The 88,703-nt window shown below is 69.5% G+C and carries 79 protein-coding genes, 1 tRNA gene and 3 pseudogenes; 37 read left to right on the forward strand and 46 right to left on the reverse strand.

What is annotated here, in order from left to right; genetic code table 11:
- The first annotated feature begins 16 nt into the window (after window positions 1–16).
- Together D3273_RS03685 and D3273_RS03690 are read left to right on the forward strand one after the other, a co-directional pair.
- Window positions 17–1,501, forward strand: a complete 1,485-nt coding sequence (locus D3273_RS03685; protein ID WP_129223590.1) for an FGGY-family carbohydrate kinase — start codon at window positions 17–19, stop codon at window positions 1,499–1,501.
- Window positions 1,502–1,562: 61 nt separating this feature from the next.
- Window positions 1,563–3,251, forward strand: a complete 1,689-nt coding sequence (locus tag D3273_RS03690; RefSeq protein WP_129223592.1) for a glycerol-3-phosphate dehydrogenase/oxidase — start codon at window positions 1,563–1,565, stop codon at window positions 3,249–3,251.
- A 92-nt stretch (window positions 3,252–3,343) separates the two neighbouring features.
- Here D3273_RS03690 and D3273_RS03695 read toward each other — a convergent pair whose 3' ends face one another.
- Window positions 3,344–3,547: a hypothetical protein gene (locus D3273_RS03695; RefSeq protein WP_129223594.1), complete on the reverse strand. Its 204-nt coding sequence runs from the start codon at window positions 3,545–3,547 to the stop codon at window positions 3,344–3,346.
- A 232-nt stretch (window positions 3,548–3,779) separates the two neighbouring features.
- On the reverse strand, window positions 3,780–4,484 hold the full coding sequence (locus D3273_RS03700; protein WP_129223596.1) for a GntR family transcriptional regulator: 705 nt from the start codon (window positions 4,482–4,484) through the stop codon (window positions 3,780–3,782).
- A gap of 205 nt (window positions 4,485–4,689) precedes the next feature.
- Here D3273_RS03700 and D3273_RS03705 point away from each other — a divergent pair, with 205 nt between their 5' ends.
- The 8 genes from D3273_RS03705 to D3273_RS03740 all read left to right on the forward strand — a co-directional run bounded on the left by D3273_RS03705 (window position 4,690) and on the right by D3273_RS03740 (window position 12,552).
- Window positions 4,690–5,703 carry an amidohydrolase family protein gene (locus tag D3273_RS03705; RefSeq protein ID WP_207210661.1) on the forward strand — a complete coding sequence of 338 codons (1,014 nt, stop codon included), beginning with the start codon at window positions 4,690–4,692 and terminating at the stop codon, window positions 5,701–5,703.
- Window positions 5,700–6,641: a VOC family protein gene (locus D3273_RS03710; RefSeq protein WP_129223600.1), complete on the forward strand. Its 942-nt coding sequence runs from the start codon at window positions 5,700–5,702 to the stop codon at window positions 6,639–6,641. Before D3273_RS03705 ends, D3273_RS03710 begins: the two co-directional genes overlap by 4 nt.
- Window positions 6,642–6,646: 5 nt before the next feature.
- Window positions 6,647–8,194 (forward strand): bifunctional 3-(3-hydroxy-phenyl)propionate/3-hydroxycinnamic acid hydroxylase, encoded by a 1,548-nt coding sequence (locus tag D3273_RS03715; RefSeq protein ID WP_129223782.1) that lies wholly within the window; start codon window positions 6,647–6,649, stop codon window positions 8,192–8,194.
- Window positions 8,195–8,261: 67 nt separating this feature from the next.
- The gene (locus D3273_RS03720) at window positions 8,262–9,572 is read left to right on the forward strand and encodes an MFS transporter (protein ID WP_129223602.1); all 1,311 of its coding nucleotides are present in this window, start codon (window positions 8,262–8,264) and stop codon (window positions 9,570–9,572) included.
- A gap of 72 nt (window positions 9,573–9,644) precedes the next feature.
- Entirely contained in the window at window positions 9,645–10,493 is an 849-nt protein-coding gene (locus D3273_RS03725) for a fumarylacetoacetate hydrolase family protein (protein WP_129223604.1), read from the forward strand.
- 441 nt (window positions 10,494–10,934) lie between these two features.
- Window positions 10,935–11,411 carry a hypothetical protein gene (locus D3273_RS03730; RefSeq protein ID WP_129223606.1) on the forward strand — a complete coding sequence of 159 codons (477 nt, stop codon included), beginning with the start codon at window positions 10,935–10,937 and terminating at the stop codon, window positions 11,409–11,411.
- 297 nt (window positions 11,412–11,708) lie between these two features.
- Window positions 11,709–12,074, forward strand: a complete 366-nt coding sequence (locus D3273_RS03735) for a response regulator (protein WP_165359366.1) — start codon at window positions 11,709–11,711, stop codon at window positions 12,072–12,074.
- Between the two features lie 46 nt (window positions 12,075–12,120).
- On the forward strand, window positions 12,121–12,552 hold the full coding sequence (locus D3273_RS03740) for a DUF4142 domain-containing protein (RefSeq protein WP_129223610.1): 432 nt from the start codon (window positions 12,121–12,123) through the stop codon (window positions 12,550–12,552).
- A gap of 14 nt (window positions 12,553–12,566) precedes the next feature.
- Here the strand turns inward: D3273_RS03740 and D3273_RS03745 are convergent, their stop codons facing one another.
- Both D3273_RS03745 and D3273_RS03750 read right to left on the reverse strand, forming a co-directional pair.
- Complete coding sequence (locus tag D3273_RS03745; RefSeq protein ID WP_129223612.1) at window positions 12,567–13,520, reverse strand: hypothetical protein; 954 nt, start codon at window positions 13,518–13,520, stop codon at window positions 12,567–12,569.
- Window positions 13,480–14,562: an HD domain-containing protein gene (locus D3273_RS03750; RefSeq protein ID WP_129223614.1), complete on the reverse strand. Its 1,083-nt coding sequence runs from the start codon at window positions 14,560–14,562 to the stop codon at window positions 13,480–13,482. Before D3273_RS03750 ends, D3273_RS03745 begins: the two co-directional genes overlap by 41 nt.
- 184 nt (window positions 14,563–14,746) lie before the next feature.
- Here D3273_RS03750 and D3273_RS03755 point away from each other — a divergent pair, with 184 nt between their 5' ends.
- Entirely contained in the window at window positions 14,747–15,505 is a 759-nt protein-coding gene (locus D3273_RS03755) for a FadR/GntR family transcriptional regulator (protein WP_165359367.1), read from the forward strand.
- Window positions 15,506–15,512: 7 nt separating this feature from the next.
- The gene (locus D3273_RS03760; protein WP_129223618.1) at window positions 15,513–16,619 is read left to right on the forward strand and encodes a hypothetical protein; all 1,107 of its coding nucleotides are present in this window, start codon (window positions 15,513–15,515) and stop codon (window positions 16,617–16,619) included.
- A gap of 34 nt (window positions 16,620–16,653) precedes the next feature.
- On the opposite strand, the gene D3273_RS03765 is transcribed toward D3273_RS03760, so the two are convergent.
- A complete protein-coding gene (locus tag D3273_RS03765; protein ID WP_129223620.1) occupies window positions 16,654–17,043 on the reverse strand; it encodes a hypothetical protein in 390 nt (129 codons plus the stop codon).
- 432 nt (window positions 17,044–17,475) lie between these two features.
- Between D3273_RS03765 and D3273_RS03770 the strand changes: the two genes are divergently transcribed.
- Window positions 17,476–17,739 carry a hypothetical protein gene (locus D3273_RS03770; RefSeq protein ID WP_129223622.1) on the forward strand — a complete coding sequence of 88 codons (264 nt, stop codon included), beginning with the start codon at window positions 17,476–17,478 and terminating at the stop codon, window positions 17,737–17,739.
- A gap of 134 nt (window positions 17,740–17,873) precedes the next feature.
- On the opposite strand, the gene D3273_RS03775 is transcribed toward D3273_RS03770, so the two are convergent.
- The 4 genes from D3273_RS03775 to D3273_RS03790 form a co-directional block, all read right to left on the reverse strand.
- On the reverse strand, window positions 17,874–18,212 hold the full coding sequence (locus D3273_RS03775; protein WP_129223624.1) for a hypothetical protein: 339 nt from the start codon (window positions 18,210–18,212) through the stop codon (window positions 17,874–17,876).
- 39 nt (window positions 18,213–18,251) lie between these two features.
- Complete coding sequence (locus tag D3273_RS03780; protein ID WP_129223626.1) at window positions 18,252–18,518, reverse strand: hypothetical protein; 267 nt, start codon at window positions 18,516–18,518, stop codon at window positions 18,252–18,254.
- A gap of 122 nt (window positions 18,519–18,640) precedes the next feature.
- Window positions 18,641–19,816 carry an aminotransferase class I/II-fold pyridoxal phosphate-dependent enzyme gene (locus D3273_RS03785; RefSeq protein ID WP_129223628.1) on the reverse strand — a complete coding sequence of 392 codons (1,176 nt, stop codon included), beginning with the start codon at window positions 19,814–19,816 and terminating at the stop codon, window positions 18,641–18,643.
- Between the two features lie 77 nt (window positions 19,817–19,893).
- Entirely contained in the window at window positions 19,894–21,876 is a 1,983-nt protein-coding gene (locus tag D3273_RS03790) for a glycoside hydrolase family 5 protein (protein WP_129223630.1), read from the reverse strand.
- A 185-nt stretch (window positions 21,877–22,061) separates the two neighbouring features.
- Here D3273_RS03790 and D3273_RS03795 point away from each other — a divergent pair, with 185 nt between their 5' ends.
- The 6 genes from D3273_RS03795 to D3273_RS03820 all read left to right on the forward strand — a co-directional run bounded on the left by D3273_RS03795 (window position 22,062) and on the right by D3273_RS03820 (window position 29,213).
- A complete protein-coding gene (locus D3273_RS03795) occupies window positions 22,062–23,321 on the forward strand; it encodes an ABC transporter substrate-binding protein (protein ID WP_129223632.1) in 1,260 nt (419 codons plus the stop codon).
- Window positions 23,322–23,433: 112 nt separating this feature from the next.
- Window positions 23,434–24,363, forward strand: a complete 930-nt coding sequence (locus tag D3273_RS03800; protein WP_129223634.1) for a carbohydrate ABC transporter permease — start codon at window positions 23,434–23,436, stop codon at window positions 24,361–24,363.
- Window positions 24,360–25,196, forward strand: a complete 837-nt coding sequence (locus D3273_RS03805; protein ID WP_129223636.1) for a carbohydrate ABC transporter permease — start codon at window positions 24,360–24,362, stop codon at window positions 25,194–25,196. The genes D3273_RS03800 and D3273_RS03805 overlap by 4 nt, the downstream gene beginning before the upstream one ends.
- 11 nt (window positions 25,197–25,207) lie before the next feature.
- Window positions 25,208–26,284, forward strand: coding sequence for an ABC transporter ATP-binding protein (locus tag D3273_RS03810; RefSeq protein WP_129223638.1), 1,077 nt, complete (start codon window positions 25,208–25,210; stop codon window positions 26,282–26,284).
- A gap of 71 nt (window positions 26,285–26,355) precedes the next feature.
- On the forward strand, window positions 26,356–27,813 hold the full coding sequence (locus tag D3273_RS03815) for a glycerate kinase type-2 family protein (protein WP_129223640.1): 1,458 nt from the start codon (window positions 26,356–26,358) through the stop codon (window positions 27,811–27,813).
- Window positions 27,810–29,213 carry an aspartate aminotransferase family protein gene (locus D3273_RS03820; protein ID WP_207210663.1) on the forward strand — a complete coding sequence of 468 codons (1,404 nt, stop codon included), beginning with the start codon at window positions 27,810–27,812 and terminating at the stop codon, window positions 29,211–29,213. Before D3273_RS03815 ends, D3273_RS03820 begins: the two co-directional genes overlap by 4 nt.
- A 24-nt stretch (window positions 29,214–29,237) precedes the next feature.
- Here D3273_RS03820 and D3273_RS03825 read toward each other — a convergent pair whose 3' ends face one another.
- From D3273_RS03825 to D3273_RS03865, 9 genes are all read right to left on the reverse strand, one after another.
- Entirely contained in the window at window positions 29,238–29,975 is a 738-nt protein-coding gene (locus D3273_RS03825) for a GntR family transcriptional regulator (protein WP_129223641.1), read from the reverse strand.
- Window positions 29,976–30,110: 135 nt separating this feature from the next.
- Window positions 30,111–31,334 carry a Gfo/Idh/MocA family protein gene (locus D3273_RS03830; RefSeq protein WP_129223643.1) on the reverse strand — a complete coding sequence of 408 codons (1,224 nt, stop codon included), beginning with the start codon at window positions 31,332–31,334 and terminating at the stop codon, window positions 30,111–30,113.
- A gap of 19 nt (window positions 31,335–31,353) precedes the next feature.
- Window positions 31,354–32,418: a sugar phosphate isomerase/epimerase family protein gene (locus D3273_RS03835; protein ID WP_129223645.1), complete on the reverse strand. Its 1,065-nt coding sequence runs from the start codon at window positions 32,416–32,418 to the stop codon at window positions 31,354–31,356.
- A complete protein-coding gene (locus D3273_RS03840) occupies window positions 32,415–34,049 on the reverse strand; it encodes a GMC family oxidoreductase (protein ID WP_129223647.1) in 1,635 nt (544 codons plus the stop codon). Before D3273_RS03840 ends, D3273_RS03835 begins: the two co-directional genes overlap by 4 nt.
- The gene (locus D3273_RS03845) at window positions 34,039–34,698 is read right to left on the reverse strand and encodes a gluconate 2-dehydrogenase subunit 3 family protein (protein ID WP_129223649.1); all 660 of its coding nucleotides are present in this window, start codon (window positions 34,696–34,698) and stop codon (window positions 34,039–34,041) included. The genes D3273_RS03840 and D3273_RS03845 overlap by 11 nt, the downstream gene beginning before the upstream one ends.
- A 39-nt stretch (window positions 34,699–34,737) precedes the next feature.
- Entirely contained in the window at window positions 34,738–35,706 is a 969-nt protein-coding gene (locus D3273_RS03850) for an ABC transporter permease (protein ID WP_129223651.1), read from the reverse strand.
- Window positions 35,703–37,265, reverse strand: a complete 1,563-nt coding sequence (locus D3273_RS03855) for a sugar ABC transporter ATP-binding protein (protein WP_129223653.1) — start codon at window positions 37,263–37,265, stop codon at window positions 35,703–35,705. The genes D3273_RS03850 and D3273_RS03855 overlap by 4 nt, the downstream gene beginning before the upstream one ends.
- 70 nt (window positions 37,266–37,335) lie before the next feature.
- Complete coding sequence (locus D3273_RS03860) at window positions 37,336–38,454, reverse strand: substrate-binding domain-containing protein (RefSeq protein ID WP_129223655.1); 1,119 nt, start codon at window positions 38,452–38,454, stop codon at window positions 37,336–37,338.
- 26 nt (window positions 38,455–38,480) lie between these two features.
- On the reverse strand, window positions 38,481–39,323 hold the full coding sequence (locus tag D3273_RS03865) for a sugar phosphate isomerase/epimerase family protein (RefSeq protein ID WP_129223657.1): 843 nt from the start codon (window positions 39,321–39,323) through the stop codon (window positions 38,481–38,483).
- A gap of 181 nt (window positions 39,324–39,504) precedes the next feature.
- Between D3273_RS03865 and D3273_RS03870 the strand changes: the two genes are divergently transcribed.
- The 4 genes from D3273_RS03870 (at window position 39,505) to D3273_RS03885 (ending at window position 44,113) form a co-directional block, all read left to right on the forward strand.
- Complete coding sequence (locus tag D3273_RS03870; RefSeq protein WP_165359368.1) at window positions 39,505–40,530, forward strand: LacI family DNA-binding transcriptional regulator; 1,026 nt, start codon at window positions 39,505–39,507, stop codon at window positions 40,528–40,530.
- A gap of 199 nt (window positions 40,531–40,729) precedes the next feature.
- Complete coding sequence (locus tag D3273_RS03875) at window positions 40,730–42,034, forward strand: O-antigen ligase family protein (RefSeq protein WP_129223661.1); 1,305 nt, start codon at window positions 40,730–40,732, stop codon at window positions 42,032–42,034.
- A gap of 179 nt (window positions 42,035–42,213) precedes the next feature.
- Window positions 42,214–42,993: a polysaccharide deacetylase family protein gene (locus D3273_RS03880; RefSeq protein ID WP_129223663.1), complete on the forward strand. Its 780-nt coding sequence runs from the start codon at window positions 42,214–42,216 to the stop codon at window positions 42,991–42,993.
- The gene (locus D3273_RS03885; RefSeq protein WP_245500968.1) at window positions 42,986–44,113 is read left to right on the forward strand and encodes a glycosyltransferase family 4 protein; all 1,128 of its coding nucleotides are present in this window, start codon (window positions 42,986–42,988) and stop codon (window positions 44,111–44,113) included. Before D3273_RS03880 ends, D3273_RS03885 begins: the two co-directional genes overlap by 8 nt.
- A gap of 69 nt (window positions 44,114–44,182) precedes the next feature.
- Here the strand turns inward: D3273_RS03885 and D3273_RS03890 are convergent, their stop codons facing one another.
- Window positions 44,183–45,088, reverse strand: a complete 906-nt coding sequence (locus tag D3273_RS03890) for a hypothetical protein (RefSeq protein ID WP_129223667.1) — start codon at window positions 45,086–45,088, stop codon at window positions 44,183–44,185.
- Window positions 45,089–45,397: 309 nt separating this feature from the next.
- Between D3273_RS03890 and D3273_RS03895 the strand changes: the two genes are divergently transcribed.
- Both D3273_RS03895 and D3273_RS03900 read left to right on the forward strand, forming a co-directional pair.
- Window positions 45,398–46,765 carry a lipopolysaccharide biosynthesis protein gene (locus D3273_RS03895; protein ID WP_129223669.1) on the forward strand — a complete coding sequence of 456 codons (1,368 nt, stop codon included), beginning with the start codon at window positions 45,398–45,400 and terminating at the stop codon, window positions 46,763–46,765.
- Between the two features lie 107 nt (window positions 46,766–46,872).
- Window positions 46,873–48,879 carry a right-handed parallel beta-helix repeat-containing protein gene (locus D3273_RS03900; RefSeq protein WP_129223671.1) on the forward strand — a complete coding sequence of 669 codons (2,007 nt, stop codon included), beginning with the start codon at window positions 46,873–46,875 and terminating at the stop codon, window positions 48,877–48,879.
- Window positions 48,880–49,003: 124 nt separating this feature from the next.
- Here D3273_RS03900 and D3273_RS03905 read toward each other — a convergent pair whose 3' ends face one another.
- The 4 genes from D3273_RS03905 to D3273_RS03920 all read right to left on the reverse strand — a co-directional run bounded on the left by D3273_RS03905 (window position 49,004) and on the right by D3273_RS03920 (window position 54,389).
- The gene (locus tag D3273_RS03905) at window positions 49,004–49,810 is read right to left on the reverse strand and encodes a WecB/TagA/CpsF family glycosyltransferase (protein ID WP_129223673.1); all 807 of its coding nucleotides are present in this window, start codon (window positions 49,808–49,810) and stop codon (window positions 49,004–49,006) included.
- Window positions 49,800–51,005, reverse strand: coding sequence for a glycosyltransferase (locus tag D3273_RS03910; protein WP_129223675.1), 1,206 nt, complete (start codon window positions 51,003–51,005; stop codon window positions 49,800–49,802). The genes D3273_RS03905 and D3273_RS03910 overlap by 11 nt, the downstream gene beginning before the upstream one ends.
- Window positions 51,002–51,976: a GDP-L-fucose synthase family protein gene (locus D3273_RS03915; protein ID WP_129223677.1), complete on the reverse strand. Its 975-nt coding sequence runs from the start codon at window positions 51,974–51,976 to the stop codon at window positions 51,002–51,004. Before D3273_RS03915 ends, D3273_RS03910 begins: the two co-directional genes overlap by 4 nt.
- A gap of 301 nt (window positions 51,977–52,277) precedes the next feature.
- Window positions 52,278–54,389 (reverse strand): GumC family protein, encoded by a 2,112-nt coding sequence (locus D3273_RS03920; RefSeq protein ID WP_129223679.1) that lies wholly within the window; start codon window positions 54,387–54,389, stop codon window positions 52,278–52,280.
- Window positions 54,390–55,093: 704 nt separating this feature from the next.
- On the opposite strand from D3273_RS03920, the gene gmd reads away from it, so the two are divergent.
- A complete protein-coding gene (gene gmd / locus D3273_RS03925; protein WP_129223786.1) occupies window positions 55,094–56,194 on the forward strand; it encodes a GDP-mannose 4,6-dehydratase in 1,101 nt (366 codons plus the stop codon).
- Window positions 56,195–56,772: 578 nt separating this feature from the next.
- Window positions 56,773–57,657, forward strand: coding sequence for an urea carboxylase-associated family protein (locus D3273_RS03930; RefSeq protein WP_129223681.1), 885 nt, complete (start codon window positions 56,773–56,775; stop codon window positions 57,655–57,657).
- Window positions 57,658–57,949: 292 nt separating this feature from the next.
- Here D3273_RS03930 and D3273_RS29025 read toward each other — a convergent pair whose 3' ends face one another.
- The 3 genes and pseudogenes from D3273_RS29025 to D3273_RS29915 all read right to left on the reverse strand — a co-directional run.
- Complete coding sequence (locus tag D3273_RS29025; protein ID WP_245500969.1) at window positions 57,950–58,279, reverse strand: hypothetical protein; 330 nt, start codon at window positions 58,277–58,279, stop codon at window positions 57,950–57,952.
- 18 nt (window positions 58,280–58,297) lie between these two features.
- Entirely contained in the window at window positions 58,298–58,453 is a 156-nt protein-coding gene (locus D3273_RS29030) for a hypothetical protein (protein ID WP_245500970.1), read from the reverse strand.
- Window positions 58,454–58,478: 25 nt separating this feature from the next.
- Window positions 58,479–58,862, reverse strand: a pseudogene (locus tag D3273_RS29915) (transposase family protein); the annotation flags it as partial.
- Window positions 58,863–58,885: 23 nt separating this feature from the next.
- Here D3273_RS29915 and D3273_RS03940 point away from each other — a divergent pair.
- Window positions 58,886–58,960 (forward strand) — tRNA-Gln (locus tag D3273_RS03940).
- Between the two features lie 183 nt (window positions 58,961–59,143).
- Entirely contained in the window at window positions 59,144–59,746 is a 603-nt protein-coding gene (locus D3273_RS03945; RefSeq protein WP_129223685.1) for a hypothetical protein, read from the forward strand.
- Window positions 59,747–60,202: 456 nt separating this feature from the next.
- Here D3273_RS03945 and D3273_RS03950 read toward each other — a convergent pair whose 3' ends face one another.
- Window positions 60,203–61,021, reverse strand: a complete 819-nt coding sequence (locus D3273_RS03950) for a ParB/RepB/Spo0J family partition protein (RefSeq protein ID WP_129223687.1) — start codon at window positions 61,019–61,021, stop codon at window positions 60,203–60,205.
- Complete coding sequence (locus D3273_RS03955; protein WP_245500971.1) at window positions 61,018–61,467, reverse strand: hypothetical protein; 450 nt, start codon at window positions 61,465–61,467, stop codon at window positions 61,018–61,020. Before D3273_RS03955 ends, D3273_RS03950 begins: the two co-directional genes overlap by 4 nt.
- A gap of 993 nt (window positions 61,468–62,460) precedes the next feature.
- On the opposite strand from D3273_RS03955, the gene D3273_RS03960 reads away from it, so the two are divergent.
- Complete coding sequence (locus tag D3273_RS03960) at window positions 62,461–62,940, forward strand: GNAT family N-acetyltransferase (RefSeq protein ID WP_129223691.1); 480 nt, start codon at window positions 62,461–62,463, stop codon at window positions 62,938–62,940.
- 12 nt (window positions 62,941–62,952) lie between these two features.
- Here the strand turns inward: D3273_RS03960 and D3273_RS03965 are convergent, their stop codons facing one another.
- From D3273_RS03965 to D3273_RS04035, 14 genes and pseudogenes are all read right to left on the reverse strand, one after another.
- Complete coding sequence (locus D3273_RS03965) at window positions 62,953–63,537, reverse strand: recombinase family protein (RefSeq protein WP_129223693.1); 585 nt, start codon at window positions 63,535–63,537, stop codon at window positions 62,953–62,955.
- Window positions 63,538–63,799: 262 nt separating this feature from the next.
- Window positions 63,800–64,720, reverse strand: a complete 921-nt coding sequence (locus D3273_RS03970; protein WP_165359370.1) for a class I SAM-dependent methyltransferase — start codon at window positions 64,718–64,720, stop codon at window positions 63,800–63,802.
- 882 nt (window positions 64,721–65,602) lie between these two features.
- Complete coding sequence (locus D3273_RS03975) at window positions 65,603–66,697, reverse strand: toll/interleukin-1 receptor domain-containing protein (RefSeq protein ID WP_129223697.1); 1,095 nt, start codon at window positions 66,695–66,697, stop codon at window positions 65,603–65,605.
- Between the two features lie 22 nt (window positions 66,698–66,719).
- On the reverse strand, window positions 66,720–67,640 hold the full coding sequence (locus D3273_RS03980) for a tyrosine-type recombinase/integrase (protein WP_129223699.1): 921 nt from the start codon (window positions 67,638–67,640) through the stop codon (window positions 66,720–66,722).
- Window positions 67,634–68,044 carry a DUF6538 domain-containing protein gene (locus D3273_RS03985; protein WP_129223701.1) on the reverse strand — a complete coding sequence of 137 codons (411 nt, stop codon included), beginning with the start codon at window positions 68,042–68,044 and terminating at the stop codon, window positions 67,634–67,636. Before D3273_RS03985 ends, D3273_RS03980 begins: the two co-directional genes overlap by 7 nt.
- Window positions 68,045–68,296: 252 nt before the next feature.
- Window positions 68,297–69,405: pseudogene (locus D3273_RS03990) on the reverse strand (IS630 family transposase).
- Between the two features lie 965 nt (window positions 69,406–70,370).
- Window positions 70,371–71,243, reverse strand: a complete 873-nt coding sequence (locus D3273_RS04000) for an amidohydrolase family protein (protein WP_129223703.1) — start codon at window positions 71,241–71,243, stop codon at window positions 70,371–70,373.
- Window positions 71,240–71,677, reverse strand: a complete 438-nt coding sequence (locus D3273_RS04005) for an RbsD/FucU domain-containing protein (RefSeq protein ID WP_129223705.1) — start codon at window positions 71,675–71,677, stop codon at window positions 71,240–71,242. The genes D3273_RS04000 and D3273_RS04005 overlap by 4 nt, the downstream gene beginning before the upstream one ends.
- A 35-nt stretch (window positions 71,678–71,712) precedes the next feature.
- Window positions 71,713–72,723 carry an aldo/keto reductase gene (locus D3273_RS04010; protein ID WP_129223707.1) on the reverse strand — a complete coding sequence of 337 codons (1,011 nt, stop codon included), beginning with the start codon at window positions 72,721–72,723 and terminating at the stop codon, window positions 71,713–71,715.
- Between the two features lie 126 nt (window positions 72,724–72,849).
- Entirely contained in the window at window positions 72,850–73,905 is a 1,056-nt protein-coding gene (locus D3273_RS04015; RefSeq protein WP_129223710.1) for an ABC transporter permease, read from the reverse strand.
- Between the two features lie 23 nt (window positions 73,906–73,928).
- Complete coding sequence (locus D3273_RS04020; RefSeq protein WP_129223712.1) at window positions 73,929–74,924, reverse strand: ABC transporter permease; 996 nt, start codon at window positions 74,922–74,924, stop codon at window positions 73,929–73,931.
- Window positions 74,921–76,420: a sugar ABC transporter ATP-binding protein gene (locus D3273_RS04025; protein WP_207210665.1), complete on the reverse strand. Its 1,500-nt coding sequence runs from the start codon at window positions 76,418–76,420 to the stop codon at window positions 74,921–74,923. Before D3273_RS04025 ends, D3273_RS04020 begins: the two co-directional genes overlap by 4 nt.
- A 92-nt stretch (window positions 76,421–76,512) precedes the next feature.
- Complete coding sequence (locus tag D3273_RS04030; protein WP_129223714.1) at window positions 76,513–77,538, reverse strand: sugar ABC transporter substrate-binding protein; 1,026 nt, start codon at window positions 77,536–77,538, stop codon at window positions 76,513–76,515.
- Between the two features lie 69 nt (window positions 77,539–77,607).
- Window positions 77,608–78,720, reverse strand: a complete 1,113-nt coding sequence (locus tag D3273_RS04035) for an iron-containing alcohol dehydrogenase (RefSeq protein WP_129223716.1) — start codon at window positions 78,718–78,720, stop codon at window positions 77,608–77,610.
- A 249-nt stretch (window positions 78,721–78,969) separates the two neighbouring features.
- Here D3273_RS04035 and D3273_RS04040 point away from each other — a divergent pair, with 249 nt between their 5' ends.
- From D3273_RS04040 to D3273_RS04060, 5 genes are read left to right on the forward strand one after another with little or no spacing between them, the layout of a single operon-like run.
- Window positions 78,970–79,698: a GntR family transcriptional regulator gene (locus tag D3273_RS04040; RefSeq protein ID WP_129223717.1), complete on the forward strand. Its 729-nt coding sequence runs from the start codon at window positions 78,970–78,972 to the stop codon at window positions 79,696–79,698.
- A complete protein-coding gene (locus D3273_RS04045) occupies window positions 79,695–81,239 on the forward strand; it encodes a UxaA family hydrolase (RefSeq protein WP_129223719.1) in 1,545 nt (514 codons plus the stop codon). The genes D3273_RS04040 and D3273_RS04045 overlap by 4 nt, the downstream gene beginning before the upstream one ends.
- A 49-nt stretch (window positions 81,240–81,288) precedes the next feature.
- A complete protein-coding gene (locus D3273_RS04050; protein ID WP_207210667.1) occupies window positions 81,289–82,857 on the forward strand; it encodes a GMC family oxidoreductase in 1,569 nt (522 codons plus the stop codon).
- 29 nt (window positions 82,858–82,886) lie between these two features.
- Entirely contained in the window at window positions 82,887–83,681 is a 795-nt protein-coding gene (locus D3273_RS04055; protein ID WP_129223721.1) for an SDR family NAD(P)-dependent oxidoreductase, read from the forward strand.
- Between the two features lie 28 nt (window positions 83,682–83,709).
- Window positions 83,710–84,831, forward strand: a complete 1,122-nt coding sequence (locus D3273_RS04060) for a glycerol dehydrogenase (protein ID WP_129223723.1) — start codon at window positions 83,710–83,712, stop codon at window positions 84,829–84,831.
- Between the two features lie 249 nt (window positions 84,832–85,080).
- Here the strand turns inward: D3273_RS04060 and D3273_RS29035 are convergent.
- Window positions 85,081–85,842: pseudogene (locus D3273_RS29035) on the reverse strand (transposase); the annotation flags it as partial.
- Window positions 85,843–86,009: 167 nt separating this feature from the next.
- Entirely contained in the window at window positions 86,010–86,840 is an 831-nt protein-coding gene (locus D3273_RS04070) for a carboxylesterase family protein (RefSeq protein WP_207210669.1), read from the reverse strand.
- A 48-nt stretch (window positions 86,841–86,888) separates the two neighbouring features.
- Between D3273_RS04070 and D3273_RS04075 the strand changes: the two genes are divergently transcribed.
- Entirely contained in the window at window positions 86,889–87,611 is a 723-nt protein-coding gene (locus tag D3273_RS04075) for a TetR/AcrR family transcriptional regulator (RefSeq protein WP_129223727.1), read from the forward strand.
- Entirely contained in the window at window positions 87,608–88,135 is a 528-nt protein-coding gene (locus D3273_RS04080; RefSeq protein ID WP_129223729.1) for a PepSY domain-containing protein, read from the forward strand. The genes D3273_RS04075 and D3273_RS04080 overlap by 4 nt, the downstream gene beginning before the upstream one ends.
- A gap of 89 nt (window positions 88,136–88,224) precedes the next feature.
- On the opposite strand, the gene D3273_RS29580 is transcribed toward D3273_RS04080, so the two are convergent.
- Together D3273_RS29580 and D3273_RS28085 are read right to left on the reverse strand one after the other, a co-directional pair.
- Complete coding sequence (locus D3273_RS29580; RefSeq protein ID WP_281011185.1) at window positions 88,225–88,359, reverse strand: hypothetical protein; 135 nt, start codon at window positions 88,357–88,359, stop codon at window positions 88,225–88,227.
- 72 nt (window positions 88,360–88,431) lie between these two features.
- The coding region (locus D3273_RS28085; protein WP_165359371.1) for a hypothetical protein at window positions 88,432–88,703 on the reverse strand (272 nt) is incomplete at its 5' end.

Consider the following 88,703-nt stretch of genomic DNA (forward strand, 5'->3'; position numbering starts at 1 on the left):
TGGTTGGGATGACGCCATGATCCTGGGACTCGACTGCGGTTCCACCGCCATCAAAGCGGTGTTGTTCGACGCCGACGGCCATACATTGGCGACCGGCACCCGCCGCACCGAGCCCCGCCAGCCGGCGCCACGCCGCGTGGAGCACGACATGGACCGCCTGTGGCAGCTCGCCTGCGCGGCGATCCGCGACGCGCTCGACGCCGCCCCGCGGGGCCGGGTCGATGCCGTGGGGGTCACGGGCCACGGCGACGGCCTCTACCTCCTCGATCGCGCTGGAGACCCGCTCGGCCCCGGCATCCAGTCGGTCGACAGCCGCGCCCATGCCGTGACGGCCGGCTGGACGGCGTCCGGCCTCGTCGACCGCATCGCCGCCGTCACGGCGCAGCGCCCCTATCCCTTCGCGGCCTCGTCGCTGCTCGCCTGGGTGGCCCTCCATGAGCCCGAGCGCTTCGCCGCCATCCGCCATGTGCTCTTCTGCAAGGACTGGCTGCGCTTCCGGCTCACCGGTGTCCTCGCCGCGGATCCGACAGATGCCAGCACGGCCTTCACCGATGCCCGGAGCCAGGCCTACTCCGACGACCTCCTGGCGCTGACGGGGCTCGCGGCGCTGCGCCCGGCGCTGCCCCCCATCCGGCCGAGCAGCGGCACCATCGGCACCGTGTCGGCCGCCGCCGCGATCGACACGGGCCTGCCCGAAGGCACGCCGGTGTCGGGCGGCCTGCACGACGTGACGGCGAGCGCGGTCGGGCTCGGCATCCTCGACGCCGGCGCCCTGGCGATCACGGCCGGCACATTCAGCATCAACGAGACCCTGTCGGACCACCTCGCTCCGGATCCGCGCTGGACCGCGCGGGCCGGGCTGCGGCCGGGGCAATGGATGAACATGTCGATCTCGCCCGCGTCGTCCAACACGGTCGACTGGTTCCTGCGCCAAAGCTACGGCGCCGAGGCGGAGGCCGCCGCGCGAGGCGGGCCGTCGCTGTGGGACATCGTCGAGGCCGACCTCGCCGCACCCGCCGCCATCGATGCGCCGCTGTTCCACCCCTTCCTTTACGGCTCGCCCTACGACGTCCCGGCCAGCGCGGCCTTCCTCGGCCTGCGCTCCTGGCACGGCCGCGCCGACATGCTGCGGGCGGTCGTGGAAGGCGCGGTCTTCAATCACCGCCACCATTGCGACGCCCTGCGCTCGGCCTTTCCCGTGGACCGGGCCCGCATCACCGGCGGCGGCACGTCGCGCGAGCGGCCGGCGCGGCTCTTCGCCGATGCCCTCGGCCTGCCGGTCGAAGTCCCCGAAGCCACCGAAGTGGGGGCGCTCGGCGCCGCCCTGGTGGCGGGGGTCGGTGTCGGGCTCTACGGCTCGCTCGACGGCGCCGTGCGCCGCGCCTGCCGGGTGAGGGCCCGATACGAGCCCGATGCCGGGCGACACGAGGCGCTGACGCAGCGCTTCAAGCGTTACCTGGCGCTGGCGGACGCCTTGCGGCCGCATTGGTCGGGTGGCTGAAGCGGCTCGGGCGCCCCGACCTCTTCATCGTTCACACCGTTTCCCTGTCGAGCCCGAAGCCATGACGACCCAAACCTCGCAGGAGCGCCGCGCCTGCGCGCTGCAGCGTTTCGAGGCCGACCCGAACGTCCCGGTCCTGATCATCGGGGGCGGCATCAACGGCGCCGGCACGTTCCGCGATCTGGCGCTGCAGGGCGTGGATTGCCTCATCGTCGACAAAGGCGACTGGTGCTCGGGCACCAGTGCGGCGCCTTCGCGCCTGATCCACGGCGGCCTGAAATATCTTGAGACCGGCGAGTTCCGCCTCGTCGCGGAATCGGCGCGCGAGCGCAACCTCCTGCTCCGCAATGCCCCGCATCTGGTGAAGCCCCTGCCGACCGTGGTGCCGATCCATTCGGTCTTTGGCGGTATCGGCCCCTCGGTGGCGCGCTTCTTCGGCCGAAAGGCCAAGCTCGCCGACCGCGGGCTGCTGATCGTGGAACTCGGGATGGCGCTCTACGACTGGCTGGGCCGCCGCCGCCGCAGCATGCCCCGCCATCGGGTCTCGCTCCGCGACGCGACGCGACGGCGCTTCCCCGCCATGGCGCCGACCCTCGCGACCGCGACCTACTACGATGCCCGCGTCACCCAGGCCGAGCGTCTCTGCTACGAACTCGTCGCCGATGGCGAAGCGGCTCATCCCCGCGCGCAGGCCTTGAACCACATGGCCGTGACGGGGGCGGCCGACGGTCGCGTGACCCTGACCGACCGGCTCACCGGCCGGTCGGTCACGGTCGTCCCCAAGGTCGTGGTCAATGCCGCCGGCCCCTGGATCGACCGGGTCAACGGTTCGGTCGGGCTCAACAAGCGCTATATCGGCGGCACCAAAGGCTCCCACCTCGTCGTCGACGACCCCGACCTCGTGCGGGCCCTCGACGGCCACATGATCTACTTCGGCTCGGCGGATGGCCGGATCTGCCTGGTGTATCCGTTTTTCGGCCGGGCCCTGATCGGCTCGACCGACATCAAGGCGGACGAGCCCGACACGGTGACCTGCACGGGCGCCGAGACCGACTACATGCTGGCGATGGTCGGCGAGGTGTTCCCCGGCCTCGCCCTGTCGCGCGACAAGATCGTGTATCGCTATGCCGGCATCCGGCCGCTCCCCGCCGCCGACGTCGACGACCCCGGCGAGATCAGCCGGGATCATTCCGTCGGCCGCGACCGATTGCCCGGAAGCGCCGTACCCGTGCTGTCGCTCGTCGGCGGCAAATGGACCACCTTCCGCGCCTTCGCGGCACAGGTGACCGACGAGGTCCTGGCGGAGCTCGGCCTGGCGCGGCGCATCTCGACGGAAGCGGAGCCGATCGGCGGCGGGCGCGACTTTCCCCTGGCCCCGGCCGACCGTATCGCCTGGATTGAGCGCGTCGCCCGGCAGCAGGCGATCGATCCGGTGCGGGCGGACGTGCTGCTCGATCGCTATGGCAGCACGGCAGAAGACATGCTGGCGTCGCGCACCTCGCGATCGGACGCGCCGCTCGCCAGCCTTCCGGATTACAGCCTGGCAGAGGTGCGTGCCGTCATCCGGCATGAGCAGGTCGTCGATCTCGAAGACCTGCTGTTCCGGCGCCTGCCGATCGCAGTTTCGGGGTGTCTGACGGAGGCGGTCGTATCGGAGGTCGCCGAGATCGCCGCCGAAGCGTTGGCGTGGAGCGAAGCGGAACGCGACCGTCAGATCGGGCGGTGCACCGGCCGGCTCGTGCCCGGGTAGCCGCGCTCTCGGAGTTAGCGCCAGGGCGTTCTCGCAGCCCTCGCCGATCCGGCCCACAGGATAATGCTATCGGTTTTGATCTTGACGAGATCTCAACCCAGCAGCTTGCCGCCGATCGCGAGATCAAACATGGTGCGGTCGCGCATGCGCTTCTTGCTGTCGAACAAGAACCGGATGGCCCAGACCTGCTGCAGCTTGGGAACTCGCTTGGCCCCGAGCTTTCGTCCAGCGTTCCGCGCAGGTTTCCCCTTCGCGCCCGGATCGTGTTCCGATTGTCCCTTGGTCTCATCCTCCATTGTCGCTTGGTCTCATCCTTCTATGGCCATGTCGGCCAGGGGGAGAACAGGACGAACCTACAACGGAAGAGTGCGAATCATGTCTTTCTGCCAAGCCTGACGCGCGCCGCTGCCAGCCCATCCCGGGCGCCGAACCGTCAGTCGAGTTTCGCCCAAAGCGGACGGGACATCCGACACCGGAGAGATCCTCTCACGGAAGTCAAGGACTCGGGCCGCCCCGAGGGGACGAGCTTCAGATGTTGAAGATGTCCGGATCGCCGAGGATGACGTCCGCCGTGCGCTGGTAGTGGGCCGTGAGCAGCGACGACGTCAGATCCGCGTCGCCGAGAAGCATCGCATCCAATATCGACCGATGCTCGTCACCGACGTGTCGAGAAGAGAACGCCTTGCGGATCGACAGCATTCGATAGCGATAGAGCTGGTCGGCAAGGTCTTCGCAGAAGCGGATCAGGGGGCGGGAGCCGCATTGCGACAGCATGACCCGATGGAAGGCCCGATGCAGCCTTTCCCACTCCGGGTTGTCCTCGAACTGGTGGGAGCTGAGAGAGCGAGACGTGCGGGAGAGGCGGTGATGCGCGAGCACGAGATGCTCCTCCCACTCCGGTGTCGCGGCAGCGATGGCTTGGCGGATCGCGAGCTCTTCCACCCAGCACCGCGTTCGGGTCAGCTCGATGAGCTCGATCTGGCCGATGCTCGCCACGGCGAAACCGCGCTGCTCGCGGCACTCCACGAGGCCGTCCGCCGTGAGCCTGTTCAAGGCTTCGCGGATCGGCGTCTGGCCGGTCGCGTAAGTCTCGGTCAGGAAACGCATCGGCAATTTGCGGCCGGGCAGGAGGCGGCCGGCGAGCAAGTCTTGGCGCAGGCGGTCGTAGACGTTGCTGGCCTGCGTGACAGGCACCGTCGAGGGACGTTCAGCGATCGGCGTTTCGGCGTTCATACCCCTGATCCTTTCTCGCCTCATCCTACGCGCGATCCGGTCTCGCAACAGAATTTATAAATTGTTGCCAAAAACCGGTGATCGTGCAATTTCGATCAGCGGTGCGACGACGCCGCGGGGAAGGGGAGGGCGAGGCCATGATGCGGCCGAGCACGCAAGGCGGGCGGGGTGATCTCGAGCCTCGGCGACGGGACGGAACGCGATGATGTCCCGGCCGTCCTGCATCTGCGACGTGCATGCCCACGTGGTCCCGGCCGAGCTGCCATCCTACCTCGGGGGCCTCGCACCGGCCGACTGGCCCTCGATGGCGCCGGCGCAGGCCTGCCACCGCAGCGTCGTCGTCTCCGGACGGATTTACAGGACGGTCTCGGACCGCTGCTGGGACGGTCCGAAGCGGATCGCCGACATGGACACCATGGGGGTCGGCCTACAGGTCCTCTCGCCCATGCCCGAACTGCTCTCGACCTGGATGGAGCCGGGGCCTGCCACGCAGCTGCTCCGCTACATCAACGACCAGATCGCCGAGATGGTGGTGCAGGGCGGCGGCCGTTTCGCCGGCCTCGGCGCGGTGCCGATGCAGGACCTCGAGGCCGCGATCCGTGAACTCCACCGCTGCGTCGGGGAACTCGGCTTCGCCGGCGTCGAGATCGGCAGCAACATCGAGGGGCGGCCGATCGGAGCTCCCGAGTTCGAGCCGTTCTTCGAAGCCGCCGAAGCGCTCGGCGCCGCGGTCTTCGTCCACGCGCTGCGCCCGACCGGCATGGATCGCCTCGTCGGGCCGAAGCAGCTTCAGCAGGTCCTGGCCTACCCGACGGATGTGGGGCTCGCCGCCGCCTCGGCGATCACGTCGAACCTTCTTTTGCGGCATCCACGCCTGCGCATCGCCTTCAGCCACGGCGGCGGCACGCTCGGCCTGCTGCTGCCCCGGCTGGAAGAGGGGTGGCGGACCTTTCCGGACATCGCGGACACCCTCCGCGAGTCCCCGACCCGCCAGGCGCGACGCCTATTCTACGACGCGCTCGTCTACGACGCCCCCACGCTGCGCCACCTCGTCGACCTGTTCGGCGACACGCAGCTGATGGTCGGGACCGACTACCCTTTCAACTTTCACGAGCGGAACCCGGTCGGACGGATCGAGGCGGCGGTCGCCGACCCCGAGGCCCGCCGCCGGCTGCTCGTCGACAACGCAGCCCGCTTCCTCGGCCGGAGTCCCGCATGACCCCGAAGCGCTTTCCCGTGGCGGCGCTGCGCAGCGTCGACATCGCGACGCCCGACCTCACCCGTTCCGAAGCCTTCTACCGCGACACCTGGGGCCTGGACATCGTGGAACGCGCGGACGGCGGCCCCGTCCTGCTCGCGGCCAGCGGCGCGGACCACCACGTCCTCGCCCTCCATCCCGGCGAGCGGCCGGCCCTCCTGTCGATGACGTTCCGGGCCGCGGAGGCGGCCGACCTCGCCCCGATCGCCGGGGCCGCCGTCGCGGCAGGCGCGACGGTCCTGCAGGCGCCGGGGCCGAACAGGGGGCCGGACGGCGGCACGGCGCTGGTGCTCCGGGAGCCACAGGGCTCCACGATCCGCGTCGTCCACGGCGACCGCCGCCGGGCGGAGGCGCCCCGGGATCCGGTCGGGCGGCCGGTTCCGAGCCGTCTCGCCCACGTCAACATCAACAGCCGGGACGTCGACGCCCTGGCGCGCTTCTACGAGGCCGCTTTCGGCTTCCGCCTGACCGACCGCTCCAAGATGATGGCCTTCCTGCGCACCAACGCCGACCACCACGCCGTGGTGCTGGCGGAAGCCCCCGTCGATGGGCTGAACCACATCGCCTTCCTGATGCCCGACCTCGAATCGGTGATGAGGGGCGCGGGACGCCTCGTCGACCACGGCATCCCCATCGGGTGGGGCGTCGGGCGGCACGGGCCCGGCGACAACGTTTTCGCTTATTTCGTCGATCCGACCGGGGTCGTCGTCGAATATACGGCCGAGGTCCTGCAAGTCGACGACGGTTACCGCGTCAGGGGGCCGTCCGAATGGATCTGGCCGCCGGGGCGCACCGACCACTGGGGCATCGCACCCCCGAAACCCGACCACGTCAAGGCGGCCCAGCTAGCCATCCCCTTCGGTCGCGGTGTCCCGCCGCCTGGGAGAACGGACGCGTGAGCGAGATGACAGGAACACCCGACAATGTCGCCGTGGCGATCATCGGCTTCGGCCCCTCCGGCGCCGTCGCAGCCTCGCTGCTCGGCGCCCGCGGCATCCGCACGCTCGCGGTGGACCGGCAGACGGAAGTCTACGACCGGCCGCGCGCCATCGCCATCGATCACGAGATTCTGCGCCACCTCGACAACCTCGGGGTCGCCGGCCGCGTCCTGCCCCACGTCGCCCCTTTCCCGGCCTCGCAGCATTTCGGTGCCGAAGGCCAGCTGATCCGGCGCATCGACATGGTGCCCGAGCCATATCCCCAGGGCTACACGCCCACGATGGTGTTCTCGCAGCCGCCCGTCGAGGCGGCGCTCCGCGAGCATGCCGGCTCCTACCCGAGCGTCGAGGTCGCGCTCGGGACGGAGCTCGTCTCTCTCGCGCAGAACGACGAGCGGGTCACGCTGCACCTCGCCGGGCCGGGCGGGGTCGCCCGCACCGTCGCGGCCGACTACGTCATCGCCTGCGACGGCGCGTCCAGCGGCGTGCGCCAAGCGCTTGGCCTCGCGCTCGACGACCTCGTCTTCGACGAACCCTGGCTGGTGATCGACGTCCTGGTCGACGATGCGGCGCTCGGCAAGCTGCCCGAGACGGCCGCGCAGTTCTGCGACCCGGCCCGGCCAACGACCTTCATCGTCGGGCCGAAAAATCATCGCCGCTGGGAGATCATGCTGCTGCCCGGCGAGGACCCGCGCGAGATGGAGCGGCCCGAGCAGGTGTGGCGCCTGCTCGGGCGCTGGCTGACGCCGGAGGACGGAACGCTATGGCGCTCGGCAAGCTACCGGTTCCACGCCCTCGTGGCGCGGGACTGGCGCCGCGGCCGAGTCTTCCTGGCCGGCGACGCCGCCCATCAGCAGCCGCCCTTCATCGGCCAGGGCATGTGCCAGGGCCTGCGCGACGTGACGAACCTCATTTGGAAGCTCGAGCGGGTGCTGGACGGACGCTCCGCCCCAGCGCTGCTCGACACCTACGGCGAGGAGCGGGCCGCGCACGTCCGCGAGTTGACGGGCCGCATCAAGGCGATCGGACACGTCATCTGCGAGCGGGACCCCGAGGCGGCGCGCCTGCGCGACGCGCGCATCCTGGCGGAGGGTGGGGGAACGCCGCGCACCATCACCCGGCAGGAGATCGTGCCGCCGCTGACGACGGGCCTTCTGACACGAAGCGGAAGTCCCGCCTGTGGCACGCTGTTTCCCCAACCTTGGGTCGCGGGGGCCGAGGAGCCGCGTCTGCTCGACGCGGCGGCGGGCGCAGGCTGGCGGTTGGTGGTCGACGCGCGCGATCCGCCGGCCTCCCCGCACGGGCTCCCCACCGATGTCACGCGGATCGCGGTCGGCCCGGCGGTCGACGATGCCGACGCCTTCGTCGAGCGTGACGGCATCGTGGCCGGTTGGTTCGACCGCCATGGGTGCCGCGCCGCCCTGGTGCGGCCGGACCACTACGTCTTCGGCACTGCCCGCACGGATGCCGACCTCGCCGCCCTCGCACGGGAGCTCGACGACCGGCTCCGCTGAACCTTGCCAGCGAACGAGAGCGGCCCAAGCCGCCGGATCGCGATCCGCCCTGAGGAGAAACGCCCACATGTCCACCGATCGATCCCGAAACGCCGAAGCCGGCCCGGGCCGGACCTACGCGGTCCTGGCCATGCTCTTCCTGTTCCAAACCCTGAACTTCTTCGACAAACTGGTGTTCGGCCTGTCCGCCGTCCCCATGATGCGGGACCTGTCGCTCACGCCGGGGCAGTTCGGCCTGATCGGCAGCAGCTTCTTCCTCCTGTTCTCGTTGTCCGGCGTCCTTGTCGGCCTTTTCGTGATCGGCCGTGTCCCGGTGAAGTGGCTCATCATCGTACTGGCGCTGATCTGGTCCGCCACCCAGATCCCCATCTACTTCACAGAATCGGTGACCGTGCTCGTCGTCTGCCGGATCCTGCTCGGGCTCGGCGAGGGGCCGGGCCTGCCGACCGCCCTCCACGCCTGCTACGACTGGTTCCCGACCGAAAAGCGGAGCGTTCCGAGCGCCGTCATCCTGCAAGGGATCAGTGTCGGGTTGCTGGCCGGCGGCCCCCTGCTGACGGTCGTGATCCTTCGCTACGGATGGCGCGCCGGCTTTCTGGCTTGTGGGCTGCTCGGCTGCGCCTGGATCGCAGCCTGGCTCCTGGTCGGCGGCGACGGCCCCTACGCGATCGGCAACGCGGCCTCGCACGAGGCGCCGCCCGCCGCACCCATCCCGGTCCGGCGGCTGTGGCTCGACCCGACCGTGGTGGGGGTCATCCTCATGTCGACCATGTCCTATTGGATCGTCGGCATGTCGGCGACGTGGCTGCCGCCATTCCTCCAGCAGGGGCTCGGCTACCGTCAGGCCGACGTCGGCTGGATCATCTCCTCCATCTACGTGTTCCAGTCCCCGCTGCTCCTCCTGGGTTCCTGGGTGGCGCAGCGCATGCTGCGGACGGGCTGGAGCCGCCGCGCATCGCTCGGGGTCTCATCGGGGCTCGCGCTCCTGGTCGCCGGCCTGTCGCTCGCGGGATCTGTCGCGCTCTCGGGCCCGTTGCAGATCGCCCTCGTCGCTGTCGCCTTCGCGGCACCGAGCCTCACCACCATCTACGGGCCGGTCACCCTCGGCACCGTCGCGCCCACCCAGCGGGGTCGCCTCATCGTCGTGATCTATTCGGCCAATGCGGTCTCGGCCCTGGCGTCGAACGCCGTCACGGGGTGGATCGTGGGCGGCGCGGGAGCGGATGCGCCGCTCGGCTACGCCCACGCCATGCTGTTCACCGCCGGCATCCTGATCGTGGGGGCGATCGCGGCCTTCGCGCTGATGCATCCCGACCGGACCATCGCTCGCTTCGCCCGGGAGCGCGGGACGGAACCGGCCCTGGTGCCGGCTGCCTGAACTCGGAGTCCGCGGGGCGGCTCCGCGGATGAAACATCGACGGGTGGAAGCCCGTCATCTGGAGAGAAGATCATGAAATTCGCGACGTTCCGGACCGCCGACGGTCAGAGCTGGGGTTTGGTCAAGGGCGATGAGGTCGTCGACGTCGGGTGCGTGGTGGCCGACCGTTATCCCGATCTCAAATCGGCGATCGCAGCGGATGCCCTTTCGGTCGTCCACGACGCACGGGGGCAGGCGCGCCGCATCCCCATTTCCGCGGTCGAATGGCTGCCGGTGATCCCCAACCCCGACAAGATCCTGTGCATCGGCCTGAACTACGAGATGCACCGCCAGGAAACCGGCCGCACCGAGGTCGAGAACCCGACCGTTTTCACCCGCTTCGCCAACTCGCAGATCGGCCACGGCGCCGGCCTCGTGAGGCCGAAGGTGTCGACCGACCTCGACTTCGAGGGCGAACTCGCCATCGTGATCGGCAAGGCCGGGCGCTACATTTCCAAAGCGGACGCCTGGGGCCACATCGCGGGCTACAGCTGCTACAACGACGGGAGCGTGCGCGACTTCCAGCGGCACACGCATCAGTTCACGCCGGGCAAGAACTTCCCCGGCACGGGCGGCTTCGGCCCCTGGATGGTGACGCCCGACGAGATGGGCGAGATCGGCCCCCAGCGCCTGCAGACGCGGGTCAACGGCGAGGTGGTGCAGGACGCCCTGCTGTCCCAGATGATCTTCGATATCCCGACCCAGATCGAGTACCTGTCCAAGTTCACACGTCTGGAGCCGGGCGATGTCATCGCCAGCGGCACGCCCGGTGGCGTCGGCGCCAAGCGCAAGCCGCCGCTTTGGCTCAAGCCCGGCGATGCGGTCGAGGTCGAGATCGGCGGCGTCGGCCTCCTGCGCAACCCCGTGACGCAGGAAGCGTGACGTGTCGCCCCGGTCGATCATCAGCGAGCACGCAATCCCGACGGCCGGCAGCCGGCCCTGCATCGTCGCCAACGGGCCGGACGGTGCCGTTCAGTTCTGCCAGTCGGGGCCGGGCCGGATCGGGCGGCTCGATCCGCGTGATGGGACGTTCCGGGAATTTCGGCTCCCCGATCCCGCCTGCGCGCCCAGATCCCGAAGGCGCTGACGCAGATCAGGGCGAGGGCAAGCGGAAGCGACGCGGTGAAGCCGCTCGCCGCGAGCGCGGTCCCGCCAGTCAGCGACAGCCCGACGAGGTAGGACTGCTGGCGGCCGGACCGGTCCGACAGGGGGTTGGCCAGGAGCAGGCCCCCGAAGCCGACGTTCACCCGGTCGATCCACGCCACGAAGAACAGCAGTCCGCCCGAGATCGGGACAGACGCCGTCGAAAGGCGGCTCCTGTCGGTGGCCGACGCCAAGCGGCGGATCGGCGTCGGCGAGGACGTCATCAACGCCTTGGTCGACGGGGGCGCAGTCGCGGCGGTCAGGACGCATGTCCCACTCGACGGCAGGCAGGTGCGGGCCGTATCCGCGGCTGACGTCGACCGGCTGGCGTCGCTCGATCATCTGGCCCGCGAGACGACGAGGCCGACCGCGCTGCTGCGTTCGCTCCTCGAGGCCATGGGCGTCGAGCCTGTCTTCCGCGGAGAAGCGCGGGGAGAGGTGGCGAGGACAAGGCGATGCCCGCCATCGACCGCCCGCAAGCGCCTTGCCGAAGCTGGGGTGAGGCCGGTGCGCGACACGCGTCGCAATCCCTTCACGCTGTATCGACGATCGGAGGTCGTCGGTTGCGTGGCGACGCACATTGAACGGGCCTCGGATCCGACCGCGTCGACCCGAGGACGACGGCCGAGGTCAAGCGATGGTCGCGGCAGGCCTTGACGTCGACGGTCTGACGGATCGTCGGCTGACCGAACGGAATAGATCGACGCCAACCTTCCCACAGTGCTTGACCAAGCTCCCGTGAAGGAGCTTTTTTGTTGTCCGGGGCACAATCGCCAGTGCCAAGGCGGGGGTGAACGACGGCCGGGCCAGAGGGAGAGCCTATCCGATCTGTCCAAATGCCCCTGCTGGATTCGCGAAGGAATCTCCCCCGCCTGCGGGCTCGACAAATCGTTCTTTTCAGCGGAACAGCCTTGCAGATCCGGCGGTTGAGGCTCGGTTCGTTTGGAGGTTGCAGTGCCGAAACGTTGTGTCGTGGTGGTCGAGGACGACCCGCTCCTGCGGAGCCATGCCGTCGCCGTCCTCGACGCCGCGGGGCTCGACGTCGCGGATTTCGAGACGGCCGACGAGGCGCTGGCCTTCATCGAGCGGCGCGCGGGCGCGGTGTCGGCCGTGCTGACCGACGTGCAGGTGCCCGGGCGGCTCGACGGCTTCGACCTCGCGGTGCGCCTGTCGATCTCCTGGCCCGAGATGCTGGTGCTGGTGACCTCGGGCCTCGACCGGCCCGACAGCCTGCTGATCCCGTCCGTCGCCTTCCTGCCCAAGCCCTGGCGGGCGCTCGACGTCCTCACCGCGCTGCAGGGCGGGGCGGGAGCCGGCTGAGCGGCGCGGGGCCCCGTCCCAGCAGGGCAGGGAGGCCGCCGCCGAGGTGTCCCAGGGCGGCCTGTACGAGGTCGAACTCGGCCAGCTCGCCGAGCAGCAGGGCGCCGCCCAGGACATCCGCGATCACGACATCCGCGACCAGGACATCCTCGACCAGGGCAACACGGAGGCGCACGACCACATGCCGGTCGCGCAGGCGCTCGAGGCCGCGGCCGACAGCGCCGGCGTCCCGCTCCCGAGCGAGCTGAACGCCGAGGTCAAGGCCCGCCTGGCCGAGATCAGCGCGTTCAAGGGCGAGCGGTTCGACAGGGCCTATGTCGCCGACATGAAGGAGATCCACGCCGGCGACGGCGCCGCCTTCCTGAAGGAGGCGAAGCAGGGCGGCGACCCCGCGCTGAAGAGCTTCGCGGCCGCGACCCACGACGTCGTGCGACGCCACAGCGGCGAGCCCGACGCCAGGACGCTTGAACTGGAGTAGGGCGCTCCCGGCCCTCAGAACACGATGGCCCGCCGGATCGGGTGGTCGTGGTCGAAGGTGGTTTCGAACAGCGCCGCGAGTTCGCGGGTGAAGCCGTAGCCGGCGTCCTTGAGGTCGCGGAACACGGGGTCGTCGCGCTCGCGCCGCGTCAGGCGCTCGAGCCTCCGCCGCACGCCGGGCCTGGCGAGGCGGTCGAGGAAATGGTCGTAGCTGTCGAGGATCGGGCCGACCGCGGCCGCGCCGCAGATTTCCGCCATGCGGTCGAGCGGCGTCAGCCCCAGCAGCGCTTCGAGCCGCTCCACCTTGGCGGCGGCGTCCCCGTCCCGCGCGGCGCCGAGCGCGAAGAGCCCGCTCGCGTACAGGAGCTTGCGCGAGAACACGAGCTTCAGGTTGCGCAGGCCCCAGGGCTTGTCGGCCTCGCCGGTCTTGTACTCGTAGTCGACCGCGATGGTGCGGTAATAGCGGATGAGGTCGTTCAACAGGAACAGCGGCAGCATGCCGTCGCCGACCCGGGGGGCGATGTAGCGGTCGAGCAGGGCGCGGCGGGCGAAGCCGAAGCCCTCGCGCTCGCTCAGCGGCTCGCCTTCCAGCAGGAACAGCATGCGCCGGGTCAGGCGCTGGTTGGTGTCGTCCTGGCCGCCCATATTGCGCACCATGTCGCTCAACCGCTCCACCGCCGTGAAGGGGCCGCCCCGCGCGGGCTCGATGGGGACGACCTCCTTCAGCGCCGCGGCGAGCGGCTCGACCCAGGCGGGCTCGGTGTCGCCCGGGCCTTGGCCGTCCCCGTCGCCCCCGAGGCGGATCACGAAATAATCGAGGTCGGAGGACGCGCAGGCTTCCCGGCGCGCGAAGGAGCCGCAGGCCACCACCACGGCGTCGGCCGGCACGGCGCCGCGCACGAGGTCCTGGAGACCGCGCAGCTTGCGGTCAGAATAGGTCCGGGCCTTCGCGATCGCGGCGTGCGTCATTGAACAGGTCCTGTCGCAGCTCCTCGATCCGCTCGTCCGTCAGCTCGCGCACCTCCAGGATGCGCTCGGAGCGCTTCTGGCGGTAGCGGGCCCTGTCGTCGCGCGCGAAGAAGTCGATGGTCGGGTCGGTGAAGAAGCGCCGCGTGCGGGCGCGCAGCGGCGCCGTGAGGGCCCGGCGCGCTTCCCGCTCGAATTGCGGGGCGGTGAGCAGCGCCCGCAGCTCCGGCAGCTTGGAGAAGAGCCGGCGCTCCGTGGACAGGTAGTCGGCGCGGGTGAAGCGCCCGATCTGCCGCCGCATGGCGTCCTGGCACACGGCGTCGGCCAGCATGCCCTTCTCGCAGTTGATGATGTTGCCGTAGACCATGTCCTTGCAGCGCCAGAACTCGTCCACCGTGTCGCGGTCGGCGGCGTCGCGGCGGCGCGTCGCCGCCACCGTGACGGTTTCGGGGCTCAGGCGCGGCGCCGGCTTCTCGTAGGTGTGCGAGCGCAGGATGCCCTCGATCGTGTCGAAATTGATCGGGCCGCCGAAGAAGCCGTCGTGGCCCTCCTCGCGCCCCTCGATCACGGCGGCGAGGCGCTCCACGTCCACCTCGGCGTCGCGCAGGAGGGCGTGGACTTCCGCCCCGAGCGGCACCCGGCCGAACAGGACGTCCGCCGTCGCGAGGTGGTGGTCGATGCCGAAGGCTTCCTTGAAGACCGGCTCCAGCGAATGCGACAGCGGCGCGTGGCCGATGTCGTGCAGCAGCGCCGCGGCACCGATCAGCCGGCGCTCGTCGGGCGGCAGGTCGCGCAGGTCCGCGTAGAGCAGCGCCAGGCGCGCCACGCCCAGGCTGTGCTGGTAGCGGGTGTAGCGCCGGCTGCCGGGCCGGCCGTTCGGCGCCGGGATGCGGGCATAGTCGATGCCGCCGAGGAAGCGCACGTTGCTCAGCCGCGCGAAGGCGGGCGTGCCGATCAGCCGGGACAGGAGGGGATCGGCCGCCGCTTCGGCGTCGAGCGGCGCCTTGAAATTGAAATGCGGCCGGCCGCTCAACTCTGCTGTCACGCTGCGGAGCCTTCCCCATCGTCCGGTCGACGCGCCGTCCTACCGGAACGCGCGGGTGGCTGCCAGTGGTCCGGCCCGGCGGACGCCTGGGGAAAAGTCCCGGTCGCGCGGATCGTTGCATGGGGGCGGGCGACGCGCTTGCACTCCCGGGACGAAATGGTCAGAACACCTGCGGGAGTCGAAAATGAAACCCGTTGTCACATGCCGCCCCGCTGCGGTGCATGCCGCCGAGAGTCCGATCGGCGCGACCAGGCCGTCCGGTGCCCGGATCCACGGCCAGATCGTGGGCACGCTCGCCCGCGAGGTGCTGGGAGGCCAGCTCGCGCCGGGCGATGCCCTGCCCAACGAGGACCTGCTGGCGGCGCGGTTCGACGTCAGCCGATCGTCCGTGCGCGAAGCCGTGAAGACGCTGGCCGCCAAGGGGCTGATCGAGAGCCGCCAGCGCGTCGGCGCCCGCATCCGCCCCCGTGCCGACTGGCACATGCTCGACCCGGACCTGCTCGCCTGGCACCCGGACGTGTTCCACGACCGGCCGCTGATGGCGGGGCTGCTGGAAACGCGGCGCATCATCGAGCCCGCCGCGGCCGAGCTCGCCGCGGTCCGCGCCACGGACGCCGACCTCGACGCCATCGCGCGCTCGCTCGACGCCATGGCGGAAGCGGCGCCGCACGACCTCGAAGCCTGCTGCGAGGCCGACCTCGCCTTCCACGGCGGCATCATCGCGGCGTCCCGCAACGTGGTCCTGGGGGGGCTCGTCGCCTCGATCGCGGCGGCGCTCCGGGCCTCGCTGCGTGCCACCAACAGCGTCACCGACGACAAGGCCCGATCGGTCGCGACCCACCGCGCCGTGCTCGAAGCCCTGCGCCGGCGCGACGGTGCCGCCGCCCGCGCCGCCATGAACGCCGTGCTCGACAACACCGAGCGCGACCTCGAAGCCGTATGAGCCCGCCGTGAGGGCGCGTTTCCCCGTCCACCGGTCCGCCGTGGCACTGCTGGCGCTCGCCGCCTGCGCGGCCGGTTCCGCCCGGGCCGGGACGCGCGACTGGGCCGACGACCCGGCTTCGGCCCGGGACCCCGCCTATGCGGCGTCGCGCGCGCTGTGCCGCAAGCTGGTCGGCGTGGCGCCGCCCGCCGCCGACGCGCCGACGCCGGCCGAAGCGGCGTCGCTCGCCGACTGCTCCTCCGAAGCGCTGCTCTTCGGCATCGGCGTCCCCGCCGACCCGAGGGCGGCGCGGCTCTGCGCGTGGGTGGAAACCAGGACCGCCGACCCGCAGGTGACGGATTTCGGCTTCACGGGCGACCGCACCCTGATGACCGTCTACGCCGACGGGCTCGGGGTGGCGCGGAACCTCGACGTCGCGACGGCGCTGGCCTGCCGCGCCGGGGGCGCTCCGGCCGAGGTCGACGCCCGCGTGCGCCACCTCGCCCGGCTGCGGGCCGATGGGTGGACCGGCACGGATTTCAGCCTCTGCGACGACGCCGCGACGGGGCCGATGCGCGGCACCTGCGCCGACCACGGCCAGCTCGTCGCCCGGTCCGACCGGGCGCGGGCCTTCGCGGCGCTGTCCGCCCGCTGGAGCGCTGCGGACCGCGCCGCCTTCGCGCCCCTGAAACGGGCGGAAGCCGCGTTCGTCGACGCGCGCGGGCAGGGCGAAGCCGACCCGTCCGGCGCCGACCGGGAAACCGCGGCGGTGCGGGCCGAGGAGGGGCAGGAGCGCGCCTTCGCGGCCCTGCTCGACGACGCCGAAGCCGGCCGGGTCGCGCCGGCCGGTGCCGCGGAGGCCCGCTCCGGCGAAGCTGCGCTGGATGCCGCGTCCCGGGCGCTCGCGGCCCGCACGCCGGAGCCGCCCCGCGTCGCAGCCGGGCGGCCGACGCGGGCTCCGGCCGTCACCCCGGCGGGGCTCGCCGCGGGCGCGCGCGCCTGGGCACGCTACCGCGACGCCTGGCTGGCCTTCGCCCGGGTGCGCTTTCCGGCCCTGCCCGCGGATGCCCTTTCGGCCCGCCTCGCGCGGGAACGCGCCGCGCAGGTCGCCCGCATCGGCACGCCGGGCGAGTGACCGGGATCCGGGCGGGGCGCGCGGGGCAGGGCGGTCAGCCGACGCGCAGGCCGTCGCGCGTCGCCAGGCGCAGGGCCGGGCGGCCGCGAGGCCCGATGCGGAGGTCCTCGCCGATCGCCAGCAGCATGTCGGCGCCGACGGCGAACTCGCGCCAAGCGGTCGGGCCCGCGGGAGGGTCCCGCCGGGCGAGGTCCCGCTCGTTCACCAGGATGCCGCGCACCATGTTGATGGAACGGCCGGCCTCGTCCTCGTTGATCAGCACGTCGATCAGGCGGACCTCGCCGTCGACGAACGGGCGCCGGTCGGCGATGCGCCGCCGCACGAGCGCGTCGCCGACGACCTCGTAGCGGTGCAGCACGGCGCGGGTCCCGTCGACCGGCCCGACCGCGACGCCCGGCGCGCTTCCATGGACATATCTCGCCAAACCGGATCCTCCCTCGACGACGCGATTGAGGGCTATGACGTTCTAAGGTCTCGCGACGATCATCATGCGGATTTGAGATGAATGCCGTGAAAGACGGGCGCCGCGCCCGCGGGCGTCTCATCCGGCTCCCGCGAGATGGCTTCGCAGCGCGGAAGCCGGCTTCGCTCGAGCGCCGCGCGGGCTTGCGATACGGCCCCGGCCCATTCAGCCGGATGCCGCATCGTCCCACGATCGGGGCCCTTCGCCGGAAGGCCGAGCGGCCCTTCTCGTTCGGCGGCGACGGACGACGCGAAGCGGGGTGGGCAGGCCTGGCCGGCGTCCTCGCCTCGCCGTCCGTCGACACGCGGTGTCCGCGATCGCGGCGGAACGTCATGAAACTTTCAGCACGATCCCCCATTGCCGAGCCGTGTCCGTCCCTTCGGAGAGGTGCGCATGACGAGATCCACACGGGCCTTCGTGTTCGCCGGCCTGATGGGCGCATCCTTGCTCGGCGTCGCTTCCGTCGCACGCGCGACTGCCAGTTCCGATCCGGTCGTGCTGGTCCGCCAGGATAGCGACGGGGCCCTCTGGTACGATTGGTACGAGACGCCGGCCAACCGGACCTTCCTGACGACGTCCCGCCCGTGCTGGGTCGACCATGACCATGTCCGCCTCGGGGCGCAGAACCGCCGGGGATGTTCGACGACGCGGCCCTGAAGGGCTTTGCGGCGGAGGGTGTGCGATCGGGCCGTCCGGCTTCGACGTTCGGCCGGCCCGTGCCGTGCCGCCGTCTTCACCCCGCCTCGAAGGCGTCCGGGGGCGGGTCAGGGCCGCGCTCGCGGGCGGCGCGATCACACCGGGTCGAGCCGGATGCAGCGGTACGTCCAGCCTGTGAAGCGGCCGTCGTCGCCCTTCTCCCGCGTCGTCATCAGTTCGCCGAGGCGAACCGGGCGGTCGCGGATGTCGGTGGAGATGAAGCGGACCTCCTCGTCGGCGTAATCGGAGCCGAAATCGATGCGGCCGTCGGCCAGCAGCACGAAGGGGTAGAACGACGACGGCATCTGACCCGTGAAGCCGAAGAAGGTCGCCCGGTCGACGACCCGGTCCCCCGACAGCGCGAGATCGAAGGTGATCGTCGTGTCCTCGCCATCGGTCCAGCGATACACCGCCCTGACGTGCTGTCGGTCCAAGTCGAAGCCTCCCGGCGCGCCCCTCGCGCCCGCACCGTCCTATCGCGCCGGTGGCGTGGCGGTCGAATCCGGCCCCTCCGCCGTTGCGCCACGACGCGCCCGCCCCGGATCCCCGGCCTGCTCCGGGCGCCACCACGGCGCGTCGAAGCGGACGCCGATCAGGTCGAGCCATGTCGTGCAGACCAGCGCGGCCAGCACCGCCAGGATGAGGACCATGGCGACCGGATGGGCCGACGACAGGTTCAGGACACCGGCGATCATGCGGCCGGCCACGACGTCGAAGAGCGAGACAACCCTGTTCCACATCGACCCGGCCCCCGCGATCCCGCGGCCTTGGTCGCAAGGGGTGTTCCAGCGCGGGCGAGCGGGGGCCCGGGCAGGCCCCCGGCCCCTGCCGTTCGGGCGCCCGTCCTCCCCCGGGCGTGGCGTCAGGGGCGAGCCGCGGCCGCGAGCGCCTGGGCGAGATCGGCCCAGAGCGCTTCCGTGCCTTCGAGCCCGGCGTGCAGCCGGACCATCCGCTCGGGCACGCCGAAGTCGAGGGCGGAGTTCGGGCCGGCGGCCTGGACGTGGGTGACCAATGCCGGCACGACGAGGCTCTCGTGCCCACCCCAGCTCACCCCGAGCTTGAACAGCCGCAAGCCGTCGCAGAACGCCGGGATGTCGATCGTCTCGTCGACCACGATCGAGAAGAGCCCGCTCGTGCCGGCGAGGCCCGGGGGAAGCGGCCCGGCGAGCGCCGGATGGTGCACCGCGGTGACGCCCGGCGCTTCGGCGAGCCGTCCCGCCAGCGTCAGCGCGGCTTCCTCGTGGAGACGCAGGCGGGCCGGCAGCGTCCGAAGCCCGCGGAGCAGCAGCCAGGCTTCGAAGGGTGCGAGCTTGGCGCCGATGTAGGGGCAGATCGTCCGGCGGATGTGGGCGACGAGTTCGTCGCGCCCTGCCGCCACACCCGCCACGACGTCGGAATGGCCGCCGATGTATTTCGACGCCGAATGCAGCACCAGATCGACGCCGAGCGACAGCGGGCGCTGGAAGACCGGGGTGGCCCAGGAATTGTCGATCATGCTCATCGCGCCGTGGCGCCGCGCGAGCCGGGCCAGCGCGCCGACGTCGTGAGCCTCCATGGTCCAGCTGGTCGGGCTTTCGAGGTACAGGAGCTTGGCGCCGGGCAGCGCCGCTTCCACCGCGGCGAGGTCGCAGCCGTCGACGTAGGCGACCGTCACGCCGAGCCGCTTCATCAGGGTCTCGAAGAGCCGGTAGGCGTCCGGGTAAACGTGGCGGACGCACAGGATGCGATCCCCGGGCGTCACGAAGGCCAGCACGCTGCCCGAGATCGCCGCCATGCCGCTCGGGAAGCCGATGGCGTCGTCGGCGCCTTCGAGCGCCGCCATCTTGCTCTCGAACAGGGCCACCGTGGGGTTGGTGGTGCGGGAATACACGTCGCGACGCACCCGCCCCGCGTAGACGTCCACCATGGCGGCCGTGTCGGCGAAGGTGAACAGCGACGTTTGTGCGATCGGGGGGACCACGGCCTCGAAGGCGTGGACGCCGTCGTGAGCGACGATGCGCTCCGCTTCCGCGAAGCGACGGTCGGGCGAAACGGTCATGATGATGGTTCCTCGGTGTTTCCGCCGGCGATGCGCCGGGCCGCGTCAGCCGGTGCGGGGGCGCCTGCCGGGCGCGCTCACCGCGTCCCAGGCCCCTGGACGGTGATGCGGAGCCGCCCACCTTCCCCGCGCACGAGGGCGCATTGGCGGGAAGCGTCGCGTTGGACCACGGCGCGCCCCGCCGTGACCTCGATCGTCGGCTCCGGCCCGAAGTGCAGGCGCGGCAGGTAGATCTCCGAATCGGCGTCGATCGTCCCGTCGACGTCGATCTCGACCCGCAGCCGGCAGGACCGCGCGTCGAAGCTCATCTCGATCAGCCGGCCCTGCGCGAATCTGACGAAGGGGCGGCAGAACCCCGCGACGGCGCGGCCGCCCGACGGCGCATCCGCGTCGGGGTCCTGCTGGTCGCGGGAGAAGATCGACAGGTCCTCCTGGTTCCAGCCGTCGCCGACTGCCAGGTCGTTCCGGTTGCTCGCCGTGTAGTTCCACAGCGTCGCGTGGAGCTTCAGTTCGTCGAAGGCCTCGTACATGAGGGTGAGGGCGTCGACGTGGGGGCGCCACGGCCGGTCGCCGCGGTCGCCGTCGCGCCAGGCCGCGTAGGCGGCCCCCTCGTCGAGGTCGAAGGGGATGCCGAACTCGCCGATCAGGGTGGGGGCGCCCTCCGGGGTGAAGCTGTTCGCCAGGGCGGCGACATCGCGCAGCTGCTTCACGTAGCTGGCCTTGATGGCTTCGCGGCCGTGGAGGGTGCGGCCGGTGTTGAAGTCGAAGGCCTGCTCGGCATCGAAGGTCTTCGTGTACAGCGTCGAGCTGTCGTACCAGTGGCTGGCGTTGACGGACCCGGCCGGCATGGCGTCCGGGAAGGGACCGCCCACGAAGGCGCTGTAGGGCTCGATCTCGGCGAAGATCAGCCAGTCCGGGTTGACCTCCCGCACGGTGGCGGCGACCGCGCGGAAGAAGGGGCCGTAGGCGTCGCCGGCCGCATCGCGCCGCCGGCCGTCCCGAACCTGGAAGAACCGCTCGTCCAGGGGCTCCACCCGCGTGCCGCGCAGCCGATAGGCGCCCGCCTCCTCGAACGGGCAGGCGCGGCCCTCGAGCCAGATCGAAACGCCGTCGGGGTTGACGACCTCGTCGGGACCGATCGAGAAGGCCCCGGTTCGCGGGTCGCGCAGGATGCGGGGGACGGAGACGGGAAGGCCGCGGGCCGCCGCCAAACTGTCCAGCGGCGACATCGCCAGGCCGAGCCGCGGGTTGCTCGGCTGGGTGTCCGTCGGCCCGAGATGGCGATAGGACAGCGGCCGCCCGACGAAGCCGGGGACCGGCTCGTTCAGCGTGTCGAAGCCGAGGACGTTCGGCAGCGCGCGGACGCGCTCCGCCACGGCCCGCAGCGACCCCAGGTAATGGGACTGCAGGTAGTCCTGGACGTTCACGCCGTCGATGGTGAAATCCGGCGTGAAGGTCTTCCCCGTGAAGAACAGGGTCCACATGATCGCGCCGGGGGACAGGCGGTGGTTCGACCCCCAGGTCATCTGGGGGTAGCCGTCCTGGCGGCCGCCGCGGGCATAGTCGTATTTCGACTGCATCACATGCGACAGGCCGGCGGCGTGGAAGCGGGTGAAGTCCAGCCCGACCGCTTCGAAGGTCCAGCCCGGCGCGCCGCTGCCGCCGGTCATCCGGCTCCAGGCGTCCTCGTGCGGGTCGATGAAGACGTAGAGGCCGTAGTCGCCCGCCTTCCGGCAGATCTCGGCGAGGTAGTCGAGATAGGCCTCGTCGCGCCGCCCGGGGCCCGCATGTTCGATCGCTTCCCAGGTGGTCAGCAGGCGGAGGACGTTGAACCCCCAATGGCGCAGCCGCGACAGGTGCTCGTCCGCCTCGTCGAGGGGGAAGGGCCGGCCGATGAAGCTGACGCTGCGGTGGTCCGCGAAGTCGGACGGGAAGTTCGTCCCCCCGTGGGGGTAGGGAAGCTTGCAGTCCCCGCCGAGATTGACCCCCCGGAGCATGACGTCCCGGCCGAAGCCGTCTCGAAAGGAGGTGCCGTGAACCGTGAGCGGCTGCAGTGGCATGGATCACCTGTTTCGGGATGATGCGCCGTCGTCCTGCGCGGCCGGCACCCCCGTGCTACCGCGAACTGAGGGCCCTCACAACAGAAATGGGCGATTGACTATTGTCGGCAATCTTCTGAGGATGCGGCGACCGGTCCCCGTTCGGGCTGCGGTCGGGTGCCTCGCAACGCGCGAAGGGGAATGGAATGAGGAGAGTCGTCACCGCCGCCGCCATGCTGGGGCTCCTGGCCGGCAGCGCCCTCGCCGACACCAGGCTGAAGCTGGTCGAGGTGATCACCAGCCCGGAGCGCACCGTCACGCTGAAGTCCATCGTGGCGAAGTTCGAAGCCGCCAATCCGGGGACGACCGTGGACATCGTTTCGCTCCCCTGGGGCGAGGCCTTTCAGAAGTTCGCCACCATGGTGTCCGCCGGCGACACTCCCGACGTGGTCGAGATGCCGGACAACTGGCTCTCGCTCTACGCCAACACCGGCAGGCTGGAGAGCCTCGAACCCTACCTGGCGACGTGGAGCGAAACGCCGGACCTGACGGACCGCGCCCTGGCGCTGGGCCGCGACGTGAAGAAGACCGCCTATACGCTTCCCTACGGGCTGTATCTCCGCGCATTGTTCTACAACAAGCGGCTGTTCGAGCAGGCCGGCATCGCGGAGCCGCCGAAGACGATGGCGGACTTCGCGATCGACTCTGAGAAGATCGCGAAGATCCCCGGCAAGAGCGGCTACTGCCTGCGCGGCGGCCCCGGGGGGCTGAACGGCTGGATGATGTTCGGCGCCTCGATGGCGGGCTCGCCGGCCTTATTCAAGGATGACGGCACGTCCACCCTGGACGACGCGGGCTGGAAGCGCGGGCTGACCTGGGTCGTCGACCTCTACAAGAGGGGTTTCGTGCCCAAGGACAGCGTCAACTGGGGCTTCAACGAGGTCGTCGCCGGCTTCTACTCGGGCACCTGCGCCATGCTCGACCAGGATCCGGACGCCCTCATCGCCATCGCGGAGCGGATGAAGGCCGACGACTTCGGCGTGACCTCGATGCCCAAGGGCCCCGACGGAAAGGCGTTCCCGACGATCGGCTACGTCGGGTGGTCGATCATGTCGGCCAGCCACCAGAAAGATCTGGCTTGGAAGCTGGTGGCGACGCTGGAGGGCCCGGCCGGCAACATGGAGTGGAACAAGCGGGTCGGGACCCTGCCCGTCCTGAAATCCGCCCAGAAGGACCCCTTCTACGCCTCGCCCCAGTTCAAGGGCTGGTTCGACGAGCTGGCCGATCCGGACGTCACGCCGCTCAAGATGCCGACCTACCTCCAGGAGTTCGCCTTCTTCAAGGACTCGCTGGCGATCAAGACCTCACAGCAGGCCCTGCTCGGCGAGATCACGCCCGACGCCCTCGCGACCGCCTGGGCCACCTACATGACGAAGGCACAGAAGAAGTTCCTGGCCGCCCAGTAGGCGGGCCGGGACGGGCGGGATCCCGCGTCGGCGCGGGAACCGCCCGCGCCGTCCAGCGCCGGTGCCCGGAGTGCCCGGGCGCCCGTTCTCACGCAGGAGGGACCGACCTCGCATGACCGCCAGCCTCCTCGCCCACGGCGGGCCGCGAAAGCCGCCGCTGCGGCTGTTCCAGCGCGTCGAACCCTACCTCTACACGGCGCCTTCGCTCGTCCTGATCGTGGCGCTGATCCTCGTGCCGCTCGCGCTCGGCGTGTCCTACGCGTTCCAGGACGTCCAGCTGCTCGATCCGCTGTCCGGGGGCTATGTCGGGCTCGATCATTTCCGGGACATGGCGGGCGACAAGGCGTTCCGAGGTGCGCTCGCCAACACGCTGTGGTGGACGGCGGCCTCGGTCGTCCTGCAGTTCCTGCTCGGCCTCGTCCTGGCGCTCCTGCTCGACAAGCCGTTCCGGGGCCGCGGGCTTGTCCAGGCGCTCGTCTTCCTGCCCTGGGCCGTCCCGTCCTTCCTCGTCGGACTGAACTGGGCCTGGCTGTTCAACCCCGTCGTGGGGCCCATCCCCGGGTGGCTCACGGCCCTCGGCCTGATGTCCGCGCCGACCAACATCCTGTCGGATCCCGCCCTCGCCATGTGGGGGCCGATCGCCGCCAACGTGTGGGGCGGCATCCCGTTCTTCGCCATCACCCTGCTGGCGGCGCTGCAGTCCATCCCGCGCGACCTTTACGATGCCGCCGCCATCGACGGCGCCTCGGCCCTGCAAAGGTTCTGGTCGATCACCGTCCCCTTCTTGGCGCCGACTGTCGTCACCACTGTCCTGCTGCGGACCATCTGGATCGCCAATTTCGCCGATCTCATCGTCGTCATGACCAACGGCGGCCCGGCCGACCACACGCAGATCCTGTCGAGCTACATCTTCACCGTAGCGTTCAAGCAGCTCGACTTCGGCTATGCTTCCGCCGTCGCCCTCGTCCTTCTCGCGCTGCTGTCGCTCTATACGCTCTCCATCCTGATGCTGCGCCGCCTCGTCCTGAAGGATCACCGATGACCGCCTCCGCGCGACGCCTGAAGGGGGGGCTCCGCGCCGCGGCCTTGTCCCTCTACCTGGCCTTCGCCCTGTTCCCGCTCTTCTGGCTGCTCAAGGTTTCCGTCACGCCCAACATCCTGCTCTACTCGGAAGGGATACGGATGTGGCCGTCGCGCATGACGCTCGACCATTATGCCTATGTGCTGACCCACAGCCAGTTCCCGGTCTTCTTCCGGAACAGCTCGATCGTCGCCGGAGGCACGGCCGTCTGCGTCACGCTCCTGGCGGCCCTGGCGGGCTACGCCATGTCGCGCTTCCGCTTCCGCGGCAAGGCCGTCATCGTGGTCCTGATGCTGATCACGCAGATGTTCCCGCTGGCGATGCTCGTCGCGCCGATCTTCAGGATGATGGCGTCCGTCGGGCTGACCAACAATCTTCTCGGTCTCGTCGTCGTCTACACGGCCTTCAACGTGCCCTTCGCCACGTTCCTCATGCAGTCGTTCTTCGACGGGATCCCGAAGGACCTCGAAGAAGCCGCCATGATCGACGGCGCGACGCGCTTCGTGGCGTTCCGCCACATCGTCCTGCCGCTGACGCTCCCCGGCATCGCGGCGACGCTCGGCTTCGTGTTCACCGCCGCCTGGAGCGAACTGCTCTTCGCCCTGATGCTCATCTCCGACAACCAGGTCTCGACCTTTCCGGTCGGCCTGCTGACCTTCGTGTCGAAGTTCTCCGTCGACTTCGGTCAGATGATGGCCGCCGCCGTCATGGCGCTGGTCCCGGCGGGCTTCTTCTTCCTGCTGATCCAACGCTACCTCGTGCAGGGCCTCACCGCCGGCGCGGTCAAGGGCTGAAAGGCTTCGCCATGGCATCCATCGTGATCGATCGCGTCCGCAAGTCCTACGCCGACGTGGCCGTGCTGCACGACGTCGACCTGACGATCGACGACGGCGAGTTCATCGTCCTGGTCGGGCCTTCCGGCTGCGGCAAGTCGACGTTGCTGCGCATGATCGCCGGGCTCGACGACGTCACCGAAGGCGAGATCCGGATCGCCGGCCGGCCGGTCGGCCATCTGTCGCCCAAGGACAGGGACATCGCCATGGTGTTCCAGTCCTACGCGCTCTACCCCCACATGAGCGTGCGCGACAACATGAGTTACGGCCTCAAGCTGCGCCGGACGCCGAAGGAGAAGATCGCGTCCGCGGTGAGCGGGGCGGCGAGGACGCTCGGGCTCGATGCCCTGCTGGACAGGCGGCCGAAGGCCCTGTCGGGCGGGCAGCGCCAGCGGGTCGCCATGGGCCGCGCCACCGTCCGCTCGCCCAAGGCCTTCCTCTTCGACGAACCGCTGTCGAACCTCGATGCGCGCCTGCGCGAACAGATGCGCTCGGAGATCAAGCGGCTCCACGGGCAGCTGAAGGCCACCTCGGTCTACGTCACCCATGACCAGATCGAGGCCATGACGCTGGCCGACCGCATCGTCGCCCTGCAGGGCGGCAGGGTGCAGCAGGTCGGCACGCCGCTCGAGCTTTATCACACGCCGGCCAACCTCTTCGTCGCGGGCTTCATGGGTTCGCCGGGGATGAACTTCCTGAGCGCGACCTACCTGGCGGAGGGCGACGGGAAGGCGGTCATGCTGCCGGACGGCACGAGGCTGGCCCTGGCCGGGCGGCCGCCCCTCGCGACCGGGACGCGGGTGACCATCGGCGTCCGCCCCGAACACGTCGCCATCGCGTCCGGCGGCGACGGGCTGGCCGTGACGGTGGACCTCGTCGAACCGACCGGACTCGGCTTCATCCTGCACCTGCGGCTGCACGACCTGCCCTTCAAGATCTTCCGCCAGGGCGACACTTCGGGGGTGGATCGCCCGCAGGTCAGGGTCGTGCTTCCCGCCGCGCGCCTCCACCTGTTCGACGGGGACGGCCGGCGCGTCGCGCTGGCGTGACCCCGCGCCCGGCGGCGGGGGCCGCGCCGCCCGGCGCACGACGACGAATTTCCAAGGACAGATCAGCAGCGATGACGAGTGCAACGATCGACCGTCGTGCCGCGGCGGCGACCGCCGGGGGAGCCATCGGGTCCGGGGAGGGGCCTGCGGGGGCCGGCGCCATCCTCAACCGGGCGGAACTGCTCGCGACCGGGAACGCCGTCCTGCGCCGTCACGCCCTCGACATCGCCGAGGCCGGCATCGCGGCGGCCAGCCCCGCCCTGGCGGCCCGCCGCGCCATCGCGCTCGACGGGGACAGGCTGCGGCTCGGAAGCCGCAACTACGACCTCGCCGGAACGGGGCGCGTGTTCGTCGTCGGGGCCGGCAAGGCCACCTTCCCGATCGCCGAGGTCGTCGATGCGGTGCTGGGCCGCCGCATCCACAAGGGGCTGGTCGTCTGCAAGCGCGGTCAGGCGGGCCATCTCGGGCACATCGAGATGATCGTCGCCGACCATCCGGTGCCGACGGCCGCGTCGCGCGAGGCCGCGGCGCGCACGGTCGCCCTCCTGGAGGAGGTCCGGGCCGGGGACCTCGTCATCGCCTGCTTCACCGGCGGCTCGTCGTCGCTGTTCGTGGCGCCGGCGCCGGGCATCTCGCTCGACGACAAGGCCGAGGCGAACCGCGCCCTCCTCACCTGCGGCGCCAACATCGTCGAGATCAACGCGGTGCGGAAGCACATCAGCACCGTGAAGGGCGGCCGCCTCGTGCGGGGCCTCCCGGCTGGCGTCCGGCTCGTCAACCTGACCGTTTCCGACGTGATCGGCGAACGGCTCGACTGCATCACCTGCCCGTCGGTCCACGACACCTCGACCTTCGAGGACGCCCGCGCGACGCTCCACAAATACGGCCTCTGGGACCGGCTGCCGCGCTCCGTGACCGGCCACCTGCGGGCGGGGCCGGCGTCCGGACGCTCGGCCACCGCGGACGACCTCGCCCACATCGATCGCGACGACCTCCTGCTCGTCACCACGGACGCCGCCTGCGTCGGGGCCGCGGAAGCGGCCAGGCGGGCCGGCTTCACGCCGCTGATCCTGTCGACGCTGTTCGAAGGCGAAAGCGGCGCGCTCGGCCGGACCTTCGGCGCCATCGCCCGCGAGGTCCTGGCGCGCGGTCGCCCGCTGCCCATGCCCTGCGCGCTGATCGGCGGGGGCGAAACCACCGTGACCATCATGGGGGCCGCTGGGCTCGGCGGCCCGAACCAGGAGTTCGCCGCCGCGGCGGCCCTCGAGATCCAGGGTTGCGACGACGTCGTCGCGCTCGGCCTCGACACCGACGGCACGGACGGGCCGACCCCGCATGCCGGGGGCCTCGTCGACGGATCGACGGTGGCGACCGCCGTGGGCCGCGGGATCGACCTCCACGCCGCCCTGCGCGACCACGACGTGGCGCCGGCCCTCGAACGGTCCGGCCACGTCATCAGGACGGGAAACACCGGCACCAACGTGAACGACCTGAAGCTTGTGCTCGTCGGGCGGCCGCGGCCGGCGTGACGACCCGACCGACCTCCGGACCAGCCCCCTTCCGCCCCGACGAGAGAAGCATGAACCCGACCCGAACCACCCCCACCATGGTCAACGGATTCGATCCGGCGAGGCTCGACACCCTCGACGAGGGGACGCGGCAGGCCGTGATGCGCCGGCAGGCGCTGCTCGGGCCGGCCTATCGCCTGATGTACGCCGACCCCGTCGCGGTGGTGCGGGGCGCCGGGACCAAGCTCTACGACGGCGCGGGGCGCGACTACCTCGACGCCTACAACAACGTCCCGGCCGTCGGGCACGCCCATCCGCGGGTGGTCGACGCCATCCATCGCCAGCTCGCGACGCTGTGCACCCACACGCGCTACATCCAGGACGGCATCCTGGCCTATGCCGACGCGATCCTGCCGACCTTCGAGGATCACATCGCGCATGTGATGTTCACCTGCACGGGATCGGAGGCCAACGACTTGGCGCTCCGCATCGCCCGCCACCACACGGGGCGCGACGGCGTCATCGTCACGTCGGAAGCCTATCACGGCAACTCGCTGGCCACGGCCGGGTTCTCGCCTTCCCTCGGCGCCAAGTCCCCGCTCGGGCCCTGGGTGCGGCGCGTGCCGACGCCCGATTCCTACCGCCTCGCCCCCGAAACGCTGGGGTCCTGGCTCGCCGCCGAGGTGCAGAAGCAGGTCGACGATCTCGAACGGCACGGCGGCGGCCTCGCGGCCTTCTACGCCGATTCCCTGTTCTCCTCGGACGGCATCCACGCCGACCCGGCGGGCTTTCTCGCCCCGGTGGCCGAGGTGGTCCGCAGGGCCGGGGGCCTGTTCGTCGCCGACGAGGTGCAGGCCGGCTTCGGGCGCTCCGGCGACCGGTTCTGGGGCTACCAGCGCCACGGCGTCACGCCCGACATCGTGACGATGGGCAAGCCCATGGGCAACGGCTACCCGGTCGCCGGGCTGGCGCTGGCACCCCGCCTCGTCGACCGGTTCGGCGCCGACCTGCGCTATTTCAACACGTTCGGCGGCAACACGGTCGCCATCGCGGCCGCGCAGGCGACCCTCGACGTGATCCGGGACGAGGGGCTGCAGGCCAATGCCGCCGCGGTCGGAGCCATGCTGCGCGCCGGCCTGCGCGAGCTCGCCACGCGTTTCGAGGGCATCGGCGACGTGCGCGGCGCGGGCCTCTACATCGGCGTGGAATTCGTGACCGACCGCCGCACCAAGGCGCCGGATTCCGCGACCGCGCTCGCCGTGACCAACGGGCTAAGGCAGCGCCGCGTCCTGATCTCGGCGACGGGCTTCCACGCCAACACCCTCAAGATCCGCCCGCCGCTGGTGTTCTCCCGCGCCGACGCGGACCGGCTCCTGAGCGAGCTGGAAGCCACCCTCCTCGACCTGCCGGGCGGGCGCTGAGGGACCCGCCGCGGCGGGCCGTCTTCAGGCGGCCCGGCGCGGCCTGCGGGCCTTTCCGGCCGGCGCGGGCTCGGGAGGGGGCGGCTGCAGGGCTTCGAGGCTCCCCAGGTGGTCGGCCAGCTTGCGGCCTTCCGTCAGGTTGTGGGCCTCCGACAGCTGCCCGGCCTCCTCCACCGCCCCCGCCAGGATGGCCTCGACGATCGGCCTGTGCTGACCCACGATCGTGTCCCCGCCCGCCACGAGGGCGTCGCTCGACCGGATGCACATGCGGATCTGCTGCTCGATCAGCCCGTATTGGCCGGCGAGGCGGCCGTGGCGCGTCAGGTCGATGATCGTCTTGTGGAGCGAGAAGTCGGCTTCGGCGATGCGCGCCCCGTCCGCCCCGTCGCAGGCCTCCGTCAGCGCCGCGAGAGCCCCGGCGAGCCGTTCCCGCCCTGCGCCGTCGATCGATGCCGCGAGCAGCTGGGCCGCCAGCCGCTCGACGGCGGACCGCAGCGTGTAGAGCTCCCAGACGTCGGCGGCGCTGAGCAGGACGACGCGCCATCCCGTGTAGGGCACCAGGGTCAGCAGGCCCTCCTTGGCCAGCTGGTGGAGGGCGCTGCGCACGGTCGCGCGGGACAGGTTCATCTGCTCGGAAATCTCGACTTCCGTGATGCGCTGGCCGGCCTGGATGGCGCCGCCCACGATGGAGTCCCGCAGGGCGTCGGTGGCCTGGGCCTCGATCGGCATCTTGACCACGCGGGGGATCGCAAGTCGGCTCATCGTGGTTCTCCCGGGCCTTGCCACGTCGGCAAGGCTCGTCGGAGGGGTATATCGCGCAGCCTCGCCCGTCGGCCATTGTCGGCAGTCGACGATCCCGGGCGAGCCGCGGCAGCCGCTCCGCGGCCGGGCTTCCGGTCAGCCGGGCCGCGATCCGGTCGCGCTCGAGCGTGGCGGGGCGTCCGGGCCATCGGGACCGGCGTCTCGAAGCAGCGGCGTCCACGCCCCTCCCGCCCCGGAGGAGCGCACGGCCGCCTCGATGAACGCGAGCCCCGCCACGCCGTCGTCGACGGACGGAAACAGCCGGTCTTGCCCGACGAGGCCATCCCGTGCCGCCAGGATGGCGTCGGCGGTGTCGGAATAGATGTTGGCGAAGCCTTCGAGGTAGCCTTCGGGGTGGCCGGCGGGCACGCGGGACGCGCGGCGGTTCGCCTCCGTGGCCCCGGATCCGTTGCGGGTGAGGACCTGGCGGACGCCGCCGAGGGGGGTGTAGCTGAGGCTGTTCGCGTCGCGCTGGCACCAGTCGAGCCCGCCCGCCGTGCCGTAGACGCGCAGCCGCACCTCGTTCTCCTCGCCGACCGCGACCTGGCTGGCCCAGAGCCCCCCGCGCGCGCCGCCGGCATAGCGCAGCATCGCCCGCACGTCGTCGTCGAGCCGCCGGCCCGGCACGAAGGTCGTCAGCTCCGCGCTGACCGCTTCGGCGGCGAGGCCGGTCACGAAGGCGGCGAGGTTGAAGGCGTGGGTGCCGATGTCGCCGATGCAGCCGCCGGCTCCGGCCTGGGCGGGGTCGGTGCGCCAGGCCGCCTGCTTGTTGCCGGTGTCCTCGAAGGGGCCGGCGAGCCAGTCCTGGGCATATTCGACCTGAACGACCCGGATCGTGCCGAGCTTCCCCGCGCGGACCATGTCGCGCGCTTGGCGCACCATGGGGTAGCCCGTGTAGTTGTGGGTGAGGGCGAAGACGAGGCTCGAGCGTCGGGCGTGGGCGGCGAGGGCGCGCGCTTCCTCCAGCGTCGTCGTCAGCGGCTTGTCGCAGACGACGTGGATGCCGGCGTCGAGGAAGGCGTGGGCGGCGGCGGCGTGGAGGTGGTTGGGCGTGACGATGCTGACCGCCTCGATGCCGTCGGGGAGCGCCGCTTCTTCCCGCGCCATGGTGGCGAAGTCGGCGTAGGCGCGCGAGGGGTCGAGGCCGAGCGCCGCGGCCGAGCGGGCGGACCTGTCCGGCGTCGACGACAGCGCGCCGGCCACGAGCTCGTAGCGGTCGTCGAGCCGCGCCGCGATGCGGTGCACGGCGCCGATGAAGGCGCCCTCGCCACCGCCCACCATGCCGAGCCGGATGCGCCGGCCGTCGTGCTTGGCTGTCATGGTCCCGTCTCCCCTTCGGTCAGCCCAGGCCCAGCAGGCGGCGGTTGCGCCCCTCGTCGGGTGCCGAGCCGGCGAAGTCGTCGAAGGCGCGCTCCGTCACCCGGATGATGTGGTCGGCGATGAAGGCCGCGCCTTCTCGCGCGCCGTCTTCCGGGTGCTTCAGGCAGCATTCCCATTCGAGCACCGCCCAGGAGCCGTAGCCGTGTTGGGCCAGCTTGGCGAAGATCCCGCCGAAGTCCACCTGCCCGTCGCCGAGCGAGCGAAACCGCGCCGCGCGCTCGAGCCAGGGCCGGAAGCCCGAATAGAACCCCTGCCGCCCCGTCGGGTTGAACTCGGCGTCCTTGGCGTGGAACGCCTTGATGCGCTCGTGGTAGATGTCGATGAAGGCGAGGTAGTCGAGGCCCTGCAGCAGGAAGTGCGACGGGTCGTAGTTGATGGCGAGCCGCCGGTGCCCGCCGGCCGCGTCGAGGAACTGCTCGAACGTGTCGCCGTCGAACACGTCCTCGCCGGGATGGAGCTCGAAGGCGAGGTCGCAGCCGTTCTCGTCGTAGCTGTCGAGGATCGGGCGCCAGCGGCGCGCGAGCTCTGTGAAGCCCGTCTCGACGAGGCCGGCCGGGCGCTGCGGCCAGGGATAGGCGAAGGGCCACAGCAGCGCGCCCGTGAAGGACACGCCCGCGGCGAGCCCGAGCCGGCGCGACGCGCGCGCCGCCAACATGACCTGATCGACCGCCCAGGCTTGGCGCTCGGCGGGGCGACCCCGCACCGCTTCCGGCGCGAAGGCGTCGAAGGCCGCGTCGTAGGCGGGGTTCACGGCCACGAGCTGGCCCTGCAGGTGCGTCGACAGCTCGGTCACGGCGAGCCCGTGCGCGGCTGCGGTGCCGGCGACCTCGTCGCAGTAGGTTTGCGACTCCGCGGCGCGGGCGAGGTCGAACAGGCGGCGGTCCCAGGTGGGGATCTGCACGCCCTTGTAGCCGAGCCCCGCGGCCCACCGGCAGATCCCGTCGAGCGTGTCGAAGGGCGCGGCATCGCCGGCGAACTGGGCCAGGAACAGGCCGGGGCCCTTGAGGGTGGCGGGCGTCGTCATCGGCCGCGCTCCGCGACGATGCGGTCGGCGACGCGCCACGCGTTGGCCATGATGGTCAGCGTCGGGTTGGCGCCGGTGCCGGTGGGGAAGGGCGATCCGTCCACGCAGTACAGGTTCGGCACCGCGTGGGCGCGGCACCATCGGTCGAGCACGGACGTGTCCGGGTCGTCGCCCATCCGCGCCGTGCCGTGCTGGTGCGAGCAGTTCCCCGTCACGCGGTCGGCGTAGACCTTGGTGACCGATTTCGCGCCGCTCGCGTCCAGGATGTCGGCCCCGCGGTCGATCAGGTAGCGCCCCTGCGCGAGGTCGTTGGCGTGGGGTTTCAGCGTGGTGCGGGCCACCGGCAGGCCCCAGGCGTCGACGACCTCGTCGTCGAGGTCGACGCGGTTGGAATGCTGGGGCATGTCGTGCAGCACCATGGCGACGGCGAGCGAGTGCGAATAATGCTCGCGGTCGATGCGCTTGGCCTCGGCACCCCAGGACGGCGTGCCGGGCAGGCGCCAGTTGATGGGCAGCGGGATGCCGACGCCCGCCACCGCGATGTGCCCGCCCGACACGAAACCGCGCGACGCGTCGTGGTTGTAGTGCTGGAACGTCGAGGCGCTGACGTAGCCGCCGCCCGCCCAGGCGTAGACCGGGTCGTCGTAGATCCCCACCGCCGCCGAATATTCGTGGAAGGTGACGTTGCGGCCGACGAGATCGGAATCGTTGGCGAGGCCGTTCGGGAAGCGCCCCGAGCGCGACAGCAGCATCAGCCGCGCCGTTTCCATGGCGCCGCAGGCGAGGATGAAGACGTCGGCCTCCTGCTCGAACGTGTCGCCGTCCTCGTCCTGGTACACGGCCGCCCCGATCCGGCCGTCCCGGTCGAGCGCGAGTTCGCGGACGTAGCTGTTCGGCCGGAGGTCGTAGCGGCCGGTCGCGACCGCGTCCGGCACGAAGACGTTCAGCGCCGAGGAGCGCGTCCCCGTCGGGTCGCCGTGCTGCTGGGCGAAGGCCGATACGACGGTGGCGCGCCGCCCGTTGAAGGGCCGCGACAGGGCCGCCTGCGGGGTCGGGAAGGAGTTCCAGCCGAGCGCGTCGCAGCCTTGCCGGAACTTCTGCGCATAGCGCGACACCGGCATCGGCGGGCACGGGTACCCGCCCGAGCGGCGCGACTCGAAGGCGTTGGCGCCGGCCTCGCCCGACACGCCGAAGGCCCATTCGACCTTGAGGTAATAGGGTTCGAGCTCGTCGTAGGTGAGGGGCCAGTCGGCCAGCGAGGCGCCCGGCAGGTCGCCCGCCACCGTGCGCATGCGGAAGTCGTCGGCGGTGAAGCGCGGCAGCCAGCCCTGCCAATGGACCGTGCCGCCGCCCACCATCTGCGGCACGGGGCAGAACATCTCGTCGCGTGCCGCGTCGTTCTCCGTTTCGCGCCAGGTGCGCGGGTTGAGGATCGGGTCGGGCCACAGGTTGTAGCGGTTGATGTTGGCGAGCTCGTCGCCGCCGAAACTGTCCCGCGTGCGCCAGGGCCCTTTCTCCAGCGCGACCACCTTCACGCCCGCCTCGCACAGCACCTTGGCGGCGGCGGCGCCCGACGCGCCCGCGCCGATGATGCAGACGTCGGCCTTCTGCGGCTTCGATTTAGAGGCCATCGTGGAACTCCCTGACCTTCTCGGCCTCGCCCTCGGCGAAATAGCGCAGCGTCGTGTAGGTGCCGTCGTGCACCTCCTTCATGGAGGCCGGCCCCGGGAAACCGATCACGTCCCAGCCGACCCGGCCGCGGTTGCCGCCGTAGATCGGGTCCGCGTAGAAGCCCTGCCGGGTGTGGGTGACGAGCAGCGGCAGGAAGTCGAGCTCGGTCTCGGTCGAGGTCTGCTGCAGCGCCGGCTCGGCCGACACGGGGCCCGCGAGGCCGGTCGACACCGTCGACGTCGTGGGGGCCGCATGCGCGTCGCCCTCGACGGCGCGCAGCACCTCGTCCTGCCGCTCGGGGTCGAGGCTCGCGAAGTCGCGAGCGCCGACACGTTCGGCGCGGGCGTCGAGGTCGCGGACGCCGTCGACGTATTTGGCGCGCATGATGTCGAGGCGCGTCTGCCACGCCTGCGCGGTGCGGCCTTCCAGCACCTCGAAGCCGGAGCCGTCGGGCTTGGCGAAGAGGTAGTCGAGGCCCGACAGGGTGCGCTCGAGGAAGTCGATGCAGCCGGCCTCGCGGGCGCCGGGCGTGTCGTCCGTCGGGATGATGCGCGCCATGGCGGCTTCGATCGTGGAGCGCTGGTGGGGGTCGAAGAACGTGTCGGACATGGGGGCTCCGGCTCGCGGGGGGAAAGGGTCGGGCGAGGGTCAACGCTTGCGGGTCTGGCTGATCGCCACCGCCACGATGATGATGGCGCCGCGCGCGATGAGCTGTTGGGAGAACTCCAGCCCCATCAGCACGAGGCCGTTGTTGATGAGGCCGATCAGCAGCGCGCCCATGATCGAGCCCACCACCGTGCCGGCGCCGCCGAACAGGCTGGTGCCGCCCAGCACCGCCGCGGCGATGACCGACAGCTCGTCGCCTTCGCCGAACTGGAAGCGGCCCGAGTGGAGGCGGCCCGCGTAGAGCATGCCGGCCAGCGCCGCCGCGACCGACGACAGCATCAGCACCTTGAACTTGATCGCAGCCGTGTCGACGCCCGAATAGCGCGCCGAGGTTTCGTTGCCGCCCGTCGCCAGCACGCGCCGCCCGAAGGTGGTCCGCCGCAGCACCACGTGGCCGACCGCGCCGACGGCGACCATCCACAGGAGAAGGCTCGGCACGGGGCCGAGGTTGCCGCCGCCGAACACCGCCGCATAGGGCTTGTCGAGGATCGGGATCGCCGCCGTGGCGCTGATCCACATGGCGACGCCGCGCGCGATGCCCATCATGGCGAGCGTCGTCAGGAAGGACGGGATGCCGATGCCGGTGGTGAGCCAGCCGTTGACCGCGCCCACCGCCACGCCGGTGCCGAGGCCGCACAGGATGCCGCCAGCGATGCCGAGGTGATCCATGCCCATGGCGGTGGCGACCGAGGCGAGCCCCGCGACGGCGCCCACCGACAGGTCGATCTCGGCCGTGCCCAGCACGAACGTCATGGCGACCGAGACGACCGCGATGATGGCGGTCTGCCGCACGATGTTGAGGAGGTTGTTGGGATCGAGGAAGCCCCGGCTCCCCAACGTCGCGGCGAAGATCGCGAAGATCACCACGAAGCCGATGTAGATGATGAACTCGCGCCAGTTCGAGAGCGGCGAGGGCGCCTTGCGGGCGGAAAGCGCTGCGGCGTCGGTCATCGGGCGGGCCCTCCCCGGGCTTCCTGCATGGCTTGGTTGAGTTTCTGTTCGGCGTGCTGGAGGGCGTCGACCGACTCGGGATTCCCGGGGTCGTCGAGGTCGTGGCGGGCGATGTCGCGCACCACCCGCCCGTCCGACATCACCAGGATCCGGTCGCAGGCGGCGAGCAGTTCCTGCAGTTCGGACGACAGGACCAGGACGGCCTTGCCGTCGCGGGCGAGGTCGCGGATCAGCGTCACGATCTCGGACTTCGAGCCGATGTCGATCCCGGCCGTGGGCTCGTCGAGGATCAGCACGTCGGGCTCGGTGGCGAGCCACTTGGCAATGACGACCTTCTGGGCGTTGCCGCCCGACAGCGTCCTGACCGCGGCGCCGCGCGAGTCCGTCTTGATGCGCAGCCGCTTGATCGCCGCCTCGGCGAGCGCCGCCACCCGGCGAGGATCGACGAAGCCGCCCTTCGACACCGCGGCGAGGTTCGGCAGGGCGACGTTGCTTTCGACCGAGTGGAAGGCCACGAAGCCTTGGCGGGCGCGGTCCTCCGGCACCAGCGCGATGCCGGCCCGGATCGCGTCGCGCGGGCTCGCGATCGACACCGGCTCGCCCTTGACCCGGATCTCGCCCGCGGCCGCCGGCTGCACGCCGCAGAGCAGCCGCGCCAGCGACGACCGCCCGGAGCCCAGCAGCCCCGCCACGCCGACGACCTCGCCGCGGCGCAGCGTGATGTCGACGTCGCGCGGCTTCACCTGGCCCGACAGTCCCCTGGCTTCGAGCAGCACGTCGCCGATCGCGGCCGTGCCCCGCGCCACGTCGGAGAAGCCGCGCGAGCGACGGCCGATGATGGCGGCGATCATGCTGTCGAGCGTGAAGTCGGCGAGCGGCGCCGTGACGACGTGCTTGCCGTCGCGCAGCACGGTGGCGCGGTCGGCGATGCGGAAGATCTCGTCCATGCGATGCGACACGTAGACCACCGCGACGCCCCGCGAGCGGAGCTGGCGCACGTAGTCGAACAAGCGCTCGACCTCGTTGGCGGAGAGCGCCGTCGTCGGCTCGTCGAGCACCAGCACCTTGCAGGGCTGGGACGTCGCCTTGACGATCTCGGTGAGCTGGCGGTGGCCGGCGGGGATGTCGGCGACGCGCCGGGTCGGGTCGATGGCGACCCCCATGGCGGCGAACAGCCTGCGGCTTTCGGCGATGGCGGCCCGGTCGTCGATCAGGGCGCCGCGCTTGATCTCGCGGTCGAGGAAGACGTTCTGGGCGACGGTGAGCGTCGGCACCAGGCTCATCTCCTGAAACGCCATGGAAACGCCCGCGGCGCGCGCGGCCTCGGCCGTGAAGGTCGTGAGCGGCGTCCCGCCGATCGCGACGGTGCCCGACGTCGGCGGCTGAACGCCGCGCAGGATCTTCAGGATTGTGGACTTGCCGGCGCCGTTCTCGCCGAGCAGCGCGTGGACCTCGCCGGGCCGCACGTCGAGGCTGACGCCATCGAGGGCGCGCACGCCGCCGAAGTGCTTCGACACGTCGGTCATGCGGACGGCATCGGGGAAGGCTGTCGCGGTCATCGGGACACCTCGGGCTGGGGACACGACCGGCCGGCCCTTCTCCCGCAGGAGGAGAAGGGCCGGCGCCGCCTCACATGCTCTTCTTGATCTTCGCCGTGACGGGCTGGTGGTAGACCTGGCTCCAGGCCTCGGCGAGGTTGGCCTTGGTCACCGGCAGGGCCGGCAGCGCCACGTAGGCGGGCGCCGCCTTGCCCAGCAGCCCGTAGCCGGCCAGCATCGCTTCCGTGACGCCCTGGTCGTAGGGGCGCTGGGCCGACAGGCCCTTGATCACCCCGTCCGACGCCATGGCGATGGCGACGTTCTCGCCGAGGTCGCAGTTGGTGACGATCAGGTCGTCGCGGCCGTTGGTCGAGGCCGCCGCGACCACGCCTTCCGCCGGCACGTCCCACACCGCCCAGATGCCCTTGATGGAGCGATGGCTCACCAGCATGGCGCCGGCGGCCTTCTCGGCGTCGCCCGCGAAATCGGGCCCGCCGATGCCCTGCTCGGCGACGACGTGGATGTCGGGGAAATAGTCGGCGAGGGTCTTCTTCACGGCGTCGTAGCGCTGCTTCGTCACGAAGAAGTCGGCCGCGTGGTAGACGAGGCCGACATCGCCCTTGCCGCCCATCGCCTGGCCGAGCAGCAGCGCGGAAGCGACGCCGTTGCCGTAGTTGTCGGCCGACACGACGCTGACGTAGTCCACCCCGGCCGTCATGCCCTTCGGCACGTTGTCCATGAAGACGAGCTTCACGCCGGCTGCGGCGGCCGCCTTGTATTCGGTGGCGGTGGCGGTGGGATCGCTCGGGATCGACACGATGATGTCGGGCTTCTGCGCCAGCACGGTCTCGATGTCGCTGACCTGCTTGTCGGGCTTGAAGCCCGCGTCGGTGACGGCGATCACGTCGACGCCCATCTTGCCGAACTCGGCCTTGAGGCCCTGGATCTGCGCCTGAGACCAGTCGTTGCCGGCGTAGTGCATCACGATGGCGGCCTTGGCGTGCTTGCCCTTGATCGTGGCGAGTTCGCCGTCGGTGAGCGAGACCGCCGAGGCCGGCTCCGGCTTCTCGCCGTTGGGCCCGAGGCTCATCACGTGATCGCCGACGGCCTTGAGAGCCGCGGCCGCGTCGGCGGCCCGGGCCGAGCCGGACGCCGAGAAGGCCAGCCCGAGCCCGAGCGCGGTGGTGGCGAGAAGCCGGTGAAGGCGCATGCGTTTCCTCCCGATGTGACGTTGGTTCAGCGGCTTCGGAGCGCCGCCATCTCGCGTTCGACGAAGGCCCGGCTTTGCCGGGCGCCGTCCGCCGGGTCGGGCCAGGCATCGAGCTCGTTGCAGATCCAGCCGGCGTAGCCGATGTCGCCGAGCGCCCGGATCACCGCGGCATTGTCGCAATCGCCGGTCCCCACCGGCGTGAAGGCGAAGGGCTCGCGCCGCCATCCCTTGAGGTGGACGTAGGAGATGCGGTCGGCGTGCTCGCGCACCATGGCGGCGGGGTCGCCGCCGGCGGCGGCGAGATGCGCCGTGTCGGGGCAGAAGCCGATGCCGGTGCGGGCGAAGATCCGGCGCGCCTCCTCGGGCGTCTCGACGATCGTCGACAGGTGCGGGTGGTAATGGGCGGCGAGGCCCCGCGCCCGGGCGATCTCGACCACGCGGTCGAGGCCGGCCGCCAGGGCATCGTAGTCGGCGTCGCGGGTGCCGTCGAAGCGTCGGGCGCCACCGCCCACCACGAGGTGTTCGGCGCCCAGCGCCCGGGCCGCGTCGGCGGCGCGGGCGATGCGGTGCAACTCTTCGGGGAGCACGTCGGGGAAGACGAAGTTGGCGCCGCTGTAGACGGCGACGAGCGACAGCCCGGTGTCCCCCAGGGTCCGCCGCAGGCTCGCGAAGCCGTCGGCCTCGCCGTCGAGCACGTTGCCGTCGAACAGCTCGATGCCATCGTAGCCGGCCTCGGCGATGTCGCGCGCCGCGCGGTCCATGTCGCCGAAGGTCCGGTAGCCGAGGCGGGAGATCGACGTCACCCCGACGGCGTCTCCGCCGAGAGGCCCCCAACAATTGGCGTGATAGGCGAGCTTCCAACGCGCCATGGCGTGTCCTCCCCGAGGCCGCGTGGGTTGCGGTTTTTTTCGTCCGGACTTCTGTCCGGTTGCCGTGATCGCCTTATGAAACCGGTTTCATCAGGCGTCAACGACTAAATGAAACCGATTCCATCTTTTCTCGTTTCGCATCACGACGCGCGCTAGGATGCGGCCACCAGGGAGGGACGGCATGCGGGAGAAGAAAGGTCCGGCCACGATGCGCGACGTCGCCGAACGTGCCGGCGTGGCGCTCACCACGGTCAGCAGAGCTTTTTCGGATCCCGACAAGCTTTCGCCCGCCACGCTGCGGCGCATCGCCGACGCCAGCGCCGAGCTGCACTACACGGTGAACCTCAGCGCACGCTCGCTGCGGAAGCGGTCGGCCGGCATGCTGCTGGTGCTGCTGCCCGACATCGGCAACCCGTTCTTCTCGCTCGTGCTGAAGGGCATCGAGGAGGGCGCGCGCGAGGGCGGGCGCGTGTTGCTGATCGGCGACACCGGCTCGGACGCGACGCTGGCCGACGCCTACGCCGGGCAGCTCGATGCCGGCACGGTCGACGGGATGATCCTGATCGACGGCAGGTTGCCCTTCGCGCCGAACTCGCCCGCGCGGGCTCGCCTCCTGCGGGCTCCGGTGGTGGCGCTGAGCGAGCGCGTCGACGACCCCTCGATCCCCTTCGTCGGCATCGACAACCGGGCCGCGGGGCGCGAGGTCGCGCATTTCCTCGCCGACCTCGGCCACCGGCGGCTCGCCCACATCGCCGGCCCGCCGGGCAACGGCCTGACGGCGTTGCGGGCGCAGGGCTTCGCCGAGGGCGCGCGAGAGCGCGGCTGCGACGTGGTGGGCGTGGCCGAGGGCGACTGGTCGATCGACTCCGGCCAGGCCGCGGCGGCGGCCATCCTGTCTTGGCCGCAGCGCCCCACCGCGGTCTTCGCCGCCAACGACGAGATGGCGATCGGGGCCATCCACGCCTTCGCGGCCGCGGGCGTGTCGGTGCCGGGCGGGATGTCGGTGGTGGGCTTCGACGACATCGACTTCGCGGCGGTGGTGTCGCCGGCGCTCACCACCGTCCGCCAGCCCCGCTTCGCCATGGGACGGGCTGCCGTCGACACCGTCACGGCGCGCATCGAGGGCCGGACGTCGGCCGAGCGGGTGCGGATCCTGCCCTTTCAGCGGGTGGTCCGCGCCAGTGCCGGTCCACCGAGCCGCGGGTAGGCGGCGGCGGGGACGGGCCGATCGCGCCGGGCGACGCCGGTCATCGCTCGGATGACGTCCGCCTCCGCGGCCGGCCTTCGCCCGGCATCGTTGAGCGGGGCGGGCCGACGCCGGATGGGGTGACGGCCTTAAACCGACGTTCATCGAGCTCGTCCATCCTCCGTCCCGTACAATCGAGCGGATCGCGAAAGGCAAGCTGGTGCGACCGATCCTGCCGTCACTGCGCCATGCTCCGTCGACTCTGACCCTGATCCTGTTGCTGGAGATCGTGAAGTCGGACCTGTTCCGCCCGGTTGACGGTCAAAGCGTCGAGGTCACCATCGGCCCCCGCCAAACGGTCGAGATCGGCGTGATCGGCCTCTGCTTCCTGGCGCAAGGCGCCCGGTGGCGACGGATCGTCCAGGCGAGCCGGGGCCTTCCGCCCTCCGCCATCGGCGCCGTAGCGATCTATTTCGCCACGATCGGGATCTCGATCCTGACGTCGCTCAACCCCGGGCTCAGCCTGATCCGGGCGGCCGAATGCTTCTCCTACGTGTCGGTCGCCCTCGTCTGGGGCGCCAATATCGCGGCGGCCCGGCGCGACGCCTTCATGCCGACGCTTCAGGAGGCTCTTCTGACGCTGTGCCGCTTTCTCATCGGGCTGCAGGTCTGCGTCGCCCTGGTGCATGCCCGGGACGCGAGCGTCTTCGACCAGCTAAAATCGAATTCCTACAGCATCGTCTGCGCGGCCCTCTTCGCCCTCACGCTCGCCACGCGCGGGCTGGGCCCCCGCCGCGGGCTCGGCACGGCGGTGCTGGGCCTCGTGCTGTTCCAATCGCTCACCTCGGTGCTGGCGTCCCTCGCCGTTCTCGCCTGGTTGGCCTTGGAGGGCGCGATTCTGAAACGCCACGCTGTTTTCCTGCGCGCCCGCGCGCTGCTCGGGGCCGGCCTCGTCGTATTCGCGATGGCGGCCTACCCGGCCGCGGTCGGTGCCGTCGAAGGCGTCGGCCAACTCATGGGCCGCGACGCCAAGTCGATCACCAACCTCACGGGCCGCGCCGAACTCTGGGGCAACCTGATCCAGCAGATCTCCGCCGACCCCGGCAGGTTCGCCCTCGGGCTCGGCTACGGCGTCGGCGAGCGCGTCTATGTCCAGAAGTTCAACGAGGACTACAAGCGCGACATGGCCTCGATCGGCATCGTCGACGTTACAATCCACAGCCACTCGCACAATGTCCTGCTGTCAGCCATCATCAACATCGGTTTTCTCGGCGCTGTCGCGATTTTCGGGCTGTACTTCGTCCCACTGCTGCTGCCCCCGATCCGTTCGCCGGTGGACGCCAGGGCGGCCTTCGTCCTGTTCCTGGTGGCCGCCGTGCAGGCCATCTCGACGAACCTGTTCGCCGCCAACGACCTGCTCAGCCTCGCCTACGTCGTGTCGATCGCGGTGCCTCGCCGCCCGCGGGACATGCCGCGCTGGCGACACGTGCAGGCGATGCGGGGACCTCCCGTCGATCGCCTATAGAGCGGCACGACGCAGGAACCACCACGGGTGAACGGCGCGCGGGACCGTGCCCATGCGTCATCGATATGTGGCAGAACAAGTCTCACGCGATGCCGTAATGATGCGGTGTTAACATTCTGCAGGAAGAATGGGCCGAAGCGCGGCGCGGGGTCCGTCGCACAGATTCGCCTCGGACCGCCATGGCCAGTGCCCTGAAATCCCTGATCCTCGACAGGCCCGCGATCAGGGGGGCGGTCCTGCGCGCCGTCAGCCTCGTGAGATCGCTCGATCGCGCCGGGCCCGGCCTTTACACGCTCCTGTATCACCGGATCCCGGCCGCCCGCCAGGACCGGTTCGACGCCCAGCTCGCCTTCTTCCGGCGCTTCGGCCGCTTCGTCGCCGCCGACGAGGCCGCCGACGCCGTCCGCAGCGGTTGGACGGGGCGGGACCGGGCTTTCCTGGTCAGCTTCGACGACGGCTATGCCGACAGCGTCGACGTCGCCCTGCCGGTGCTGCGCGCCCACGGGATCCCGGCCATCCAGTTCCTGGTCAGCGATTGGCTCGACGCCCCGCCCGCCTCGGCCGACCGGCGCGACGGCTACATGACTCCCCGGGACGTCGGCATTTGGGCGGCGGCCGGCATGGACGTCGGGTCGCATTCGGCGTCGCACCCCCGCTTCTCGCGACTGAGCGAGGCCGAAGCGCGGTCCGAGTTCGAGCGCTCCCGCGACGCGCTCGGCCGGCTGACGGGCGGGCCTGTGCGCCACTTCGCCTGCCCCTGGGGGGTCGCCGCTGCCGACTTCAGCCCCGATCGCGATCCGGGCCTGGCGCGGGCATGCGGCTACGAAACCTTCTACACCACCCGGCGCGGGCGCGCGGTCGGCCCGTCCGACCTGTTCGGGATGCCGCGACACGTGGTGGAGCCCGATTGGGCGCTGCACGAGGTGCATGCGCGGGTGGGAGGCTGGCGGCGTGATTGACGCCCAGCCGCATCGGCGACCTCTCGTCGTCGTCACCGGGGCCCTGGCGCCCTACACCCATCTCCTCTACGAGCGCCTCGCCGGCGCCATCGACCGCCCGCTCCACGTCCTGGCCTGCAGCGGGCGGGAAACCGCCCGACACTGGGACATCCCGCCCCCGAACAACTACCGTCACGCGGTGCTGCCGGGCCTGCGCTGGCATCGGAGCACGGTCGACAATCATTACGTCAACCCCGGCGTGGCCCTTCTCCTGGCGCGGATGCGCCCCGCGGCCGTGGTGCTCAACGACTTTTCCCCGACGATGGCGGTGGCCGCGCTGGCGGCGCGCGGGCTCCGCATTCCCCACGGCGTCCGCACCGATGGGGTGCCCGAGACGGATCCCGGCCGCCGTTCCCCCGCTCACCGCGCGCTGCGCCGCGCGGTGGTGGCGGGTGCCGCCTTCGGCCTGGGGCCCAGCCGGGGCAGCGCCGAGCTGCTCGCCGCCTACGGCCTCCGCACCGGCACCTTCCGCTTGGCGCCCCTGTTCCCGGCCTGGTCGCCGGCCATCCCGCCCACCGGAGGCGACCGGCCCTACGACGTCCTCTTCTGCGGCGTGCTGGACCACCGCAAGGGGGTCGACGTCTTCATCGACATCGTTCTGGCCTGCCAGGCGCGGGGCAGGCCGCTCCGGGTGAGGGTGACGGGCGACGGGCCGATGCGGGCCGAGATGGAGCGGCGCTTCGCCGAGGCCGGCGTGGCGGCGCGCTTCGACGGCTTCCTGCAGCAGGGCGATCTCGAAGCCGTCTACGCGTCCGCCGCGCTGTTCCTCTTCCCCACCCGCGCCGACGTTTGGGGCATCGTGGTCCAGGAAGCGCTGCAATGCGGGGCCGTGCCGATCGCGTCCCCGCATTCCGGCGTGGCGCGGGAACTCCTGGCGGCGCGCGGTTGCGGTCCCGTGATCGACCTCGACGCCGACCTGTGGGCGGACGCCGTGCTGTCGCTCCTGGACGACCGGCCGCGGCGGGATGCGCTCCGAGGGGCGGGCTACCGAAGCCTGTCCGACTTCTCGGTCGACAGCGCGGTTTCGGCCTATCGGGACGCCTTGGCGCCGATCCTGAGCCGGCCCGCCGCGGACGCGTGACCGGCGGCCATACCGACCGCGTCACATCTCGGCTCGTGCGGACCCGGGGACCATGCCGTCCACAGGCTCTCAGGCCCCGAACATCACCAGTTCGGTATAGGCGAGGTCGCCGAGCCTGGCCGGGGACGGTCCCCGGGCATATTTCGGCGCGCGCCCGGCGAAGAACCGTCCCACGAGGCCGGGCAGGGGCGCCGTCGCGTCCACCACCAGCCAGGGAATGCCGCTCCTGACCAGCAATCGGGTCCCGACGGCGCCGAGCAGGCGCGGCAGGGTCGCCACGTCCCGACAATAGACGAGCTGCAGGCACGGCACCGGGCCGGGCCCGATCGCCCGCCGTGCCGGGCCGATGCGGCGCCGGAGGAAGATCAGGGGCTGGGCGCCGCGGCCGTCGTCGACGACGGCGCAGAGGCATCCGTAGCCGAGGTGGTCTCGGACGAGGCGGCGGTCCGCCTCCGCGAGGTCGTCGAGCGGATCGCCCGCGCCCGCGATGCGCCCGCGCACCCCCGGCTTGACGCGGCAGAGCGCCGGCACGACGAACATCTGCCCGGAACAGAAGGCCGTGAAACCTCGCGCCTCCTGGATCGCGATCGTGTGGGGGGCGGGGCTCACGTTGAGGTAGGTGACCCCACTCCGCCGCTGCGCGACGCGGTCGAGCAGGGGCGCCTGCGCGCGGAACTCGGGCTCGACGTACCAGCTCGACAGGTTGCAGCGCAGCCCCCCGCCGTGGCGCGCGCCGTCGTCCCAGAGCGTGAGAAGGATCCCGACCAGGCGCCCTTCGTTTTCCAGCACGATGCCGTAGCGCGGGCAGCCCGGCAGCTCCGGGCGCTCGGCCATGCGCGCGAGACCCGCCCGCCAATAGTCCGCCGTGCGGTCGGCGAAGCCCTTCACCAGCAGGTCGACGGCGGCGGGAAGGTCCGCCTCGGCGATCGGGCGGCATCGCGACGCGGTGGGGGGCTGGGAGGTGGCCGACGGCATCGTGAGGTCCCGGAACGGGTGGTCGCGGGACCACGTCCTGCCGCATCTCGGATGCCTTGTCGATGCCGGGCATCCGTGCGGGGCGGGGCGCAGGCCGCGGTGCCGGCAACGCGCCATTAAGCTTGCCGCGACTGCGCGGGCATCGAATCCGCGTGTTGGGCTATTTAGGAAGTCCGTATCAGGCTCACTACACACGGCCGCCGACGACGGGCACTCGCCAGCCATCGACCTCGACGGACGCGGTTGCGAGATGCAACGGCGCGAGGTCCATCGGTTTTTCGCAGTGGGTGGTCTCATGGGAGCGGGCTGATGCACGGTGCGGCGCTAGCGCGGCGATTGGTGGAAGCCCTGAGCGCCGCAAGGGATATCGCTGGCCTGCGGGCGCGCCTGTCCGGCCAGGCGGGAAACGCTCTGTTCTCGACGTTGGACCAAGCCGCGGTCAGCGGCTTCAACTTCCTGACCGGCATCATCGTCGCTCGGACCGTCGACATCGGCAGCTTCGGCCGGTTCGCGCTCGTGATGATCGCCGTGACCCTGGCCCAGAGCGTCCACAATGCCCTGATCACCGCCCCGATGATGACCATCGTGGGGCGCCGCCAGGGCCAGTCGCGGTCGTATTTCGCCTCCCTGCTGGTCTATGCCGCCCTGTTATCGGTCGGCGGGGGGATGCTGGTCGCGGCTTTCATCGGCGGGTTGTTCGCCGCCAGGGGCGACGCGGCGCCGCCCGAGTTCATCGCCGCCGCCGGCTGCGTGGCGGCGGCGCAGAACATGCAGTTCACGCTCCGCCGCCTGCTCTTCGCCCGCACGGCCGGGGCCGCCGCCCTGCGGATGGACCTGGGCCGCGCCGGCCTCTTCGTCGTGACGGCGGCGGCTTGGCGCTACGGCCGGGGCACCACGACGGTGGAGGAGCTGTTGTGGATCCTCGCCGCTACCGCCGCTGTGACGAGCCTTCCCGCGCTCCGGCCTTACCTGCGCTTCGCCAAGCGGGGGCTCCACCTCGGCACTGTGACGCGGCGGCACGGTCCCCTGTCCCGTTGGCTGCTGCCCGTCGTGGTCCTCACCTTCGGGCAGGAGCAGGCCGTGTGGATCATCGCCGGTGTGATGCTGGGTGACGCCTCGATGGGCGGCCTCCGGGCGTCCCAATACCTCGTCGGCCTCGTGCTGCTGTTCCTGTCGTCCACCGAGAACGTCATCCCGGTCGCAGCCGCGCGCGCGCTGACGGGCGGCGGCGAGCGCGGACTGCACCGCTACCTCGGCTCGGTCGCCGTGGCGATCGGCCTCCCGATCGCCGGCGTCACCCTGGCCATGGCGGCGGGAGCGCCGCTCCTCCTCCGCCTGGTGTTCGGCACGGCCTACGACCCCTACGCGGGCTGCCTCCGCGTGCTGGCCTGCACGGTGCTGCTCGTCCTCCTGCGAGACCTCATCGCCCATCGGTTCCGCGCCATGGAGCGGACGGGGGTGATCTTCGGCGCCTTCGCGTTCAGCCTCGCCGTGTCGTTGGCGCTGGCCTACCCGCTCCTGACCCGTTGGGGGCTCGTCGGCGCCGCGCTGCTGATCCTGTGCGGCCACATGGCCTCGCTGGCCTACTTGGCGTGCAACGTGGCCACCGAGCGGCGCTCCGGGCGCTGGGCCTACCCGCCGGGCACGTCGCGCTCCGTCGCGGCGGGGCGGAAATGAAGCCTTCGGTCGAAAATCCCGGCCGCTGGCGAGGGCGGACGCGCGCCGCCCGCGCGGCGGGGTGCGACTGGGATGCATCGGCGTTTCCGTCGCTCGACCTGAGGCCCGTGGCGGCCCGTACAGCTCCGCTCGCGCTCGCGGCCCTGCTCGCCGTGGGGGGCCCCGCCGTCCGGGCGGCATCGCCCGTGGGCAGGGAGGAGCCTCCGCTGGTGATCGGGGTCGAGGCCGGCCCGCGGGCCGAGGCCGAGATCGGGCGAGCTCTCGGCCGGGTCGCCGACCTGCGCGCGTCGGGCTCGCGCCGCCCGGTCACGATCGCGCTCGGCCCCGGCACGGTGCGTCTGACCCGGCCGATCCACATCGGGCCCGAACAGGCGGGGCCGGACGACGCGCCGCTGGTGCTGCGCGCGCGGGACCCCGGCGCGACCCGTGTCGTCGGGAGTGTCCACCTGACGCCCGAGCGCGGTCCGCTCGACCCGGCGCTGGCGGCCCGGCTGCCGCCCGAGGCGCGGGCGCACGTCCTCGCCTATCGCCTGCCGGCGGCGGCCTCGTCGCGGGCCCGCATCATGGCGCCCCATCTCCTGAACTCCCCGTCCGAGCCGCTGTCGCTCGAGGTCTACGACCCCGAGGGCGCCCTCGTGCCGGCGGCTTGGCCCAAGGACGGCTGGGCGACGATCGGCGCCGTCGCGCCCGCGCCCGCGGTCGCGTCCTTCGCGGTCGACCCCGAGCGCGTGCGCCGATGGCGCGGGGAGCCCGACCTTTGGGCGCAGGGGTACTGGCGTTGGGGATGGCTCGCCGAAACCATTCCGGTGGCCGGGCGCGACGCCGACAAGGGCCTCATCGGCCTCGCCGACCCGCCGTTCGAAGGGTTGAAGGCCGGGGGCCGCTTCCGGGTCCTGCACGCCTTGAGCGAGCTCGACGGGCCCGGCCAATGGTGGCGCGACGAGGCCGACGGGCTGCTGCTCGCCTGGCCGCGGCGGCCCGACCCCGCCCTCGACGTCGCGGTGGTCGACGACCTGCTGGCGGTGGAGGGAGCCAGCCACCTCCGGATCGAGGACCTCGCGTTCGAGGAAAGCCGCGGCGATCTCGTGACGGTGAAGGGCGGCGCCGACGTCGTGCTCAGCGGCGGGCGCCTCGCCTGGTCGGGCCGCGACGGCGCGGTCTTCCTGGGCGCGCGGGATGCCGGCGTCGAAGGGGTCGCCATGTCCGACATCGGCGGCACCGCCGTGGTGCTGAACGGCGGCGACCGCGCCGCGCTCGCGCCGGGCGGCCTGTTCCTGCGCCGCAGCCGGATCGCGCGTTGGGCGCGGCTCCGGCTCACCCAGAGCCCCGCGGTGTCGATCGGCGGGGTCGGCGCCGACGTGTCGGACAACGTGCTGCACGACGCCGTCGATTCCGCCATCGTGATCCACGGCAACGACCACCGCGTCCTCCACAACGAGATTTTCCGGGTGCTGGCGGGCGGGACCGATGCGGGGGCGGTCTACGCGGGCCGGGACTGGACGGCGCGCGGCACGCTCGTCGCCGAGAATTTCATCCACGACATCAAGGCTTCGCCCGGCGACGAGGTGAAGGGTGTCTATCTCGACGACATGACGAGCGGCTTCACCGTCAGGCGGAACCTGTTCCTGCGCGTCGACCAGGCCGTGTTCATCGGCGGTGGCCGCGACAACCTGGTCGAGGGCAATGCCTTCGTGAGCTGCGCGCCGTCGATCCACCTCGACTCGCGGGGCCAAACCTGGGCCGTCGACTCGGTCCGCGACCCTGAATCCCAGTTGAGGGCCGCCTACGCGGCCATGCCGGTGACATCGGCGCTTTGGCGCAGGCGCTATCCCGGCCTCGCCGACATCCTGTTCGACGAACCCGCGGTCGCCAAGCGCAACCGGCTCGTCGACAATCTGTTCGTGGAAGGCGGAGGGCTGTCGTTCCGCGACGGCGGCCGGGCCGAGCTGCAGGCCATCCTGGGCAACCGCGGCCCGGCCGGCATGGCGCAGCGCCCGGGGGGCGACCTTGCCGCGATTGCCGCCACGGCGCGGCGGCCCTCCGACCTCGACGGGCTGGTGGACGCGTCCGGCGCCCCCGCCTTCCATCTCGATGCCGTCGGCCCGAGGCGGTGAGCGCCATGCCGACGCCCGTCGAAGCAATGCCCGCCGTCAGGCCGACGGCCGGCTCCTGACGGATCGGTGACCCGCCGGAAATGCGTCGGCGTTACCGGCGGTCGACCCGTGGCGGTCGCCGGTGTCAGATCCCGCCCCGTTCCGGGCCGCGGGTGCCGCGAAGGTCGGTGCCGAGTTCCGCCGCGGCGAGCATCGCGAAGCGGGGCACGACGGTGCGGTATCGGCCGTAAAGGCGCTTCGGCTCGCGGGCGAGACGATACGCCCATTCGAGGCCGGCAACCTGGAGCAGGCGGGGCGAGCGCGGGATGGTGCCGATGTTGACGTCGAACGCCGCCCCCACCCCCATCGCCACCGTGCCCGGAAGGTGGGGGGCGTGTTCGGCCATGAACAGCTCCTGCTTGGGCGTGCCGAGGCCGACCCACAGGATCTGGGCGCCGGACGCCGTGATGCGGGCCCGCATCGCCGCCGTTTCCGCCTCGTCGAGCGCGCGGAACGGCGGAGTCTCGTGCCCCGCGACCTGGAGGCCCGGCACCCTCGCCGTCATGGCGGCGGCGAGCCGCTCGGCGACACCGGGGCCGCCGCCGAGGAAGTAGTGGCGCCAGCCGGCGTCGGCTCCGGCCCGGCACACGGCTTCCATGGAGGCGATGCCGGGCACCTGCCGGATGTTCCGATATCCCTTCATCCGGCCGACCCACACCAGGGGACGGCCGTCGGGGCAAACCAGGAGGGCCTCGTGATGGGCTCGGCGCAGACGCTCGTCGTCCTGCGAGCGCACGACGCCATGGGCGTCCCGGAACACCACGAAGGCCCCGGGGGTCCCGGCCGGCATGGCGATGCGCCGGCCGATGGCTTCGATCAGCTTGCCCATGGTGACGTCCGACACCGGCACGCCGGCGAGGCTGAACCGGCCCACCTTTTCGTCATGTCCCATGGATCGTCTCCCGAGTCTTTCGCGACGCCGAGGCTTCGGCGTAGATGGCGAGCAGCGCGTCGATGGCGACGCGCTCGGTCCAGCGGCTCTCGTAGGCGGCGCGGGCCTTCGCGCCCATGCGCCGGGCCTCGTCGGGCGCGGCCTCGATCCGTCGAAGTGCGGCGGCGAGCGCGCCGGCGTCGCCGGGGTCGACCAGGAGCCCGGTTTCGCCGTCCTCGACGACGTCGGCCAGCGAGCCGATGCGCGACGCCACGACGGGCGTGCCGGCCGCGAAGGCCTCGACGATCACATTGGGCAGCCCTTCGTACCAGAGCGACGGCACCACCACGGCCGCCGCGCCCGCCATGGCGGCGCGGACCGCGGCCGCGTCGCGCGATCCAGCGAGGTCGAGGCCCGGCCGGCCGGCCAGCGCCGCCGCCATCGGCCCCTCGCCCATCACCGTCACGGACGTGTCGCGGCCGCGCGCCGCCTCGGCCAGAACCGCGAGGCCCTTCTCGGCCACGAGGCGGCCGACGTAGAGGAGCCCGGCGCGGGGCCGGGCGGACGGCGGTCCGGGGTCGGGATAGCTGTTCGGTCTGACGGCGATGCGCTCGCTCGGCAGGCCGGCCGCCACGAACCGTCCTTTAGCGAAGGGCGTCAGCGCGATGAATCGATCCACGTCGCGGTGCCAGGTGCCCCGCAGGCGGTGCCGGTCGATGGTGCGCGCGACGGCGAGGGAGCCGATGCGCGAGCCCCGATAGCAGGCGTGCAGCACGGCGCGGTAGGGTGATCGCCCGACGCAATCCTCGCAGGGGTGGCCGTCGCGGGTGAGCATCCCGTTGGCGCAGGTGACTCGGTAGTTGTGGAGGGTCTGCACCGTGGCGGCCCCGGCGGCCCGCACGGCCGCGTGCACGCCGGGCGAGACGAGCGGGAAGGTGTTGTGGACATGCACGATGTCGGGTCGGAACCGCGCGACCGCTGCCATCACGCGCGCGATGCCGCGCGGCGCGTGCGGCGCTTCGAGCGCCACGCGCAGGCGGTCGAGCCCCGTCTCGATCTCGTCGTTGTGTACCAGCAGGAGTTCGACCGCGATGCCGGTGCCGCGGAGGGCGGCTACGTCGCGTTCGACGGCCGCCTCCTCCCCACCCCGGATCTGATAGCCGTTGTGGACGACGAGGACGCGCGGCCGCCGGCGAGGGGCGTCGGGGCCGCTCACCGGTTTCGGCCGCCGCCAGCGAGGAAATCGGCATAGGCCAAGCGGAGGCCGTCCCGCAGGCTCGTCGCCGCGCGCCAGCCGAGGCGATCGAGCCGCGACACGTCGAGGAGCTTGCGCGGGGTCCCGTCCGGCCGCGACGTGTCGAAGACCAGTTCGCCCTGGTACCCGACGGTGTCGGCGACCATCCGGGCGAAGTCGCCGATCGCGATATCCTCGCCGCTGCCGACGTTGATGAAGCCCGGGCCCGACCAAGTCCTCATCACGAAGAGGCAGGCGTCCGCGAGGTCGTCGGCGTACAAGAACTCGCGCCTCGGCGTGCCGGTGCCCCAGATGGCCACCGACGGCGCCCCGTCGCGCTTCGCTTCGTGGAAGCGGCGGATCAGTGCGGCCGCGACATGGCCGTGCTCGGGGTGGTAGTTGTCGCCGGGCCCGAACAGGTTCGTGGGCATGACGGACACGAAATCGCTGCCGTGCTGGCGGCGATAAGCGTCGCACATCTTGATGCCGGCGATCTTGGCGACGGCATACCACTCGTTCGTCGGCTCCAGCGGCCCTGTCAGAAGTAGGTCTTCCGACATCGGCTGCGCGGCGTGCTTGGGATAGATGCAGGACGAGCCGAGATAGAGCAGCTTCGTCACACCCGACAGGTGGGCCGCATGGATGACGTTGGTGGCGATCGCGATGTTGTCGTAGATGAAGTCCGCCGGGTATCTGTCGTTGGCCAGGATGCCGCCCACCGTTCCGGCGCACAGGAACACCATGTCGGGCCGAGCCGCGGCCATGAAGGCCCGGGTCGCGGCCTGATCGCGCAGGTCGAGCTCGGACCGCGACATCGTCAGCACGTCGCAGTCCTCGCGCGCGAGCAGCCGCGCGATGGCGCTGCCTGCCATGCCGCGGTGACCGGCGATGAAGACGCGTTTTCCCGCGAAGCCCGAAGCATCCTGGCTCGTCCGCGTGGGTGCGACCTGCATGATGTTCCTCGCCGAAGCCGGAGCCGTTTCAAAGGTGGTGAAGAGGACTTTGATGCCGGCCGCTTCGGTCGACATCTCGGAGACCGGCCCATGTCGAGGACTGTGCTATCACTCGTCGATCCAAGCAATGCAGGACCGGAATCAAAGCTAATACAACTTGTATGCGAGCCGATCGTCATGGAGAACGGCTCGCTGCGCCAACGGCCGCGGGCCTCGACTCCCGGTGTCTTGGCATCTCCCAGTCCCGATCGTGCCGGCTGCGGTGGCGAGCCCTGCGGCCGGCCGCGCCAGCACAGGCCGGTCAGGCATCGAGCGGGGAAGCGTCGAGGAGGACGCAGACGGGGGAACGGCCGCGCGCCGTCGCCGGCAGGGCACGCTCGATGGTCGGGAAGGCGCTCCGCTCACCGCTCACGGCCAGCACCACCAGCGACACGCGCGGATCGTTGACCAGACGGTCCGTGAACAGGTCGGCGCCGAGGGTGCCGGCGTTCACCACCACGGCGTCGCGTCCACCGGCCTCGTCGAGGATGCGGTCGGCCGTTACGCGCGGGTCGAAACGGGGGGCGTCGCGCCCCGCGCTGAGGAAGGACAGGCCGGGGAAGTCGACGAGACGGCGCTCCGGCTCGGCGGACCGGACGTCCCCGAGCCGCGTCGGCGCGGCGATCACCTGCAGGTGCATGTCGGCCATCATGCTGCCGTCCGGATCCGCATCGACCAGCAGCGCGCGGCCATGCTCGGCGGCCGCCAGGGCGGCGAGCTGAAGCGACAGTACCGATTTGCGCGAAACGGCGTCCGCCGCTGTCACCACCGTCACGCGGACACGGCCGGGAGCCGCGAGCGACTCGAGGGAGGTGTTCAGCCGGCCCAGGGCGAGGTCCTGGCGCGTTTCGGCAGCGGCGCCGCTGCCGGTCGGCGGGATGGCGCCGGCGACAGCGAGGCCGAGCCTTTGACGCAGGCGGCGGACCGTGCGGACCCGACCTGCAGCCCCCTCGGCCAGCAACGCCGCCGCGACGCCCAGGGCCAGGCCGATGGCAACCGCGCTCGCCAGCAAGGCTGCGGCGGACAAGCCCTTGCGGCGTGCCGGCGGGGTCGCGGGCGAGATCACGCGCGTCGCCGAAGCGCCGACCTGCTGCTGCTCCTGTAGCTGGCGTGCCCGGGTCAGGGCCGTCTCATAGACGCCGCGCCGGGCGTCGATCTGCCGGTCGAGCTCGCGCAGGCGCACCATGGCGTCGCTGACCTCGATCGCCGTCGTCTTGTTGTCTCCCATGCTGCGCGACAGCGACGCGACATCGGCGGCCGTGGCCTTGTACTGGTTCTGCAGGCCGGCCACGATGCGCTTCGCTTCCGTGTCGATCTGCTGGCGGGCCGCCCAGACCTGCGCCTTCGCGGCCACGAGCGAGGGGTGCCGGGCGCCGAACGTGCCCGAGATGTCGACGACCACGCGCTCGGCCTGGGCCAGCTGGGCCTTGAGCGCCGAAACGGTAGGGGACTGGAGCACTTCGGGCAGCGTGTCGAGCGGGAGCCCGACCTTGCGGGCCGCCTCGATCTCGTTGAGCCGAGTCGACTGTTCGGACGCCCGGGCTCGGGCCGCCCCGAGCTGGTCGCCGAGCTGGCCGAGCTGCTGCTCGCTGACGAGCTGGGTGCGCGTGCCCACGAGATTGTTCGCCGTCTTGAAGGCCTGCGCCCGATCCTCGGCGTCGCGCAGGGCGGATTGGAGCTCGCCCAGGCGGCTCGAAAGCGCGTCGCCGGCCTCCCTCGCCACCGTCGCGCGGCTTTGCGCCTCGACCTCGATGTAGGCGTCGGCGATCGCCTGGGCGAGGCGCGGGGACAGCTCCCGGCTGTCCGTCGTCACCGACAGCGACAGCACGAAGCTGCGCTCCAAGCGCTGCACGCTGACGCGCTCGCGCAGGCTCCGCAGGGCGGCGAGTTCGGGGTCGCCGGGGGCGTGGGCCAGGCCGAAGAGGCCGGCGACGCCGTCGAGGGCGCGCGACACGAGTGTCGTGCCGCCGGCGAAGTCCCTGTCCTGCGCGAGATCGAAGCGCTTGACCACCTTCCGCAGCACGTCGTCGGACGAGAGCACAAGCATCTCGCTGTCGACCTGCAGGAGGCTCGCGTCGCTGGTCTGGGAGGGCGGGTTGAGGTCGTCCTTGGTGACCTGAACGCCATGGGGGTCGATGAGGATCTGCGCCGTCGCAGTGTACTGGGCCGGCAGCATCAGCAGCGCCGCGACTGCGAGGCCGACCACGAGGCAGAGGGGGACCAGGACCGTCGCGTAGCGAAGGCCTAGGACGTACCAGACTTCCCGCGGGTCGAGGAACCAGGGCGCGGCCGGCGCGGGCGCGGGTTCGGCCCGAGCGAGCTCGAGCGCGAGCGGGTCGCGCCTGTGGTGATCGTGGTCCGCTATCAACGCCATCGTCCGCCCCCGGTCGAACCTGTCCGCTCGCGTCGCGAGGGCTCTCCGGCCGCCCTCGATCGGTCGTGCCGCTCGTGCCGAGCTCGACCGGAGGTGGCGGCCGCCGTCTCAGACGGCCGCCGGCCCACCACCCACCGTCCACGCCCGGGTCTTTCGCGACATTAGGGCGTGAATGGCCAACAAGCGCTTAATCGGCGCGCTTCTGGACCCGACGGTAGACCCCCGTCGACCCGGACCAGATCGCCATCAGGTGAGGCCTCTCGATCGCGCAAAAACCTTCAAAACAGTGAAGAAACATCGGGGTCACGAGATGCAGCCCGCATTGGCGCGTGGCTTCAGTTCGGGTGTCCCGTCTTCGCCGGCACCTTCACGCGAGCGCGATCTGCCTCGGTCTGGACCGTTTCGGGGCCGTCGGAATCTGTCGATGCATGCCGTGTGCTTCCGTCCGGGAAGGTCGGTGCTGGTTTCGCGTCGGCGATCGAAGGTCTTGACCGCTGGCGAGCGCGCGCCGCCGCCCGCACGGCGCAACGCGATGGAGGTGTATCGGTATGTCCGTCGCTCGATGTCGGGTCGGGCCGCAGGAGCGGCGGCGCGCACCCGCGCCGGCCGGCATCCGGGAGTTGCGACCGCTGGTCTTAAACGGGCATTCACCGCCGTCCATCCATGCTCCGTCCGAGAGGATCATCGACAATCCGGAGATCGAGATGGCGCAATCAGGTGAGGGACGGTCCGTGAACGGTCAGAAAACGGCGCTGATTACGGGGATCACGGGGCAAGACGGCGCCTACCTGACCGAGTTGCTGCTCGGAAAGGGATATGTGGTTCATGGCCTCAAACGCCGTTCGTCGAGCTTCAACACGGGGCGTATCGAGCAGTTCTACCAGGATCCCCACGTGGCCGACCGCAGCCTCGTGCTGCACTACGGGGACATGACGGACTCGACCAACCTGATCCGCGTGATTCAGCAGGTCCGTCCCGATGAGATCTACAACCTGGCTGCGCAATCCCATGTCCAGGTCTCGTTCGAAACCCCCGAGTACACGGCCAACGCCGACGCGATCGGAACGCTGCGCATCCTCGATGCCTTGAGGATCCTGGGGCTCGGGCAGACGACGCGCTTTTACCAGGCCTCGACATCCGAGCTCTACGGCAAGGTGCGGGAAGTCCCGCAAAGCGAGACGACGCCCTTCTACCCACGCTCACCTTATGCGGCCGCCAAGCTCTATGCCTATTGGATCACGGTGAACTATCGTGAGGCCTACGGCATGCATGCGTCCAACGGGATCTTGTTCAATCATGAGAGCCCTTTGCGGGGTGAAACATTCGTGACGCGCAAGATCACGCGTGCCGTCGCGGCGATCCACAACGGGACCCAGGACCGCCTCTTTCTCGGCAACATCGACGCCAAGCGCGATTGGGGGCACGCGCGGGACTATGTCCAAGGCATGTGGCTGATGCTCCAGCAGTCCGAGCCCGATGATTACGTGTTGGCGACCGGTGAAACGCATTCGGTGCGGGAATTCGTCGAAGCCGCTTTCTCCCATGTCGGGGTCGATGTCGAATGGCGGGGTGCCGGCATCGACGAGAAGGGGTTCGATCGAACCAGCGGGCGGGAGATCGTGGCGATCGATCCCCAATATTTCCGCCCGACCGAGGTCGATCTGTTGTTGGGCGATCCGACCAAGGCGAAACAGAAGATGGGATGGAGCCACGTCACCAATTTCAGAGATCTCGTGTCCGAAATGATGGCCGCCGAGCTCGCCGACGGCGGCAAAACCGGGCTCCCCACAAACGCCCAGCGCTGACAGCGGTCCTGCGGATGCGCGCCCATGCCAGCCGTCATGGACGAGGGGACGTCCCTGACGGCTCACGCCGCGAGGGCGGCGGTGCGCCTTCGCTCTGGCCTGCGATCATGAGCGTCGACCGCCAGCGTCACGGGGCGTGGAAGCGGACACGACGACCGTATGCTGTATCGGCTCGGCGACGGGCGGACCAAAGACGTCCCATCGCCACAGTCTTGTCGCTGCATCGCGGCGAGCGATCCCCAGCACCGACATCGCTCGCTCGTGTCGGCACGGGGACGACGTCGTGCGATTTGGGACAATCGATCGCGATCCATCAACCGGCGGGTTTTCAGGCCGAAAGCACGGCCGCCGTCCGGCCGATCTTGCTGCCGATTGCCGGGAGAAGCAGCCCCTAGAAGGACCGCTTCGGTCCTGCGCGGCGGAGCGCTGGCTTGTGCCCGTCGACGCGGGATCCCATACATCGCGCCCGGGACGTCGCGGTGACGTCCGGGCGCGGAGCGGCCCGACGGGATCCCGGTCCGATCGGGCGAGCCCTGCGGGTCGAAGCCGGTGCACCTGATCCCCGACGCGAGCGCGCGATGACGCCATCCAGGCCCGACGAACCGTCCGACGCCGCAGCCCGCCGTTCGAGGCCGGCCGTCGTCGTCTACCCCGTGGAAACGCTGCCGAGCCCGGACATGGCGCGGCTGCTGGACGCCCGGCGAACCCTCGCGCTCGTCGACGCCGTCGTGGTGCCCCCGCGCGACGCCGCCTGCTTCGAGGTGCCGAGAGGGCATTTCTGCCGCATCGTCAGCGTCGGGGGCCCGCAGGTCGGGGATCTCAACCTTTGGAACTCCGCCGACCTGTCGGAAGGGTTCTTCAGCGGCAAGACGCGGGCCCTCCACGGGACGCATGTCGGCGTCGGCGACAGGCTCTGGAGCGGGCTCCCGTTTCTCCGCCCGCTGGCCACGATCACCCACGACACCCTCGGATGGTACGGCTTCGACGAGGATGGCGGCGGCGTCCACGACGTCATCGGCACGCGTTGCGACCCCTACACCAACCGCCTCCTGCACGGCGGCGACTACCACCATTGCTGCCATTCCAACCTCGCCCGCGCCCTCGGCGCCAGGCTGGGCAGGCCGGCGCGCGACGTGGAACACCACCTCCACGACGTCCTGAACGTGTTCATGTGCACGGGCTTCACCCGCGACACGCACCGTTATTTCATGAAGGCCAGCCCGGTGCGGCCGGGCGACTTCCTGGAATTCTTCGCCGAGATCGACCTGCTGGGCGCCTTGTCGGCGTGCCCCGGCGGCGACTGCGGGTCGAGCCATTCCAGCGACGCGGCGGCCTGCCACCCCTTGAGGGTCGAGATCTTCCGCCCCGATCCTGCGGCCCTCGCGGGGCTGGAAAGGCCGGAGCCGAGCGCCTACCCTCGGACGCACGGGGAGCGACCGCCGTCCGACGTCGCCAGCCCCTGACCGGGACGGGCCCGGCGCCCGCGCTCGCCCGCGGCCGAAACTTTGACCGCCGGTGTTGCTGTGGACCCGTCGAAGGACGCTGCCCCGAGGTCGGGCCGCCCACGCCATGGGACGCGGACACCCGGGTGAACAGGCATGCTGCGATGCAGTCGATCAGCAACGTCGCACCGGATTCGGATCTCGGGGATGATCCCGCTGGGCAATCGTGCGAAGAGTGTCGTGCGAGACCAGCGTGACTGCACCGGCCTCGGTTTGCCCTGGCCCGGCCCGATCTGATCAGCCGGATCTCGTATCAGACTGTCCGGTGAATGAGGGCTCCAGGGCAGGCATCATCCCAAGCGGCCGATTTGCGCTGGACTTCGAGGCCGTGCTCGTCCTTGGGGCCTTGCATGAGATCGAGCGCGATGTGGCGGACGGTGGCCATATGCTGGAGACCGTTCCCGGATCCGAGGCGGCACAGGCTCCCATAGAACCCGATGTCGAGGATCTTCTGTGCGATCCTGGTCTGGCGACCCATGGCATCGATGGTAACGACGGCGCCGGCCAGTTCGAGGCGTTCGAGCCGCAGCGGGATGGCCGGGGTCTCGTTCGACTTGGCGCCTGTCGCTTCCTGGGCGAGCACCGGACGCTGACGCGCTGCCTAGGCCGACACGAGATGGAGCGACCCGCATCCCCTGGCCGTGTCGGGGCAGTGGCGCGACGTCTTGCCGTCGATGGCGTCGGGCCGGTCGTCGCGCGGCGGGTCGACCGACTCGGCAGAGCACAGATTGAACAGCTCCGCGTCGATGACCTGCACCACGTCCTTGAGCGTGTCGTGGGACGGGATGCCGCGCTCGAACGGCAGATGAACAGGGCAGAAACTCCGGCCGCGCCTCGCCCCAAAGCTTGACCTCGGCGACGTCGTCCACGCGGCACAGCGCGGCGCAGAGCGCCACGAGCAGGACTTCCCGCAGCGGATACACCACGCGCCAGCCTTCGCGCGGGTCGCGCCGTCCGGCGGCGTGATCCAACAAACGGCGGTGAGCAGGGGCTCGGACGGGACATGGACGGCTCAAAGCATCGAAAGCCATCCCTGGAGACCCCACCCTCACTCGGGCCGCACCCCCGCTCCAGACCGTCAACCCGAGGCGATCGCCCTGGCGCCGCGCCGCTCGGCGCTTGCCCGTGCTGTGGGGACCTTCTATGATTTGAATCAGACCGGCCATGGCTCATCGAGCCTCGATCCCGGTGGGGCGTAGCCAAGTGGTAAGGCAGCGGATTTTGATTCCGCCATTCGGAGGTTCGAACCCTCCCGCCCCAGCCAACTCTGTTGACAGTCGAAAAGTGAAGCTAATGCAGGCAGTTAGTGAGCCTGCCAGCGGCCTTGGTACACCATGCGGTACACCAGCTGGTACCCCTGCCAAGCCGCCGACTAGCCGCGGTGGCCCATTGACTCATCCCCATATTCGCGCTTCCCCCTCGCACTCCGGCGCGCTACGGCTGGGCCATGGACGCGACATACAATCTCAACGGCGGCTTCAAGCCGACCGCAAAGCGGTTTGCGGATCTCGCTGGCCCTGACTTTTTCCCGACCCCCGCGTGGGCAACCTACGCGCTCATCGATAACGAAAAGTTCAACGGTGAGGTCTGGGAGAGCGCTTGCGGGAACGGCGCGATGTCGAAGGTCCTCGAAAAGACGGGCCAGCTAGTCACTAGCTCTGACCTGTATGACCGCGGGTTTGGAGAGGCTGGGATCGACTTCCTTGCCCCACGTCGCCGGGCCGCGAACATCGTGACCAATCCGCCTTACAACGCTGCGGAGGGCTTCGTGGCGAGTGGGGTTGCATCGGCAGAGCGCAAGTTTGCTCTCCTGCTTCGGCTCGCCTTCCTCGAAGGTGCCAACCGGGCGCGTACCATTTTCGGAGAGCGGCCTCCTAGTCGGGTTTGGGTGTTCTCCGAGAGGATCACCTTCTACCCGGCAGGAATGACGGCCCAAGGTTCAGGCACCACCGCCTATGCGTGGTTTGTGTGGGACAAGGATGCCCCCGGGGGTACAGAGCTGAAATGGTTCAAGCCCGGGTATAAGGCCAAGTTCTCGAAGAGCGGCTAGCGACGGATCAGGGCTCGGCCCTTCGCTGTGATGCAAAGGCCCAGAGCCGGGTCGTATGTCGCGTAGCCATCAGCCACAATGTTCCCCACGTCGGCACGGTGCGAGACTTGATTTCGGACAATCTGACTGAAACGGGTATCGTTCCTGTCTTCGAGAATGACGTTATCATCCGCAGATAATGTCATCACTCCTTGGAGGTAGGCTAGCCTCGCAGGTGTGTCCATGCAGCCATGAAGTGCCAGCCCCTTGAGCGTCGGCACGAGAATGTCAGCTTCGAGGGTACGGGGCATCTTCAACTCCGAGGCGGAGATGCAACCTCTCAGAGTGGGCGGGTTAGCTCAAGTTGATTGAGCCTCGATGGCATTGAGACAACCTGTCGCATCTATGGTCAGCTTATGCTGCCGTTAGAAAGCTCCCCCTGTGCAGATTGCACCGTTGGGAGATGCACAGGGTTCGTCAGAAATCGGAGTCTTCGTCTTCCTCGGGCTCTTCGACGTACTGCCTCAAGTCGCGCACGAGCTGACCGAGTTGGTTGCCGAAGTGGCTGGCGAACGCCATCGCTGCAACGTCGGTGTTCTTCACGAGCTTGTTGTAGAACATGCCGTGGAGCTTGCCCGCGATCTCCTCCGCTCTCCGCTGCTGTTCGGCCTCCCACTCATCCTCCGTCCTTTGTGCGACACGTCCTCGCCCCGCAGCCTTGGCCTGCATCCAAGTCGAGTAGCCGTTCGCCTCGGCTCCAAGAGCCACCTTCACCCTCCTCATCTCTCCTATCGTACCAGTGCTTGCGCCAGAGGCTCGCGCCATTCGAGCCTTGCTGTAGCGTCCGCACCGCACGAGACGCCAAGCATAGTCCGTCTTCTCCCGCGTCGTCATGGGGTGCTTGGTTTGACTGTTCACCTCACCGGCGAACGTCACCGCCTCCTCTGCTGATCCCTCGAAGTAAGCCACCGCCACGGGCCCCGCGAACCGCTCCCGCTTGTAGGCCGTCCATCGGTGGTGCCCGTCCACGAGGTAGGTCGTGCTGCCCGCCTGAAAGACCGTGAGCGGTGCCAGTAAGCCATCTCGCTTGAGCCCTCGCCGAAGCTCCATAATGTGCTGCTCCGTTTCGCCTCGGGGCTGGAACACCACCTCAAGCCTTTCGATGGCGGCGATGGGGAGCGCGTTCGGCAGCACCGCCGGCCGGGGTTCGCTGGCCTTCACCTCCAACGTCCGCAGCGCCGCTTCCATCTCGTCGGGCTCGGGCTTCTCCGCCCCGGTGTTCTCGATCCCGCTCACTGCAACGCCTCCAACGCTTCCGCCATCTTCACCCGGTCCGCATCGGCCTTCAGCGCTGCGGCCTCCCTCTGCTCCCGATCCATCCTGGCGAGGAACAGCCCGACCGCCCCGAAGGCCTTGGCGATCCACTCGCCCATCACCCCGGCGGCCTGCGGAGGAAGCTCGCGATAGACCCGCTTCGTCCGTCCCGTCTTGTGATCGAACCACGTCCCGGCGTTGGCCTCCGTGAGGCCCCGAAGGCGCCGAACAAGCTGGACCCGGAAGGCAGTGTCGGACAGGAACCGCCGGGGCTGCTGATCCGCCATGAGGTAGACGGCAAAGGCAGTCGCCATGATCTCCCTCGCCTCGACGGCCTCCGCCAGCTTCACCGTCTCGCTGGCGGCCTGCCTGGCGTAGGCGCTCCCTGCGCCCTGGCGGGCCAGCACGGCGCGGGCATGGCCGACCACCTCCCGCCATCGGCCCTCGCTCTGACCCCATACGGGGTTCCCGCTGTTGCGCTCGATGCGGCCCCGGATGGCCCGGAGCGGGGCCTTAAGGTCGGCCTTCGTGATCCCACGTTGGTCCGCATCGCCATGCCTGCGGAGCGTGCTCTTGTGGGAAGTGCAGTAGGCCCCGTACTGGGTGGCCTCCGCAGTGCAGCCGGGGGACCGGCAGTGTCTCGCCATGTTGATCCTGTGGTGTTGTGAAGGTTGCCGCCTGTGACGCTGGCGAGGCTTTCAGGGCGTCTATTTGCGCCCCTCCCCGACCAGACAGACTCGGGCGTGGGAAGATGGGGTCCGTTGCTGAATAGCAGTCCACGGCCTTCCTAGGTGGCCTGTGACGCTACCAGCACCAGCGAACCACCTCGGCCACTGCGAAGGCAGCGAGGGCCACTGTGCGGATATCCGGCCGGATGGTGGTGTCACGGCAAGCGACCAAGTGCAGCCGTCCGGCCCACACCTCGGCCCCGCCGTTCATCGTCTCCGACCCGATACCGGCAGTATCGAACCATGTCCGACCCAACGTGATCCCGTTCCACGTCACGTCGATGGACCCCATGAACGGGACATCGAAGGCCCACGAACGGGCACAGGGAGAGTAAACGGGCGCAGTCCCGCTAACTGCATTGATCGACATGGCTGCTGTTCCTGATCCGCGCCGCGCGTCACTCGCTGGCCGCAAGTCCCTACTAGCTCAATCTAGGCAGTGGACGCAAGTATGTTCCTTGCTTCGTCCGGAGAATTAGCTTCTGCTTCTATCCTACCTAGGAAAGATGCTTGCAGTCTGGCAGGTCTAGAAAGTCGAAGTCGCTTCGAGCACACCAGACGGGCTCCATGAAAGCGAAAGGGGCAACCTGTCGGCTATTCCGTTCCGTTCTGCCTAGCTGGCTAGTGACTAGCCGAAGCCCGCGAGCTACCAGCTCGGCATCCCAGCACGCCTCCGGTTAGCGACGTTGCAGAATGAGTTTCGAAACCGTCCAACTCCGCCCAGCCGCACAGGTAGACGTGCCAGCGCTGGTCCGCCTGCTCCAACGCACATGGCTTGTGGCATGGGCTCCGGAGGTGCCGTTCGAGGCGGTGCAGATGTTCGCCTCCTGCAACCCTGCGAAGACCCACGCTGAAGACGGTTGGCCGTCCTTCACCGTCGCAACATGCGATGGCGTCCTGGTCGGGATGAGCCATGTCGATGCGGACTGCATCGAAGATGTCCACGTCGATCCCAAGGCTTGGGGAAGGGGCATTGGGGCGAAGCTCATGGACGATGCGGAGTCCGTCATCGCCCGCTCTCACGCCTACGCACGCCTTGAGGTCCGCGCCTTCAACGAACGTGCCCGCGCCTTCTACCTGCACCGCGGATGGACAGATCACCGCCGCTATCCGGGGACCGAGTGCGGCAGCCCTGTGGAAAATTTCGAGATGCGGAAGGTGCTCCGCCCGTGACGGCGAAGGCCCTCAAGCTGCCTCCGCCTTCCCCGCCAGCACCCGATAGACGCTGGCCCGGCCGATCCCCAGCCGCTCCGCGATGGCCGTAGCGCCCAGCCCCTCGGCCCCTAACGCCCGCACCTGGGCCACGTCGATGCTCGGCTTGCGGCCCTTGTAGACGCCCTCCGCCTTGGCCTTGGCGATGCCCTCCAACTGCCGCTCCTTCCGCAAGTTCGTCTCGAACTCCGCGAACACGCCCAGCATGTCGAGGAACGCCTTGCCTGCCGCGGTGCTGGTGTCCACCGGCTGTTCCGTGGCCTTGAGGTGAGCCCCCTTGGCGCGCAGCGCCCGCACGATGTCCTGAAGGTCGCCGATGGAACGGGCCAGCCGGTCGATGCGCGTCACCACCAGCGTGTCCCCAGACCGCAGGAAGTCCATCAGCACGGCAAGCTCTGCCCGCCCCTCGCGCGTGGTCCCCGTCACCATCTCCTCACGGATCATGGTGCAGCCTGCGGCCTTCAACGCCTCGCGCTGTATGGTGAGGTCCTGATCCGTGGTGGACACGCGAGCGTAGCCATAGACGTGGGCGGCAGGTGCGGAGGCGGTGCGGGTCATCTCGGGGGCTCGCTGTCTCGTTAGGCTCTAGACCGTCCCTAGATGCCGTCTCGAAAGCCCGAAGTCAACCCATGTGAGACGTAAAAAGTGTCTCGTCGCATCGCCTCGCTGGGGTATACCTAAATGAGCACAACCGGTGCGGGCACCAGATAGCCGTCCACCTCCACGTTCCATACATAGCCGGTCTTTTCCAGATGGCTTCGCGGGTGTCGGAGTAGGCTGACCTTCATCCGAAGATTGCCAACACCGATGCGGTGAAATTTTAGATTTTCTGAAGTAATTCTTGAAGTCCAGCTTTCAAAGTATCTAGGGAGTTCAGAGGACTTCCTGCTATTTGCCTCGCTATTTCGGCCTGCTCCAGGGCTACCCTTTCCAGCAAACCTCTTCGATAACCATGCACCGTTTCGTCGTCCTCTATCTCTTCACAAGGCCGTAGCCAAGCGAAAAACTCGGTATAATAGGCTTGTTCTGTCCTCTCGATTGACAGTGAGAGGACACCCATGGCGCGCAGCTCCAGGATCATCAGCTCGAAGCTGGACGGAGTGAACGTCCAAGCATGGGCGTCGACGTACTCCGCTCTATCTGCAAAGGTCGCGACGACCAGTCCATCCCTTATCCGGTAGGGCATGACGGGCGCCCCTTGCTCCCCTAAATGCCACCCAGGATTGTCGTTGCGCTTCGCATGATACATGCAGAAGTCGAAGTGGGTTCGGATCGTGTGTCTGTCCCGTTTTTGGAGGAAAGCCTCCAGCACGTCCCCGGTGGTGGACACGGGGCGGAATACGTCGAAGCATTTGCGCTTGTCCGGCAACGCCAAAATTACGACGCCCTCGTCTTTCAGAAGCACCCGAGCGGACCGAAGGAAGGCGACGAGGTCCGTTGTGTGTTCGATGACGTGGCTGGCGATGAACGCGTCGTAGGTGCCCCAGGACGCCTCTCCCACGAGGTCCGTCAGGGCCCCGCCCTGCCACACAAGGTCCACCTCTTCGATGACGTCCGGGTCCACCGCGGGATCCCCGTGGTACTTCGCTATCAGCCCGGCGCGGGTTGTGTGATCGACGATGGTTACGTTCCAGCCGTCCCGCTTAGGGGCCAGGGGGCGTAGGCTGGGGCCGATCTCGATCACCTTGGCCGTCCGGGGTAGTCCCGCCATCAGCAGGATCACTCTCGTGTTCTCGTCCATTCGGCGCTCCATCCCGCAAGGCGGTCAGAATAGCCTAAATCAGAGCGCCCAATCTGGCCAAATTCACGCTTTTCGCAGGCTCAACGATACCCCAACGAGACGCCGTGCTCCGTTGAGGTATACCCACACGAGACTGCGGAAAACGCATGGCTTCGCCCCACACGGGATCAGACATCGCCAGAGCATTCCTATCGCGCCATGCCCGTCCCCGCCAACGTGTCCCAGGCTGGCCCCGCAGAGTCGCTGGGCAGGATGGTGGGCCGGGGTGCTGCGAAGGGACCTCGGCACAACGGCAGCCTTCAGCGGCCACCGGAGCGGCCCGACACGGGATTGTGATGCCGCAGGCTGTCATCCGTGAATGCGGCACCGCGGCGGACCCGCTACGGCGCTCCGCATGACATCGCCCCAACCCCGCCGGCCCCAGGCCGATCCCGAGCTTGAGCCGCTGGTGGCACGGCAGGAAGCTATCAGGGCCGTTCGGGCGGCATCAGGTCAGCCCCAGCGCTCCCCAGGCGGCAAGCCCGAGGGTGAACCCCGAGAGGGCCAGCGACAGGGCACAGCGCGGCCTCTGCCGAGTCCCTGAGCGTCGATCCTGGCGAAGGGCTGGGGTAGTGGCGGCTGCCTCGGGGACGGCCTTCAGCGGCCAGGGCAGGAGACCGGAGAGGGACAGAGCGGGTTCACCGGAGGGCCGACCTCCTACCGCGCCCGGCCACGCGATGCTCCCGCGTGCTCTATCCGTGCGCCCGCGCTAGCCTTAGTATAGCGCCCGGCTGCGCGTCACCGCGGGTGGGCACGGGGGGAGGCGCGCGCGTGTCGTTGATCGAAGGGGGCTCGAAAGTTTTTGGTATTTTCAAACGGCCCCGGTCAACGCCGCATCCGCTTTCAGAACGGAAGATCATCCTCCGTCAGGGGTTTAGCGCGGCGCTTAACGATGTCTGCTTGACGGACTTCAACTCTCTGGTCTGTAACTCTGTCGAGAAAACCTTGTAGCCTTTTGCGATCATTGCCCAGCCAGATCGAATTGTGGAGCTGGTCATTCTTAGCGTATGCCTCGATGACTTTTTCAAGCTGCGTGTCTTCGAGCCGTGTTACGGCAGCGTTGAGACGATTGAACCTGTCCCGAGTTTCGGAAAAGTCGGGAGACTCACAGAAAGAAGTAACAAGCCCTTCCTGCAATCGAGCTTGTGCGTTTAAGGCTTTACCGAGGAGAGAGTAAACTGCGGGAGCCACTGCCTCTAAATCATCCATCCTGCCTTTCAAGGCCTGCTCGTGACCTATGAACCCAGGAGGATCTTTACCTTCCAGCTTAAGACTGATGATTGGCTTTTTCGCACCTATCGCAAAACCAACCTCCTGATTTGTCCAGGTGCTTTCCTGAAAATCATTCGTCAGGAAGACCAGCATTACTTCCATTGTTTCCAGGCCGCGCATGATTTCTAGCCGCCATTCCGTCATGGGCTTTATAGTATCATGAGCTACGAACGAGCTAATACCAAATCCTTCTAGAATGCTGGCGAGTTGATTGGCGGGACCTTTGTAAGCATCTCGATGACTGATAAATAATCTGACCATGCCAGCTTTCCAAATCGACAACGCTGCCGGATCAACAGGTGGGCGATTGCTGAAAGGAATAGCTGATTGATAGGCGAGATCATTTTCATCAGATAATTCAATCTGAACAGCATTCCAACTTTCGTTAGGAACATGCTGGCAGAGAACGTTCAAATCAGAGCAAATTCTATCAGCTATACCCTCCTGATTTCGGATCGGTATCTGCTCAAGAATTTCCAGTGGAACATACAGCCGAAGATCATGCCCGTATGTGCCACCATTCCAGTTATCGAAGGTAGTTTCCTCGACCACGAATGACCGACAACCTGCAATGATGTCTCGCTCTAGGGTGTTTCCCTCTCGCTCGTATTCTCTATGGAGCCGCACCAGATAGCTACTGGCCTTACTTGAAAGATAGAAGATCAAACATACCTCCCTTTTCAGTGCCTCACGCGGGAAGCCTCACAGCTTCCACACAGGCTCTCCGCGTGTCCACATCGGACTGCCCTGGGTAATGTGCCATGGTCATGCCGAGCGGCATCTTCTCCGCATTGTGCCCCATAACGTCCGCCAAGGTCCAAGGCGAGAAACCCGCGGCGCCCCCATTCAGGGCGTCCGTTGCCTTCTTGCTGAACCACCTGCGGAGGGAATGGAGGTCCACGCGGGACTGCCGCGCGCCCGCCACCACGTCGTCCACCCCGAGCTTGCGGCGGTACTTCGTGAATGCCTTGACGATTTTCTGGGACCGCTCGATGGCGCTGCCGGGGGCTGGTGTGGGCAGCTCCGGGAACAGGTAGTCACCGGGAGCCTTGTCCTTGCAACGCCGCTCCACGATCCCTGCAAGGGCGCTGTGAATGGGAACGCTGCGATTGCCAGCCTCAGTCTTAGCGTCCCTCACGGTGAAGCACCCGGCGCGGATGCTCTCGACCTTCTGCCGGGCGATCTCCTCCACGCGCATCCCGGACAGGGCGGCGATGGTGATGGCATCCTTGAGGAAGGCCGGAGCCTCACCCGCCAGCAGGGTTCGCACCTCGGCATCCGTGAAGGGGCGCTTACGTTCGTCCACGGGCGTCCGGCGCTCTGGCACCGACTGCCGGGTCCACACATTCTCGGTGGCGAAGCCCTTCCCCTCAAGGAATTTCCAGTAGGAGGAGAGACAGGCAATATCCTTGTTTGCCGTCCGCCAGTGGGTCCCCTCGCCAACGAACCCCTCCGAAACGTAGCGGCCCGCGAGCTTGCGCGTGAAGGGCTCGATGATGGCGGGAAGCTTGACCCTGCCCAGCCATGCCTCAAGTTTGCTCACGGCGCGGCGGTAGTCGAGTTGCTGCCGAGGCTTCATTGGCTCATGCGCCAGCCATGCGTTCACCATCGAGCCGAAGGGGTCGCCAGCCCTAGGGCCACCTGGGCAAACTCCCCGGCCTTCTCCGGCCCATCCGAACGCTGCACCTCCTCATAGCGGTATTCCAGGGCGTGCTTCGCATGGCCCTCGTCATCGTCCGCTTGGATCGCCTCTCGCCACTGTAGGGCGTCCTCCATCAGCGGCGAGGCAGGCTGACCGCCCTTCCGCCGAAGCTCGGCCTCCGCCTGCGCTAGCTGCGCCTTGAAGGCAGCGATGTGCTTGTGCTTGTCCCGGTTCGCGTTGGCGAGGCTGTCCGTATGGAGAGGGAGCACCAACCGCGCCTTGCCGACGATGGGCCTCAGCTTCTCCGGCACCTTCATCTGAACGCGCCATTGAGCCCCATGCTTTTCGAGGTACTGACGATCCTGCCGCATGGGGTTCGATGCCTCTCAGTACCGCATCGGTACACCAGTTCGGTACACCAACGAGCGCCGAAAAGGCAAGCGTTCAGAGTGACATCATAGCCTTAGTGGGTCCCAAGCTGATGCCCCTCCCGCCCCAGCCAATCCTGAACGCGGGCGAGTTACCGAGCATGATGTGCTCGTAACCTACTAACATGTTGACCCGGCTGATGGGATGCCGCTTCAGACCTGCGCTGAAACGCTGCTCCGTTGAACCGATGCAAGTTACCTTAAGACCTGAGCTTGCATAGAAAGTAAGTGCTCTGAGCCATTCGGTTGGTTCAGCTTGAACTTTGCCATGATGCTGGCGGCTGAGGCGGTCCACAGGAAAGGTTTGGGATCGTGGTTGGTGCTCGCGATGTAGCGGTCGATGGTGGCGATGAGGTCGTCGATGGAGCGTCTGCCGGGTCAGCTTGGAGAAGAAGCTCTCCACGGCATCGAGCCAGGAGCACGAGGTCGGCATGAAGTGGAATGTCCAGCGCGGGTTGTCGGCCAGCCATGCCACCACCTCGGGATGCTTGGGGTGGCATCGTTGTCCATGACGGTGTGGATCACCTGGCCGGCCGGCCTCGGCGTCCTCAATCTGGTCGAGGAAGGCGATGAACTCCCCAAGCCGGTGGCATGGCGCGCAACGGCCGAACACTGTGCCCTCCAGCGTGTTCGGCGCCGCGAACAGCGTCGTGGTGCCGTTGCGGGACATCGTCGTGGGTGTAGGTCGCGCACTTGCCGGGCTTGAGCGGCAGTCCCGGCTGCGTGCGATCGAGCGCCTGGATCGGTTCTTCTCGTCGACAGACAGCACGATCGTGTGGCGCGGCGGCGCCATGTAGAGCCCCACCACGTCGTCGAGCTTGACGATGACATGCGGATCGGTCGAGCGCTTGAAGGTGCGTACGCGCCGGGGCTGGAGGTGGTGCGAGCGCCAGATCCGCTGCACCGTGGTCGCTGCACCCTGGTCAGCGACAGCCCGCTTAAGGCCGCCATGGCGCGCCCCGTCCAGTGCGTGGCTTCGCCCGGCGGTTCGCCCGTGAGCGTGCGTTCCAGCACGGCCTGCACCTCGTCCTGCGGCGTGGCGAACTTGCCGGACGGCCGCGTTTTGTCGCGCAGCAGGCCGTCCAGCCCCTCCTCGGCAGAGCGCTGTTGCCACCGCCACACCGTCGGGCGGCCGACACCAGACTGACAGGCCACCTCCAACACGGGCAGGCGCTCGTCAGACAGCAGCACGATCCGGGGACGCAGGACAGGGGGCGAGAGGCCGCCGGCGGTCGTCGACGATCCGGCCGCAGGGCGTCTCGGGTCTGCGCCGTCAGAACAAGCGATACGGTCTGGGACCTCAGCCCCAGACGCGCACACCCCAGGCCCGCTGTGAGCCATCCGACTGGTTCAGAGCACTAAGAATCGACTCGCCACATTCCAGAACCAAGTCGCAGCCCATGATGACAGTAAACCGAGCGCTTCTCTCCAGAATGTAAGAGTTCTCGTTCCGGTTATATATTTATAATTATGCTATGTTGTTTTTTGGTGAAAAGCAGTGGTGGGCATCACAGTGATGACCGTCGCGACTTCAGTCAGCCCGGTCCATGCGATGACTTTTGCGTCCTTCTCTCAAGAGGTAAATTAGAAATTGCATATTTCATATAAATGCCAACCGTACAAAGCACGGAGCGCCATCAAGATGCCGAAAAAGGCAAGGCATCACTGTTGGGTTGGTCGCTCAGGACAGTAAGGAGGCATAGCGTCGGACGCGATACATCCTAAGGTGAGCGCTGTGGAAAGCACGAGACGCTCGATTGAGGGGATTTCGCTGCAAAGACTGCTCAGAAAAAATTACGACAGGAGATGCGCCTATAAGTATAATCTGTAACAAGACTCACTGCTTTATAGATAGCCTGGCAGGAAAATATATTATATTTTTTTCCTATCCGCGACTGAGATAAAAATCAATAAATATTTCTATGAAGTCGGCCGCAACCAAATCTATTTCTCTAAAGGCGCTAACGCCAACAGCGAGGATACGCCAGAAGCAGGATAGTGAATGATCGTGAGGTCCGTCGCTCCGAATGGCTCGATCAATCGGGATCCATGAAGGCCGGAGCCCACGGTGCACCAGCCACAAAGCCTTTGATGATAGGCCGAATCATACATCATGATATGAAGTGACTGCAGGACCTTGCTTAGAGTATTTTCAGATTTCGCATCAATTAGGGCGAGGGCGATGCGAACGCTTGTCGAGCCGGACGCTACGGCGCATTCGAGGTCCCCGGACATGCCGATGGAGAGATCGTCGAGGATGTTCTTCCGCTCAATTTAAAGCGTCCAAGCGGTAGAAGCGGACTGCATTCTCCCCAAAGATCGATTTCATTTCCGATGGACCAAGCCGTGGAGCGAGCAGCGCACGAGCAGCGTTGCTGACTTCACCGTAGCTCGCTGCCAGCGTGCAAACCGGCCAGTCGCTACCCCACATGAGTCGATCGGGGCCGAAACACGTCACGAGGTGGTCGACATAGGGGCGAAGGTCGTCGAGACGCCAGGCGGATGGATCAGCCTCGGTGACGAGGCCGGAAATCTTGCAATGCAGCCCTGGCATGGCCGCCACCGCCGCGATGCGCTCGCACCAGGGGGTCAGCGTGCCGGCGGCGATCTCGGGCTTGGCACCGTGGTCGATCACGGCGCGCAGACCGGGGGTCTGGCGCAGGGCTTCCAGCACGTGAGGTAGGTGACGGGTGAAACCGAGGATGTCGAAGGCGAGCCCGCTGTCCGCCACGAGGGCCAGATGCTCGAGCACACGCGGGCGCAGGATGAACGCGTCGTCATCGATCTCTTGAAGCATAGGTCGCAAACCCACGAGCTTCGGCCGGGAGCGCAGCGCCGCGAGCCGCTCCGGGAAACCGGAGGCCTCCATGTCGGCCCAGCCGACGACGCCGGCCACCCAGGGCGTGGCCTCCGCGAGGTCGAGCAGGAAATCGGTCTCGGCGTCGGTCTCGGCGGCTTGGACAAGCACGGTGCGGGCGACGCCGGCCCGCCTGATCAGGGGCGCCAGATCTCCGGGCAGGAAGTCTCGCAGCAGCGGGGCGACATGGGGTCCCATCCAGCCGTAATCTCCCCGCGCGATACGCCAGAAGTGCTGATGAGCGTCGACGACGAGCGCCGGGGCCCTTGTGTCCGGCGCGCTCACGCCGCACCTGATTCGTGGCGGAGGGCCCCCTTGCGGAGGATGAGGTTGTCGTAGGGGCGTCGGTCGCCGCTGGAGATTTCCGAGTCCTCCGCCCGCGCCCGCGCCATGAGGGCGTCCGGATCGACCCGTTCAACCTTGACGCTGAGTCCCTCGGTGGCCTCGATGAACCGGCCGAAGTCGGTGTACATCGGCTCGGCCTCGCTGCGCGCTACCATCAGGGCACTCGGCGCCTCCACAAGGTCGTCGAACGGCAGGACGCTCAGCAGGGCTTCGAGCACGCGGTCGGCGGGACCGCCCGTCAGCTCGACATGGCGGCGCGCGACGTCGATGGCGGGGAAGTTCGCGGCAGCGATCACGATGTCGCTGCTGTGGTCCGAGTCATCCAGGATGGACAGCGGCATGCCGTTGAGCAGGGGATCGATGGATCTCAGCACGGGATCTCCTTTGGCGATGTCGGAGGGGCTCCGGGTCAGGCGTCCAGCGCCGCCCAGAGCGCGTCCGGGATGGGCTGCTCGAACCAGCGCACGTTGGCGCACACCTGATCGGCCGTCTTGGCCCCCATGGCAACGGATCGTACGGCGCAGTGGCGGAGCGGGAACTGGATGGCGGCGGCCGGCAAGGGCACGCCGAAGTCGCGGCAAAGCGCGTCGAGGCGCTGGACCCGCTCCAGCACGGCGGGGGGCGCTTCGGAATAATCGAACTTGGCGCCATCCGGTCCGCCCGGCACCAAGACGCCGGAGTTGAAGGCGCCTCCCGCCACGATGTCGACGCCCCGGGTGGCGGCGCGGTCGAGCAGGTCCCGGCCCGAGCGGTCGAGCAGCGTATAGCGGCCGGCAAGCAGGCAGCAGTCGAGGTCCGCCTCCTCCATGGCTTCCGCCGCCACCCCGATCTCGTTGACCCCGAGGCCGAACCCCGCGATGAGGCCCGCCGACCGAAGCTCGGCCAGGGCCTCGAATCCGCCGCCGCGGGTCAGCGCCTCCCAATGACGGGCGTGGCGCTCGCCGTGGGTCGCCGGGCCGATGTCGTGGACGTAGAGGAGGTCGAAGCGGGCGAGCCCGGTGCGTTGCTGGCTGTCGTCGAACGAACGCATCACGCCGTCGCGCGAATAGTCGAACACTTCCGTGAAGGGCAGGCCGTCGTGCCAGCCGGAGTCGAAGGCGTTGCGCGGCCCCGTTTCGGGCAGGGGGCGCCCTGGCCGGCCGTTCTGCATGAGGCGGCCCACCTTGGTGCTGATTCGAGCCGCGTCCGAGCCGCCGTGGCGGCGCAGGAGGTCGCCCACGAGGTGTTCGGCCCGGCCGAGCCCGTACATGGGGGCGGTGTCGAAGTATCGGATCCCGGCCTCCCAGGCCGCATCGAGTGCGGCGCGGGCGTCGGCCTCGGGCACGGGAGCGTAGAGGCCGCCGAGCGGGGCCGAGCCCATGCTGAGCGCCGTGAGGGCGATGCCGGCACGGGTCAGGGGGCGGGGGTCAGAAGCTTTCATGGTGCGCGTCCTCAGGGCCTGCGAACGGGTCCGCGTTTCAGATCTGGCGTGTGTCGTCAAAGGTCCGACGCGCCAGCGTGTCTCAGGCGGTCGCCGACACGGGCCAGCTTCGACATCCGAGCCCGTTCACACGCTCTCATGCACGGCGCGGCCGGAGCGCCGCGTCCACACCACGGCGGCGACACCGCCGATCAGCAGGGCGCCCCGCACGATCTGCCGCTGCCAATCGGTCCAGCCCAGCAACGCAGCTCCGCTGAGCAGCACCGCCAGGAGCAGGATGCCGACCGCTGTCCCGATCACGTTGGGCTTGCCCATCTTGAGCGCCATGCCGCCGAGCAGGACGGCCGTCAGCCCGTCGATGAAATAGGAGGCGCCGACGTAGGGCTGGCCGGAGGAGAGGTCCGCGGCGAGCAGCACGCCCGCCCCGGCCGACAGCGTGCCCGACAGGGCGTAGAGGATGAACAGCAGCCGCGTCGCCGGCACGCCCGCCTCGACGAGGGCTCTGCGGTTCTGCTCCATGGCATAGACGTAATGCCCGAAGGTCGTGCGATCCTGCAGCCACCAGGCGGCGGCGTAGAGGGCCGCGGCAGCGACCGCGAGGGCCGGGACGGGGCCGACCTCAGCTCGTACCACGGTGCCGAGGACGCCCGAACCGGCGAGCGGGATGGACGTGCCCTTGCCGATGGCGGCCGCGACAGAGCCCGCGAAGCCGCCGGTCGCGATGGTGGTCACCAGCGCCGGCAGGCCGAGCAGGGCCACGAGGCCGCCGTTGGCGAGGCCGAAAAGCAGGCCGGTGCCGAGCGCCGCCGCGGCGGCAAGCCCCCAGCCGGCGCCGGATGAGACCAGTCCCGCCACCACCATGGTGCTGAGAGCCGCGACCGACATGAAGGATACGTCGATCTCGCCAGCCGCCACGATGAAGGTGAGGCCGAGCAGCATCACGGCCGAGATGCCGCCCGAGCGCAGCATGTCGGCGACGTTCCCGGCGCTGGCGAACGACGGGCGCAGGACCGCGAAGCCGAGGGCCAGGGCCGCGAGCAGCAGGAAGAGCCCGTAGCGGACCAGCAGCCGGCCCGGCGCCGGGGCGGTCCGGCGGGCCGCCGGCAGGACCGGGGCGACGCCGCTCGCGCCGGCGTCTCGCGCTGGCGCGCCCAGGGCGGGACCGCGCACCGGCGCGCTCATGGCAGGACCTCGTGCTGGCGCGCTCATGGCAGAACCTCTCGCGGGCGGGCGGCGGGGATGCGCAGGCGCGCCGCGGCAGCCAGCGTCCGGGGATCGAAGAGCGCGATGGCGCCGACCAGCACCAGCGACACGATGGCGTCCGAATAGTAGTAGGGCACGGCCATCAGGGTGAAGCCGTCCAGCATGGCGCTCATCAGCAGCGTCCCGGCCAGCGTCGCCGCCACCGAGGCCCGGCCGAACAGCGCCGCGCCGAGGTAGACGGCCGCGTAGGCGGGCATGAGGAGCTGGTTGCCGACCGTGACGTTGCTGGCGCCCGAGGAGGCGACCAGGAGGGTCGTGGCGAGGCACGCGAGGGTGCCGGACAGCGCGAAGGCGGCCGCGACGTAGAGCCGGACGCGCACGCCCGAGAAGCGGGCCGACACGCGGTTCTCGCCCGTGGCGTAGAAGGCCCGGCCGAAGCGCGTGCCGTGCAGCAGCAGGGCGGCGGCGGCCGCTGCCGCGAGCAGCACGGCGGCCGGCATGTCGAGCCCGGCCACGCGCGCGTCGTTGAAATCCAGGATGCCGGAGCCGAAAAAGTTGTCCGAGATCGAGGTGCCGTTGCTGTAAAGGTAGGACAGGCCGACCGCGACCCCGCCGGTCGCGATGGTGGCGACGATGTCGGGCAGGCGGAAGCCCGCCACCGCGACCCCGTTCACGAGGCCGCAGGCGAAGCCCACGGCGAGCGAGCCCGCGACGGCGGTCGACACGTCGTGCTCGCCGGCGATCAGCCAGCCGAGCGTCATGGCACCGAGCGAGGCGACGCCCGGGAAGCTGAGGTCGAACTGCCGGACTACGATCACGAAGGTGAGGCCCAAGGCCGCGAGGCCCTGCACGGCCATGTGGCGCAAGAGCGCGTGGAGGTGCTCGGCGCCGAGGTAGCCCGGCACGAGCAACTGGAACGTGCCGGCCACCAGGGCCAGCAGGACCAGGAAGGCCAGGACCCGCAGGAGCCTGGGGCCAGGGCGGAACGGGCTCGTCATGCGGCGCGCCCCATGATGCCGGCGGCGAGGAGCCCGTCGCGGTTCGGCGCGGCCGTGACGGGGCGGCCCTTGTAGAGGGCCAGGGTTCGGTCTGCGAGGCCGTGCACCTCGTCGCAGTCGGAGGACACCACGATCACCCCAGCGCGGCGCGACAGGGCGCGCATCAGGCCGTAGATCTTGGCGCGGGCGCCGATGTCGACCCCCACGGTGGGCTCGGTGAAGATGTAGACGTCCGCGTCGCGGAACAGGCCCTTGGCGATCACGATCTTCTGCTGGTTGCCGCCCGAGAAGGCCGAGGCCGGCCGGTCGAGCGCAGGGGGATGGAGGCCCGTCTCGCGCGCGAGCCGCGCCGCTTCGCGCCGGTTGCGGCCGAAGCGCAGCAGCCCGAGCGCGGAAGCGCGGCCGAGATTCGCCACCGTGGTGTTGAACACGACGTCCTCGGTCAAGGTCAGGCCCTCGGTGCGCCGGTCGCCCGGCACTAGGAACACGCCGGCGCGCAGGGCTTCGTGCGGCCCCGAGAAGCGGCGCTCGCGACCCTTGACGAGGAGGCGTCCCTCGTCGTGGCGCAGCGCGCCGAACAGCGCCTTCGACAGCTCGTCCACGCCCGAGCCGACGAGGCCGAAAATCCCGAGGATCTCGCCCCTCCGGAGCGCGAAGCTGCCTCCCGAGAAGCAGCCGGCGAGGCCGAGGTTCTCGGCCGCGAGGACCGGCGCCTCGCCCTCCGGGCGCCCGTCGCGCGGCGGGAAGAGCTCGCCCGCCTTCTCGGCCAGCATGAGCTCGGGGATCGACACGCCGCGCGCCTCGGCTTCGGCGGCCGTGAAGCTCGCCACGTTGCGGCCGCCGCGGAACACCGTGAAGGAATCCGCCACCTCGAACACCTCCTCGAGGCGGTGGGTGATGTAGACGATGGCGATGCCGGCCGCGCGCAGCGCCCGCATCATGGCGAAGAGCGAGGCCTTCTCGCGCTCCGTCAATGTCGAGGTCGGCTCGTCGAGGATGAGGATGCGGGTGTGCTCGGCCCGCAGCGCGTGCAGCACCGCCACGATCTCGCGGTCCACGGCCGGCATCTCGCCCACGGGGCGGTCGAGGTCGATTTCGACGGGAAAGCGCGCGAGCAGGCGCTCTGCCGCGGCCTGCATGGCGGTGCGGTCGATCCGGGCGAAGAGGCCGGGGCGCCGCCCCTCGTGGCCGAGGAAGATGTTCTCGACCCCCGACAGGTCGGGCACGAGCTCGGGGTGCTGCTGCACGGCCGCGACCCCGGCCGCCATGGCGGCGCGCGGGCTGCCGAGCGCCACGGGTGCGCCGTCGAGGAGGATCTCGCCGGCGTCGGCCGTGTAGACGCCGGACAGAATCTTGACGAGCGTCGACTTGCCGGCGCCGTTGACGCCCAGGAGGGCGTGGATCTGGCCGGCCTCCAGCGTGAAGTCGACGCCGTCGAGCGCCGTCACGGGGCCGAACCGCTTCTCGATGCCGGTCATCCTCAGAAGGGGAGGCACGGTGCAGGACTCCTCGCAGGTTTGGCGGCGCAGGCCGCCGCCGGAAGGCCGGCCGCCCCGGGAAGCGGCGGCCGGCTGGGTCAGGGGGGGCGTCAGAGCACTCGCTTCCAGCCGAGCTTGGCGGCTTCGCCGGGCTGGTCGTAGGTGTCGGGGAGCGGGATGCCGGCGAGGCTTTCCTTGGTCACCGCGTAGGAGGGCGTGATGACGAAGCGCGGGGCCTTGCGCCCGGCGATCACCTCGTGGGCGTAGAAGGCGTTCATGTAGGCCATCTCGTAGAAGCTCTGGGCGAGCGTCAGGGCGAAGGGCGAGCCGGCCTTGATGTATTCGAACGACTGCTTGCCGCCGTCGATGCCGGTGATGAACACCTTGCGATTCGCCGCCTTGATGGCGAGCGTGCCTTCCGAGGCGGCGCCGTCCCAGGCGCACCAGATGGCGTCGAGTTCCGGGTTGGCGGTGAGGATGTTGTCGACCACCTGGCGGGGCGTCGTCGAACCGCCGAGCGCGAAGGCGATCTCGGACACGACCTGGATGTCGGGATAGCGGACGAAGACCGATTTCGCCCCGAGCGTGCGCTGGTCCCAGCTCTCGTTGGAGGGCAGGCACACCATGGCGACCTTGCCCTTGCCGTTGAGGCGGTCGGAGATGTACTGCGCCCCGTACGAGCCGAGCCCGAAGTTGTTGGACATCGCTGTCGACGTCACGGTGGTGTTGGGCACGTAGCTGTCGCCGCAGAAGATCGGGATGCCGGAAGCGACGGCGGCCTGGACGGCCGGGGCGATGGCGGCGGCATCGGCCGGCGTGATGAAGATGGCGGCGGGCTTCGAGGCCACGAAGGCGGCGATCTGGTCCGCCTGCTTCTTCACGTCGTAATTGGCGTCTGCGATCGTGAGGGTGCCGCCGAGCTTGGCGACGGCGTCCTTGTAGCCGCTCACGATGTGGCGGCCGGATTCCCACACGGTCCAGCCGAGGGACGCGCAGAACTGGGCGTCCTGCGCGTAGGCCTGGCCCGGGCGGGCCAGGGCGGTCGCCACCGTGAGGGCGGCGGCGCCGCTCAACAGGCCGCGCCGCGTGAGGTGGAAGCGCGCCTGGTCGTCGCCGCTCGTATCGTCCGTGCTCATCTCATGGTCCTCCCTTGAAATCGTTTCGGTTCGGGGCCTCTGTCGGGCCCTCTTCGTCCGGTGCGCGTCTCAGCGTGACTGGCGGAGAAGCTCCAGATACTCGTCCCGCGTGGGGATGCGGGGATTGGTGGCGTGGCAATGGTCCTTGAGGGCCTGGCCGGCGACCTCGTCCATCATGGCGTCGGTCACCCCCATGGCGTCGAGGCCGGAGGGCAGGCCGATCGCGGCGCTGAGCTCCGCCACCCGGGCGTCCGGCTCGCCGCCCAGCATCTCGGCGAGGACGTCCCACTTGGCCCCGATCGCCTGGCGGTTGAAGCGCAGCACCGCCGGCATCAGCACGGCGTTCAGCGTGCCGTGGTGCAGGTTGAGGGACCGGATGGCGCCGAGCGGGTGGGTGAGGGCGTGGACGGCGCCGAGCCCCTTCTGGAACGCCATGGCGCCCTCGAGCGCCGACATCATCATGTCCCAGCGCGCCTGCCGGTCGGCGCCGTCCGAGACCACGCGCCGAATCGCGCTCCAGCCCCGGCGCAGGCCGTCGAGCGCGATGGCGTCGGCGGGCGGGTTCACGGCCGGCGCCATGTAGGTTTCGAGGCAGTGCGACAGGGCGTCCATGCCCGTCGCGGCCGTCAGGCCCGCCGGCAGCCCGTGCGTCAGCTCGGGGTCGCACAGCGCCACGCTCGGGAGCATGTGGGGGCTGACGATGCCGAGCTTGCGGCCCTCGCGCGTGATGATGACGGCGGCGCGACCGACCTCCGAGCCCGTGCCCGACGTGGTCGGCACAGCCACCAGCGGGCAGATGCCCCCGTGGATCCGACCGAGGCCGCCTTCCACCAGCGTGTACTGGGCGAGCGGGCCAGGGTGGCCGGTGAGCAGGCGCACCGCCTTGGCGAGGTCGATCGGCGAGCCTCCGCCGAGCGCCACGATGCCGTCGCACCCGGCCTCGCCGTAGAGCGCGAAGGCGGCCTCGACGGCCTCCTCGGTAGGGTTGGCGGGCGTGTCGGCGAAGATTGTGGGGCGGTCCGGCAGGAGCGCTGCGACGCGCTCGACGAGCCCGGTGCCGAGGAGGCCGCGGTCGGTGACGAGCAGCGGGCGCGCGACCTTCAGGCCGTCGAGGATCGTGGGCAGCCTGGCGACGGCGCCGTCGTCGAACTCGATCCGGGTCAGGTAGGTGATCAGGGCCATGGCGACGCAATGCTCTCGTTCGGCCCCGGGCCGCGCGGCCCGGCGGCGCCGGTGATGGTGGGGGATGGGATCCGGCCTGTCGTGGCCGCGGACGCGGGCGACCGGCGCCCGAACCATTGTGCTCCTCCCGTGGTGCGGCTTCGCCGGATCCGCCACCTGATGGCGGGTCGATTTGCGGCTTGCACCGGTCACCGATATATGAGTTATTCAAGTCAGAACAGACAAGCGATGTCAACGGCTCTGGGGCCTATGCTCAAAAACATCGATACGCAGAGGGGAGAGACGGGAACGGCGGCCCGGACGGCCGCAGCGCGGCCTGCCCAAAAAGCCAATCAGATATATGACGTTTTGAGACGCAGCATCGTGCTGCTCGACATGCCGCCCGGCTCGGTCCTGGCCGAGAAGGAGATCTGCCTGCGCTACGGCGTGTCCCGCACGCCCGTGCGGGAAGCGGTGCAGCGGCTCGCCGAGGAGGATCTCGTCGAGGTGAGGCCGCATTCGGGCACCTACGTCAGCAAGATCGACTTCGCGGTGGCCGAGGAAGGCTTCGTGATCCGCCGGGCGCTGGAGATCGAGAGCGTGCGGCGCTGCGCCGAGCGGGTGACGCCCGAGGGCGTCGCGCGCCTCGACGGCCTCGTGCGCCGCATGCGCGACATCCTCCGGCAGGAGGCGCTCGGGGACTATCTCGAGGTCGACGATGCCTTCCACGGCCTCATCGCCGGCGTGAGCGGCTATCCCCGGATTTGGAAGTTCATCGACATGGCCAAGGTCCATCTCGACCGCATGCGCCAGCTCAGCGCGCCCGTTCCGGGCCACCTCGCCGAGGTGACCGAGCAGCATGCCGCGGTAGTCCGCGCGATCGAGCGCCGCAACGCCGATCAGGCCGAACTCGCCATGCGCATCCACCTCGACGGCTCCTTCGCCGTGATGCGCAGCCTCTACCAGGACGACGCCCTCTTCGCGGGACAGGCCCCATGATCCTCGACTTTCCAGCCGACGCGCCCCTGATCCGCCTTCACCCGGACGACAATGTCGCGGTGGCCCGGGCCGCCCTCGATCCCGCGGCGGCGGCTGGCCTGCCCCTCGACTTCTCCGTCCGCGACCGCATCGCCCAGGGCCACAAGATGGCGCTTACGGCCATCGCGCCCGGCGAGCCCGTGGTGAAATACGGGCAGGTGATCGGGGTGGCGAGCCGCCCCATCGCCAGGGGCGAGCACGTCCACACGCAGAACCTCGCCATGGCCGATTTCGCGCTCGAACACGCCTTCTGCGCCGGGGCGCGGCCGACCGACTTCGTGCCCGAGGCGCAGCGCGCGACCTTTCTCGGCTTCCCGCGCCCGGACGGACGGGCGGGCACGCGCAACTACCTCGCCGTCATCTCGTCCGTGAACTGCTCGGCCACGGTCGCCAAGGCGGTGGCGGCCCGCTTCGCCGGCCGGCGCGGGCTCGACGCCTTTCCCAACGTCGACGGCATCATCCCGCTCACCCACGGCGGCGGCTGCGCCATCAATACCGAGGCGGAGGGCTACCTCTACCTCACGCGCGTCCTGGCCGGCTACGCCGTCCATCCCAACGTCGGCGCCGTGCTGATGATCGGCCTCGGCTGCGAGACAAACCAGATCCACCTCTTGCTCAAACGGCACGGCCTCGTCGAGGGTGACGCGTTACGCAGCCTCACCATCCAGGGCACCGGGGGCACCCGTGCTTCCATCGCGGCCGGGGTCGCGGCCGTGGAGGCCATGCTGCCGGCGCTCGACGCCGTGCGGCGCGTCCCCTGTCCGGCAGCCCACCTGACGCTGGCGCTCGAATGCGGGGGCTCGGACGGATATTCAGGCATCTCGGCCAACCCGGCGCTCGGCCATGCCGCCGACCTCCTGGTGCGCAACGGCGGCACAGCCGTTCTGGCCGAAACGCCGGAAATCTACGGGGCCGAGCACCTGCTGACGCGCCGCGCCGCGACCCCGGCCGTCGCCGAGAAGCTGCTCGCCCGGATCGATTGGTGGCGCGACTACGCGGCGCGGGGCCGGGCGGAGCTCAACAACAACCCGTCCTTCGGCAACAAGGCGGGCGGGCTCACCACCATCCTGGAAAAGTCGCTCGGGGCGGTCGCCAAGGGCGGAGGCACCCGGCTCAACGCCGTCTACGAGTACGCCGAGCCGATCACGGAGCGGGGCTTCGTCTTCATGGACACGCCCGGCTACGATCCCGTTGCGGTGACGGGCCAGGTGGCAGGCGGCTGCAACGTCGTGGCTTTCACCACGGGCCGGGGCTCGGTGTCCGGCTTCAAGCCTGCCCCGACCCTGAAGCTCGCCACCAACTCGGCCATGTTCGCCCGCATGAGCGAGGACATGGACATCGACTGCGGCACCATCGTGGACGGCCGCGAGACGGTGGCCGAGGTGGGTGAGCGGATCTTCCGCGCCGTCCTCGACACGGCCTCGGGCCGGCCGAGCCTCAGCGAGACCTTCGACTACGGCGACAACGAATTCGTGCCCTGGCAGGTCGGCGCTGTGATGTGACGCGGCTCGGGGCGGGCAGAGACAAGACGAGGCAGCGAGGGAGGGCACCGTGCAATTGAAGGACCATTACGACGTTGTGATCGTCGGCTCGGGCGTGGGCGGCGGCGCGCTCGCCCGGAGCCTCGCGGCCTCGGGCTGTAGCATCCTGATGATCGAGCGCGGCCCGCGGCTCGCCCGCGAGCCCGACAACTGGAGCGTGGCGGCCGTCTTCCACCAGCGCAAATACGCCGCGAAGGAGCAGTGGCGCGACCGGGACGGCAACCTGTTCGCACCGGGCACCTACTATTACGTAGGCGGCAATTCCAAGTTCTTCGGCGCCGCCACGGTGCGGTTCCGCGCGCAGGACTTCGAGGACCTGCAGCACGAGGGCGGCGTGGCGCCGGCTTGGCCGGTGCGCTACGCCGACTTCGAGCCCTACTACGCCGAGGCCGAACGGCTGATGGGCACGCACGGCACCGCCGGGGCGGACCCGATCGAGCCGCCACGCAGCGGGCCCATGCCCCATCCGGCCATCGGCCACGAGCCCGAGATCGCCACCTTCGAGCGCAAGCTCCGGGCCCGCGGCCTCCACCCCTTCCCGCTGCCCATCGCCATCGACTACCACGAGGGCGGCGCCTGCCTGCGCTGTCGGACCTGTGACGGCTTCGCCTGCCAGATCGGCGCCAAGGGCGACGCGGAGGTGCGCCTCGTCGATCCCGCCCTCGCGTCCGGAAACGTCACGCTCGTCACCGAGACCCTGGTACGTCGCTTCGTCACCGATCCCTCGGGCCGCCGCGTGACCGCGGTCGAGATCGAGCACGAGGGCGAGGTGCTGAGCGTCGCGGGCGACCTCTTTGTGTCGAGCGCCGGGGCGATCAACTCGGCGGCGCTGCTCCTGCGCTCCGCCAACGACCAGCACCGGCGTGGCCTCGGCAACAACGGGTCAGATCAGCTCGGTCGTAACTACATGGCCCACAACAACACCACCATGATGGCGGTCGCGCCCTGGCGCAAGAATCGCGTCACCTTCCAAAAATCCATGGCGATCAACGATTTCTACCTCGCCAATGCCGAACGTCCTTATCCGCTCGGCAACATACAGGGCCTCGGCAAGCTCCAGGGCGGGATGCTGACCGCCAATGCCCGCTGGGCGCCCGAATGGCTGATGAGTTCCTTCGCGGACCGCAGCGTCGACTGGTGGCTGATGTCGGAAGATCTGCCCGATCCGGAGAACCGGGTCACGGTCGATCCGGACGGGCATATTCGCCTGTCCTACACGCCTAACAACCTCAAGGCCCATGGCGAGCTCGTGGCCGTGTGGACGCGCCACATGAAGGCGCTCGGCTACCCGATCATCGTCACCCAGAAGATGGACATCAAAGTCGCCATGCATCAATGCGGCACCGCCCGCTTCGGCACCGACCCGTCGACCTCCGTGCTCGACCCGTTCTGCCGGGCCTGGGACCTCGAGAACCTTTACGTAGTCGACGCGTCCTTCCTGCCCTCGTCGACCGGCTTCAACCCGTCGCTGACCATCGTGGCCCAGGCGTTGCGCACCGCCGAACACATCCTGAAGGGCTGGCGCATGCCCGAGGTCGCCGCGGCCGGCCTCGGCGCGCCGGCGCCGGTCCTGGCCTGAGCGGGTACAGAGAAGGGGGAGGGGAAACCATGACGACCCAGAAGGACTATGCCCGCCTGTTCGATCTGACGGGCCGGAAGGCGGTGGTGACGGGCGGCTCGCGCGGCATCGGCCGTGCCGTCGCCGAAGCGTTTCGGGCCCAGGGCGCCGACATCGCCGTCGTGGTGCGCGAGACGGTGGACCGGGCCGACGCGCTGGTGGCTGAGCTCAACGCCGGCGGGGGCGACAGCTTCGCGATCCGCGCCGATGTGTCGGTCGAGGCGGATGTCGCCCGCCTCGCCGCGACGCTCGAGGAGCGCTGGGGACAGGTCGACGTGCTGGTCAACAATGCCGGCATCGTGCTGCCGGGCCCCGCCGAGGATTTCGGCTTCGAGGACTGGCGCCGCACCATGTCGGTGAATCTCGACGGCGTCTTCTTGGTAAGCCAAGCCATCGGCCGAATGATGATCGCCCGCAAGCGCGGCGTCATCATCAACATCGGCTCGATGTCGGGCCGCATCGTCAACTGGCCGTTCCGCCACGCCGCCTACAACGTATCGAAGGCAGCGGTCCATATGCTGACCAAGTGCCTGGCGACTGAGTGGGCTGAACACGGCATCCGCGTGAACGCCATCGCGCCCGGGTACATCATGACGGAACTGACCGAGGAGGTATTGCGCGAGCACCCACAGGTGGTGAGCGAGCACTGGGCCAAGGGTGCGGTCATGAACCGTATCGGCACTGTCGACGAACTCGCGGGCGCAGTCGTCTACCTGGCCAGCGACGCTTCGTCCTTCACCACCGGCGAGGTGCACACTGTGGACGGCGGTCTGACGCTGCGCTGATCCGATGCAACAAGGAAGGAGAACGAGCATGAACCAGCGCGGCTACGGCGGCCCACTCCGCTATATCCAAGGCCCCGGCGTCATCGCCGACATCGGACGCTACGCGGCTTCCCTCGGCCAGTCTGCCCTGGTGGTGGTCGACAGCTTTCTCTGGGACGGGCTTCGGGGCCGGATCGCGGGCTCCCTCGAGGCGGCGGGCGTCGAGGCGCGCTTCCTGCGCTTCGGTGGGGAATCGTCCGACACCGAAGTCGAGCGCTGCATCGGTGAGGCGCGGGCGGCCGCCGTCGTGATCGGGGTCGGGGGCGGCAAGGCTCTCGATACCGCCAAGATCACGGCCTCGCACATCGGCGCACGCATCGTAACGGTGCCGACCATCGCCTCGACGGATTCGCCCACCAGCGCCATCGGCGTGATCTACTCGCCCGAGGGCGTCTACGACTGCGTGGTCCGCTGCGGCCGCAACCCGGATGTCGTTCTGGTGGACAGTGCCGTGATCGCGGCTGCCCCGGCCCGTTTCCTTGTCTCGGGTATGGGTGATGCGCTGTCGACCTTCTTTGAGGCTCGATCAAACCAGGACACGCGTTCGCGCAACTATATCGGCGATGGCTACGCGCCGACGGCTGCGGGCCTCGCCATCGCACGGGCCTGCCACGATGTGTTGATGCGGGATGGCCGCGCCGCCTTAGCGGCGGCGCGCGCCAACCGCCTCACACCCGCAGTCGAAACCATCATCGAAGCCAACACTTTGCTTTCAGGTCTCGGTTTCGAGAACTGCGGCGTTTCGGCCGCGCACGGCATCCACGACGCCCTCACGGTGCTCGGCCCCACCCATCGTTTCTTCCACGGCGAAAAGGTCGCGTTCGGCACGATCTGCCTGCTCGTCCTGGAGAACCGCCCGCGTGCGGAGCTGGAGGAGGTCATCGATTTCTGCATCGATCTCGGACTACCGACCACGCTGGCGGATCTCGGGCTCGCAGCCGTGCGAGAGGACGAAATGCGCGCCGTCGGCGAGGCCGCAATGGCGCCGGCCAGCGTCATTCACTCGGTGCCGGTCGCGCTCGATTCGCGCCTCGTGGCCGACGCGATCTGGACCGCGAGCGCAATCGCGGAGGCCCGCGGTGCGGAGCGCGATCCGCGGCGGCCCACGTGAGCCGGACGCCGCAGATCGCGCGAACGCCGACTCGGGCCGGCTGCGTACCTTGCGAAAGGTGCTGGATCCACTGCCGCAGGTCGCTAGCAGGCGGCTGAAAGGAGTCGACGTTCAGCCTATCAGCATCATTCCGCGTTGTTTTTGGCGAGTGGACGGTAGAAAGCGTGGGGGTCAGGCTTTCTGCCGTCTGCACGTTGCGCTGCGCACCAGCCCCGTCGAGGCGGGACAGGGGCTCCTTCCGTCGGCTCCTCACGCCACCTTCGGTTCAGCGAGCAGCTTGGGCAGGCGCATGAGGTTGCAGGCCGCGGCCGAGAACGCGAAGGCCATGTCGCCCCGCTCGTGGCCGCGCACCCGGATGCGGCGCAGGAACCCGAACGCGTTTGTCCCGGCCGAAGCCCTCCTCGATCCGCTTGCGGATGCGCTGGCTCACGCTGGAGCCGGGGTGGCGAGCGGTCCGGCCGTCGATGGCCGAGCGCCGCCGGGCCGTGTTCCGGGCGACGTCACGTTCATGCTCCGCAGCTCGTCCACGAAGTCCTCGGCGTCGTAGCCCTTGTCGGCCCCGAGCGTGATGCGGTCGGGACGGTCGGCCCGATTCTCGATTATGGCGAGAGCGGCCGTGCGCTCGGCATGGCCGTCAGCCTCCGTGACGCAGCCGTCCACGATCAGCCGGTTGCGGTTCTCCATGAGCGTGTGCCCCATGACTCACAGCCTGGCTTCCCGGCCCCGCCCCTTGCGGTAAAGCCGCGCCTCCGGGGCTGTGACGCTCCTGTGCGTGTCTTTGGAGAGCCATTGGCCGTGGAAATCCACCTCGACGTTGCGCCCGCCCGCCCGCGGGCGGCTCGGGGAGAGCGGGCGGCTCAGGCGGCGTGTCGCTGTCTTTGGGTTTGAAGCTCTTCATCGACGCCCAGGCCTGGATGGGCGTGCCGTCCACGCTGAAGTGGTCCTGTGGCAGCAGCCGCTCCACCCGCGGGTGGCCAGCACGGCGCTCAGGAACGCCGCCGCCACGCGGCCGCTCGCGACGCCTGGGCCTATCTGCGCGGCACGAAACTGGCCCACCATCTCTTCGCACTTTGCGATGACATGATGCCTGCGTGCTGTGATGCCTGGACCACATTCATCGCCGGACGCATATCGGCTTTGCGTAGCTGACCACCAAGCGTCGCGTCCTGGATCAGGTCCTAAGCCCCGGACTGCTTGAGCAACCAATTCCGCGCAGCATCGATATGGAAGAACTTGCACGCAGATCCCATGTGGTCGACATCTTCAAACGTCAGGAACGTGATATTGGCGCCGCGCGCGAGATAGCTGTCGACCTGCTCGGTCAGCGTCTTCTGCCGGTCCACCGGGAAGATCGAGGCTGGGTCGAGATGTTTCGCCGGACGCCTCACCGTGCCGCCCGCGGCGTCCCACACCGGCACACATCTCTCGTTCCACGATGTGGCCTTGTCGTCCTCCGCTCCCGTGGTGATGAGGACTCTCTGCTTGGCGAGCGTGGCGACGTCGTCCGGCCGCTGTCGACCTGCGATGATCAGCCTGGCCGCGAAGGTTTGCGGATGCTTAGCCATCAGCCACAGGGACGTCATGGCGACCATGGACCAGCCGGTACAGTAAACCCGATCCGGGTCGATTTTCAGGATTTTGTCCCGCCAGTCATCCAGGTTCGGGTTGCCGTAGTTCCATGTGTTACGAAGCAGAGAATCGGCCAGCCTATGCGTGTCCTCGACGTCGGGGGTATGTTCCCAATAATCCAACAGGCTCCAGATGGTGGCGATGCATTGCTCGGTCAGCGCTCGGGCGCAGGTGCCGTCATAGCTGGTGCCCGAGTGGGTGACGCCGAGGACGACCGGGTAGGCCTTGTGCTCTCCGCCGGGCTTCAGAAAAGACCTGGGCAGGTAGATGCTGTATTCGAGCCATGCGGACCGCGTCCCGCCCCCGAAGCCGATCGTCGATGTGCGACGATCCCTGCAGAGGCCCCTGGACTTGCGCTGTTCGGTACTTATCGGTACCAAAATCGATGCAGGAGGGGCGGCGTCGAGGTCGGGAGCGGAGGGCCGGGCATGGAGGATTCGGCCGCATCGCTTCGCCGGGCAGGGCCTCGGAAGGCGGGCTCCGACGACGACCGCAGGGCGGCCATCGTCGATGCGGCCTCCCGCGCCTTCGTGGAGCTCGGTTTCGCCGCCACGACGACCGAGGTGATCGCGGCTCGCGCCCGCGTGTCGAAGCGCGCCATCTACGACCTGTTCGCGGGCAAGACGGACCTCTTCGCCGCCGTGGTGTCGAAGCATCGCCCCCTGTTGCTGGACCTCCCGCGTCCGCCCGGCGAGGACCTGCCCCTCGTGGACGTGCTGACCCGGATCTTCCGCCTCGACATGGACCCGGAGCGCGATCGGGAACGCGAGATGCTGCTCAGCCTCGTGCTCCGCGAATCCACGCAGGTGCCGGGCCTCTCCGACGCCCTCTACGGCCGGGGCATCCTGCGATCCCGCGAGGATCTGATCGTCTGGATCGGCGCGGAGGCGGCGCGCGGCAGGATCGGCCCCGTCGACCCCGCGCTCCTCGCAGGCCTGCTCATGGACGTCGTGTTCGGCGCCCTGCTGCCGCGGCGGCGGCAGAGCGGCGACGAGGCGAGGGAGCGGCGCAAGCGCGACATCCGGCTGCGGCTCGCGATCGTGCTGCGGGGGCTTCCCGCGCCCGATGTCCCGAGCGGGACCCGCGTCCGGCTGACGATCCCCCGAACCCCTTCCGGAGCCGGTCCGGCCAGACGAGGAAACGAACCATGACCCACGATGCCGAGGCGGCCCCCCGGTCTGCGCCCGATCCCCGCGCGGGCCGACCCACGCGGACGTCGCCCGCCCTCCTGCAACGGCGCCTCCGCCAGCTCCACCTCTACATCAGCATGGTGTTCGCACCGTCGCTGGCCTTCTTCGCCGCCACCGGGGCGCTGCAGCTCTTCGACCTGCACGAGGCCAAGCCCGGGCGCGCCTTCGAGCCTCCCGCCATCCTCGAGGAGCTCGGCATGGTGCACAAGAAGCAGGTGTTCGCGCTGCCTCGGCGCCGCTCCCCGCCTCCGGGGCTCCCCGACGGCGGTGCGCCCGCCCCAGGGGCACCCGCGCCGGAGCGCGGCCGGGGAGAGGGGTGGAGCGTGCTGGCGCTGAAAGTCTTCTTCCTGTTCGCCTCGGTCGGCCTGCTCGCGTCGACCGGCCTGGGGGTCTGGATCGGCCTCCAGCCGGGTCGCAACCGGCGCACGGCCGTGGGCCTCCTGCTGGCCGGCACGGCCGTGCCGATCCTGCTGCTGGCCCTTTGACCCAGGCGGCGGGACGCGCGGCCCGGCCCGGCCCACCGGCACGGCGGTCTTGATCGGGGGGAAACCCGCGCGCAGGGCGAGCAGGAAGGTCAGGACGTCGCCGCGAGCACGACGGTGAAGCCCGAGATCCGGAGCGGCGGGCTGCGCAAGCGCGCCGGCGGGCGGACGCCGATCGGCAGCGCGAGGCCGGTCCCGGCGAGCGCCGCGGCGACGATGCCGATCACGCTTGGCACATCCCGGATCCGGAGGATCGCTGCGAGGAGGCGTACCTCGCCGGCGTCACGCTCTGTCCGCGATCAAAAATCGGCCTTGACGCCCGCGAAGATGCGCCGCTCCACGGGAGCACCGGCCGTCTTCGCCTGCGTCGCGGCGTTGAACTGTTGAGCGGTCAGCGACGTCGTGACGGTGTCGGTGATGTGGTAGGCGAGGTGCGCGTCTGCGGTGACGTAGTCGGCCACCTTCACCGGAACGGACACGAGGCTCATGGCGGCGGTGTGGAAGTCCTGGTACTCGGACTGCCAGCGCGCCTGCAGGTCGACGTCGAAGCGCCCCCAGCTGTAGCCGAGCC

Source organism: Lichenibacterium minor (assembly GCF_004137685.1).
Classification (GTDB): domain Bacteria; phylum Pseudomonadota; class Alphaproteobacteria; order Rhizobiales; family Beijerinckiaceae; genus Lichenihabitans; species Lichenihabitans minor.

What these genes read in the sequence shown, in the direction of transcription:
- D3273_RS03685 (WP_129223590.1), top strand. Translation starts at nt 17, where the DNA reads ATGATCCTGGGACTCGACTGCGGTTCCACCGCCATCAAAGCGGTGTTG.
- D3273_RS03690 (WP_129223592.1), top strand. Translation starts at nt 1,563, where the DNA reads ATGACGACCCAAACCTCGCAGGAGCGCCGCGCCTGCGCGCTGCAGCGT.
- D3273_RS03695 (WP_129223594.1), bottom strand. Translation starts at nt 3,547, where the DNA reads ATGGAGGATGAGACCAAGGGACAATCGGAACACGATCCGGGCGCGAAG.
- D3273_RS03700 (WP_129223596.1), bottom strand. Translation starts at nt 4,484, where the DNA reads ATGAACGCCGAAACGCCGATCGCTGAACGTCCCTCGACGGTGCCTGTC.
- D3273_RS03705 (WP_207210661.1), top strand. Translation starts at nt 4,690, where the DNA reads ATGTCCCGGCCGTCCTGCATCTGCGACGTGCATGCCCACGTGGTCCCG.
- D3273_RS03710 (WP_129223600.1), top strand. Translation starts at nt 5,700, where the DNA reads ATGACCCCGAAGCGCTTTCCCGTGGCGGCGCTGCGCAGCGTCGACATC.
- D3273_RS03715 (WP_129223782.1), top strand. Translation starts at nt 6,647, where the DNA reads ATGACAGGAACACCCGACAATGTCGCCGTGGCGATCATCGGCTTCGGC.
- D3273_RS03720 (WP_129223602.1), top strand. Translation starts at nt 8,262, where the DNA reads ATGTCCACCGATCGATCCCGAAACGCCGAAGCCGGCCCGGGCCGGACC.
- D3273_RS03725 (WP_129223604.1), top strand. Translation starts at nt 9,645, where the DNA reads ATGAAATTCGCGACGTTCCGGACCGCCGACGGTCAGAGCTGGGGTTTG.
- D3273_RS03745 (WP_129223612.1), bottom strand. Translation starts at nt 13,520, where the DNA reads ATGACGCACGCCGCGATCGCGAAGGCCCGGACCTATTCTGACCGCAAG.
- D3273_RS03755 (WP_165359367.1), top strand. Translation starts at nt 14,747, where the DNA reads ATGAAACCCGTTGTCACATGCCGCCCCGCTGCGGTGCATGCCGCCGAG.
- D3273_RS03770 (WP_129223622.1), top strand. Translation starts at nt 17,476, where the DNA reads ATGACGAGATCCACACGGGCCTTCGTGTTCGCCGGCCTGATGGGCGCA.
- D3273_RS03780 (WP_129223626.1), bottom strand. Translation starts at nt 18,518, where the DNA reads ATGTGGAACAGGGTTGTCTCGCTCTTCGACGTCGTGGCCGGCCGCATG.
- D3273_RS03785 (WP_129223628.1), bottom strand. Translation starts at nt 19,816, where the DNA reads ATGACCGTTTCGCCCGACCGTCGCTTCGCGGAAGCGGAGCGCATCGTC.
- D3273_RS03790 (WP_129223630.1), bottom strand. Translation starts at nt 21,876, where the DNA reads ATGCCACTGCAGCCGCTCACGGTTCACGGCACCTCCTTTCGAGACGGC.
- D3273_RS03795 (WP_129223632.1), top strand. Translation starts at nt 22,062, where the DNA reads ATGAGGAGAGTCGTCACCGCCGCCGCCATGCTGGGGCTCCTGGCCGGC.
- D3273_RS03800 (WP_129223634.1), top strand. Translation starts at nt 23,434, where the DNA reads ATGACCGCCAGCCTCCTCGCCCACGGCGGGCCGCGAAAGCCGCCGCTG.
- D3273_RS03805 (WP_129223636.1), top strand. Translation starts at nt 24,360, where the DNA reads ATGACCGCCTCCGCGCGACGCCTGAAGGGGGGGCTCCGCGCCGCGGCC.
- D3273_RS03810 (WP_129223638.1), top strand. Translation starts at nt 25,208, where the DNA reads ATGGCATCCATCGTGATCGATCGCGTCCGCAAGTCCTACGCCGACGTG.
- D3273_RS03815 (WP_129223640.1), top strand. Translation starts at nt 26,356, where the DNA reads ATGACGAGTGCAACGATCGACCGTCGTGCCGCGGCGGCGACCGCCGGG.
- D3273_RS03825 (WP_129223641.1), bottom strand. Translation starts at nt 29,975, where the DNA reads ATGAGCCGACTTGCGATCCCCCGCGTGGTCAAGATGCCGATCGAGGCC.
- D3273_RS03830 (WP_129223643.1), bottom strand. Translation starts at nt 31,334, where the DNA reads ATGACAGCCAAGCACGACGGCCGGCGCATCCGGCTCGGCATGGTGGGC.
- D3273_RS03835 (WP_129223645.1), bottom strand. Translation starts at nt 32,418, where the DNA reads ATGACGACGCCCGCCACCCTCAAGGGCCCCGGCCTGTTCCTGGCCCAG.
- D3273_RS03840 (WP_129223647.1), bottom strand. Translation starts at nt 34,049, where the DNA reads ATGGCCTCTAAATCGAAGCCGCAGAAGGCCGACGTCTGCATCATCGGC.
- D3273_RS03845 (WP_129223649.1), bottom strand. Translation starts at nt 34,698, where the DNA reads ATGTCCGACACGTTCTTCGACCCCCACCAGCGCTCCACGATCGAAGCC.
- D3273_RS03850 (WP_129223651.1), bottom strand. Translation starts at nt 35,706, where the DNA reads ATGACCGACGCCGCAGCGCTTTCCGCCCGCAAGGCGCCCTCGCCGCTC.
- D3273_RS03855 (WP_129223653.1), bottom strand. Translation starts at nt 37,265, where the DNA reads ATGACCGCGACAGCCTTCCCCGATGCCGTCCGCATGACCGACGTGTCG.
- D3273_RS03860 (WP_129223655.1), bottom strand. Translation starts at nt 38,454, where the DNA reads ATGCGCCTTCACCGGCTTCTCGCCACCACCGCGCTCGGGCTCGGGCTG.
- D3273_RS03865 (WP_129223657.1), bottom strand. Translation starts at nt 39,323, where the DNA reads ATGGCGCGTTGGAAGCTCGCCTATCACGCCAATTGTTGGGGGCCTCTC.
- D3273_RS03870 (WP_165359368.1), top strand. Translation starts at nt 39,505, where the DNA reads ATGCGGGAGAAGAAAGGTCCGGCCACGATGCGCGACGTCGCCGAACGT.
- D3273_RS03880 (WP_129223663.1), top strand. Translation starts at nt 42,214, where the DNA reads ATGGCCAGTGCCCTGAAATCCCTGATCCTCGACAGGCCCGCGATCAGG.
- D3273_RS03890 (WP_129223667.1), bottom strand. Translation starts at nt 45,088, where the DNA reads ATGCCGTCGGCCACCTCCCAGCCCCCCACCGCGTCGCGATGCCGCCCG.
- D3273_RS03895 (WP_129223669.1), top strand. Translation starts at nt 45,398, where the DNA reads ATGCACGGTGCGGCGCTAGCGCGGCGATTGGTGGAAGCCCTGAGCGCC.
- D3273_RS03905 (WP_129223673.1), bottom strand. Translation starts at nt 49,810, where the DNA reads ATGGGACATGACGAAAAGGTGGGCCGGTTCAGCCTCGCCGGCGTGCCG.
- D3273_RS03915 (WP_129223677.1), bottom strand. Translation starts at nt 51,976, where the DNA reads ATGCAGGTCGCACCCACGCGGACGAGCCAGGATGCTTCGGGCTTCGCG.
- D3273_RS03920 (WP_129223679.1), bottom strand. Translation starts at nt 54,389, where the DNA reads ATGGCGTTGATAGCGGACCACGATCACCACAGGCGCGACCCGCTCGCG.
- gmd (WP_129223786.1), top strand. Translation starts at nt 55,094, where the DNA reads ATGGCGCAATCAGGTGAGGGACGGTCCGTGAACGGTCAGAAAACGGCG.
- D3273_RS03930 (WP_129223681.1), top strand. Translation starts at nt 56,773, where the DNA reads ATGACGCCATCCAGGCCCGACGAACCGTCCGACGCCGCAGCCCGCCGT.
- D3273_RS03945 (WP_129223685.1), top strand. Translation starts at nt 59,144, where the DNA reads ATGGACGCGACATACAATCTCAACGGCGGCTTCAAGCCGACCGCAAAG.
- D3273_RS03960 (WP_129223691.1), top strand. Translation starts at nt 62,461, where the DNA reads ATGAGTTTCGAAACCGTCCAACTCCGCCCAGCCGCACAGGTAGACGTG.
- D3273_RS03965 (WP_129223693.1), bottom strand. Translation starts at nt 63,537, where the DNA reads ATGACCCGCACCGCCTCCGCACCTGCCGCCCACGTCTATGGCTACGCT.
- D3273_RS03970 (WP_165359370.1), bottom strand. Translation starts at nt 64,720, where the DNA reads ATGGACGAGAACACGAGAGTGATCCTGCTGATGGCGGGACTACCCCGG.
- D3273_RS03980 (WP_129223699.1), bottom strand. Translation starts at nt 67,640, where the DNA reads ATGGTGAACGCATGGCTGGCGCATGAGCCAATGAAGCCTCGGCAGCAA.
- D3273_RS03985 (WP_129223701.1), bottom strand. Translation starts at nt 68,044, where the DNA reads ATGCGGCAGGATCGTCAGTACCTCGAAAAGCATGGGGCTCAATGGCGC.
- D3273_RS04010 (WP_129223707.1), bottom strand. Translation starts at nt 72,723, where the DNA reads ATGAAAGCTTCTGACCCCCGCCCCCTGACCCGTGCCGGCATCGCCCTC.
- D3273_RS04015 (WP_129223710.1), bottom strand. Translation starts at nt 73,905, where the DNA reads ATGAGCGCGCCGGTGCGCGGTCCCGCCCTGGGCGCGCCAGCGCGAGAC.
- D3273_RS04020 (WP_129223712.1), bottom strand. Translation starts at nt 74,924, where the DNA reads ATGACGAGCCCGTTCCGCCCTGGCCCCAGGCTCCTGCGGGTCCTGGCC.
- D3273_RS04030 (WP_129223714.1), bottom strand. Translation starts at nt 77,538, where the DNA reads ATGAGCACGGACGATACGAGCGGCGACGACCAGGCGCGCTTCCACCTC.
- D3273_RS04035 (WP_129223716.1), bottom strand. Translation starts at nt 78,720, where the DNA reads ATGGCCCTGATCACCTACCTGACCCGGATCGAGTTCGACGACGGCGCC.
- D3273_RS04040 (WP_129223717.1), top strand. Translation starts at nt 78,970, where the DNA reads ATGCTCAAAAACATCGATACGCAGAGGGGAGAGACGGGAACGGCGGCC.
- D3273_RS04045 (WP_129223719.1), top strand. Translation starts at nt 79,695, where the DNA reads ATGATCCTCGACTTTCCAGCCGACGCGCCCCTGATCCGCCTTCACCCG.
- D3273_RS04055 (WP_129223721.1), top strand. Translation starts at nt 82,887, where the DNA reads ATGACGACCCAGAAGGACTATGCCCGCCTGTTCGATCTGACGGGCCGG.
- D3273_RS04060 (WP_129223723.1), top strand. Translation starts at nt 83,710, where the DNA reads ATGAACCAGCGCGGCTACGGCGGCCCACTCCGCTATATCCAAGGCCCC.
- D3273_RS04075 (WP_129223727.1), top strand. Translation starts at nt 86,889, where the DNA reads ATGGAGGATTCGGCCGCATCGCTTCGCCGGGCAGGGCCTCGGAAGGCG.
- D3273_RS04080 (WP_129223729.1), top strand. Translation starts at nt 87,608, where the DNA reads ATGACCCACGATGCCGAGGCGGCCCCCCGGTCTGCGCCCGATCCCCGC.